The organism is Achromobacter sp. AONIH1, from assembly GCF_002902905.1.
In the GTDB taxonomy this organism is placed as follows: domain Bacteria; phylum Pseudomonadota; class Gammaproteobacteria; order Burkholderiales; family Burkholderiaceae_B; genus Achromobacter.
In genome coordinates this window covers 3,667,988-3,779,617 of record NZ_CP026124.1, presented here as the reverse complement: position 1 = coordinate 3,779,617, position 111,630 = coordinate 3,667,988, and the positions used below count along the sequence as shown (strand labels likewise).

The following is a 111,630-nucleotide window of genomic DNA, read 5'->3' as shown; positions in this document are numbered from 1 at the left end:
AACGGCCCCGGCGGCGAACCCGCTTTTGTCGTCATCCCCTATACAGACTATGTCGCGTCCCGCAACACCGAGAAGAGCATGATTCCTCATGACGTGATCAGCCGCAGCGTCGACGGCGCCACACCGGTCCGCGCCTGGCGGGAGCACCTCGGTTTGACCCAGGCCGACGTGGCCGAGCGGCTGGGCATCAGTCAATCCGCCTATGCGCAACAGGAAAGCAGCAGCCGGCTACGCAAGGCAAGCCGCGAGAAAATTGCCGGCGCGCTGGGCATTGAAGCGGCGCAACTGGACTTTTGAGGCGTCAAAAAAAGACGCTCAACCAAACCGATCCTGCGTCCGCCTGATGACCGGGGTAATGAATCTCCGCATACATGGTGTTCGCGTGGAACGAGAACTCCCGCTGATACCATGATGGGTATCCATCACGACAAGCATGCCACGCTCACAGCGGTCCCACGCAGGTGCTCGCAGGAGCAGATCGAGCGCACAATCAGGCAGCGCATCCGTGTAAACACCTGAAGTCAAAAGAAAATTCGTATCCCATGAAACTAGCCACCTGGAACGTCAACTCCCTCAACGTGCGCCTGCCCCAGGTGCTGGACTGGCTGGCCGCCAATCCGGTCGACGCGCTGTGCCTGCAGGAACTGAAGCTCACCGACGACAAATTCCCGGAAGCCGCCTTCACCGAGGCCGGCTATCACGCCGTCTGGGCCGGCCAGAGGACCTACAACGGCGTCGCCATCCTGTCGCGCGCGCCCGGCGCCGGCATGGTGCGCAACATCCCCGGCTTCGAGGACCCGCAGCAGCGCGTGCTGGCGCTGACGCTGCCCAGCCCGGACGGCGACGTCCGCGTGGTCTGCGCCTATTGCCCCAACGGCCAGAGCGTGGGTTCCGACAAATACGAGTACAAGCTGGCCTGGTTCGAGGGCATGCGCAAGTGGCTGGCCGACGAGATCGGCCAATACCCGCGCCTGGCCGTGCTGGGCGACTACAACGTCGCGCCGGCCGACGAGGACGTGCACAACCCGGAAAAGTGGGAAGGCCAGGTGCTGGTGTCCGAACCCGAGCGCAACGCCTTCCGCGCCCTGCTCGACCTGGGCCTGACCGATTCCTTCCGCCTGTTCCCGCAGCCCGAGAAGTCCTTCAGCTGGTGGGATTACCGCCAGTTCGGCTTCCGCCGCAATGCCGGCCTGCGCATCGACCATGTGCTGCTGTCGGCGCCGCTGGTCAAGCGCTGCGTGGCCTGCGACATCGACAAGGAACCGCGCCGCAACGAACAGCCCTCGGACCACGCGCCGGTGATCGCCACGCTGTCCTTCGAATAAGAATTTCCAGCGTTTTTGCACAGCGCGGGAATTTTCCTGTATAGTTTCGGTCTTGCTTGATTTGGGGCGGTAGCTCAGCTGGGAGAGCGTCGCGTTCGCAATGCGAAGGTCGGGAGTTCGATCCTCCTCCGCTCCACCAAATTCCAGACAAAAAAGCCTTGGATACACACTGTGTTCCGAGGCTTTTTTGTATCTGCAAGCGCGTAATCTGCAAGCTCATCAATTCGCTCGACTGCACAGGCCAGGCGACCAGCATCTGGCGTCGCCCGCCTCTTTCCCCATGCGCCACGCCGACTTCGACCAACGTCTCGCCTCCCTTGATGCCCTGCCCGTGCATCGCGGCCGGCTCATGCGCGTCTGGCTGCAAGGCCAGCCGCTGGACCAGGGCACGCGGCGGCGCGACTCCCAGCACTTCCTGCCGCTGGCGCTGCGCAACGCCGTGCCCGCCCTGACGGCGGAGCTGGACGGCCTGGCCCGCGTCCGATCCGAGCATGCCGGCAACGATGGCTCGCGCCTGCTGGTCGAATTGGCCGACGGGCAGATGGTGGAAAGCGTGCTGCTGCCGCGCGATGGGCTTTGCGTCTCGACGCAGGTCGGCTGCGCGGTGGGCTGTCGCTTCTGCATGACCGGCAAGAGCGGCCTGATCCGGCAGGTCACCAGCATGGAGATCCTGGCCCAGGTGGTGCTGGCGCGGCGCATGCGCGCGGTGAAGAAGGTGGTTTTCATGGGCATGGGCGAGCCGGCGCACAATCTCGAGAACGTGCTCGAAGCCATCGATCTGCTCGGCACCGAGGGCGGCATCGGCCACAAGAACCTGGTGTTCTCGACGGTGGGCGACCCGCGCGTGTTCGAGGCGCTGCCCCGGCAGCGCATCAAGCCCGCGCTGGCGCTGTCGCTGCACACGACCAAGGCGGAACTGCGCGCGCACCTGTTGCCGCGCGCGCCGAGAATCGCGCCCGAAGCGCTGGTCGAACTCGGCGAACAGTACGCCCGCGACACGGGCTATCCGATCCAGTATCAATGGACGCTGCTCAAGGGCGTCAACGACGGCGACGACGAGCTCGACGCCATCGTGCGCCTGCTCAAGGGCAAGTACGGCGTGCTCAACGTCATTCCCTTCAACAGCCTGGAAGGCGATGATTACGAGCGCCCCGATCCCGAGCGCATCCGCGAGATCGTCCGCAGCCTGCACAGCCGTGGCGTGCTGACCAAGATCCGCAACAGCGCCGGGCAGGACGTGGACGGCGGCTGCGGCCAGCTGCGCGCCCGCGCCGCCGGCGCGGAGCAGGTGGTGGCGCTGCGCCGCGCGCGCACGGCGAGGCCGGACGCATCGCAAGCCGTCACGACCACCGCCGTCGACGCATCGAACTGAAGACTTGCGTCCCGCCCGGTCCTCGGGATGGCCTCACCGAACCAGCACAGCCCCGGCTTGCCACCTGCCTGCCGGCAAACCCAGGCTTGCACAAGACAAGACCAGGGCGGCCATGACGACCGCCCTGCTCCACATCAAGCGCTGAACATCACGCGCCAAGCGTCAGGGCATTGGTCAGATCGCCCATCGGCTGCTGCCCGCGCCCCTTCATCGCCTCGTCGCGCGCCTTCAATCCATCCAGCACCGGCAGGTCGAACAGCCGCGTGGCCAGGCGCAGGATCGAGCCAGTGTTGTAGATGGTGTGATCCACCACGCCCTTCTTCGAGAACGGCGAGATCACCAGCGTCGGAACGCGCGAGCCCGGGCCCCAGCGGTCGCCCTTGGGCGGCGCGACGTGGTCCCACCAGCCGCCATTCTCGTCCACGGTGATGACCACCACCATGTTCTTCCATTGCGGGCTGTTGCGCAGGCTGTCGACGATGTGGGCGATGTGGCGGTCGCCCGACTCCACGTCCGCGTAGCCGGCATGCATGTTGAGATTGCCCTGCGGCTTGTAGAAGGTCAGCGGCGGCAGCTTGCCCGCCTCGACGTCGGCCAGGAATTTGTTGGTCGCGGTGATGTCGCCCAGGCCGCCGTCGCGCAGATGAGCCGTGCGCGCCGGTGTGCCGGGCGCGGTGCTCTTGAAGTAGTTGAAGGGCTGGTGATGCGCCTGGAAGTTGGGCGAGGCCGGAAAGCCGGTGTTGGCGGTGGAATCGACGGCGGCCTGCCAGCCGCCGGCGTACCAGGCCCAGTCCAGGCCCTTGGCCGTCATCAGGTCGCCGATGTTGGCGTGGCCTTGCGGCACCATGGTCATCGGGTTGGCGGGATCGGCCAGCGTCGGATCGGCGGCGCTGCGCGAGAACGCCGGCCAGTACGGCGGCCCCATGGTGTTCACGCCAAAGCCGTCGGGCGAGAGCGCGCTAGGGCCGAACTGCGGGCTGCCGGTAAGGGCGCTGGCCGGGGACGTGGGCTTGGGCTGCAGGCGTGTGTCGGTCGGATCCGCGCTTTGCAGCTGGGCGATCTGGACCTTGGCCACCGAGTTGGCCGCATCCGGATAGACCGGCGGCTGCGCGGCGACCAGGTATTGGTGGTTCAGGAACGAGCCGCCGAAGGCGCCCTGGAAGAAGTTGTCGCAGAGCGTGAATTCCTGGGCCAGCTTCCACAGCCGCAGGTTGTAGGCCGAGTCGCTGTAGTAGCCCATGACCAGGCCGCCCGAATCCGCCCAGGCGACGAAGCGGTCGTTCTTGCCGCCGTTGATCTGCATCTGGTTCTGATAGAACACGTGCCACAGATCGCGCGTGACCACGCCTTGCGGCAGCGGTTCGCCTTGAGGACCGCGCAGCGCAAACGGCGCGTTGGCCAGGTTGTTCATGTAGGGCGCTGCCTGGTCCACCTGATAAGTGATGTGGTTGGCCTGCTGCGATTGCGGCACCATGCCGCCCCACACCGGCGGCAGCGCGGGCAGCGCCGTGCCGTCGCGGTCGTACTGCGTGTAGTCGGCGGCGGTGAGCGCGGACAGCGGCTTTTCCACGCCGGGGAAATTGGCGAAGAGATTATTGAAGCTGCGGTTCTCGGCGTAGATCACGACCAAGGTCTTGACCTTATCGCGCAGCAGCCTGGTGGTGTCGGGCGGTGTCGGCGGAGCCGGCGGCGGCGCGGGCTTGTCGTCGTCATTGTCATCGCTGGAGCAACCACCCAGCGCGCCCAGCGCGGTGGCGCTGGCGCCGAGCGCGGCGATGCCGGTCAGGAAGCCGCGGCGCGCGGGGCGGATCTGCTCCGGCGGATCGCCCTGGACGTCTTCGGGCGGCGTGGCGGCGGGGTGTTCTTTTTCAGACATGAGTGACCTTGCGTGGAACGCGGCGCACTGTCATTGCGTCGCAGGGCGCCGGATGACAGCCGGCATCGTTGACGGGCCACAGGCTAGAGACGCAATGTTCTCCGGGTGTGACCGGTTGCTGTCTGGGGGCTGTCAAGCCGCTTGCGCGCCCGGGCCGTGCGTGAGTGGCGCGGCATGGAGAACCCTCCGCAAGGGCAAGGGAAAACGATGAGGAAAAAGAAAAGCGCCGCGAGAGCATCAAGGCTCTCGCGGCGCTGGAGCAGCGACGCTTCAGGAAGCTGTCAGCAGGCGGCGCGGCGTGATGCCGCCCTACTCTGCGCCGGCCTGCCGCAAGGCATGTCCGCCAGGATTCAAGCGCGCGCCGGCTTCCAATGCCGCGCCGCCAGCGCCAGCAGCGCCGCGTCCGCGCCGGCCGGCCCCACCAGTTGCAGGCCCACGGGCAGTCCGTCCACGAAGCCCGCGGGCAGGCTGATGGCCGGCAGGCCGAGCACGTTCCACGGATTGGTCAGGCCCAGCAGCGTTTCACGCACGCCGGCGCTGCCCGGACCATTGACGCTGCGCTGCTGCAAGACCGGCGCGGTGATCGCGACAGTGGGCAGCGCCAACGCGTCGACATGCTCGAAGATCCGCGCGAACGCGGTCTGCAGCCGCGCCCTTTCCTTCAGGCCGCGCACGTACTCCCAACCCTGCACCGGCCGCGAGGCGCGCAGCCGTTCCAGCACTTCGGGGTCGTACTTGCCGGGCTCGCGCTCGACGCGCTCGGCGTGCACCTCGTAGGCTTCGGAACGCTGGATCGCGCTCAACGCGGCCTGCAGCGCGCGCGCGTGCAAGGCGACCTCGCCACCATCCCGCAGCGCCGCGCCAGCCAGCCGCTCGGCCGCCGCGCGCGCGCAGGCGGTGACCGGCTCGTGATCGATGGCGAACGGCGCGTTGGCGAGCCAGGCGATGCGCGGCGCATCGCTCGCATCCCCGGCATCGGCGATGGCGCCTTCGCTCAGGATGCCGATGAACGCCCGCGCGTCCTCCACGCTCTGCGCCAGCACGCCCACGTCCTCGATCGAGGGCGACAGCGGAAACACGCCAGCATCGCTGACGCGACCATGCGAGGGCTTGAAGCCGACCAGGCCGCACAGCGCCGACGGCACGCGCACCGAGCCGCCGGTGTCCGTGCCCAGCGCCACCGGCACCATGCCCGCCGCCACCGCCGCCGCGCTGCCGGCGCTGGAGCCGCCGGTGATGCGCGCCGGATCCCAGGGATTGCGCGCGGCGCCCTGGACGCTGCGGTCGCCGGTGGGGCCGTAGGCGAATTCATGCGTCAGCGTCTTGCCGATCACGATGGCGCCGGCTTCGCGCAGCAGCGCCACGCAGCGCGCGTCAGCCGCCGGACGATGGCCCAGGAAATGCGCGGCGCCCATGGTGGTGGGCATGTCGGCGGTGTCGACGTTGTCCTTGATGGCCACGGGAATGCCGTGCAGCGGACCGCGCACTCGCCCCGCCGCGCGCTCGGCGTCGAGCGCGCGCGCCTGCGCCAGCGCGGCGGGAATATCCGTGTGCACGAAGGCGTTGAGCTGTGGGTTGAGCCGTTCGATGGCCGCGCCGGCGTGGCGCACCAGATCCTCGGCGCTGAATGCCCCCTCGGCCATGCCTCGCGCCAGTTCAGCGAAGCCGCGACCCGCGAAGAAGCCCGGTTCGACCGCCAGGCGCGGCGTGTTGCTCGCGGGCCGGCTCATCGCGCGGCTCCGGTTTGCGCGGCGCCGGCGGGCAGGCGCGGCGCGACGCCGGGGCGCACCTGCAGCATGGCGATCATGCCGATGGCGGTGGCGATGGACGCCGCCACGAACATCACCGAATAGCCATGCCGCGCGGCCAGGTAGCCGGTCAGCGTGGGCGCGAGGATGGAGGCGATGTTGGCGAAGAAGTGCATCAGGCCGCTGAAGGTGCCGACGCGGCTGGCCGGCGCGGTGTCGATGACCACGGCCCAGTACACGGAGTTGGGCAGCGCGTTCAGCGCATTGGCCAGCGTCATCAGCGCGATCACGGCGAACACCGACTGCGCCTGCGACACCAGCATGAAGCACAGCGCGGTGGCCAGCAGGCAGCCGGCGGCGAACCAGCTGCGCGCGATCTTCAGGCTGCCGGTGCGCTTGAGCAGCAGGTCGGAGATGCGGCCGCCCAGCAGCACGGTGACGCAGGCGCCGGTCCAGGGAATCATGCCCATGTACCAGAGCGAGGACAGGCTGTAGCCGAAGTTGTCCTGCAGGTACTTGGGGGTCCAGGTCAACAGCAGGAAGTTCACGTACATGAACGAGAAATAGCCCAGCGTGTTGAGCATCAGCGTCTTGCTGCGGAAGAAGCTCCACCACGGCAGCGCGGGGCCGTCCACGGCCTGGCCGGCGGCGGCCTGCTGGCGGGCCGACTGGATCTCGCGCAGCTCGGCGGGCGACACGCGCGGATTGGTTTCCGGGCGGTCGGTGAAGATGCGCATGAAGAACACCAGCACGATCAGGCCGGCGCCGCCCAGGATGTAGAACATGGCGCGCCAGCTGCCGGTCAGGCTCAGCAGCCCCACCGCCACCGGCGCGGTCAGCAGCGCGCCCAGCGGCGTGCTGAGCAGGCCGAAGCCGACCACGAAGCCGCGTTCGCGCGGCGTGGCCCAGTTGGCGATGGTCTTGTTGATGATGGAGTACGCCGGCCCTTCGGCCGCGCCGAACAGGATGCGGATGGTGGCGAAGCCGGCCAGCGCCGAGCCGCCCAGGAAGGCCAGGCCGAAGTCGCCGGCCCAGGCCGTGGCGATCTCGAATACCGACCAGGTCACGCCGGCCACGATCCAGACCTTGCGCGGGCCGTAGCGGTCAGCCAGCATGCCGCCGAACAGCGCGCCCACCATGTAGCCGTAGCCGAAATAGCCCAGCACCGAGCCCCAGTCGCCCCGGTCCAGCCCGTATTCGCCGGTGATGTGGGCGGCGGCATAGGACATGGCGCCACGGTCGATGTAATTGATCAGCGCCAGCAGCACCACCATTGTGAAGATCCGGTAGCGGAACCGGGAATTCTGCGTTTCAGTCGTCATTGCGATCGGTCCAGTCGATTTACCCAAACGTTTGGGTTGCGGAATGCTAGTGGTTTTGGGCGGGAAGCGACACCGGGAAAACCCTAGATGAATTTCAGCGGCAGAACGCCGGCAGGGACCACGCGGCGCCGGCGGCGCGCCTCATGGCGCGCGCCAGCGTGTATCCTCCAGCCCCATGAACAAATCCCGTCCCGTCACGCTGCAAAGCCTGGCGCGGCAGCTCGGCCTGAACGTGTCGACGGTGTCCCGGGTCCTGAACGGTTCCGAGGACGATGCGCGCGGCGCGGCCGCGCCCGGCACCGTCGAGCGCATCCGCGCGCTGGCGGCAGAGCTGCGCTACCAGGCCAATCCGCACGCCGCCAGCCTCAAGACCCGCCGCAGCCGCAGCATCGGCGTGCTGGTGCCGCGCCTGTCCGACATGGTGCTGGCCACGATCTACGAAGGCGTGGACGAGGCCGCCGCCGAACACGGCTACCTGACCTTCGTCTCCAACACCCAGGACCAGCCGGACAAGCAGCGCAAGCTGATCGACATGGCGCTGGCGCGGCGCGTGGATGGCCTGATCCTGGGCGATGCGCACAGCGGCCCGGACGCCAGCCCCAATCCGCTGCTGGCCGAACTGGCCGCGCGCGGCGTGCCCTTCGTGCTGGTCAGCCGCCATGCCGACGCGCATTGCGCGGTGACCTGCGACGACATCGAGGGCGGCCGCCTGGCTGCGCGCCATCTGCTGGACATGGGCCATCGCCGCATCGCGGTGATGACCGGCGAACCGTATGCCAGCACCGGCCGCGACCGCACGGCCGGCTTCCTGGAAATCTGCGCCGAGCGCGGCGTGGACGTACCCGCGCGCTGGCGCATTCCCAGTCCCTTCGATACCGATGCCGGCCGCGGCGTCGGCGCCGGCCTGCTGGCCGGCCCGGATCGCCCCACCGCCATCTTCGCGGTCAACGACTTCCTGGCGGTGGGCGTGATGGGCGCGGCGCGCGAGCGCGGACTGGAAGCCGGCCGCGATGTCGCCATCGTGGGCTATAACGACACGCCGCTGGCCGGCGCGCTGCCCATCGGCCTGAGCACCATCCATTCGCCGATGCACCAGATGGGCCGGCTGGGCCTGGAACTGCTATTGCAGAAACTGGCCGGCGGCGATCCGGGCAGCCTGCGCCTGGCGCCCTCGCTGGTGGTGCGCGGCAGCAGCGACCGGCCCGTGCCGGGCTGATCGCCGCGCGCGCGCTCAGACGGGCTTGACGGCCCGGGTGGCCAGGAAGGTCGGCAGGTAGCCGTCGATCACGAAACGCGGCCGGGGCTGGCGCGCTTCGTGAAAGCCCGCCAGCAGGAAACCGGCATCGAGCTGGCCGCCGATCTGGTCCTGCAGCGTGTGGCCGAACACCAGCGCCTCGCCGCGCGCGCGCTTGGCCTCCAGCGTCGCGGAATCCAGATGCCGCGTGTCCGCGTAGGGCAGCGCGTGCGCCGGCCGGATCAGGCCCTGCTCCGCGTATCGCGGATCGCGGTCGCCCACGAACACCACCGGGTTGTAGAAGCTGGACAGCAGCCGGCCGCCCGGCCGCAGCACGCGGAAGCACTCGCGCCACACGGGCCGCACGCCCGGCACGTACAGGTTGGAGATGGGGTGGAACACCACGTCGAAGGTCTGATCGTCGAAGGCCGACAGGTCGCGCATATCGCCTTGCACGGCGCTCAGCGCCAGCCCTTCGCGGCGCGCCACGGCGCGGTCCTGGTCCAGCTGCCCTTCGGACAGGTCGAACACCGTGACCTCGGCGCCGGCCGCGGCCAGCACCGGGGCCTGCTGGCCGCCGGCGCAAGCCAGGCACAGGATGCGCAGGCCACGGACCGCGTCCAGCCAGCCGCGCGGCAGCGGCTCCGGCGTCAGGCGCGCGGCGGACAGATCACCGCCGCGAGCAGCCGCGATGATCTCGGGGGGCACGGGCCGCGACCATTCGCAGTCCTGCGCGGCCTGCTGGTCCCAGGCTGCCTGATTGTGGGCCAGCAGATCCAGGCTGTCGTCCTGAGGGTTGGAGGATGCCGTCATGAAGAGAACTCCTTGATGCGCATCGCGCGCGCGCCACGGGCCCGGCCGGCGAACGCGCGTGGCTCCGCCCTGCCTGTGGCTTGCGACAAACTTAGGATGCGTGAAACGGGTGCCCGGCGGGCGCGGACGCGCGGTCGCCGGAGGGACGCGCCATTCCGGCAAGGCCGCGATGGCTTGCCGGAAGTGGCGGAAGGTGCAGGTCAGGCCTGGATGATCATTTTGATGCGCTCCTTTGAGCAGCGGGTATTCTATTCCACCTTGCACGCAGGCAAGAACCGCCAGGCAGCCGGCCGCAACGCCGCAGCCGCGCCCTTGCCGGCAAGACGCTCCGGCGCCATCGCCGACCCACACGATCAGGATCCGAACCTCATGGACACCCCGCAGCACACTTTCCTCGACGTTGCCGGCCAGCGCCTCATGCGCCTGGCGGACAACGGCCCCCTGCTCGCCGGCGAGCAGGACGTCACCGACCTTCTGGGCCTGACCTGGGGCGAGGACGTGGACTGGATCGTGCTGCCCGTCCGCCGCCTGCCGGCGGACTTCTTCCGGCTGGAAACGCGCATCGCCGGAAACATGCTGCAGAAGCTCACCAACTACCGGATGAAGTGCGCCATCGTCGGCGACATCTCTGCGCCGCTGGCCGCCAGCGGCGCGCTGCGCGACTTCGTGCGCGAGTCCAACCAGGGCCGCGCCGTCTGGTTCGCCGACGACATGGACGCGCTGAGCCAGCGACTCGCGCAGGCCGACGCATCCGCCACCGCCGCCACGAGCGACATCTATGATTTCCAGCGCGGCAACGCGCCGCTGCTGATCTCCATCCCCCACCTGGGCAGCCAGCTGCCCGAAGCGCAGCGCGCGCGCATGACCGAGGCCGGCCTGCGCTCGGGCGACACCGACTGGCACCTGGACACGCTGTACGGCTGGGCCAGGGCGCTGGGCGCGTCGGTGCTGGGCGCGCGCTATTCGCGCTACGTGGTGGACCTGAACCGTCCGTCCGACGACGCCAGCCTGTATCCCGGCCAGACCAAGACCGGCCTGTGCCCGACGCATACATTCCGGGGCGAACCGATATACCAGGACGGCGCCGAGCCCGACGAGGCCGAGCGCGCGCGGCGGCTGGACGCGTACTGGCGGCCGTACCACGACAAGCTGCGCCTGGAGATCGAACGCATCCGCGCCGAGCATGGCGCCGTGCTGCTGTGGGAAGCGCACTCCATCGCCAGCGTGCTGCCGCGCCTGTTCGAGGGCAAGCTGCCCGACCTGAACATCGGCACGGCCGACGGCGCCAGCTGCGCGCCCGACGTGCTGGACGCGATCCGCCAGCGCCTGGAGGGCGCGGCGCCGTACACCTGGGCCGTCAACGGCCGCTTCAAGGGCGGCCACATCACGCGCCACTATGGCAGGCCCGGGGACGAGGTGCACGCGGTGCAGCTGGAGATGTGCCAGTCGACCTACATGGACGAGACCTATCCCTACGCCTACCGGCCGGAATTGGCGGCGCGGGTGACGCCCGTGGTGGAAGGCATGGTCGGCGCGGCGCTGGAACGGATCAGCGCTCGCGGACGTTGAAGACAAACGTCCGCGACCCGGCGCAAGCCGGGCCTCGGACGCATCACGGGCAAACAGTGAAGAAGACGCCGGCCGCCGGCGTCAGGCCGCCAGCCGCCCCTCGATCTTGACCTTGGTGGCCGGCAGGTCTTCGGGCAGGCGCTGCGCCAGCTGGCCGAATAGCTCGCCGTGCAGGGCCAGCTCGGCGCGCCAAGCGCCCTCGTCCACCGACATAATCTGCTCGAACTTGTCCGGCGTGAACTCCAGCCCGGTCCAGTCGATGTCCTGGTAGCTGGGCGACACGCCGAACACCTGGTCCACGCCCTGGGCCTGGCCGTCGATGCGGCCCAGCATCCAGCGCAGCACGCGCATGTTCTCGCCAAAGCCCGGCCAGACGAACTTGCCGTCCGGTCCCTTGCGGAACCAGTTCACGCAATAGATGCGCGGCAGCGTGGCCCCCGCCGCTTCCAGGCGCTTGCCCAGTTGCAGCCAGTGGTTGAAGTAGTCGCTCATGTTGTAGCCGCAGAACGGCAGCATGGCGAAGGGATCGCGCCGCACCACGCCCTGCTGGCCCACGGCGGCGGCGGTGGTTTCCGAGCCCATGGTGGCGGCCATGTACACGCCCTCGACCCAGTTGCGGGCCTCGGTCACCAGCGGCACGGTGGTGGACCGGCGGCCGCCGAAGATGAAGGCGTCGATCACCACGCCTTCGGGGTTTTCCCATTCGGGATCGATCGACGGGCATTGCGCGGCCGGCGCCGTGAAGCGCGCGTTCGGATGCGCGGCCTTGCGGCCGGTCTGCTGCGCGATGGCGGGCGTCCAGTCCTGGCCCTGCCAGTCGATCAGATGCTCGGGCGGCGTCTGCGTCATGCCTTCCCACCAGACGTCTCCGTCATCGGTCAGCGCCACATTGGTGAAGATGACGTTGGCCTTGAGCGTGGCCATGGCGTTGTAGTTGGTCAGCTCGCTGGTGCCCGGCGCCACGCCAAAGTAGCCGGCCTCGGGGTTGATGGCGTGCAAGCGGCCGTCGGCGCCCGGCTTGATCCAGGCGATGTCGTCGCCGATGGTGCTGACCTTCCAGCCATCCATGCCCTGCGGCGGAATCAGCATGGCGAAGTTGGTCTTGCCGCAGGCCGACGGGAAGGCCGCCGCGACGTGGTACTTGCGGCCCTTGGGCGAGGTCACGCCCAGGATCAGCATGTGCTCGGCCAGCCAGCCCTGGTCGCGGCCCATGGTGGACGCGATGCGCAGCGCGAAGCATTTCTTGCCCAGCAGCGCGTTGCCGCCGTAGCCCGAGCCGAAGCTCCAGATCTCGCGCGTCTTGGGGTAGTGGACGATGTACTTGGTGGGATTGCAGGGCCAGGCCACGTCGGCCTCGCCGTCCGCCAGCGGCTTGCCCACCGAATGGACGCAGGGCACGAAGTCGCCGTCGGCGCCCAGCACGTCATAAACCTGCTTGCCCATGCGCGTCATGATGCGCATGTTGACGACCACATAGGGGCTGTCGGACAGTTCGACGCCAATGTGCGCGATGTCCGAGCCCAGCGGGCCCATCGAGAACGGCACCACGTACAGCGTGCGGCCGCGCATGGCGCCGTCGAACAGGCCGTCGAGCGTGGCGCGCATCTCGGCGGGATCGGCCCAGTTGTTGGTGGGGCCGGCGTCCTCGGCGCGGTCGGAACAGATGAAGGTGCGGTCCTCGACGCGGGCCACGTCGGACGGGTCGGAACAGGCCCGGAACGAATTAGGCCGTTTGGCGGGGTTCAGGCGGCGCATGGTGCCGGACTGCACCATCTGCTCGCAGAGACGGTCGTATTCCTGTTGCGAGCCATCGCACCAGACCACCCGGTCGGGCTTGGCCAGCGCGACGACGCGGGCGACCCAGTCGATCAGTCCGCGGTGCTTCACATAGGCGGGCACGTTCAAGGCCGCCAGGCCCCCTTCCAAAGGCGTATTCATCGGGGTCTACTCCCTACTTGTATTGGTGATGCTGCCAAGTGATACGGCCCCGTTCGGATAGGGGCCGTATGCGTTTGCGCCATCATACTTGCAGCGCCGGGCAGCCCGTCAACCCGCCCACATGGAGGAGTTTGTCACCGATTGAGACGCCTCAAACACCAAGTCTGCGCGGCGCCCCGGGCAATGCGGCGGCGCCGCAAATCCGGGCTGCGATTAAGATTCGGGGTCGCAATCAGGAAGAACCCGTATGGCCCCGCCCCAGCCCGCGCCGAACCGCCGCGCGTGGAAACCTGAAATCGTCGCCACGCTGATGCTCGCCCTGCCGCTGGTGCTGAGCAACCTGGCCCAGATCGCCATGACCGTCACCGACGTGATGTTCATCGGCCGCCTGGGCTCGCAGCAGCTGGCCGCCAGCGCGCTGGGCGCCAATCTGTATTCGGCCATCGCCTTCTTCGCGTTGGGCCTGGTCAGCGCCACCGCGCCCATGGCCGCGCGCGCGGAAGGCGCGCGGCGCAACGCCGTGCGCGACGTGCGGCTGACGGTGCGCCAGGGGTTGTGGACGGCCGTGCTGATTTCGCTGCCCGGCTGCCTGGCGCTGTGGCACGGCGAACAGATCCTGCTGCTGCTGCGCCAGCCGCCCGAGCTGGCGGCTCTGGCCGGCGAATACCTGCGCGCCCTGCTCTGGGCCATGCCGCCGTTCCTGGGATTCCTGGTGCTGCGCTCGTTCCTGGCGGCGCTGCAAAAACCGCGCTGGGCCTTCATCGTGGCGGTGGCCGGCATCGCGTTCAACGTGCTCGGCAACTGGGTGCTGGTGTTCGGCAACCTGGGCGCGCCCGCCCTGGGCCTGGTCGGCGCGGGCGTGGCCAGCGCGCTGGCCAGCCTGTGCCTGTTCCTGGGCCTGGCGCTGGTGGTGCTGCGCGACCGGCGCTTCCGCCGCTACCGGCTGTTCGGCAACCTGCTGCAACCGGACTGGCAACGGCTGGCCGCGTTCTGGAAGCTGGGTCTGCCCATCGGCGTGGCCACCGCTTTCGAGGTCACCATCTTCAACGCCGCCGCCTTCCTGATCGGCTGGCTGGGCGAGGCGGAGCTGGCCGCGCACGCCATCGCCATCCAGATCGCCAGCGTGACCTTCATGATTCCCTACGGCGTGGCGCAAGCCGCGACGGTGCGCGTCAGCCACGCACAGGGCGCCGGCGATGCGTCCGGCGTGGCGCGCGCGGGCTGGAGCGCGTTCGGGCTGGGCATCGGCTCCATGGCCATCGCCGCGCTGCTGATGGTCACGGTGCCCTATCTGCTGGTGTCGGCGTTCATGGACGTGCGCGACCCGGCCAACGCCCGCGTGCTGGGCTTCGCGGTCGGCTACCTGGCCGTGGCCGCGATCTTCCAGATCGTCGACGGCGCGCAGGTGCTGGGCGCGGGCATGCTGCGCGGCCTGCACGACACGCGCGTGCCCATGGTCTACGCCGCGATCGGCTACTGGGGCGTGGGCCTGCCCAGCGGCGCCTGGCTGGCCTTCGAGGCCGGCTGGCGCGGCGTGGGCATCTGGAGCGGGCTGGCGATCGGTCTGACCGTGGTGGCGGTGCTGATGGTGCAGCGCTGGACGCGGCGCGAGCGCCTGGGGCTGGTGACGCGCGCGGCCTGAGGTCCGCGCATCGGCCCATGCGCGACAGCGCGCGCGGCCGCCGCGGACCTGCGTGCCATAATCGGCCGAGCGTCATCTGGAAGCCTCATGCCCGTCACCCCCGCCCCCGCCTTTCCGCCGCTGAACGCCGAGCGTCTGTGGTCCCGCGTCGAAACCCTGTCCCGCTACACCCTGCCCGGCCAGCCCTGGACGCGGCGCGCCTTCTCGCCGCTGTTCGATGAGGCGCGCGCCTGGCTGCGCCAGGAGTTCCAGGCCGCCGGCCTTGCCACGCGGCTGGATGCCGGCGGCAACCTGGTCGGCGCGCGCGCCGGCAGCGACCCCGCGCGCAAGCCCATCGTCACCGGCTCGCACTGCGACACCGTGCTGAGCGGCGGCCGCTACGACGGCATCATCGGCGTGCTGGCGGGCATCGAGGTCGCGCACACGCTGCACGAGCACGGCGTCGCGCTCAAGCATCCCTTCGAGGTCATCGACTTCCTGTCCGAGGAGCCGAGCGACTACGGCATTTCCTGCGTCGGCAGCCGCGCGCTCAGCGGCAAGCTCGACGCCGCCATGCTGGCCGCCCGCAATCCCGAAGGCGAAACCCTGGCGCAGGCCATTGCGCGCATCGGCGGCGACCCGGCCGCGCTGACGGCGCCGCTGCGCCCGGCCGGCGGCACCGCCGCCTTCGTCGAACTGCACATCGAACAGGGCCCGGTGCTGGAAGCGCGCGGCCTGCCCATCGGCGTGGTCACCAACATCGTCGGCATCCGCCGCGTGCAGATCACGGTCGAAGGCCAGCCCGACCACGCCGGCACCACCCCCATGGACATCCGCCGCGACGCGCTGGTCGGCGCGGCCCGCATCATCGACGGCGCGCACCGCCAGGCCAGCGCGGCCAGCGGCAGGCCCCATTACGTGGTCGCCACGGTGGGTCGGCTGTCCCTGACGCCGAACGCCGCCAACGCCGTGCCCGGCCGCGTCGAGCTGACGCTGGAGATGCGCAGCGACAGCGACGCGGTGCTGGACGCGTTCCCCGAGACCCTGATGGCCGGCGTGGCCGAGGATCTCAAGGCGCTGCGCCTGAACGCGAGCTTCAGCGAACTCAGCCGCGCCCGGCCCACCGACTGCGCGCCGCTGGTGATGGACGCGGTGCAGGCCGCCGCCGGCCGGCTCGGCTACGACACGATGCGCCTGCCCAGCGGCGCGGGCCACGACGCCATGTACATGGCGCCCACCGGCCCGGCGGGCATGATCTTCATCCCCTGCCTGAACGGCCGCAGCCATTGTCCGGACGAGTGGATCGAGCCGTCGCAACTGCTGGACGGCACGCGCGTGCTGTATGAAACGGTGCTGGAGCTGGACCGGGTGCTGTCCTCGCGCTGAACACGCTGGCGCTCAGGCGCGCCGGACCGTCGGAACGCCGGAGTGCAATGGAGCGCCACGCGCGGCGCCAATGCTGCGGCCGCGACGCGCGCGGGCCTGAGCCCCCGGCCGCGTCCGGGTTATGCGCAAGGCCGCGCCGCCGCGCTGCCATAATGTGCGGCATCGCGCCCTCGCCGCGCCTGCCTCTTGCGACCATGGACCAGATCGAACTGAACGACGGCAACGCCGACCGCTATCTGCTGGACACGCCCGGCCTGTCCCTGCTGGTGTTCCACAGCCGCACCTGTGGCACCTGCCGCATCGCGCGCCAGGAACTTCCCTGGCTGGAACTGCCGCCGGTGCAGCGCGTGTGCTGGATCGACGCCGGCGAGAACGGCGGCCTGGTCGAGCGCTATGAAGTCTTCCACCTGCCGTCCATGTTCCTGGTGCGTGACGGCGCTTTCTACGGTCCGGTGCAGGCCAGCCTGGCCGAATGGGACCTGCGCCAGCAGATCAGCCTGGCCCTGGACAGCTATCCGGCGGAACTGCCGTGACCGCCCCCGCCCCGCGCCGTCCGCTGGACGCGCTGGCCACGGGATCCATGCTGCTGCTGTGCCTGTGCTGGGGCTTCCAGCAGATCGCCATCAAGCTGGTGGCGGCCGATGTGGCGCCCATCATGCAGATCGGCCTGCGCTCGGCCTTCGCGGCGCTGGTGCTGGGCGTCGTGATGTGGCGACAGGCGGGATGGCGCACGCTGACCGATGGCGCCGCGCCGGCGGGGCTGATGGCTGGCCTGCTGTTCGGCGTGGAGTTCCTGCTGGTGGCGCAGGGCCTGGTGTACTCCACGGCCTCCCACATCTCGGTCTTTCTCTACACCGCGCCGGTGTTCGCCGCGCTGGGCCTGCACTGGCTGCTGCCGGAAGAGCGGCTGACGCCGCTGCAATGGCTCGGAGTGGCCATCGCGTTCGCCGGCATCGCCGTGGCCTTCCTTGGCAAGGGCGACCCGCAGGCCGCCAGCAACATGCTGCTCGGCGACGCGATGGGACTGACGGCGGGGCTGCTGTGGGGCGCGACCACCGTGCTGATCCGCAAGACCCGGTTGTCGGAAGCGCCCGCGTCCCTGACCCTGTTCTATCAGATGGTGGTGGCCGCCGTGCTGCTGCTGGCCTATGCGATCGCCACCGGCCAGGCCGGTTTCCGCTACAGCGCCGCCGCGGTGCTGAGCGTGTCGTTCCAGGCCGTGGCCGTGGCGCTGACCAGCTACCTGGCCTGGTTCTGGCTGCTGCGCCGCTATCTGGCCTCGCGCCTGTCCATTCTGTCGTTCATGACGCCGCTGTTCGGCGTGTCGTTCGGCGTGCTGTTCCTGGATGAGCCGCTGGACGCCGCCTTCGTGCTGGGCGCGCTGCTGGTGCTGGGCGGCATCCTGCTGGTCAGCGGCTCGGCGCTGCTGCGCGAGAAACTGCGCGGCCGGGCGCGCTGACGCCGGCCCGCGCGGACGGCATCAGCGCCCGCGCGCCCGGCCGGCTCAGGCGCGGCGCGCCGCCGCGCCGACCGATCCCAGCACCGTCAGCGCCGCGCCCGCCAGCACCAGCGCGAAACCCCACCAGTCCTGGGCGGCCGGCCGGTCGCCCACCAGCGCCATCGCGCCCAGCACGCCCACCACCGGCACCGCCAGCGTGGTCAGCGAAGCCGTGGTCGCGCTGATGCGCTCGCTCAGCACGAACCACAGCCAGTACGCCGCCGCCGTGCCCAGCACGATATGAAAAGTCAGCGCCCCCGCGACCCGGACGCTCCAGCCTTGCAGCGGAAATGACTCGCCCGCCAGCAGCATGCCGGCCAGCGCGCACAGCGCCCCAATCGACAATTGCCAGGCCGTGACCACGACGCGGTCGCCCGGCGCGGGCCAGCGCTTCAGGCAGACCGTGCCGGCGGCCCAGCCGAAGGCGGCGGTCAAGGGGAACACCAGTCCGCGCAGCGCGGACGGATCCGCGCCGGACGCCGCCGCCCGCAACGCCGGCCAGGCCAGCACCGCCACGCCCAGCCCACCCAGGAGCAGCGCCAGCGCGCGGCGGCCATCCAGCCGCTCGCCCAGCACGAAGCGGGCCAGCAACGCCGACATCATCGGCATGGTGAAAGTCAGCACCGCCGCGCGGGCGGTGCTGGTGCTGAGCTGGGCCCAGGCCACGGCCAGGTTGAAGACCGCGATCGACAACAGGCCGCCGGCCACGATGCCGGGCCAGGCGGCGCGCGCGGGCAGGATGTCGGCGCGCCGCAGCCGCGCCAGCAGGAACAGCAGCAGCGCGCCGCTGCCCAGGCCCAGCAGCCGCAGCGTGAACGGCGGCAGCAGCGACAGGCTTATCTTCACCGCCGGCCAGTTCAACCCCCAGAACAGGGCCAGCGCAACAGGGATCAGGCGCAAGCGGCGCGCTCCCGCGCGATCAGCTCGGCCAGGCCGACGCGCTGCCCTCCCTCAGCGTCGAAGTTATCCGGGCTCAGCCAGCGCTCGTAGGCTGCGCGCAGCGCCGGCCATTCGCTGTCGATGATGGAGAACCAGGCCGTGTCGCGGCTGCGGCCCTTGTAGACCACGGCCTGGCGGAACACGCCCTCGAACTCGAAGCCCAGCCGCGCGGCGGCGCTGCGCGACGGCGCGTTCAGGCTGTCGCACTTCCATTCATAGCGCCTGTAGCCCAACTCGTCGAACACGCGCCGCATCAAGAGGAACTGCGCCTCGGTGGCGATGCGCGTGCGCTTGAGCAGCGGCGAGAAGCTGACGAAGCCCACCTCGATCACGCCATTGGCCGGATCGATGCGCATCAGCGACAGCGTGCCCACGGCCCTGCCGCTGGCCAGGTCGATGACGGCGTGGTGCAAGGGGTCCTGCCCCGCCTCGGCGCCCTCGGCGAAGGCGCGGTACTCGGCCTCGCTGGCAAAGGGGCCGACCGACATGTAGGTCCAGTCGCGGCCGTCCGGCGCCTGGCTGAAGGCCTGGTACAGCTCGGCGGCGTGGCGCGCCGCCGACAGCGGCTCCAGCCGGCAGTAGCAGCCCTCGGCCGGCGCCAGCGGCGGGCGCGGACGCGCCGTCCAGCCGGCCACGTCGGGGCCGATGGGTTGTTGGAAAGCATTGACTCGGGCTTGCATCGCGTGGCGCCTCTTCCGGTTTGGCCCGCGCCGCCGTCGGTGGCGGACGCGTTCGGCATATGCGCAAGATAAAGGAATCGTGGCATCATAAAAAGCGCCACGATCATTGAATTCGATAGAGCCATGAATCTACCCCACGCCCTGCTTTCCAGCCCGCTGGCGCGCGGCCATGGCGCCGCGCCGCGCCAGCGCCAGCTGATCCAGCGGCTCAAGCAGGCCATCCTGGCGGGCCAGCTGCCGGCCGGCGGCAAGCTGCCGTCCTCGCGCACGCTGGCCGACGAGCTGGATATCTCGCGCAACACGGTGCTGATCGCCTACGAGCAGCTCACGGCCGAAGGCTATGTGGTGGCCGACCGCCAGGGCACGCGCGTGGCGCCCCTGTCGGCCGCCGCGACCAGCGCCGCCCGCCAGGCCGAACCGCCGCAACCGGCGCCCTTCACCGCCGCGCGGCTGGGCCGCATCGCCTCCACCCGCGTGCCCAACAACGGCGCCCTGCCGCTGACGCCGGGCACGCCGGCGCTGAACCAGTTCCCCGTCAACGCCTGGCGCCGCGCGCAGGACCGTGCGCTGCAGGCCACGCCGTCCGCCACGCTGGGCTACGGCCATCCGATGGGCGAGCCGGCGCTGCGCGCCGCCATCGCCCAATACCTGCGCGTCTCGCGCGGGGTGCGCTGCGATGCCTCGCATGTGGTCATCACCGAGGGCGCCCAGGGCGCGCTGGCGCTGTGCGTGCAGCTGCTGACCAATCCCGGCGACACCGCCTGGCTGGAGGAACCCGGCTACCGAGGCGCCAAGTCCGCCTTCCATGCCGGCGACCTGGACGTGGTGCCGATGCGCGTGGACGCCGACGGCCTGGCCATCCCCGAGGATGCCTGGCGCAAGCCGCCGCGCCTGATCCAGGCCACGCCCACGCACCAGTATCCGACCGGCGCGGTGCTGTCGGTGGCGCGCCGGCTGGACCTGCTGGAACGGGCGCGCCGCGTCGGCGCCTGGATCATCGAGGACGACTACGACAGCGAATTCCGCCACCTGGGCGAGCCCATCGCCGCCATGCAGGGGCTGCTGCCGGACGCCCCGGTGCTGTACGTGGGCACCTTCAGCAAGACCATGTTCCCGGCCCTGCGGCTGGGCTTCCTGGTGCTGCCGCCGGCGCTGGCGGCCAGCGCCACGCCGTCCATCATCGAAATGCTGCGCGGCGGCCACCGGCTGGAGCAGCTGACCATGGCGGCCTTCATCGAGAACGGCCAGTTCTCGCGCCACCTGGGACGCATGCGGCGCCTGTACCGCGAACGGCAGGCGGCGCTGCGCGACGCGCTCGCGGCGCACATGGACGTGGAACATGACGTGCTGGGCGGCCACAGCGGCCTGCACCTGACGGTGCGCCTGCCGCCCTGCTTTCCGGATACGCGGATCGCGGAACAGGCGCGCGCCGCGGGCATGAGCCCCAACGCGCTGTCGTCCTTCGCCGTCTCGCCGCTGCCCGAGGACAACGGACTGGTGATCGGTTACGGCAACACCGGCGCCGAGCGCTTTCCGGCGCTGGTCAAGCGCCTGGCCAGGCTGGCGCGGGAAACACGGCTGAAGCAGGACGCGCCGCGCCAGCGGCCGGGCGGCAAGGACGCCAGGGCGTAGCGAGGCGCCAAGATGGCGAAAGAGCGGGCGCGCGCCGTTATGCGCGGAAAGCGCGCCAGCACGGCGTCCAGCGTCAGACCGGCCAGGCTGTCGACATGCGCCAGCGCGCCGCCGCGCTCATGACCCTGAGCCAGTTCGCGCAGATCCGGCCCGACCGCCAGAACATGGCAGCCCGCCGCCAGCGCAGAAGCCACGCCGGCGGGCGAATCCTCGATGGCCAGCGCCGCGTCGGCGGCGATATCCAGCCGCTCCAGCGCCAGCCGGTAGGGCTGCGGATCTGGCTTGGGCCGCTCCACGTCTTCGCGCGTGACCCAGGACTGGAACGGCGCATACGCCAGCTGCTCCAGCGCCGTGCGCACGATGGCCGCGTAGGACGATGTCACCAGGGCCGACCGCAAGCCGCGCTGATGCTGCTCGCGCAACAGGCCGCGCACGCCGGGCATCCACGGCACATGCCGCGACAGCGCATCGCGCACGGCGTCGCCCAGGCCGCGCCGCAACTCATCGACCGAGAACCGGACGCCAGTCACCTCGGCCATCACATGGGCCGCCAGCTCCAGGTTGCCGCCCAACAGCCGCCTGCTGGCCGCATCGTTCCAGGGCAGCTTGCGGGCATTGAGGAAGGTGTACTCGCTGCGCCGCCACAACTCGCCGGAATCGACCAGCGTGCCGTCGAAGTCCCACAGCAGCGCGTAGCCGACGGCGCTCATGTGTTCCAGCTCAGCATGACGGGACGCTCGCGTTCCCAACCCAGATGCGCGATGCCCAGCGTGCCCAGCCGGAACAGGGCCGCCTGCGCCGGCTCCAGTCCCAGCCAGCGCGCGGCCACCAACCGGATCAGATGGGCGTGCGCCACGGCCAGCACCCGGCGGTCCGCCGACTGGCGCACGTCGCGGATGAAGCTGTCGACCCGGTGGGTCATGGCGGCCAGCGTCTCGCCATTGGGCACGGGATCGGTCCAGACATGCCAGTGCGGCGCGTCGGCGCGGATCTCGGCGGTGGTCTTGCCTTCGTAGTCGCCGTAGTCGCGCTCGACCAGCCGCAGGTCCAGCGTCACCTCGCCCAGGGCCAGCAGCTCGGCCGTGCTGCGGGCGCGCTGCAAGGGGCTGGACACGATGCGGTCGTAGTTGCCCTGTGCCAGCCGGGGTCCCAACGCGCGGGCGGATGCCTGGCCGTCGGCGGTCAGGGCCAGGTCGGTCAGACCGGCATAGCGGCCAAGGCGGCTCCATTCGGTTTCACCGTGACGCAGCAGCACCAGCTCAACCTGGCGCGGACCGGGTGATGTTGAATTAGGGCCTGAGGGATGCCTCATGGGGAATGCCGCCTCGATCTGACGTGGTCGCAGGCGCGGGACGCGCCTGCAATGGGACGATCGTAGCAACGGCCGCCCACGTCCGGGTCGACATTTTTTGCGAATCATTGGTGAGATTTCATCACCACTGACACACGCACCGCGAGCGCGCCGGGCGCGCGCCGCGACATGGATCAGCGCCGCGACTCCAGCGCCATCCGCACGGCCAGGCCGGCCAGCACGGTGCCCATCAGCCAGCGCTGCGCCACCATCCACAGCGGCCGGCCGGCGAGAAAGCCGGCGATGGAGCCCGCCATCAGCGCGATCAGCGCGTTCACCGACAGGCTGACCGCGACCTGGGTCATGCCCAACGCCAGCGACTGCGTCAGCACGCTGCCGTGATCGGGCTGGATGAACTGCGGCAGCAGCGACACGTACATGACGGCGATCTTGGGGTTGAGCAGATTGGTCACCAGCCCCATGGTGAACAACGTGCGCGGCGAGCTGCGCGGCAGCTCGCGCACCTGGAACGGCGAACGGCCGCCAGGCCTGACGGCCTGCCAGGCCATGTAGAGCAGATACAGCGCGCCGGCGTAGCGCAGCGCGTCGTAGGCATAAGGCACCGCCATCAGCAACGCCGTGATGCCGAAGGCCGCGCAGCCCACGTAAAAGATGAAGCCCACGGCCACGCCCGCCAGGGAGATCAACCCGGCCTTGGGGCCCTGGGAGATCGAGCGCGACACCAGATAGATCATGTTGGGGCCGGGCGTGAGCACCATGCCCAGCGCCACCAGGGCGAAGGTCAGGAGGTTGGAGGAATCGGGCATGGCGGATGGCGGCGGGCGCGTGAGATCAGGAAGCGCCGACGATATCGGAAATCTGTATCGGAACAGGCGTTTTTTCTGGCGTGCCCGGGCTCGCCTGGCGGCCAGCCCGTCGGCCTTGTCACCCGCCGTTGGCTGGCCCGATTCCGCTACGCCACCGCCGTGCGCATCGTCACGAATTCCTCGGCAGCGGTCGGATGGATGCCGATGGTGTCGTCGAACACCTGCTTGGTCGCCCCGGCCTTGAGCGCCACGGCCATGCCCTGCACGATCTCGCCGGCATCGGGCCCGACCATGTGCACGCCCAGCACGCGATCCGTCTTCGCGTCCACCACCAGCTTCATCAGCGTCTTTTCCTGCGACTCGGTCAACGTCAGCTTCATCGGCCGGAAGCGGCTTTCATACAGCTTGACCTCGTGGCCGGCCTCGCGCGCCTGCTCGGTGGTCAGGCCGACCGTGCCGATGTTGGGCAGGCTGAACACCGCCGTCGGGATCAGCGCATAGTCGACCTTGCGGTACTCGGCGGGACGGAACAGGCGGCGCGCCACGGCCATGCCCTCGGCCAGCGCCACCGGCGTGAGCGGCACGCGGCCGATCACGTCGCCGATGGCCAGGATGGACGGCTCGGCCGTGCGGAATTCGTCGTCCACTTCGATGAAGCCGTTCTTGCCGATCTTGACCGCCGTGTTCTCCAGGCCCAGCTTGTCCAGCATGGCGCGCCGGCCGGTGGCGAAGAACACGCAGTCGGTCTCGACCACCGAGCCGTCTTCCAGCGTGGCGGCCAGCGTGCCGTCGGCGCGCTTGTCGATGCGGGCGACATTGGCGTTGAAGCGCAGGTCGATGCCCTTCTTGGTCAGCTCGTCGCGCAGGTGCTCGCGCACGCCCTGGTCGAAGCCGCGCAGGAACATGGGGCCGCGATAGATCTGCGTGGTCCGCGCGCCCATGCCGTTGAAGATGGAGGCGAATTCCACGGCGATGTAGCCGCCGCCCACCACCAGCACGCGGCGCGGCAGCGCTTCCAGGAAAAAAGCCTCGTTGGACGTAATGGCGTGTTCCTTGCCGGGGATGTCCGGCACCTGCGGCCAGCCGCCGGTCGCCACCAGGATGTGCTCGGCCGTGTGCGTCTGGCCGTTGATCTCGACGGTGTGCGGATCCGTGATGCGCGCATGGCCCTCCAGCAACGTCACGCCGCTGTTGACCAGCAGGTTGCGATAGATGCCGTTCAGGCGCTCGATCTCGCGGTTCTTGTTGGCGATCAGCGCGGGCCAGTCGAAGGACGGCTCGCCCGTGGTCCAGCCAAAGCCGCTGGCCTGCTCGAAGTCTTCGCTGTAGTGGGCGCCGTAGACCAGCAGCTTCTTGGGCACGCAGCCCACGTTGACGCAGGTGCCGCCCAGGTAGCGGCTTTCCGCCACCGCCACGCGCGCGCCGAAGCCGGCCGCGAAACGGGCCGCGCGCACGCCGCCGGAACCGGCGCCAATCACAAACAGGTCGAAATCGAATGCCATGGTGTCCTCTGCGCGGCCCCCGCGAGGGCCGCTGTCACTGTCAGGGAAAAGCCGTATTTTGCACCAGTCGCCATCCTGCACCTCCGAAACGGCGCGAACATCCTCCTGGTGGTGAAAAACACCGTTCCAGGGTAATCCGAACCTATGTCGACCAGGGTACGAATCACCCTTTCCTCCACAAGCCCCTGATTTTCCGCGTCTTTTTTCTGGCACGGAATTCGCGTCTGTCCCTGCACCCATCAACTGCAACATCTGGAGGGTGTACCCGAAATGGGCCCATACCGAAAACTATGGTTCACGCTGATCGCCGTGCTGGCGGTCACTTTCTCGCTGCTCGGCTTCTACGGCGGCGAAGTCTACCGACAGGCGCCGCCCATCCCGCAGGCCGTGGTCGCGGCCGACGGGCAACGCCTGTTCGGCCGCGACGACATCCTGGACGGGCAGACCGCCTGGCAGTCGGTGGGCGGCATGCAGCTGGGCTCGGTCTGGGGCCACGGCGCCTACCAGGCGCCGGACTGGACGGCCGACTGGCTGCACCGCGAGCTGGGCGCCTGGCTGGACCTGGCGGCGCGCGAGGCGCACGGCCAGCCCTACGCCGAACTGCCCGCGCCGGCCCAGGCGGCGCTGCGCGAAACCCTCAAGGCCGAGTACCGTGGCAACCGCGTCAACGCGGACGAGGTGCTGACGGTCAGCGCGCGCCGCGCGCGGGCCATCGCCCAGACCGCCGCTTACTATGACCAGCTGTTTTCCGATGCGCCGGCGCTGCACACCAGCCGCGAGCATTTCGCGATGAAGGAGAACACCCTGCCCGACGCCGGCCGGCGCGAGCAGCTCACGCGCTTCTTCTTCTGGACCGCCTGGGCCGCCGCCACCGAGCGCGAGGGCGCCAAGGTCACCTACACCAACAACTGGCCGCACGAGCCGCTGATCGGCAACGTGCCCAGCAGCGAGAACGTGATGTGGTCCATCATCAGCGTGGTGGTGCTACTGGCCGGCATCGGCCTGCTCATCTGGGCCTGGGCCTTCCTGCGCGGCAAGGAGGAAGACGAGCCCGAGGCGCCCAGGCAGGATCCGCTGAGCACCTTCGCGCTGACCCCGTCGCAGCGCGCACTGGGCAAGTACCTGTTCCTGGTGGTGGCGCTGTTCGGCCTGCAGGTGCTGCTGGGCGCCTTCACCGCGCACTACACGGTGGAGGGCCAGAAGTTCTACGGCCTGGACCTGTCGCAGTGGTTCCCGTATTCGCTGGTGCGCACCTGGCACATCCAGAGCGCGCTGTTCTGGATCGCCACGGGCTTCCTGGCCGCCGGCCTGTTCCTGGCGCCGCTGATCAACGGCGGGCGCGATCCCAAGTTCCAGAAGATCGGGGTGGACATCCTGTTCTGGGCGCTGGTGGTCGTGGTGGTCGGCTCGTTCACCGGCAACTATCTGGCGATCGCGCAGATCATGCCGCCCGAGCTGAATTTCTGGCTGGGCCACCAGGGCTATGAATACGTGGACCTGGGCCGGCTGTGGCAGATCGGCAAGTTCACCGGCATCTGCTTCTGGCTGGTGCTGATGCTGCGCGGCATCGTGCCCGCGCTGCGCCAGCCCGGCGGCGACAAGAACCTGCTGGCGCTCCTGACCGCCTCGGTCGGCGCCATCGGCCTGTTCTACGGCGCCGGCTTCTTCTACGGCGAACGCACCCACCTGACCGTGATGGAGTACTGGCGCTGGTGGATCGTGCACCTGTGGGTGGAGGGCTTCTTCGAGGTCTTCGCCACCACCGCGCTGGCCTTCATCTTCTCGACGCTGGGACTGGTGTCGCGGCGCATGGCCACCACGGCCAGCCTGGCCTCGGCCTCGCTGTTCATGCTGGGCGGCATCCCCGGCACCTTCCACCACCTGTACTTCGCCGGCACCACCACGCCGGTCATGGCCATCGGCGCCAGCTTCTCGGCGCTGGAAGTGGTGCCGCTGATCGTGCTGGGCCACGAGGCCTGGGAGAACTGGCGCCTGAAGACCCGCGCGCCCTGGATGGCCGACCTGAAGTGGCCGCTGATGTGCTTCGTGGCGGTGGCCTTCTGGAACATGCTGGGCGCGGGCGTGTTCGGCTTCATGATCAACCCGCCGATCTCGCTGTACTACATCCAGGGCCTGAACACCACGCCGGTCCACGCGCACGCGGCCCTGTTCGGCGTGTACGGTTTCCTGGCGCTGGGCTTCACGCTGCTGGTGCTGCGCTACATCCGACCGCAATACGCGCTGAATCCCGGCCTGATGAAGCTGGGCTTCTGGGGCCTGAACATCGGCCTGGCGCTGATGATCTTCACCAGCCTGCTGCCGGCCGGACTGATCCAGTTCCACGCCAGCGTCAGCGAAGGCATGTGGTACGCGCGCAGCGAAGCCTTCATGCAGCAGGACATCCTGAAAGCCCTGCGCTGGGGCCGCACCTTCGGCGACGTGGTGTTCCTGCTGGGCGCGCTGGCGCTGGTGGCGCAGGTGATCCTGGGCTTGGCCAGCGGCAAGCCGGCCGCGCCCAAGCCCGGCCTGCAAACCCGTCCGGCTCGCGGCTGACGCCGGAACCGTCGGCGACACGCAAGCCGCCGGCCCCGCCGAGGACATGGTGCCCGGCGGGGCCTTTGCGTTTCCGGCGCGGGCGCTGCCCTGCGCGCGCCAACTTGCGCCAGCGCAAAGAGGCCGGTCCCGGCCCCGGGTCCAATATCCGCATGCGCCGGAGCCTGCCGGCTCCGGGCGTCGAGGAGCTTACGCATGCATGCCCGCCCGCTGGTCCTGGCCTTGCTGTTGTCGCTGTCCGCCTGCGGCGGCGACCGGTCCCGCGCCCCCCTGCCCCCGATGAGCCGGCTGCCGCCGGGCGAGGTCTCGTACACGCCGCCCGGCGAGGCGCTGCGCAAGGGCTATCCGGTGACGCCCGCGCCGCTGACGGCGCGCTTTCCGAACGGCCTTGCCATCATGACGCGCCAGGTCAGCCAGGCCGAGTACGCGGCCTGCGTGCGCGCCGGCGGCTGCAGGACGCCCGACCCCGCGCAGCGCGGCGCCACGGCGCCGGACATGCCGGCCGCCGGGATCAGCTGGAGCGACGCCTCCGCCTATGCCGCCTGGCTCTCGGCCGCCACCGGCCGCCAGCTGCGGTTGCCGACCTATGCGGAATGGGTCTACGCGGCCGGCCCGGCGTTCATCGATGATGCGCTCGCCCCGTCAGCCGACGACGGCGATCCGGCGCAGCGCTGGCTGGCCGAATACGACCAGCAGGCGCGGCGCGCGCAGGCGGGTGAGTCCGTCGAGCTGCGCCCCTTCGGCGGCCACGGCGCCAATCCGGCCGGATTGCAGGACATGGCCGGCAGCGTGTGGGACTGGACCAGCGACTGCCACACGCGCCGCGTGCTGGACGCGGCGCCCGGCGAGGCCGGACAGGAGGCGGGCAACTGCGGCATCCGCGTGGCCGCCGGCCGGCATATCGCCTATCTGCCGGACTTCATCCGCGACCCCAAGAGCGGAGCCTGTTCGGTGGGCCTGCCGCCCGCCAACCTGGGCCTGCGGCTGGTGCTGGCGGACTAGGGCTGGCGCATGCCGGACAGCAACTGCCGGTACAACCTCGCATCCTCGTCGTCGTAGCAACAGAACACCACGCGGCGCAGCGACGATCCCTCGCTTTCCTGCATGGCCTGCCGGACCGCGGCCACCGCGATGGCCGCGGCCTCTTTCCTGGGGTAGCCATATACGCCCGTGCTGATGGCGGGAAACGCGATCGAGCCCAGGCCCTTTTTCACGGCCAGGCGTATGGACTCGCGGTAGCAGGAAGCCAGCTTCGCCGCCTCGTTGTTCCCGCCGCCCTGCCACACCGGCCCCACCGTATGGATCACGTGACGAGCCGGCAGCCGGTGGCCGGCGGTGATCTTGGCACAGCCGACCTCGCAGCCGCCCAGCTTGGCGCACTCGGCCAGCAAACCCGGCCCCGCCGCCTGGTGTATCGCGCCGTCCACGCCGCCCCCGCCCAGCAACGAAGGCTTGGCGGCATTGACGATCGCATCGACGTTCATCCTGGTGATGTCGCCGGTGACATGCTCCATCACCGGCGCGGGCAGGCCCGGACGGGAAGCGGCGTCCAGCGGGCCGCCGGACGGCGGCATGACGGACCCGCCATCCTGCGGCGACGCGGATCGCGCGCCGCTGACCGGCCTGCCGCCAGCGGCCGCGCCAGCCGGAATCGGCCGCGACACCTGATCGTTCAACAAGCCCAGCCAACTCTGTTGCTGCCGAGGCAGCGGCTCCCTGAGCACGCGCGCGATTCCCGCGGCCACGGCGCTGCGGTCCCAGGACTGGAACTCCGAAATCAACCGGACCATGGCTGCTTCCTTCATCGCCGGCGTTGCGCCCGTGCGTTCCAGCCTGGCCCAGGCGTTGCGCAGCTGCCGGCGATAGTCCTCGCCCCGCTTGTCCTTCAGCGCGCAGCCGGTCAGGCATCCCAGCAGGTTCGCCATGTGGCGGTCGACAGCGCAGCGCTGCCCCTGGTCGCGCAACGCCACCCGACGCGCGGGGCTCATCGACAGCCGGCACGTCAACGCCGTCAACGCCGCCCTGACGGAACACAGGAACTTGCGCATGCCGCTCAACCTGGGGCCCGCAGCGGTCGCATCGGGTGGGGCGTACTGCACATTGCCGAACTTGCCGAGCGGCGCGGCTCGCGGGCTCAGGACGCGCTCGGCCTTCCACTTCTGCTTTTGCAGCGCTGAGTCATATAGGGAAATCATGCCGTCTCCACGGGGTGGTTTTCATCCACGCCATGAGTAACCGGCCGGCCGGCGCGGGTTCCTGGCCCGCGCGCCCTCACTCCCCGCCGCCGCCCGGTCCCGCGACGCGGAAGCAACGGCGAATCAGCCCGGCAGCGCGTGCGCCCCGACCCTCTGCGCACCGTCCGCCGGCGGTCCATCGATACAGGACAGGCAGCCCGCGCAGTCGCGCAGCCCGGCCGGCGCCGCCGACGACAGCCGCGCCAGCGCCGCCGGCGAGCGCAGCACCACGCGCTTGCGGCCGCAGTCGACGATGCCGCGCTGCTTCCAGTCGTTGAGCAGCCGGCTGACCGTGTGCAGCGTGGTGCCGGTCAGCTCGGCGATGTCCTGCCGCGTGATCGGAAAGCCGATGCCGATGCCGTCGGCCACCGGCTGGCCCGACTGCTCGAACAGGCGCAGCATGGCGCGCGCCACGCGCTGCTCGACTTCGTCGGTCGACAGTTCCTGGATGCGCAGATGCGCGTCCTGCAGCCGCCGGCCCATGGTCTGCAGCGCGGCGGCGTTGAGCCGGGGATGGCTGGCGGCGAATTCATCCCAGGCCGCCGCCGGCCAGGCCAGGCAGACGCTTTCCTGCACCGCCACCACCGACGCCGGATAACAGGCCTGGCGCATGGCCCGCGCCAGCCCGAACAGATCGCCCGGATTGACGTAGCGCACCAGCACCTGTTCGCCGTCCGGCGTGACCTGCGTCACCTTCAGGCAGCCGTGCAGCAGCACGAAGAAGTGCGCGGCCGGCTCGCCCTGATGGAACGCCGCCGCCCCCGCGTCCAGCCGGCAAGGCTGGGCGCCGAGCAAGGCGGCCTGCAATTCCGCATCGGACAAGGGCCGGAACAGGTCCAGGTTGCGCAGGAGGGCATGGCACAAGGGCGTGGGCATCGCGGTCCGTCCGGGTCGAGGTGGGCACGATTCCATGGTGGCATCGCCCCCCTGCGCTGGCAATGCGCGCCCGGGCGCGTCCTGCCCCGCAGTTTGCGCTACAGCAAAGAAGGGGCGGCCCGCGTGGCCTTCAATGAAAGCGCCGGCTCGAACGGCTGTTGAGGAAACCGAAAACAGGAGTTGCACATGAAAGTCTTCCGCCCCACTTTGCTTGCCGCGGCCCTGATCGTCACGCTGCCCGCCAGCCTGGCGCATGCCCAGAACGCCGACCAGCTGCCCCGCGCCAAGGTCGCCCTGGTCGCCCCGCCGCAAGTCCACCCGCATGAGCAGGTGGCCAAAGGCGGCCCCAAGGTGGTCGAGTTCACCATGACCATCGAGGAAAAGAAGATGGTGATCGACGACAAGGGCACCACGCTGCAGGCCATGACCTTTGACGGCTCCATGCCCGGCCCCACGCTGGTGGTGCACGAGGGCGACTATGTGGAACTGACCCTGGTCAACCCCGCCACCAACGCCATGCCGCACAACGTCGACTTCCACGCCGCCACCGGCGCGCTGGGCGGCGCCAAGCTGACCAACGTCAACCCCGGCGAGCAGGCCACGCTGCGCTTCAAGGCCGATCGCAGCGGCACCTTCGTCTACCACTGCGCGCCCGAGGGCATGGTGCCCTGGCACGTCGTGTCCGGCATGAGCGGCACGCTGATGGTGCTGCCGCGCGACGGCCTGAAGGATCCCGACGGCAAGCCGCTGCGCTACGACCGCGTCTACACCATCGGCGAGTTCGACCTCTACATCCCCAAGGACGAAAAGGGCAAATACAAGGACTACAAGACCCTGGCCGAAAGCTATGGCGACACGGTGGAAGTCATGCGCAAGCTGACGCCGTCCCACATCGTCTTCAACGGCAAGGTCGGCGCGCTGACCGGCGCCAACGCGCTCACGGCCAAGGTCGGCGAAACCGTGCTGCTGATCCATTCGCAGGCCAACCGCGACACGCGCCCGCATCTGATCGGCGGCCACGGCGACTGGGTCTGGGAAACCGGCAAGTTCGGCAACCCGCCGCAAAAGAACCTGGAAACCTGGTTCATCCGCGGCGGCTCGGCGGGCGCGGCGCTCTATACCTTCAAGCAGCCGGGCGTGTACGCCTACCTGAACCACAACCTGATCGAGGCCTTCGAGCTGGGCGCGGCCGGGCACATCAAGGTCGAGGGCAAGTGGAACGATGATCTGATGAAGCAGATCAAGGCGCCCGGCCCGATCCCGCGCTGAGCCGCGCCCGCCCCGCAACCGCCCTTCAAGGACCGATGCCATGACCCAAGCAGCAAGACTCGTCCTGTTGGCCGTGCTGGCCGCCCTGCCCGTGGCGTCGGCCCGGGCGGACGCCACTGCACAGACCGTCAACCCCGCCGGTGAAAAACTCTACAAGTCCGCCTGTGTGGTGTGCCACGCGTCCGGCGTGGCCAATGCGCCCAAGCTGGGAGACCGCCAGGTCTGGGCGCCCTACGCCGCCCGGGGCGCCGACGCGCTGCTGGCCACGGTGCTCACGGGCAAGGGCGCCATGCCGCCGCGCGGCGGCTCCTCGGCGGACGAGGCGACCCTGCGTGCGGCCGTGGAGTACATGCTAAGCTCGGCGCGCTGATCCCGCACAGGCGCGGACGCCCAGGCGGCGGCCTTTCCCGGCGGGGCCTGAACCGCGTTGCGGGCCTGCGCCCGCCGCCCTGACCACGAACCCTCGCGGTCGCCTTCCCGGAGTCCCCGTCATGCCTCTCGAAACCTGGCTGGCCTTCCTGGGCGCCTCGGCCCTGCTGCTGGTGCTGCCCGGCCCCACCATCCTCACCGTCATCAGCTATTCCATCACGCACGGCCGGCGCGCCCGCCTGCCGCTGGTGCTGGCCGTGGCGCTGGGCGATTCCACCGCGCTGCTTTTGTCTCTGGTCGGCCTGGGCGCGCTGCTGTCGGCCTCGGCGTTCTGGTTCACCGTGGTCAAGACCGTGGGCGGCCTGTACCTGCTGTACCTGGGCTTCAAGCTGCTGCGCGCCGGCGTGGCGCCTGCCACGCTGCCCCAGGCGGGCGAGGCGGGATCGCGCTGGAAGCTCTTTGCCAACACCTATCTGGTGACGGCGCTGAATCCCAAGGGCATCATCTTCTTCGTCGCCTTCCTGCCGCAGTTCATCGACCCGGCCGGCGACACGGTGCGCCAGATGTGGATCCTGTCGGCCACCTTCGTGACCTGCGCCGGCCTGAACGCCGCCGCCTACGCGCTGTTCGCCGGCCAGGCGCGCCGCCTGCTGGCCTCGCCGCGCGCGCAGCGCGGCTTCAACCTGGGCGGCGGCGCGCTGCTGTCGGCCGCCGGCGTCTGGGCGCTGCTGGCGCGGCGGGCCTGAGGCCCGCCGTACCCGTCAGGGCAAGGCCGCCGACACGGCCTCGGGATCGATGCCGTAGCGCTGGATGGCGTCCGCCGCCAGCTCCCTCGGCACCACGCCGTCGTCGGCCAGCGCCTTCAGGGCCGCCAACGCGATGTGGTGGCGGTCCACCTCGAAGAACGCACGCAGCGCCTGGCGCGTGTCCGAGCGGCCAAAGCCGTCGGTGCCCAGCGTGACGTAGCGCCGCCCCGCCGTGAAGGGGCGGATCTGCTCGGCGACCGTCTTCATGTAGTCGGTCGCCGCCACCACCGGCCCCTGGGTCGCGGCCAGGCAGGTTTCGGCATGGCCGCGCCGCGCGTCCTGCAACGGATGCAGGCGGCTCCAGCGTTCGCATTCCTGGCCCTCGCGCCGCAGCTCGGTGTAGCTGGTGACGCTCCAGACATCGGCCTGCACGCCGAAGTCCTGCGCCAGCAGGTCGGCCGCCGCCATCGCCTCGCGCAGGATCGCGCCGCTGCCCAGCAGCTGCACCCGCGTCTCGCCCGACCCGCCCTCGCGCACACGATGCATGCCCTTCAGGATGCCTTCCTCGGCGCCTTCTGGCATGGCCGGGTGCTCGGTCTTTTCGTTGATCAGGGTCAGGTAGTAGAAGACGTCTTCCTGTTCCTGGTACATGCGCCGCATGCCGTCCTGCACGATCACCGCGATCTCGTAGGCATAGGCCGGATCGTAGGCGCGACACGACGGGATCACCGAGGCCAGCACGTGGCTGTGGCCGTCGTCGTGCTGCAGGCCCTCGCCTTCCAGCGTGGTGCGGCCCGAGGTCGCGCCCAGGAGGAAACCGCGCGCGCGGATGTCGCCGGCGGCCCAGGCCAGATCGCCCACGCGCTGGAAGCCGAACATCGAATAGAAGATGTAGAACGGGATCGTCGCCAGCCCATGCGTGCTGTGCGCCGTGGCGGCCGCGATCCAGGATGCCATGGCGCCGGACTCGTTGATGCCTTCCTGCAGGATCTGCCCCTGGCGGTCCTCGCGGTAGACATTGAGCTGGTCGGCGTCCTGCGGCGTGTACAGCTGGCCCACGTGCGAATAGATGCCGACCTGGCGGAACATGGCGTCCATGCCGAAGGTGCGCGATTCGTCGGGCACGATGGGCACCACGCGCTTGCCGATGCCGGGATCCTTCAGCAGCTGGCCCAGCAGCCGCACGAAGGCCAGCGTGGTCGAGAACTCGCGGCCCTCGCTGCTCTTGAGCAGCGAGGCGAAAGCCTCCAGCGGCGGCGTGGCCAGCGGGCCGGGGCCGGCCGGACGGCGCGGCAGATGGCCGCCCGCGCGCTGGATGGCCGCGTCGAAATAGGCCTGCTCGGCGCTGCCGGGCGCCGGCTTGATGTACGGAATCTGCTCCAGCTGATCGTCGGGCACCGGGATGGAGAAGCGGTCGCGGAACGCGCGCACGGCCGGATCCGCCATCTTCTTCTGCTGGTGGTTGGTGTTGGCGGCCTCGCCGGCCGCGCCCATGCCGTAGCCCTTGACCGTCTTGGCCAGGATGACGGTGGGCCTGCCGGTATGGCGCAGCGCGGCCGCATAGGCCGCGTATACCTTGGCCGGATCGTGGCCGCCGCGATGCAGCGCGCCGATCTGCTCGTCGCTCAGGTGCGCCACGCGCTCCAGCAGCACCGGATCCGCGCCGAAGAAATGCTCGCGCACATAGGCGCCGCCGCGCGCCTTGAACACCTGGTACTCGCCGTCCACGCACTCCATCATGCGGCGGCGCAGACGGCCGTCATGGTCCTGGGCCAGCAGCGCGTCCCAGTCGCCGCCCCAGACCACCTTGATCACGTTCCAGCCGGCGCCGCGATACACGCTTTCCAGCTCCTGCATGATCTTGGCGTTGCCGCGCACCGGGCCGTCCAGGCGCTGCAGGTTGCAATTGACCACGAAGATCAGGTTGTCGAGCTTCTCGCGGCCGGCCATGGCCACGGCGGCCAGCGTCTCGGGCTGGTCCTGCTCGCCGTCGCCCAGGAATCCCCAGACCTTGCGGCCCTGCGCGGGAATCAGCTCGCGGTCTTCCAGGTAGCGCATGTAGCGCGCCTGGTAGGCGGCCATCAACGGGCCCAGGCCCATCGACACGGTCGGGAACTGCCAGAAGCCCGGCATGGTGCGCGGGTGCGGATACGAGGCCAGCCCGCCGCCGCCGATCTCGCGGCGGAAGCGGTCCAGCTCGTCTTCCGACAAGCGGCCTTCCAGGTAGGCGCGCGCGTAGATGCCGGGCGCCGAATGGCCCTGGATGTACAGCATGTCGCCCAGGAACTCGGGCGTGGCGGCGCGGAAGAAATGGCGGTAGCCGGTTTCATACAGCGTGGTCGCCGACGCATAGGTGGCGATGTGCCCGCCCACGCCCGAGGTCTTGCCGGCGCGCAGCACCATGGCCATGGCGTTCCAGCGCAGATAGGCGTCCAGCCGCAGCTCCAGGCTGGTGTCGCCGGGGAAGGCATCCTGGGCCGAGACCGGAATCGTGTTGATGTAGGGCGTGGTGTTGGGCGCGGCGTAGCGGCCCGCGCCAGCGCGGTCCTGGTCGATCAGCTGATCCAGCAGGTAGTGCGCGCGCGGCCGGCCTTCGTGCGCGACCACGGCCTGCATCGCGTCCAGCCATTCGCGGGTTTCCTGGGGATCGAGGTCCGTGGGTTCCAGCGGCATGTCCATGTGTGTCCTCCATGTCGGGCGCGAGCAAGGCGCCGGACCGGGGTCCGTCATCGCCATTTCGCATTGTGAATTGCAATTGCATTATGTGCAATTGCAATCGTAGGAGGACTTCCAAACAATTGCAAGTGCAATTATTTGACGATTCGAATCCGACGCGCGGGCGCGCGCTGCCCTATACGCGCGATGCGCGCATGCGAATGCGGCGCCAATGCATCGCCGCCTTTACAATCCGGGCTGCACATTCCCACCGATGAATCAAGGAGCCGACCGCATGGCCACAGGCAAGCCCGATGCCTGGAGCCTCTTCCTGACTGCGCATGCGCTGGTGGTGGAAGAGATAGAAAAGCGACTGTCCGCCGCGGACCTGCCGCCGCTGGCCTGGTACGACGCGCTGTGGGCGCTGGAACGCGCGCCGGAAGGCACGGCGCGCATGTACGAAATGGCCGAGCGCATGGTGATCGCGCGCTACAACCTGACGCGCCTGATGGACCGCATCGAAGCCGCCGGCCTGGTCGAGCGCTTCCGCTCGGAAGAAGACCGCCGCGCCACCTACGCGCGGCTCACGCCCAAGGGCCGCGCGCTGCGCCGCGAGATGTGGAAGGTATACGGACCGGCCATCGACGAGCTGTTCCTGTCGCAGTTGCCCGAAGCGCAGCAGGACGCCATGGCCGAGCAATTCCGCCATATCGCGCGCCATGTGCGCGCGCTGTCACGTTCAAAGGCCGGCTGAGCGCCGGCGCCCTGCCCCGGCCTCCTCCTACAACTGATCCAGCCCGTAGCGCCGCAGCCGGTCCAGGTCCAGCACCTTGATCTGGTTGTAGGCCAGCGCCAGCACGCCCTGGTCGGTCAGCGCCTGCAATGCCTGGTTCACGCGCTGGCGCGACAGGCCGGTCAGATAGCCCAGCTCTTCCTGCGAGATCGTCAGCGTCAGGTCGGTGGAAGGATACAGCTGCGGATTGAACAGCTGCGCCAGCGACTGCGCCACGCGCGCGTCGGCGTCCAGCAGCCGGTGGTTCTGGATCGACGCGATGAATTCGCCCATGCGGTCGTTCAACTGGCTGATGACGAAATGCGAGAACGGCAGGCTGGCCGCCAGCAGCGCGTGAAACGTGGCGGCCGGCACCAGCATGACCAGCGAAGGCTGGATCGCCACCACGTCGTACTTGCGCAGCTCGCGCTTGATCACGCTGCCCTCCCCGAACCAGCCGCCGCGCGGCACGCCCGAGAACGTGCAGCTGCGGCCCGACTCGTTGTAGATGGCGAGCTTCAACAGCCCGCTGTGCACGCCCAGCCAGTGATCCGACGGCGCGTTGCGCCGCGCGATCCAGGCGCCGCCCGGCACATGCTCGGCGCGCGACGTGGCCAGCACCAGCTGCCGGTGCGCGGGGTCGAGCGCGCCGAACCAGGCGCAATTCCCGAAGAGCCTTGCAAGTTCTTCAGGGGAAACAATGTTTGAAACATCGGACATGGGAAGAACCGTGTAAAACTGGAGGTTTCCGCGCCGGCGGGCAGTCTGTCATGCAGGCGACAGACGCCATTTTCCGGCGGCCGATAAGCTAGGGCAAGGCGGATCCTGTGATCGCCGTCAAACGACGGCCGCGACCATCCTCCGACAATGCCGACAAACCAGCGCCAGAAAAAGGCGCAACGCTGACAAGCGCGGGCAGCCGCGCCGGAAGGAGACACAAGCAATGAGCAGCATGTACGACCATGGGCTGGGCCGTCGCGACGCCAACTACGAGGCGCTCACGCCGGTGGACTTCATCGCCCGCGCGGCCGAAGTGTACGGCGACCGGCTCGCCGTGGTCCACGGTAAGGTGCGCCGCAACTGGCGCCAGACCTACGAGCGCGCGCAGCGCCTTGCAGGCGCGCTGGCGCAGGCCGGCATCAAGCGCGGCGACACCGTGGCCGTCATGCTGCCGAACATCCCGGCCATGGTCGAGGCGCACTTCGGCGTGCCCATGCTGGGCGCCGTGCTCAACACACTGAACACGCGGCTGGACACGCCCAGCGTGCTGTTCATGCTGGGCCATGGCGAGGCCCGCGCCCTCATCATCGACACCGAGTACGCCGAGCTGGCGCAGCGCGCCCGCGCCGAATTCCCGCACCTGGCCGTGATCTCGGTGCACGACCTGGACGGCGCACCCGCCGCCCTGCCCGGCGCGACCGATTACGAAGCCTTCCTGGCCGCCGCGCCCGCCACGTTCGACTGGCAGCCGCCGGCCGACGAGTGGGACGCCATCGCGCTGAACTACACGTCCGGCACCACCGGCGATCCCAAGGGCGTGGTCTATCACTATCGCGGCGCCTACCTGAACGCCGTCAGCAACATCCTTGAATGGGACATGCCCAAGCATCCGGTCTACCTCTGGACGCTGCCGCTGTTCCACTGCAACGGCTGGTGCTTCGCCTGGACCGTGGCCGCGCGCGCCGGCGTCAACGTCTGCCTGCGCAAGTTCGATCCCAAGACCGTGTTCGACCTGATCCGCGCCGAAGGCGTGACGCACTACTGCGGCGCGCCCATCGTGCAGAGCGCGCTGGCCAACGCGCCGGCCGAGCTGCGCGCCGGCATCACGCACACGGTCCGCACCATGGTCGCCGGCGCCGCGCCCGCGCCCGCCGTGATCGCCAAGATGAAGGAGATCGGCTTCGAGCTGACCCACGTCTACGGCCTGACCGAGGTCTACGGCCCGGCCGCCGTCTGCGCCCGCCAGGCATCCTGGGACACGCTGGAAGACGAAGAGCGCGCCCTGCTCAACGCGCGCCAGGGCGTGCGCTATCACCTGCAGGCCGGCGTATCGGTGCGCGATCCCGAAACCATGCTCGAAGTCCCGGCCGACGAGCAGACCGTGGGCGAGATCATGTTCCGCGGCAACATCTGCATGAAGGGCTACCTGAAGAACGAGCGCGCCACCGAAGACGCCTTCGCCGGCGGCTGGTTCCACACCGGCGACCTGGGCGTGATGACGCCCGACGGCTACATCCGCATCAAGGACCGCAGCAAGGACATCATCATCTCCGGCGGCGAGAACATCTCCAGCATCGAGGTCGAGGACGCGCTCTACCGCCACCCCTCGGTGGCCGCCGTGGCCGTGGTCGCCATGCCCGATCCCAAGTGGGGCGAGACGCCCTGCGCCTTCGTCGAGCTCAAACCCGGCTGCAGCGCCACCGCCGAGGAAATCATCGCGCACTGCAAGCTGCTGCTGCCCGGCTTCAAGGTGCCGCGCGCGGTGCGCTTCGGCGAGCTGCCCAAGACCTCCACCGGCAAGATCCAGAAATTCGAACTGCGCGCGGCCGTGGGCGCCACCAGCGCCATCGACCTGTCCGGCCCCGCCGCCGATCCCAGCAAGTCCGCCTGATTCCAACGACAACCACATATCCAGGAGTTCCGACGCCATGCCGTACCAAGCCCCCGTCAAAGACATGCTGTTCGTGCTCAACCACCTGGCGGGCCTGCCCGCCGTGGCGGCCCTGCCCGGCTTCGAGGAAGCCACGCCCGACACCGCCCAGGCGGTGCTGGAGGAAGCCGCGCACTTCGCCGGCGAGGTGCTGGCCCCGCTGAACCAGCCCGCCGACCGCGAGCCCGGCGCCTGGCGCGATGGCGCCGTCACCACCGCGCCCGGCTTCAAGCAGGCCTTCCGCCAGTACGCCGAGGCCGGCTGGCAGGGCATGAACCACCCCGCCGAATACGGCGGCCAGGGCCTGCCCGGCCTGCTGGGCGCGGCCACCTCGGAAATGCTGAACGCCGCCAACCTGTCGTTCTCGCTGTGTCCGCTGCTGACCAACGGCGCCATCGAGGCGCTGCTGACCGCCGGCTCGGCCGAGCTGCGCGAGCGCTACATCGGCCCGATGATCTCCGGCAAGTGGACTGGCACCATGAACCTGACCGAGCCGCAGGCCGGCTCGGACCTGGCCCTGCTGCGCTCGCGCGCCGAACCGCAAGGCGACGGCAGCTACCGCATCTCCGGCACCAAGATCTTCATCACCTACGGCGAGCATGATCTGGCCGAGAACATCATCCACCTGGTGCTGGCCCGCCTGCCCGACGCGCCCGAGGGCGTGAAGGGCATCTCGCTGTTCCTGGTGCCGAAGTTCCTGGTCAACGCCGACGGCTCGCTGGGCCAGCGCAACGACGTGCACTGCGTGTCCATCGAGCACAAGCTCGGCATCAAGGCCAGCCCCACCGCCACGCTGCAATTCGGCGACGCCGGCGGCGCCGTGGGCTACCTGATCGGCCAGGAGAACCGTGGCCTGGACGCCATGTTCATCATGATGAACGCCGCGCGCTTCGCCGTCGGCATGCAGGGCGTGGCCGTGTCCGACCGCGCCTACCAGCATGCGCTGGCCTATGCCGCCGAACGCGTGCAGAGCCGTCCGGTGGATGGCTCGTCGCGCGAGGCCGTGACCATCATCCACCACCCGGATGTGCGCCGCATCCTGGGCACCATGCGCGCCGTCACCGAGGCCGGCCGCGCGCTGGCCTACTACACGGCCGGCCATGCCGACCTGGCGCACGCTTCGCCCGACGAGAAGGCCCGCGCGCGCCATCTGGCGGTGCAGGAATACCTGGTGCCCATCGTCAAGGGCTGGTGCACCGAGATGTCGATCGAGGTCGCCAGCCTGGGGGTGCAGGTGCACGGCGGCATGGGCTTCATCGAGGAGACCGGCGCTGCGCAGTTCTACCGCGACGCGCGCATCCTGGCCATCTACGAAGGCACCACCGCGATCCAGGCCAACGACCTGGTGGGCCGCAAGACGCTGCGCGACGGCGGCGCCGTGGCGCGCTGGCTGCTGGACCAGGTTCGCCAGACCGAGGATGCGCTGCTGGCCCGCAACGATCCGGCCGCCACCCGCGTGGCCGGCCCGCTCAAGGCGGCCCGCGAGGCGCTGTCCAGCGCCGTGGACTACGTGCTGGCCAACGCGGCCGGCAAGACCAACGCCGTGTTCGCCGCGGCCGTGCCCTACCTGATGCTGGCCGGCACCACGCTGGCCGGCTGGCAGATGGCGCGCGCGCTGCTGGCCAGCCTGGACCTCAAGCAGGAAGACCCCGGGTTCCACGCCGCCAAGATCGCCACGGCGCAGGCTTATGCGCTGCACAAGCTGACCCAGGCGCCGGGGCTGGCCGCCGTGGTGCTCGGCTCGGGCGAGTACGAAGTACAGCCCTGACCGGGACGGACCCAGGCTGGCCGCGATCCACGGGCGGCCAGCCTGATCGCTCCCGCATCAACCCGCGGCGTTCTGGCACTGCCCCTCACGCGGCTTCGCGGCCACGCCGCGCGGCAGCGTCGCCAGCCAGAACAACAGCGCCGCCGCGCTGAAGCCCGCGCCCAGCGCGCATACGCCCGGCCAGCCGGCATGCGCGTACACCGTCGTGGCCGCGATCGCGCCCAGGCCGCTGCCAGCCGCGTAGAACAGCATGTAGGCGCCGACCAGCCGGCTGTGCGCCTGCGCGCCGATGCTGAAGATCATGGCCTGGTTGGTCACGTGCAGCGCCTGCAGCGCCACGTCCAGCAGCAGCACGCCCAGCGCCAGCGCCCACAGGCTCCAGTCCAGCAGCGCCAGCGGGATCCACGACAGGCACAGCAGCACGAGGCCCGCGCCCGTGGTGCGCTGGCCCTGCCCGCCATCGGCCAGCCGGCCGGCGCGCGCCGCCATCAGCACGCCGGCCACGCCCACCAGCCCGAACGCGCCGATGGCGGTGTGGCTCAACGCGTGCGGCGGCGCCGACAGCGGCAGCACCAGCGCGGTCCAGAACACGCTGACGGCGGCGAACATCAGCAGCGCGATCATGCCTCGCACCCGCAGCACCGGCTCGGTCAGCACCAACGCATACATGGAGCGCAGCAAGGCCCCATAGCCCATGCCGGCCGACGGCAGCCGGCGGCGCGGCAGGCCCAGCGCCAGCGCCACGGCCAGCAGCGCGGACAGCGCCGCCGACATCAGATAGACCGCGCGCCAGCCCCACAGATCGGCCAGCGCGCCGGACAAGGTGCGCGCCAGCAGCAGGCCGATCACCACCCCGCCCTGGGCCGCGCCGACCACGCGGCCGCGCTCGCCGGGCGCGGCCAGCGCCGCCGACAGCGCCAGCAGACCCTGCGCCATGGCCGTGCCCAGCAATCCCAGCGCGGCCATGCCCGCCAGCAGCCAGCCGGCCCCCGACGCGGTGGCCACCGCCGCCAGGGCCAGCATCAGCAACACCAGCTGGCCGATCATCAGGCGCCGCCGGTCCAGCAGGTCGCCCAGCGGCACCACCAGCAGCAACGCCACGGCGCAGCCGATCTGCGTGGCGGTCACCACCATGCCCACCGCCGCCTCGTCCAGCCCGAACTCACGGCCCATCGCGCCCAGCAAGGGCTGCGCGTAATACACGTTGGCCACGCTGAGCGCGCAAGCCACGGCCAGCAACAGCACCCGCCAGCCGGGCATGGGACTGGCGCTTTCCGCTTGGGACGGGGCTTGGACTTGGGATCGATCCGGGGATGGCATGGTGGGCCTTTAAGGTTTCATAACGAAACCAGAATGCTATGCCTCATGGTTTTATAATGCAACCACTAAATCCGTCAGCGACGGGCCCGAACCCGGGCCCGCGTTTTCCCGCGAGGATCCGGCACATGGTCAAACGCACCAGTTTCGAAGAAGCCGCCTGCCCGGTGGCCCGCTCGCTAGACGCTATCGGCGACGGGTGGTCGCTGCTGATCGTGCGCGACGCCTTCGACGGACTGCGCCGCTTCGGCGAGTTCCAGAAGAACCTGGGCATGGCCAAGAACATCCTCAGCGACCGCCTGCGCACGCTGACGGCGCACGGCATCCTGGAGGCCGCGCCGGCCTCGGACGGCAGCGCCTACCAGGAATACGTGCTCACCGAGAAAGGACGCGGCCTGTTCCCCGTGATCGTGGGCCTGCGGCAATGGGGCGAGGACCACTACTACGGTCCGCGGGAAGCGCACTCGGAACTGATCGACCGCAAGCGCGGCCAGCCGGTGCGCCGGCTGGAGATCCACGCGCAGGACGGCCGCCGCCTGGAGCCGGACGACACCGTCGTGCGCAAGGTGGCGCAGGGCTGAAGCCGCCCGCCGCCGCGCCGCCCGAACGCGCCGTCCGCTACAACGCCGCCGGCCACTGCCCCGTTGCCAGTGACGTGGGCGCGTAGTCGCCGAAACGCCAGCGCAGGGCCAGCGCGCCAGGCCGTCGCACCGCCCGCCGCGCCCGCACGCGCCACAGCCGCTCGGCGCCTTCGAAGCTCGCCACCTCCGGTCCCTCCAGCACCAGCTCCGTGGGACCGCTGAGCTGCAAGGTATCACCGCGTTCGAAGTCGATGAACAGCAGGCCCGCGCGCGGATTGGCTGCCAGATTGCCCAGCGTGTTGAAGTAACGGTTGCCGGAGAAGTCAGGGATCGTCAGCACGTCGCCGTCGACCCGCACGAAGCCCGGCCGCCCGCCGCGATGCGATATGTCCACCTGGCGTCCGCCCTCGGGCGTGTCCGCGTAGCTGGCCACGAAGAACGTGTCCGACCGTCGGATCAACGCGGCGGCCGCGGCATCCAGCCCCGCCGATTCCCGCGCGCCGCCGGCGAAGCGCAGGCCGGGCGCGCGCGAAAAATGCCATTCGCGCGTCTGGATGTACTGCGGACAGTTGCCGAAGGACTGCCCCACCGTCACCTCGAAACGCTTGCCGTCCCAGGCCGACACCAGGCCATTGACGCGGTTGCGCCTGCGCGTCTGAAGCTCGATGCCGAGCAAGCCCAGCGCCTTGCCCGGCCCCAGTCCCGCCGCCAGGGGATCATCGGCGTCCGGCATGGCCGCCACGCGCAGCACCCTGGGGTCGGGCGACCAGGCGAAGCCCGGCTCGCCTTCCAGCGCGCCGGCCCAGGGGTCGCCCGCCGGATCCACCGCCCCGGCCAGCAGCAGCGGCAGCTGCGCGTAGAAGTCGCGGTGCTGATCGGGCATGTAGTCGCGCAGCACCTTGGGGCCGATCTGCGCCATGCGCGCGGCCACGCCCACGTGCTCCTGCAGCAGGCGCTCGCCGGCGTGCCAGGGCGAAGCCGGCATCTCGGCCGGGGCGGGAGCGGGCTGGATTACGGTAGTCATTGACGGAGCCTCGTGCGCTCAGGCGGCCCGCAGGCCAACGTGGGAAAAGACCATGGGCACGAAGCCCGGCAGCGCCTCGACCCGCGCCAGCCAGGCGCGGACGCGCGGATAGTCCTGCAGCGACACGTTGCCCTCGGGCGCCAGCGCCACATAGGCGTAGCAGGCCACGTCGGCGATGGTGGCGGCTTCCCCGGCCAGCCAGTCGCGGCGACCCAGCTCGGCGTCCATCACGGCCAGCAGCGCATGGGTGCGCGCCTGCGCCGCGCCGCCGGGATCGGGCACGCCGAACAGCGTGGCCAGCCGCGCCGCGTTCGGTCCCGAGGCCAGCTGTCCGGCAGCCACCGAGAGCCAGCGCTGCACGGCGGCGGCGCCCAGCGCATCCTCGGGCAACCAGCGGGCCTGGCCCTGGTAGCGCTTGGCCAGATAGACCAGGATCGCGTTGGAATCGGCGATCACCGCGCCCTCGTCCTCCAGCACCGGCACCTGACCGAAGGCGTTCAGCGCCAGGAACGGCGGCTGCTTGTGCTCGCCGCCGCGCAGATCGACATCGACGCGGCGATACGGCAGGCCGAGCAGCGACAGCAGCAGCGTGACGCGGTGCGCATGGCCGGACAAGGGAAAGGAATAAAGCGTGATGGCGGGTTCGGACATGGCCGGCCTCTGGAAACGGGAACAGGCAACCATGTTGAACCCGCGAGGCGCAGGCGGGAATGACCGGCGGCGGCAAGACTGTCTTGCACCGCGTGAAAGAAACGGCGGACGAAACAGGAAATGCGCCGCCGTCGTGGCGGCGCCGGTCGCGCGTCAAGCGGGCAGCAAGGCCAGATCGCGCCGCAATGCCTGGACGCAGAAATCGACGAAGCTGCGCACCTTGGCCGACCCGCGCCGCCCTTCCGGATGCACCACGTGCACCGGCACCGGCGGCAGCTCGTAGTCGCGCAGCACCACGCGCAGCGCGCCGCTGGCCAGGTGCGGCGCCACCTGATAGGACATCACCTGCGTCAGGCCCCAGTCCTGGCGCGCGGCCAGCACCGCCGCCTGGAACGAGGTGACGGTCAGCTGCGAATCCACGTCCACGCGGCGGGGTTGCCCGTCCTGCAGGAAGCGCCATTGCGGCCCCCTGCCCTCCATGGCCGCGGTGATGGTGCAGTAGCGCGTCAGCGCGTCCGGGTCTTGCGGCACGCCGTGACGCTCCAGGAAGGCCGGCGAGGCGCAGACCACGCGCCGCACGTACCCAACCGGCACCGCCGTCAGCGTCGAATCCGGCAAGGCGCCGATGCGCACCGCCACGTCCACGCCCTCGTCCAGCAGATTGACGACGCGGTCCACCAGCAGCGTGCGCAGCGAGACCTGTGGATGCGCGCGCAGATAGTCCATGACCACCGGCATCACGTGCAGCTCGCCGAACAGCGCCGGCGCGGTCAGGCTGAGCGCGCCGCGCGGCGCGGCCATGACGCCGGCAGCCGCGTCGTCGGCCTGTTCAACCTCTTCCAGGATGCGGCGGCAATCATCCGCGTAGCGTTGGCCGGCCTCGGTCAGCCGAAGGCTGCGCGTGGTGCGCAACAGCAGCAGCACGCCCAGCCGCCGCTCCAGCGCGGCCACGCTGCGCGTGACCGAGGGCGCCGACATCCGCAGCCGGCGCGCGGCGGCCGCGAAGCTCTGCGCCTCGGCCACCGCCAGGAACACGGTCATTTCTTGGAATCGGTTCACGGTCCGCGTTCTCCGGTTGCGGGCGCGGCCCGGATGGCGAGCGGCGCGTAAGCAATGCCCGACATGATAGCCGCGCGCGCGCCCGGCTCAGGCCTCGAATTCGCGCGCCAGCCAGTCCAGGAAGGCGCGCACCGGCGGATGCCGTTCGCGCCCCGGCGCGCACAGCGCGGTATAGGCCGCGCCCGGCACACGGACCTCGGGCCGCAGCGGCGCCAGCGCCCCCAGGCGGACGCTGTCGGACACCATGACCGAGCTGGCCAGCACCAGGCCCTGCCCGGCGATGGCCGCCTGCAGCGCGTAGTGTTCTTCCTCGTAGGCATGGATGGCGGCGGGCTTGCGCCAGCGCGGCAGGCCGGCCGCCTCGCACCATTGCCGCCAGCCCTCGTCATACAGCCGCGAATCGCGCCAGCGCACCGTGACCAGCGCGGGCGCTTCCCGGCCGGCGCGCGCCCCGCCCAGCCTCGCGGCCAGGGCCGGCGCGCCGTACACGCCGAAGGACTCGGGCAGCGAGCAGGCCGCCACCAGCGCCGGATAGCGCTTCTGGCTATAGCGGATGGCCACGTCCACGCTGGCGTCCTGCAGCAGGTCCACGGGCCGCGCATTGGCGTCCAGCCGAAGCTGGTATTGCGGGTATGCCTGATGGAAACGCCCCAATCGCGGCACCAGCCACAGCGCGGCGAAGGAATGCGTGGTGGAGACCGTCAACGCGCCCGCATCCGGCGCCGGCCGCAGCGCGTCCAGCGTCTGCGCGATATCCAGCAGCGCGCCATGCACGCCGGCGAACAGGCTGGCGCCCCTCTCGGTCAGGCGCACGCCGCGCGGCACGCGCTCGAACAGCGCGACGCCCACGCGCTGTTCGAGCGCCTTGACCTGGTGCGACACGGCCGTGGGCGTGACCGCCAGCTCCGCCGCCGCGAGCTTGAAGCTGCGCAGCCGCGCGGCCGATTCGAAGGTGCGCAGCGCGGTCACGGGCAGATTGGCGAACATGGCTAAGGCAAACCTTATAGATGATTTTTTCTCATCTTAAAGCAGGATTCCTCATTTGTCCGGCGCCGCCAGAAGACCCTAAATTTCATCCTGAAAACGGCGCCTTCGCCGTCCATGAACAAGGATCACAACATGAATTCAGATCATCAATCCAACCGCCTGCTCATCCTGGTGGGCAGCCCCCGCCGCGACGGCAACAGCGCCGCGCTGGCCGAAGCCGCCCGGCGCGGCGCCGAGACCGCCGGCATCTCGGCCGAACTGCTGTTCCTGGACGACCACATCAAGCATTTCCTGACGGACCTGCGGCATGCGCCGGCGCCGGACGACGGCTACGACGAACTGTTCCTGCGCCACTTCCTGCCGGCGCGCGGCGTGCTGTTCTGCACCCCCATCTACTGGTACGGCATGTCGGCGCAGACCAAGGCGTTCTTCGACCGCTCGTTCAGCCACTACGCGGGCTCGGGCAACGGCCCGGAAGACGTGAAGACCCGCATGCAGGGCAAGCGGCTGGGGCTGGCCGTGGCGTCCGAGGAAACCTATCCGGGCGCGGCGCTGGGCATCGTGCACCAGATCCAGGAATTCGCGCGCTACACGCATTCGGACTTCGTCGGCTTCGTGCATGGCGCCGGCAACAGCCGGGGTGAGATCGCGGCCGATCCGCGCCAGCCGCTGCTCGCCGCGCAGGCGCTGGGCGCCGAATTCTTCACGCGCAAATACTCGGACTACCGGATAGAGACGCCGCGCAGTCACAGCGTATGGGAGTCGCCGGCAGCGGCGCCCACTGCCCGCGCGTGAGCCAGCCCAGCGCGATCGGCCAGAGCGTGTCGCGGAAACGCTCGTGGAAGAAGGCGAAATGGCCGATCGACGCCAGGCCCATCGAAGCCGGCGAAAGCCGCAGATGGGTGCGGGCGCTGCCGGTGTAGTAGGCCAGCAGCCGGTCGATGGCGGCCTCGGTGCCGAACTCGTCGTCCGTCACGCTCAGCGCCAGGATCGGCGCCGTCACCGCCGCCATGGTGGCCACGCGCGGATCCGTGCCGGCGGCCGGCGCGCCGCGCGCCTCGAAGCGCGGCCCCATGAAACTCCAGTCGCGCACCACGCCGCGCGGCGTGTCCTCCAGCCAGCCCAGCCGCCGGCCGGGAAAGTAGCCCAGGCAAGCGGTCAGGATTGGCATGGCCAGGTGCCATTTGGCCAGCATGCGCAGCCGGCGTTCCGGCGCGTAGTCGCGCCAGTAGGCGTACTGCGCCCCCATGGTGAAGATGCGCCGCAGGCGATGGCTGGACGGCGCCAGCCCGGTCACGAAACCGCCGATGCTGTGCGCGGCCACGTCCACCGGCTGGCCGGGAAACTCGCGCCGGGCATAGGTCAGCACCGCCTCGAAATCCTTCTGGCCCCAGTCCATCCAGGACGCCTGGAAGCCGCGCATCGACGCCGGCCGCGATTCGCCGATGCCGCGATAGTCGTAGGTCAGCACATCGAAGCCGTGGCCGTGCAGGTATTCGGCGAAGCGCGAGTAATAGCGGCAGCGCACCGAGGTCGCGGCGTTGATGATGACCAGGCCCGGTCCGCCGTCCCTGCCGCAGCCGTGGCCACCGCGCGCGGCGCCAGCGGGTTGCGCCACGCCGTCCCGCGCGCGCGGCGGATGGCGCCAGAGGAAACCGCCCAGCGCGGTCGCGTCGGCGGTCGGTATCGTGATGCGTTGCGGCTGGCTCATGGCATTCCTCAATATCAATCGAAAAAACAGGCATGCGCACATGCAGGTTCATTAGATATTGAGGAAATTCCCCTCTCAAGCGATTAATGGTTGTCCATTACATGACTATCAGGAATGCCATATCGGCCTTTCAGGGCAGCCGGACGGCAGCCGAGGCCTTGCGGAACACGCCCGGCGTGCTGCCGTAGACCTGCTTGAACACCCGCGTCATGTGAGCCTGATCGGCGAAGCCCACGGCATGCGCGGCGTCGGCCAGCGGCAGGCCGCCGCGCAGCAGTTCGCGCGCCCGCGCCACGCGCCAGTTGCGCAACCAGGCCTGCGGCGGCAGGCCGTAGCGGCGCGCGAACTGCTTGACCAGCGTGGTGCGGTGGCGGGCCTGCGCCCGGGCCAGCGCCTCCAGGTCCGGCGCGCAGGCCGGATCCTGCGCCATGCGCGCGCGCAGCTGGTCGCAGACATCCTCATCCTCGGACGCCATCGGCCCGGCGGCGCGCGCGTGCCCGCGCAGCAGCGCGAACAGCGCGGCCGAGATGCGCTCGGCCCGGCCCGCTTCGTCCATGTCTTGCGGCGCCAGCGCCGCCAGCCATTGCGCGCACAGCGCGGGATCGCGGATCACCGGACCGTCGAACGCCGCCGCCGCGCCCAGCAGCGCGCGCGCGTGGTCATCGAGCCAGGAAGGCTCCACGTAGAGCATGCGATAACCCAGTGGCGTCTCGGACGTGCCGCCGGTATGCACGTCGCCCGGCGCGATCACGACCAGATCGCCGGCCTGAGCCAGATGCGGTGCATCGCGCACGGTGAAGGCGCAGGCGCCATAGTCGATCGCGCCGATCGACCAGGCGTCATGGAAATGCGGCCCATAGCGATAGGCGCGCAGGTCGGTGATGAGCACGTCGCCGGGCAGGCCGGCGCCGCAATGCCAGATATGTTGGGAAACCGCCATCGATGCAAGAACCGGATCCGGCCGTGTCGGCCGGGGCCGGTTTCCTAGCCCTGACCCGCCGCGTATCCATCCGAATTCAGGGATCGCGCCAACAGCCATGCGTTGCGGGGATGCTCCCCCACCCGGCGGATGGCATACGGCCACCAGTCGGCGCCGAACGGGAGATACACCCGCAGGTTATAGCCCATCGCGCGCAGGGCCAGCTGCCAGTCGGTGCGCACGCCGTACAGCATCTCGAACTCGAACTCGTCGGGCGCCCAGCCACGTTCGCGCGCCAGGGCCATGAGCGCGCCGGCCAGCCGATCGTCATGGGTGCCGAACACCGGCAGGAAACCCGCCGCGCGCGCCTGTGGCGACAGCATGATCGCGGCCGCCTCCAGATAGGCCGCGTCAATGCGCGCGCGGCCGCGATGGTCCAGCGCGCGCACCGGGAAGGCCCCCTTGACCAGGCGCAGCGAGGTGCGCTGGCGCACCGCCCACTCCAGGTCCGGCAAGGTGCGCAGGCGCCGCGCCTGCAGCGTCAGGCCCGCCGGCAAGCCGTCGTCCAGCAGTTCCCGATGCAGCGCGCAGGTACGCTCGCGGATGCCGTCGTCCTCCATGTCCAGCACCACCCAGTCGCGCCCCCCGCCGGCGGCCCGCCGCGCCGCCGACGCGATGCGCCGCGCATTGTCGCGGCCCAGCGCGTCGCTGTGCGCGTAGCCGATGGCGGTGGGATCAATCGACACATGCACGTCCAGGCCCGCCGCCTCCAGCGCGCGGCAGGCGGCGACGGTCTGCCCGACGGTCTGTTCGATGATGGCGGGGTCGGCGACGTATTCACCCAGATAGAACAGCGAGGCGCGGATGCCGTGACGCTCGCGCAGGCGCGCGGCGGTCGCCGCCGCCTGCCCGGCCGTGGCGCCGCCGACAAAGCGGCTGGCCAGCGCGCTGCCGGCGGCGGTGGCCCGCATGAGGCGGCCGGCGCCGGGACTGCGCGCCAGCGCGATGGCGGCTTTCTGGAAGATGCTCATGGGCGCTCCTGTGCAAAAGAGCGCCACTGTGCGCGCGGGCCGGGCCGCTGTCTTGAACGCCCGTGCGGGCCCACCCGCACGCCGCGCGACGCGGGCCGCCCTGCGCGGGCCGCCCGCGATACCGCGCCGGCGAACTCAGGCCTTGCCGGCCGCCAGACCAGCGCCGGCGCCACGGCCGAACAGCGGACGCTGCACGGTCTGCGCCAGCAGCACGCCGGCCAGCGTCACCGCGCCGCCCAGCAGGTGGTAGCCATGCAGCTGCTCGCGCAGCAGCGCGAAGGCGGCCATGGCGGTGAACAGCGGCAGCAGGTTGATGAAGATGCTGCAACGGTTGGGGCCCAGCCGATGCACGCCTTCGATCCACAGGAAGGACAGCAGCACCGACGAGAAGATGCCGGCGTACAGGATCAGCGGCACGGTCTTCACGTCCAGCGCGGCCTGGGCGGCGGGCACCTTGAGAAACAGCGGCAGCATGTAGAGCAGCGCAAAGAACGATTGCACGAAAGTCGATTGCCAGGCCGGCAGCGGCACCTTCCAGTGACGCAGCAGCACGCCGTACAGCGCATAGGAAAACGCGGCCAGCAGCATCAGCCCGTCGCCCACGTGCACGCCGTTGTGGAATACGGCCAGCATGTCGCCCTGCCCCACCAGGTACAGCAGGCCCAGGAAGGACAGCACGCCGCCGACGGCCATGCCCAGGGTCAGCGGGTCGCGCAGCACCACCACGCTCAGCAGCATGCTGAGCAGCGGAATCAGCGCGGTCACGATCGCCATGTTGGTGGCGGTGGTGGTTTCGGCGGCGCGGTAGGACAGCGCCTGGAACAGCGCCGAGGACAGCGCGCCGTACAGCGCCAGCTTGGGCCAGTGGCGCAGGATGATCTTGCGGTTGCGCCAGGCCGGCACGGCGGTGAACAGGCCCATGATGGCCAGGGCCAGGACCAGCCGGTAGAAGGTGATGGCGGTGGGAGAGATGGCGCTGGCCGCCATCTTGGACACGATGACGTTGCCCGCCCAGAACAGGATGGCGAACAGGGGGAACAGATAGGACATGATGGGGCTCACCCGGAGAATGGGAATCGGTTTCCGCTTCGCCAGGCAAGCCCGGCGCAACGGAACCGCCATCCTATTGATGCGGGGTCGGCCCGTCTGCCGATGAAAAGGCAATCGCTATCGCAAAAAGGACATTCCCGTGCGGGCTGCCCCGTCGAGACGGCCAGGACTCAGGGCTGGAACGGCGCCGGATCCAGCGGCAGTTCCAGTCCGCCCATCTGCGCGCTCAGCAACGCCGCGCTGCCGCAGGCCAGCGTGAAGCCCAGCGCGCCCTGGCCGATGTTCAACCACAGATTGTCGGCGGCCGGGCTGCGGCCGATCAGCGGCTTGCCCTTGGGCGTGGCCGGTCGCAGTCCGGCCCAGGGAATGGCCTGGCGCAGGTCCAGGCCGGGGAAGGCCTCGTGGACCTGGCGCTTGAGCAGCGCGATGCGTTCCGGGTCGATCTGCGCGTCGCCGCCGCCGATGTCCACCATCGCCGCGATGCGCAGCACGCCGCCCACGCGGGCGTACACGATGCGGCGTTCGTAGTCAGTGACGCTGATGGCGGGCGCCATGCGGTCGTCGTCGGCCAGCGGCACGGTAAGGCTGTAGCCCTTGAGCGGATAGAGCGGCACGTCGTGGCCCAGCGGCGAGAGCAGCGCGCGCGTGCCGATGCCGGTCGCCAGCACCACCGCGTCCGCGCCGATGTCGCCGTCGCGGCTCTGCACCGCCACGACGCGGCGGCCTTCCCGCTGCAGGCCCGAGACCGGATTGGACATCGCGCATTGCACGTTGGCCATGCCCTGCAGGCGGTCGAACAATGCCTCGGTGAACTGGCGGCAATCGCCCGCCTCTTCGCTGGGCGTATAGATCGCGCCCGCCAGGCTGGCGCCCATGCCGGCCAGGGCCGGTTCCAGCGCCAGGGTCTGAGCGGCGTCCAGCACCTGCTGGTCGGCGCCGTGCGCGGCCTGGTAGGCGACCAGCGCGCGCGCCTTGTCCAGCAGCTCGGCGCTGCGGTAGGCGATGAGCTTGCCGTTCTTCAGATGGCCGAAGTCCAGGTTTTCCTGGGCCAGCAGCGCGTGCATGACGTCACGGCTCAGGTAGGACAGGGTGAGCAGCTCGGCGGTCGAGGCGCGCGCCACCGAGGCGCGGCAGGCCAGCGCAAACTGCAGGCACCAGCGCCATTGATGCGGATCCAGCCTGGGCCGGAAGCGCAGCGGCGAGTCCGAGCGCAGCAGCCAGCCCGGCACGCTGGGCAGCACCCCCGGGCCGGCCAGCGGCGCGACGTAGCTGTAGCTGAGCTGGCCGCCGTTGGCGTAACTGGAAACTTCCGCAGGACGCGGCTGGCTGTCGACCAGCACCACGTCATGCCCCTGGCGCGCCAGGAAATAGGCCGAGGTGACGCCCACCACACCAGCGCCGATCACGCAAACCCGCATACCTTCATCCAAATAGACTGACACTGCAGCCTATTCTGGAGCGCCGGCCCGCCGGCGGCAAATGCCAATACCGGGCAGACCCATAACAAAAGATCATGTCCCAGGGTGAACGCGAGCCGGGCGCGGAACGTCGCGGCCAGCAGGCGCTGGCCGGCAGCGGCACGGCCGGCCAGGACAGCGATGGCTCAGGCCGCCCGATGCAGCCGGATGATGGCCGCGCCCGTCGGGTCGCGCACCAGATCGGCCAGCGTGTGGGCGTTGAGCCCGTCGAAGAAGGCCTGCATGGCCTGGGCCAGCACGCCGGACAGCCGGCAGGCGCCATCCAGCGCGCAGGGCGGCTCGCGGCAATCGATCAGCGGCCCCTGCTCTTCCAGCTCGCGCACCAGGTCGCCCAGCCGGTAGGCGGCAGGCGAATGCGCCAGGCACAGCCCGCCCCCCTTGCCCCGCGTGGTGACCACCCAGCCGCGCTGCGCCATGAAGTGCGCCACCTTGACCAGGTGGTTGCGGGACGCGCCGAAACGGTCCGCGATCTCCGGGATGGTCACCGCCGTCGGGCGGTCGCGGCACTGCGTCAGGTACATGAGCACCCGCAGTCCGAAGTCGGTGAAGCGGTTCAGTTGCATGGCGGCTGGAAGAGAAAGGACGGCGGCTCGGCGCAAGCCGGACCGCCAGGATACACCGCGTTCAGGCCGGCGCGCCGCCGCTGCCGAAGGCTTCGGCGTGAATGCGGTCGGCGCCCACGCCCAGCGCCAGCAGCGCCTCGCGCTGGGCGCGCATGAAGCCCGCGGGGCCGCACAGGTAGTAGTCCGCGCCCGGCAGGATGGCGGCGTCGCGGATGGCGCGCAGGTCGACGCGGCCGGCGTAGTCGTAGTCGCGGCCCGGCTCGTCCCCGCCGCCCACTTCCTCATAGAAGACCGCCTTGCGCACATTGCCTCGGCCGGCGGCGATGGTGTTGACGTGGTCGCGCATGGCGTGCGCGTCACGGTTGCGGCAGCCGTGCACGAAGCGGATCTGGCGCCCGTCGTCGGCCCGCACCAGGTGGTTCAGCATGGACACCATGGGCGTCAGGCCCACGCCGCCGCTCAGCAACACCACGGGCGCGCCGACGGCCTCGCGCAGCTGGAAATCGCCCTGCGGCGGCGCCACGTCCAGCACGCCGCCCACCTGCAGGCGATCATGCAGGGCGTTGGACACGCGGCCGGCCGGCGCGCCGGCCACGCCCGGCTCGCGCTTGACCGAGATGCGCAGCCGTCCCTGCCCCGGCGCGTCCGACAGGCTGTACTGGCGCGGCTGCATCAGGCCCAGTTCGGGCACGTAAAGGCGCACCGACACGTACTGGCCCGGCTGGTAGCCCGGCACCTGGCCACCATCGGCCGGCTCCAGGTAGAACGAGGTGATTTCGCTGCTTTCCGCCTCGCGCCGCGCGACGCGGAAGGCGCGCCAGCCGGTCCAGCCGCCGGGCTTGGCGGCGGAATCGGCATACAGCCGCGCCTCTTCGGCGATCAGCAGGTCCGCCAGCTGACCGTAGGCGGCGGCCCAGGCATCGACGAGTTCATCGGTGGCGGCCTCGCCCAGCACTTCGCGGATCGACGCCAGCAGATGCTTGCCGACGATGGGGTAATGCTCGGGGCGCACGCCCAGGCTGACGTGCTTGTGCACGATGCGCGTCACCACCGGCGCCAGCACCGACGGATCATCGATCTGCTCGGCATAGGCGGCCACCGCGCCGGCCAGCGCCTGCTGTTGCTCGCCGCCGGCCTGGTGTCCCTGGTTGAAGATGTGCTTGAGCTCGGGGTTGTGCTCGAACATGCGCGCGTAGAAATGACGGGTCAGCGCGACGCCGTGTGTTTTCAACACCGGGGCGGTGGCCTTGACCAAAGCGCGGACGGACGGACTCAGGGCGGGGGAAAGGGACATCCAGGACTCCAGGGGCGCGAGAGGGCTCGCTTTTAAAGATGTATTAATAATACATCTTTAAAACAGCCTCCCGCAAACCCATGGCCGCCCTGCCCGCCCGGGCCTCGTCCGCCCATCCCGCGGGCGGGCGGACCGGCGCCGCGCGTGGGCCTTACGGGGATTCGGCGTATTGGGCCAGTCCATGGCCGAAGGACCAGTTCTCCTTGGCGACCTCGACGATGTTCACGAATACGTCCTCTCCCCGAAGGCCGGGGCTCTCGCCCAGCAATGCCGTGATCCGCCGGAACAGCGCCTTCTTCTGATCCAGGCCGCGTGTGTTGTTGGCGGTGATCTGGATGAACACCAGATCGTCGCTGCGCGCGATGTTCATATAGGTCGCGCCGTAGCGGAAGTTCGCCGCCTCGTGCTCCGTGATGGTCATGAACTGGTCGTCTTCCGGCACGTTGAAGGTTTCCCGCAGCGCGCGGTAAACGCCGTCGAACAGGGCCTGCCGGTAGGCTTCCGTTTTTCCGGCGCGCAAGGCGATGTGCACGAGTGGCATGGTGAATTCCTCGGTGGGTTGTAGACCCGATCCATACTAGTTATTCTTTTTCTTTATTCATACTTATATCAGTCATTAAGACTCAAAATGAATGAGCGCTCACTGGACCTGGACACCGTCAAGGCCTTCATCCGCATCGCCGAGCTGGGCAGCTTCACGCTGGCAGCGGATTCGCTGCGCATGACGCAGGCCGCGGTCAGCCTGAAGCTCAAGCGGCTCGAAGACCGGCTCGGTTTCCGGCTGGTCGAGCGCACGCCCCGCCATGTGGAGCTGTCGGCGCGCGGCGCCGGTTTTCTCGAACACGCCCGGGAACTCATGGCGGCGCATGAGCGCGCGCTCGCCCTGTCGGTCGAAACGCGGCAGCGCCTGACCATCGGCATCAGCGACCATGTGGCCGGCCCGGAGCTGCCCGCGCTGATCGCGCGCATGAACGCGCAGGATCCCGAACTCCTGATCGAAATCCGCATCGGCTCCTCGGGCGACCTGCTGCAAAGCTATGACCGGCGGGAGCTGGACACCGTGATCGCGCGCCTGCACGCCGGCCGCGACGACGGCACGGTGCTGGCCGAGGAACAGCTGGGCTGGTTCGCGGCGCCGCACTGGCAGCACCGCGCGGACGAGCCGCTGCCGCTGGCCACGCTCGCCGAACCCTGCGGCGTGCGCGCGCTGGCCGCCAAGCGGCTGGACGAGTCGGCGGTGCCGTGGCGCGAGGTCTTCGTCGGCGGCGGCGTGGCGGCAGTGGCGGCGGCCGTCATGGCCGGGCTGGGCGTGGCCGCGCTGGCGCCCCGCATGCTGCCGTTCGGCGCCGTCGACGTCGGCCCTCGGCTGCGACTGCCCGAGATGCCGCGCCTGCCGGTGCTGCTGCACACGCGCGCCAGGGGCGGCCGGCCCCAGCAGGCGCTCGCCGCGCTGTCGGCGGCGTTCCAGGGCGCGATACGCGGCTGATACGCCCGCACCCAGGCCGTGCGCCATACCCTTTGCCGCCGCAGTCCTGGCGCCGGCCCGGTTTACACTCACGGTTTCGTCGCAACACACCACAAAGGTTCATCCATGAGCACCGCTACGCTCAAGACCCGCCTCTCCGATTCCGTCAAGGAGGCCATGCGCGCCAAGGCATCCGAACGCCTGACCACGCTGCGTTTCCTGCTGGCCGCCGTCAAGCAGAAGGAAGTGGACGAACGCCGCGACCTGAACGACGCCGAGATCACCGCCATCATCGAAAAGCAGGTCAAGCAGCGCCGCGAGTCCATCGCCGCCTTCGAGCAGGCCGGCCGCACCGAGACCGCCGAGCAGGAAAAGGCCGAGCTGGCCGTGCTGCAGGAATTCCTGCCGCAGGCCGCCACGCCCGAGGAAGTGGCCGCCGCCATCGACGCCGCGCTGGCCGAAGTGGCCGCGCAGGGCGTCACCGGCGCGCCCGCGATGGGCAAGGTCATGGCGCTGCTCAAGCAGTCGCTGGCCGGCCGCGCCGACATGACGGCGCTGTCGCAACAAGTCAAAAGTAGGTTGTAACCCCCCCGAAGCGCTACGCGCTTCCCCCCCAGGGGGGCGCCACTACGGACCGGCAAAGCCGGCTCCGTGTGGCCCCGATTGGGGGGCACCGTCTCAGCTTGGGGGCACCGTCTCAGGTTGGAAGCACTGCCCCAGGTTGGAGGGCACCGTCTCAGGTTGGGTTGTGGCGCTTTAGAACGCGCCGCCGAAGAGGTCGGGCTGGCGGGACTGTTCCTGGGGATCGGCGAAGTTGCTCATGCCGACGCCGGCCAGCCGGTACAGCGTCTGTGGCGGCAGGTCCACCCGGTCGCACAACAGCCTGGCGATGGTCGCCAGTTCCTCGGCCGATGAGGGCGGATTGGCGCTGGTCAGGCTGCGCGTCAGGATGCGGAAGCGGTCGGTCTTGAGCTTGAGCACCACGGTGCGCCCCAGCGCGCCCTTCTTCAGCGCCTGGTCCCAGACCTTGCCCGCCATGCGGTCGATGGCCTCGCCCAGCGCCTCCAGGCGCACGTCTTCCGAGAACGTGGTTTCCGCCGACACCTGCTGCACCTGCTGGTCGGCGTCGACCTCGCGCTCGTCGATGCCGCGCGCCAGTTCGTAGAGCCGGCGGCCATAGCGGCCGAAATAATGCTCCAGCTCCTGCACCTCGTGCGTGGCCAGGTCGCCCACGGTCTGGATGCCCAGCTGCTCCAGCCGCGCCTGCGTCACCTTGCCCACGCCCGGCACCTTGCGCACCGGCAGCGGCGCCAGGAACTCCAGCACCTTCGAGGGCCGGATGACGAACAGGCCGTCGGGCTTGTTCCAGTCGGAGGCGATCTTGGCAAGGAACTTGTTGGGCGCCACGCCGGCCGAGGCGGTCAGCCCGGTTTCCTGGCGGATCTGGTGGCGGATGACCTGCGCGACCTCGGTGGCGGACGGCAGCCCGCCCTTGTTGACGGTCACGTCCAGGTAGGCCTCGTCCAGCGACAGCGGCTCGATCAGGTCGGTATGGCGCGCGTAGATCTGGCGCACCTGGCGCGAGACTTCGCGGTAGCGGTTGAAATCGGGCGGCACGTAGACCGCCTGCGGACAGAGCCGCTGCGCGCGCACCGCCGACATGGCCGAATGCACGCCGAAACGCCGCGCCTCGTACGAGGCCGCGCAGACCACCGAGCGCGGTCCGGTCCAGGCCACGACCACGGGCAGGCCGCGCAGCGCGGGGTTGTCGCGCTGTTCCACGGAAGCGTAGAACGCGTCCATGTCGATATGTACGATCTTGCGCAAAGGCTCGGGCATGGTCGGTGATCGAACGCGAAATGAGAACGGGCGAAGCATGGCGCGCGCGGGCGCCGCAAAAAAATATATTATGACCGCGAATCCCGCCTGCTTTCCTCTCCCCGTACCGGCCCATGACCGCAACCGCCCCGCAAGACTATTTCGGCCTGACCATTCCCTTCATGGACTACATCGGGCTGGTCCCCGAGCAGATCGCGCCGGCCTATGCCCGCACCTCGCTGCCCTGGCGCCGCGACCTGACCAACAGTCGCGGCGACGTGCACGGCGGCACGCTGATGAGCGTGCTGGACTTCACGCTCAGCGCCGCCGCGCGCGGCTCTGCCGACGCCGCCGTGGGCATGGCCACCATCGACATGAACACCACTTTCCTGTCGCCCGGCACGGGCGACCTGGTGATCGAGGCGCGCTGCCTGCGCCGTGGCGCGTCGATCGCCTTCTGCGAAGGCGACGTGCGCGACAAGAACGGCGAACTGGTGGCGCGGGCCACGGCGACCTTCAAGATCATCCGCCGCCGGCCCGGCGGCGACTGAACCGGCCCCGCCCGACTATTTCTTCGGCGCGGGCGTCTGCGGCTGCGGATCGCGCGGCATGAAGGAACTGCAGGACACCAGGTTGTAGGACACGGCGTCCTTCATGGCGCGCAGCGCCTCCACGTCCCAGGTGCCCTTGCCCCAGACCACGATGCGAACATCGGTGCTCTTGTCGCCGGCGGCCTTGACGTTCACGCGCGTCATCTCGGTATCGGCGAAGGGCGCCAGCACGCGGACCTCGCCCGAGCGCGAGGCCTCGTCCAGGCTGGGCACCACGCGGTAGGCGTTGTCGGTGCTGCGCAGGCAGGCATTGGCCTGCCGGATGGCCGCGTCGTAGGCGTCCTTGTAGTTCACCGCCGCCTTGAATTCGGTGTGGGGCGACGAACCGTCGCCCGAGATGCCCACCGAGCAGCCGGCAAGGCCGAGCGCCAGCGCGCAGGCGACCAGATTCCTGTACATAAGTCTCTCCAGATTGATAGGCGCGATTATCACGCAAACCGGCCCGGCGCAGAAACAGCCTGTCTCCGCCCCGCGTCCGGCGCGCGCCGCCGGGCGGTTCGACACCCCCGCCGCGCCTATGGCATGATCGAACGCGCCGCCGGCGCTATGCGCGCCCCCTACCTCGCGGCCGCGCCCCGCTTGCCAGGGCCGCCGGCCGCGCGGGCACGGAAATCCATGGAGATCCCATCTTGATTTCGTTCATGAAACACACCCTTTTCGCCGCCAGCATCCTGGGCGCCTCGCTGGGCGCCAGCGCCGCGCAGCCGCCGCGCTATCCGCTGAAGGACTTCTTCCGCAACCCCGAGCGCGGCTACTTCCGCCTGTCCGAAGACGGCAAGACGCTGGGCTTCATGCAGCCGGCCAGCACGGACGGCAGCCCGGCGCGCATGAACATCTTCGTGCAGCCGCTTGACGGCAGCGCGCTCGTGGGCGAACCGCGCAAGCTCACCAGCGAAACCGCGCGCGACATCAGCAATTTCTTCTGGAAAGGCCCCGACGTGGTGCTCTACCAGAAGGACTTCGGCGGCGACGAGAACTTCCACGTCCTGGCGGTGGACGCCAGGACCGGCAAGGTCACCGACCTGACGCCCTACGACAACGTGCGCGCCAGCATCATCGACGACCTGGAGGACGATCCGGACCACGTGCTGGTCACGCACAACCAGCGCGATCCGCAGGTCTTCGACGTGTACCGCGTCAACGTGCGCAGCGGCGCCGCCGAGCTGGTGGCGCGCAATCCCGGCAACATCGTCGGCTGGCAGACCGACCATGCCGGCAAGCTGCGCGCCGCCGTCGCCAGCGACGGCCTGAACACCACCCTGCTCTACCGCGACGACGAGGCCGCCGAATTCCGGCCGCTGATCACCACCGACTACCGCACCAGCGTCCATCCGGCCTTCTTCACCTTCGACGACAAGAAGCTCTACGCCCAGTCCAACCGAGGCCGCGACAAGCTGGCGCTGGTTGTCATCGACCCGGCCAGGCCCGATGTCGAGGAAGAAATCTACGCACCGCAGGAAGTCGACCTGGACGCGGCCGCCTACTCGCGCAAACGCCGCGTGCTGACCCTGGCCGTCTACCAGACCGACAAGCCGCAGTACAAGTTCTTCGACGCCCAGACCGAAACGCTGTTCAAGAAGCTGACGGCCAAGCTGCCCGGCTACGACCTGGCCCTGCAGGGTTCGAACCGCGATGAGAACAAGTTCATCGTCGCCGCCTACAACGACCGCACGCCGGGCTCGCGATACCTGTACGACGCTGCCTCGGACACGCTGAGCAAGCTGGCCGACCTGAACCCGTCGCTGCCGGAGTCCGGCATGGCGCGCGTGCAGCCGATCAGCTACCAGAGCCGCGACGGCCTCACCATCCACGGATACCTGACGCTGCCGGCTGGCCGCGATCCGAAGAACCTGGCGTGCATCGTCAATCCGCACGGCGGTCCCTGGGCGCGCGACGGCTGGGGCTACAACCCCGAAGTGCAATTCCTGGCGAACCGGGGTTTCTGCGTGCTGCAGATGAACTTCCGGGGCTCGACCGGCTATGGCCGCCGCTTCTGGGAAGCCGGCTTCGGCCAGTGGGGCCTGAAGATGCAGGACGACATCAGCGATGGCGTGGCCTGGCTGGTCAAGCAGGGCATCGCCGATCCCAAGCGCGTCGGCATCTACGGCGCCAGCTACGGCGGCTACGCCACGCTGGCCGGCGTGGCGTTCACGCCCGACCTGTACGCGGCGGCGGTGGACTACGTGGGCGTGTCCAACCTGTTCACCTTCATGCAGACCATCCCGCCCTATTGGAAGCCGATGCTGGCCAAGATGCAGGACATGGTGGGCGACCCCGTGCGCGACAAGGACCGCCTGGCCGCGACCTCGCCGGCGCTGCACGCGGACCGCATCAAGACGCCGCTGTTCGTGGCCCAGGGCGCCAAGGATCCGCGCGTCAACAAGGACGAAAGCGACCAGATGGTCAAGGCGCTGAAGGCGCGCGGCGTCAACGTGGAGTACATGGTCAAGGACAACGAGGGCCACGGCTTCCACAACGACGAGAACAAGTTCGAGTTCTACGAGGCCATGGAGAAGTTCCTGCTCCAGCACCTCAAGCCGTAGTCGCCTTCGATCCCGCGGGGCTGGCCGCGACGGCCGCATTGGCCGCTTCCGCCCCGCCCTGCGCCGTCCAGTCCCAGGTCGCGGCCGCGCCGAAACCGACCGAGCCGCCGGTTTCCACCCGGTCGCGGCCCAGTTCCTTGGCGCGGTACAACGCCACGTCGGCGCGCGCCAGGATGCCGTCCGCCGTATCGCCGCGCCGGTAGGCGGCCAAGCCGCCGCTGACGGTCATCCTGATCTCGCCATCCACGGTATGCAGCGGCGCATCGCGCAGCGCATCGCACACGCGCTGCGCCTGCACCAACGCGCTGGCGGGCTCGCAGTCGTACATCAGCAACGCGAATTCCTCGCCGCCCAGGCGGCCGAAGCGGTCGCTGGCGCGCACCGCGCGCTGCACCACCCGCGCAAAATGTCGCAGCGCCTGGTCGCCGGTGGCGTGACCATGGCGGTCATTGATCGCCTTGAAGAAATCGATGTCCAGCAACAGCACCACCAGCCGGCCGTCGTTACGCTCGCAGCGCCTGAGTTCGTGCTGCAGCTCGTCCATGAAGCTGCGCCGCGAGTAGGCCTGCGTCAGGCTGTCGAAGGTCAGCGCCTCCTGCATGCGCTCGGACATCCGGGTCTGCACCAGCAGCAACAACGCCAGGAACAGCGCCGGCACGGTCACCGAGCCGCCGACAATGAAGAACAGTGCCCAGGGCGTGGGATGCAGCATCGAGCCGGGCGCTTCCCAGCCCAGGCCGTAGACCAGCACGCGCAGCAGATGCAGCGCCGCCAGCCCAAGGATGGACAGCAGAAGGTACAGCGCCACGCCGCGCGTGCGGATCTGCCTGCGCCCGTCGAAGATCACGCAGGCCGTGGCGCCCATGCCCACGCAGGTGATCACGGAAAACAGCACGATGCGCGCGGCCACGCGATCCTGTCCATACAGCATGGCCGTCATCACCACGACGCACAGAATCGCCAGGGCGGCGCTGCGCCACACCTGCGGATGCAGCCCGAAGAACTGCCGCACGCCCACATAGACCAAGGCCAACGCGCTGATCCACGCGGCATTGGACACCATCACGGTCGCGTTCAGCGGCAGGAAGCTGCCCGCCGCGTACAGCAGCAGGGACAGCACGGTCAGCGCGTTCGCCAGCATGAAGGCACGCACGCCAGGCACGCCGCTGGCGTGAAACTGCAACAACAGTGGCATGGCCAGCGCGGTGGCCAGCCCCCACATCAGGAAGAACAGAGAAGTTGTCATGGTGTTTGCCAACCGGAGCGTCGGGCTCCGCAGGCCTTAGGGAATTGCTGTTTCACTGGGTTCGTTTCCCCGCGCGTGTCGCTGCGAAGGGGGGACGGGCAATCCGCGCCGCCTCGCCACCAGCCGCGATACGCGGCCCGATTGCAAAAGGCGTTACATGCATCCATTTCTGACGCTTTTTGTTACCTACACGGCGAAAAGAAACCACGCGCGCGAGGCCCCAACAGGCCGCGCATCCGTCCGCCCTGAACCTTTAAGTCCCTGGAAACAAGCAGCAATCCCGGGATGCTGAGAAGCATACGCCAGGCCGTTGGCCCGTGGCTGCCTGTTTGCAGTAATTGACAGTCTCTTTCCAGGAAACGTCCTAAAGTTGCGGCTATCGACGGCGCCGACGAAAGCGCCGCGATCACGCCCTACGGGCGTGGCGCGTACTAGCCATGCACTCCGATCGCGCGAGTGCGAAGGTCCCCGCAGCGGGCGCCGCGCATCAAGAAATCCACTGTTCACTTCCGACGCCAGCGCGTGCCGCGCGGGCGCGAGCGCTTTCGGCCATGCCGCTGGCGCAAGCCTGGGCGGCCCCGTTGGGCCGGCCGGCGGCAGGCCGCCCCTGGGAGGCTCGGACGTGGACGCCATATGTCGCAACCGCGGATGTATTACGGATGTACGAGAAGAACGAGAAAGGAAGACACTTGCCGTCGGCGCTGCACAAGAGCGCCGCACGGCCAGCACGCCACCGGCAGGCGCCTGCGCCCGCCGCCCGCCTGCGCCACGGCTTCGCGGCCGTCTGCGCCGCCCTGGCTCCCCTGCTCTGTCCCGCGCCCGCCCAGGCCGGCGACGACTACGACGCCCTGATCCAGCGCGCGCGCGCCGGCGACCACCAACCGGCGCTGGCCATGCTGCGCGCCCTGGGTCCGGCCGGCGGCCCGCGCGCCATCCAGGACCGCATCCTGGTGGCCAGCTGGGCGGGCCGGCCCGACGAGGTGACGCAGACCTACGCGCAACTGCCCGCCGGCGCGCAGCCGCCCGCCGACGTTCGATTGGCGGTGGCGCGCGCGCTGCGCGACCTGCGCCGCTGGCCGGAAGCGCTGGCGCAGTTCCGCGACGGCATGCGCGCCTATCCGTCCCAGCCCGCCTTCGCCGCCGGCCTGGCCATGACACTGGCGGACGCCGACCGGCTCGACGAGGCGCTGGCCGCGGGCGAGCAACTGGTCCGCGCCCGGCCCCGGGACGCGGACGCCCACCTGGCCCTGGCCTATGTCCATGCACGCAGGAATACGCCGTTTGAAGCGTTGTACGCGACCGACCGCGCGCGCGACCTGATGCCCGGCGCCGCGTATGTGGAACGCGAGTACGTGTTCGCCCTGCAGCGCGCCCGCATGGCCGGCGCGGCGTTGACGCACGCCACGCGCCGGCCCGAGCTGTACACGGAAGCGCAGATGCGCCGGCTGCAGGCCGACGCGCTGGCCGAGCAGGTGCGCCTGGCCTCGATGCCGACGCGCAACGAGGCCGACAGGTTCGCGATCGCCGATCGCGTCCTGGCGCACTACGACGCGCTGATCCCGGCCTGGTCGACACAAGGCGACGAGACCCGCGACGATGTCATCCGGGCGCGCATCGACCGCCTGCACGCGCTGCACGCGCGCTACCGCATGCGCGATCTCGCCAGCGAGTACGAGGCGCTGCGCGCCGAGGGCGTGGCCGTGCCGCGCTACGCGCTGGGCGATGTCGCTTCCGCCTATCTGTATCTGCGCCAGCCGGAGCAGGCCGCCGCCATCTACCAGCAGGTGGCCCAGGCCGAGGAAAGCCACGACGACGATCCGGTGGACAGGCTGGGCAACCAGACCGGCCGCTACTACTCGCTGGCCGAGGCCGAGGATTTCGACGGCGCCTCTCAGGTCATGGACGAGACCCGCGAGGGCTATCCGGCCTGGGTCTACGTCAAGGGCCAGCCCATGCGCATCCCCAACGACCTGCACCTGCAGAGCATGCAGGTCGACGCCGGCGCGCGGCTGCAGGCCGACGATACGCCCGAGGCCCAGGCGCGCCTGGAAGGCATGGCGCGCAACGCCCCCAACAACTCCACGCTCAAGAGCGAACTGGCCGCGCTGTATCGCGCCCGCTCGCTGCCGCGCGCCTCGGAGCGGACGCTGAAAATGGCCGAGACGCTGACGCCGCGCAACATCGGCGTGGAAAACGGCCAGGGCTTCACCGCCCTGGCCCTGCAGGAGTGGCGCCAGGCCGAGGCGCTCAGCCGGGACACGCTGGCGCGCGCGCCCGAGAACCCGCTGTCGCGCCGGCTGGCGCGCGAATGGGCAGTCCACAACAAGGCCGAGCTGCGCATCGGCGGCTACCGTGGCCTGGCCTCTGACAGCCCGGTGTCGGGCAGCGGCGATTTCGGCATCGACGCGGTGATCTATACGCCGCCGCTGGACTACAACTGGCGCGGCTTCGCCGGCGGCGGCTACGCCAACGGCGACTTCGAGGAAGGCCGCGGCACCTACCGCTGGGCGCGCGCCGGCGCGCAATGGCGCGGCCGCGACCAGACGGTCGAGGGCGAAGTGTCCGCCAACCAGTACGGCCACGGCGCCAGGACCGGCCTGCGCCTGTCGGCCGCCTACGACCTGGACGACCACTGGCAGATCGGCGGCTCGGCCGAGCGCCTGTCGCGCGACACGCCGCTGCGCGCGCTGGCCAGCGGCGTCTCGTCCAACGGCCTGTCGGCCTATGCGCGCTGGCGCGCGCACGAGCGCAGCGAATGGACGCTGCGGCTCTCGCCCTCGCGCTTTTCCGACGGCAACCAGCGCTGGGCGCTGAGCCTGGACGGCCGCGAGCGGATCCACACCACGCCGCACCTGAAGACCGACCTGACGCTGGAACTGTCCTCGCAACGCAACAGCCTGGACGCGGAACGCCCCTACTTCAACCCGCGCTCGGACCTGATGGTCCTGCCCGGCCTGCGGCTGACGCACACGCTGCACCGCCGCTACGAAAACGCCTGGGAACAGATCGGCACGCTGGGCGCCGGCGCGTATACGCAGCAGGGCTACGGCACTGGCGGCGTGATCGCGCTGGGCTATGGCCAGCGCTACCGCGCCAACGACGTGCTCGACATGGGCGCCATGGTGACCGGCGTCAGCCGGCCCTATGACGGCCGGCGCGAGCGCGAGCTGCGCATCACGTTCGATCTTGCCTACCGCTTTTGAAGATGGGACCCACCCCCGCAGCGCTACGCGCCCCCCCCCTCAAGGGGGCGCCGCGGCGGACCGGCAAAGCCGGCTCCGCGCGGTCCCGACGAGGCTGTGCCACGGAGAACTGAATTGCTTGAACTTCGATTCCCCCGACTGTTGTTCGCGGGCCTGCTATTGCTGGCCACGCTGCTCCTGGGCGCCTGCGCCAAGGATATCCCCGTCTACGTCGCGCCCGCCGAGCGGCCGGTGGCCCCAGTCGACCAACCCTGGGTGCAAGGCCATTTCCTGACGCTGGCCTACCACGACGTGGAAGATGAAGACCCCGACCAGGGCTTTCTCAGCGTGCGCACCGACCGGCTGGTCGACCAGCTGAACTGGCTGCGCGAGAACGGCTACCAGGCCGTCTCGGTGGACCAGATCCTGGCCGCGCGCCAGCCCGGCGGCAAGCCGCTGCCCGAGCGCGCCGTGCTGCTGACCTTCGACGATGGCTACCGCAGCTTCCTGACCCGCGTGCTGCCCATCCTCAAGGCCTACGGCTGGCCGGCGGTGCTGGCGCCGGTGGGCACGTGGATGGACACGCCGGCCGACAGGAAGGTCGATTTCGGCGGCAACATGCAGCCGCGCGACCGCTTCCTGGACTGGAACGACGTGCGCGAGATCTCGCGTTCCGGCCTGGTGGAGATCGCCGCCCACACCGACGCCTCGCACTACGGCGCGCTGGCCAATCCCCAGGGCAATACCGAGCCGGCCGCCGCCGTGCGCAAGTACGACGCGCGCAATGGCCGCTACGAGAACGAGGCCGGCTTCGAGCAACGCATGGGCCGCGACGTGGCCGCGATCAGCGAAAAGATCCGCCGCGCCACCGGCAAGGCGCCGCGCGTCTGGGTCTGGCCCTATGGCGCCGAGGGCGGCACCACGCTGCGCATCGCCGGCGAACAGGGTTATCAGATGGCACTGACGCTGGAAGACGGCCCCAGCCGCGTGGCGCGGCTCATGTCCACGCCGCGCATGCTGCTGGCCAACGACCCCACGATCCGGCACTTCGCCAATAGCGTGGCCAGCATCGAGACGGTGCCCGCGATGCGCGTCGCGCACGTGGACCTGGACTACATCTACGATCCCGATCCGGCGCAGACCGACCGCAACCTGGGCGAGCTGGTGCAGCGCATCGTGGACATGCAGATCAACACCGTGTTCCTGCAGGCCTACGCCGACCCGCAAGCCGACGGCCCGGTGCGCTCGGTCTACTTCCCGAACCGCTGGCTGCCGATGCGGGCCGACCTGTTCAACCGCGTCGCCTGGCAGCTGCACAACCGCGCCGATGTGTTCGTCTATGCCTGGATGCCGGTGCTGGCGCTGGACCTGGACCCGTCGATCGCCCGCGTGGTCCGCTGGGATCCGCAGCGGCCCGAAGCCGCGCCCGCGCCGGATCCCGACCTGTACCGCCGCCTGTCGCCGTTCGATCCGGTCGCGCGCCAGCGCATCGGCGACCTGTACGAAGACCTGGCGCGCCATGCCTTCTTCGACGGCATCCTGTTCCACGATGACGCGATGCTGGGCGACTTCGAGGACGCCGGCCCGGCGGCGCTGGCCGCGTACCAGAAGGCCGGCCTGCCCGGCAGCATCGCCGCGCTGCGCGCCGATCCCGAGACGATGCAGCGCTGGACCCGCTACAAGAGCCGCCACCTGGTCGATTTCACCGCCGAACTGGCCGAGCGCGCCCGCGCCGTGCGCGGCCCGCGCATCAAGACCGCCCGCAACCTGTACGCGGAGCCGCTGCTCAACCCCGCCAGCGAAGCCTGGTTCGCGCAGAACCCCGACGACTTCCTGGACGCCTACGACTGGACCGCGCCCATGGCCATGCCTTACATGGAAAAAGTGCCGGCGGGCCAGGAACTGGCCTGGCTGGACCGCATCGTCGACGCGGTGGCCAGGCGCCGGCCGGACGCGCTGGACCGGACCGTGTTCGAGCTGCAGGCCGTCGACTGGCGCACCGGCCCCAGCCGGCCCGAGCCGACGCCCGTCGACACCGCGACGCTGGCCGGCTGGATGCAGCGCCTGCAGCTGCGCGGCGCGCGCAGCTTCGGCTACTACCCCGACGATTTCTCGCAAGACCAGCCCCGGCTGCAAGGCATCCGGCCCGCCATCTCCGAAGCGTGGTTCCCCATCCGATGATCGACCGTCTTCTCGCCCTGCTCATCCTGTGCGCGGTGCTGAGCGCGCCCTTCGGCTTCGCCCTGGCGCTGACCAGCCAGGCGCTGCTGGGATTCGTGTTCTTCTACCCGCTGTTCATGTCCGGCCTGTGGATGGCCGGCGGCCTGTACTACTGGTGGCACTGGGAGCGCCACTGGGCCTGGGGCGCGCGCCGCGAAGCACCGGCCCTGGCCGGCAATCCGCTGGTTTCCATCCTGGTGCCCTGCTACAACGAGGCCGACAACGGCGAAGACACGCTGCTGGCCGCGCTGAACCAGAACTATCCCCACATCGAGGTCATCGCCATCAACGACGGCTCCAGCGACGGCACGGCGCAGATGCTGGATCGCCTGGCCGCGCAACACGAGCGGCTGCGCGTGGTGCACCTGGCGCAGAACCAGGGCAAGGCCATGGCGCTGCGCATGGGCGCGCTGGCGGCCCGCAGCGAATACCTGGTCTGCATCGACGGCGACGCCATGCTGGATCCGGACGCCGCCGCCTACCTGGTGGCGCCGCTGATCGACAACCCGCGCGTGGGCGCGGTCACGGGCAATCCGCGCATCCGCACGCGCTCCACGCTGATCGGCCGCATCCAGGTGGGCGAGTTCTCGTCCATCATCGGCCTGATCAAGCGCACGCAGCGGGTCTACGGCCAGGTATTCACCGTGTCCGGCGTGGTGGCGGCGTTCCGCCGCACGGCGCTGGACCGGGTCGGCTACTGGAGCCTGGACATGATCACCGAGGACATCGACATCAGCTGGAAACTGCAGCGCGATCACTGGTCGATCTTCTACGAACCGCGCGGCCTGTGCTGGATCCTGATGCCCGAGACGCTGCGCGGGCTGTGGAAGCAGCGGCTGCGCTGGGCCCAGGGCGGCGCCGAGGTCTTCCTGAAGAATCTGCGCTCGATCTGGAACTGGCGCCACCGCCGACTGTGGCCGCTGATGGCGGAATTCTGCCTGTCCACGGCCTGGTCCTTCGCCTTCGCCATCTCGGTGCTGCTGTGGCTGGTCAGCCAGGTCGTCGCGCTGCCCAACAACATGCACATCGCCAGCCTGCTGCCGCCGGCCTTCACCGGCATGATGCTGGCGGTGGTCTGCCTGCTGCAGTTCGCCGTCAGCATCCTGATCGACCGCCGCTACGAGCCAGGGCTGGCGCGCTCGCTCTACTGGGTCATCTGGTATCCGCTGGCCTACTGGATGGTGAGCCTGCTCACCACGCTGGTGAGCTTTCCCAAGGTCATGCTGCGCAGGCAGGTCCGCCGCGCGCGCTGGACCAGTCCCGATCGCGGCATCAAATCCAAGGAGGCATCATGATCATCACCACGCGCCGGTCCCGCGCCGGCTACCTGTTCGACCTGCTGCTCACGGCCGGAGGCTGGTTCGCCTTCGCCTATCTGTTCGGCGCCGGCATCCTCGCCATCCTGCGCGGGGCCGCCGGCGGGCCCGAGACCTCGCTGTGGGCGGTGTTCCTGCCCACGGCCAACACCCTGTGGGGCTACGCCGCGCTGGCGCTGGCCAACGGCGCGGCGCTGGTGGCCTGGGCGCTCTACAACCACCGGCGCTTCGCCGGCAAGGACCGCCGCCGCCGGGCGGCCGCCGTCGGCGACGCCCAGCTGGCGCGCAGCTTCACCGTCGCGCCCGCGCAGTTGCAGCAGTTGCGCCGCGCCCGCGTCGCCGTCATCCATCATGGCGACGGCGGCGAGATCATCGGCATCGAACCGGCCCGCGCGCAGCTGCGCAGCGTGGCCTGAAATCGCGAGCGGGCCCGGGCCGCACGGCCCCGGGCCCGCTCGCGGCAACGCCTCTCAGGCGCGCTTGCCCCCCATTTTCGGCAGCAGGATCGCCACCACGCCCAGCAGCGGCAGGTAGGCGCAGACCTGGTAGACATAGCCGATGCTGGTGGCGTCGGCCAGCCGGCCCAGCGCGGCCGCGCCCAGCCCGCCCATGCCGAACGACAGGCCGAAGAACAGCCCCGCGATCATGCCGACCTTGCCCGGCACCAGCTCCTGCGCATAGACCACGATGGCCGAGAAGGCCGAGGCCAGCACCGCGCCGATGATCACCACCAGCACCGCCGTCCAGAACAGGTTGGCGTGCGGCAGCATCAGCGTGAACGGCGCCACGCCCAGGATCGACACCCAGATCACGATCTTGCGGCCGATGCGGTCGCCCACCGGACCGCCCACCACCGTGCCCACGGCCACGGCCGCCAGGAACAGGAACAGGTACAGCTGCGCCTCGCGCGTCGACAGGCCGAACTTGTCGATCAGGTAGAAAGTGAAATAGCTGTTCAGGCTGGCCAGGTAGAAATACTTGGAGAACACCAGCACGCCCAGCACCGCCAGCGCGGCCAGCACGCGCTTGCGCGGCAGCTCCACCGCCGCGCCGTCGCGCCGCGCGCGCGGCTTCAGGCGGGCACGGTTGGCGCTGTACCAGCGACCGATGCCGGTCAGCACCACGATGCCGAACAGCGCCGCCAGCGAGAACCAGGCCACGCTGCGCTGCCCGTGCGGAATGATGAACAGCGCCGCCAGCAGCGGCCCCAGCGCCGAGCCGACGTTGCCACCAACCTGGAACAGCGATTGCGCCAGGCCGTGGCGGCCGCCCGAGGCCATGCGCGCCACGCGCGAGGACTCGGGATGGAACACCGACGAGCCGGTGCCCACCAGCACCGCCGCCACCAGCAGCCAGCCGAAGGACGGCGCCACCGACAGCAGCAGCAGGCCGGCCAGCGTGAAGCCCATGCCCACCGGCAGCGAATACGGCTTGGGGTGGCGGTCGGTGTACAGCCCGATGAAGGGCTGCAACAGCGAGGCGGCCAGCTGATAGACCAGCGTGATCAGGCCGATCTGCGAGAACGACAGGCTGAATCCTTCCTTGAGCATCGGATAGATGGCCAGCAGGATGGACTGGATCATGTCGTTCATCAGGTGCGCCACGCTGATCGCGCCCAGCACCTTGAAGGCGGTGGAGGCGTCCTGCGCGGCGGCGTCGCGCGCGGGGCCGGGCGCCGCGACGGGGGCCGGCTCGGCGGCGACGGCGGGATTCTGGGCAGCGTTCATGTCTGGGCGGTCGGGAGTCTGAAAAGGCGGGTCTGAGAAAACGGGACGTGGACGGCGAGGCCGGCCGCCCTTGCGGAACCGCCGGCCTCTGCTTGCCAGTGTAGGAAGGTTGATCGGGAGCGATCTGCCAATTTTCGTCGGGAAAGTGACAAAATAGGCGTTTCGTACCTGAGCCAGGGTGCTTACCACCCGCATCGAAGTGACAGACATGGCCACCCGCCGCCCCGCTCCAGACCCCGCCCGCAGCATCGATGCCCAGGACTACCAGGACCGTCCGCGCGCGGTCACGGCCATGGCCAAGGATTTCCCCGCCGGCGCCCGCACCGGCGCGCACACGCATCCGCGCGCCCAGCTGCTGTACGCGGTCGAGGGCGTGATGCGGGTCAGCACGCCCAGCGGCTTCTGGGCGCTGCCGCCGCTGCGCGCGCTGTGGGTGCCATCCGGCGTGCCGCACGAGGTCGAGATGGTGGGCGCGGTGTCGATGCGCTCGCTCTATATCCGCGCCGACGCCGCCAGCGCCTATTGGCCGGAATGCCAGGTGATCGAGGTCGGCGGCCTGCTGCGCGAACTGATCCTGGCGCTGACCGCCGAGCCGATCGATTATCCCGAGGACGGCCGCGCGGGCCAGATCGCCGCGCTGGTGCAATCGGAACTGGCCGCCGCGCGCGTGGTGCCCTTCCAGATCCCCTGGCCGCGCGACCGCCGGCTGCAGGCCATCTGCGCCGCCATCCTGGACCAGCCGGGCCTGTCGCGCAGCATCGAGGACTGGGGCGACGAGGTCGGCGCCAGCGCGCGCACGCTGATCCGCCTGTTCCAGTCCGAGCTGGGCCTGAATTACCGCCAGTGGGTGCAGCAGCTGCGGCTGGCCGACGCGGTCTGCCGGCTGGCGCTGGGCGAGCCGGTCGCGCGCGTCGCGGCCAGCCTGGGCTACCGCAGCGCCAGCGCCTTCAGCGCCATGTTCCGCCGCGCGCTCGGCGCCCCGCCGCAGCGCTATCTGCCGGCGCAGCCCGCATGAGGCCACGCGCGTCCGGCACGCGGCGGATTTCAGCGCCGCTTAAGCCTGTCCCCGGAAGGATCGGCGACAATAGCGCCCGGACGCCCCGGCGCCGCCGCCCCGCGGCCAGCCCGCAAATGCGCCCCCTTCCGTCCCCGACCGGCCCGGCCATGTCTGGTTACCGAAACCAAATCGCCGCAAAGCCGGTCTATCGCGTTACGCCCTAGAATCGCCAGCAATGAGCAATCCCCAGCATTCTTCCGACGCCCCTCGCGGCAAACGGCGCTTCTCCTGGAAGCCCTTCCTGATCAAGACCGGCGTCGCCGTGGCCGGCGCCGGCGTCTGCGCCGCCGTGCTGCTCGGCCTGGCGCTGGCGCTGGCCTGGCCCAGCCTGCCCGACCTGCACGCCATGACCGATTACCGGCCGCGCGTGCCGCTGCGCATCTACACGGCCGACAAGGTCCTGATCGGCGAATACGGTGAAGAACACCGCAACGTGCTGCGCTTCGATGAAATTCCCGAAGTCATGCGCAATGCCGTGCTGTCGGCCGAGGACGACCGTTTCTACCGCCACGGCGGCGTGGACTGGATGGGCGTGGCGCGCGCGATCCTGACCAACGTGGTCAAGGGCTCCAAGAGCCAGGGCGGCAGCACCATCACCATGCAGGTGGCGCGCAACTTCTACCTGTCGTCGGAAAAGACCTACTCGCGCAAGTTCTACGAGCTGCTGCTGACCTTCAAGATCGAGTCCGAACTCAGCAAGGACGAAATCCTGGCGCTCTACATGAACCAGATCTACCTGGGCCACCGCGCCTACGGCTTCGCAGCCGCCTCGCGCACCTACCTGGGCAAGCCGCTGTCGGAAGTGACGCCGGCCGAGGCCGCCATGCTGGCCGGCATTCCCAAGGCGCCGTCGCGCTTCAATCCCATCACCAATTTCCCGCGCGCCGAGATCCGCCAGCACTATGTGCTGAACCGCATGAAGGCGCTGGGCTACCTGACGCCCGAGCAGACCGAGGAAGCCTTCAAGCAGCGCGTGGTCGTGCGCGGCACCGAAGGCGCCAGCCCGCGCGGCTTCGCCATCCACGGCGACTATCCGGCCGAGCTGGCGCGCCAGCTGATGTACGGCGTGTTCCAGGAACAGACCTACTCCAAGGGCATCGACGTCTACACCACGATCGACTCCAAGGCGCAGGAAGCCGCCTACCGCGCGGTGCGCGACGGCGTGCTGGACTACACCCGCCGCTCGGTCTATCCCGGCCCCGAGGACCAGATCGACCTGCCCGACGGCGTCGAGAAGGACGCCCAGGCGCTGGACGACATCCTGGACGGCGTGCAGGAAAAGACGCCGGACAGCGAGGACCTGCTGGCCGCCGTGGTGCTGGCCGCCAGTCCGACGGAAGTGACCGTGGCCCGCAGCGCGCGCGACATCATCACGATTTCCGACAAGAAGGCGCTGGCCGTGGTGGCCCGCGCGCTCAACCCCAAGGCGTCCGACAGCCAGCGGCTGCGGCGCGGCTCGGTGGTCTACATCCACAAGGCCGGCGACGGCTGGGAGATCATCAACATGCCGGCGCTGCAGGCGGCGCTGGTGTCGATGGCGCCGCAGGACGGCGCGATCCGCGCCATGATCGGCGGCTTCGACTACAACCGCGGCACCTTCAACCGCGCCACCCAGGCCTGGCGCCAGCCGGGCTCGAACATCAAGCCCTTCGTCTACGCGGCGGCGCTGGAGCGCGGCCTGACACCGGCCACCCAGATCTCGGACCAGCCCTTCATGCTGACCGCCGAGCAGACCGGCTCCAAGGCCTGGTCGCCCAAGAACGACGGCAACCGCTACGAGCCCATGCTGACCCTGCGCCAGGGCCTGATGCGCTCGAAGAACATGGTGTCGATCCGCATCCTGCAGGCCATCGGCCCGCAGTACGCGCAGGACTACCTGACCCGCTTCGGCTTCGACAAGGCGCGTTGGCCGGCGGTGCTGCCGCTGGCGCTGGGCGCGGGCGGCGCCACGCCGCTGCAGGTCGTCAACGGCTACAGCGTGTTCGCCAACGGCGGCTACCGCGTCACGCCCTTCCTGATCGACCGCGTCACCGACCGCTCGGGCCATGTGCTGATGCAGGCCCAGCCCGTGGTCGCCGGCGACGCCGCCGCGCGCGCCATCGACCCGCGCACCGCCTGGGTCATGGACGGCATCCTGCGCGACGCCGCCACCAGCGGCACCGGCGCGCGCGCGCACCAGCAGCTCAAGCGCAACGACGTGGGCGGCAAGACCGGCACCACCAACGAGGCCGTCGACGTCTGGTTCTCGGGCTTCACGCCCACGCTGGCCACCACCGTCTGGATGGGCTTCGACCAGCCGCGCTCGCTGGGCACCAACGAATTCGGCAGCGGCCTGGCCCTGAGCACCTGGCTGGACTACATGCAGCCCGTGCTCAAGGGCGTGCCCGAAAGCAAGCCCGCGCCGCGTCCGGACGGCCTGCTGGTGGACAACGGCGAGTTCTATTTCAGTGAATTCCCGCCCGGCCAGGCGGTGGCCTCGCTGGACCTGTCCTCGGGCGATGCGCTGACCGATTTCCTCAACAACAACCGCTCAACCGGCGGCGTCGACAACACGGTGCGTCCGCTGTCCACGCCGGGCGCGGCGCTGCCCGGCGCGGGACCGGCCGCCGCCGGACAGCCCGCGATCGCCCAGCCGGACCAGGCGCAGCCGCAAGGCCTGCCGGCCCAGGCGCCGGTGGCCCAGCCGCTGCCCGTGCCGACGCCCGGCGCTGTGCCGGGCCGGGCGCAGGGCCAGTCCCCGGGCCAGGCTCCCGCTGGCGGCGACCCCGCCTTCCCGCCCATCCCCGTGCCGCGCGTGTAAGCCGATGCGGCGCCGGGTCTGGCCCGGCGCCCGCTGTCCTGCCTATATGAAGCCGTCTTGAAGAGGAATCAGGCCGGATCCTGGCCCGCCTCGTCGTCCGCCGACTCGGGCTCGGTCACCATGGCGCGCGGCCAGGCCTGCAGCGATTCCAGGTCCAGGAAGGTGAAGTAGCCATCCTTCCAGCCCTCGGTGTCGATGTGATAGACGTTGCCCAGCAGCAGCGGCTCGGCCACGGGCGTATGCCCCGCCACCACGGCGCGCACGCCGAGCACGCCGGCGCGGTCCACCAGGCGCAGGCGGTCGCGTGACCACTGGCAGACCGCGCTGGTGCGCTTGTAGCGGTCGCGCAGCGCCTCTTCCAGGCGCGGCCAGAACAGCACCGGGCAGTCCGCGTGCACCAGCCCCACCGCCCCATCGCGCGTTTCGACCTCGATCGCCACGGGCAGGGCCTCGAAGGCCTGCGCGTACTCGCGCTGCCGTTCCTCGGGCAGGTCCAGGAACCAGCCGCCGCCGTAGCCGCGCCAATTCATCTGGTCCACCTTGCCGCTGCGGACGTGGCGGATCGCGTAGTCCTCGTGATTGCCTTGCACCGCGTGGAACCAGGGCTGCCGCAGCCAGTCCAGCACCTGCTCGTTCTCCGGCCCCCGGTCCACCAGGTCGCCCACCGAGAACAGCCGGTCGCGCGCCGGATCGAAACCCAACCGATCCAGGCTTTGACGCAGGCGGGAAAAATGCCCATGCACATCGCCCACCGCGAAGTCGCGGCCGGAGACGTTGCGAGGGATTCTGAGGAAAGGCTGCTGCATGGTGTTCCAGGGTGGCGGACAGGCACGGACTCCGCCTGGGGCGGCGGGCGGACGCCATCCGCACGGCGCCGCCAAACTTACTTTTTAACCCGCTTTGAAACCGCGCGCTGACGGCCGCCGGCTCGCCCGCGACAGGCGAGCGCTCGGGAGTGGCCGGCGCTGCACAAAACGCTACGAGAATAGCTATTATTCGTGATACTGTTCCGCTTCCAATCAACCGACACACCCGAGGGCCGCGCTTGCGGCCCTCCGCCGTCCCCCATCCCATGGCCTCCGCCTCCACCATCAAAACCTGGTATGTGGTCCACAAATGGACCAGCCTGATCTGTACGGCGTTCCTGCTGATCATCTGCCTGACCGGCCTGCCGCTGGTGTTCCACCACGAGATCGAGCATTGGCTGGATGACGGCAAGCCCTTGTCGGACGTGCCCGCCGGCACGCCGCGCGCCAACTTCGACAAGCTGGTGGCCCAGGCCCGCTCCATGTACCCCGCCGAAGTGGTCGACTACCTGTCCTTCGATCCGGACGAGCCGCAGGCCTTCGTCGGCATGGCCAAGAAGCCGGGCGACGGCCTGGCTTCCGGCCACGCCGTGCGCATGGACGCGCGCACCGGCGACGTGCTGTTGGACGGCCCACTCTACTCGCAGGACCGCTTTTCCTTCATGGGCATCATGCTGTCGCTGCATGTGGACCTGTTCGCCAGCCTGCCGGGCGAGCTGTTCCTGGGCTTCATGGGCCTGCTGTTCTGCGTGGCCATCGTGTCGGGCGTGGTGCTGTACGGTCCGTTCATGAAGAAACTCGAATTCGGCACGGTGCGCGCCTCGCGCTCGACCCGGCTCAAATGGCTGGACCTGCACAACCTGCTGGGCATCGTCACGCTGGTCTGGGCCTTCGTGGTGGGACTGACGGGCGTGGTCAACGAGCTGTCCACGCCGCTGTTCCGCCTGTGGCAGTCCACCGAGCTGGTCGGCATCCTGGAGCCCTACAAGGGCCAGGGCATTCCCGCCGAGCTGGCCTCGGTGCAGGCGGCGGCCGATACCGCGCGCCAGGCCATGCCCGGCACCGAGATTTCCTTCATCGCCTTTCCCGGCAACGCCTACGGCAGCCCTCACCACTACCTGGTGTGGATGCGCGGCGACACCCCGCTCACCTCGCGCCTGAACACGCCGGTGCTGGTGGACGGCGCGACCGGCGCGCTCACCACCGTGGCCCGCATGCCCTGGTACCTGACCGCGCTGGAGCTGTCGCGTCCGCTGCATTTCGGCGACTACGGCGGCATGCCGCTGAAGATCATCTGGGCCCTGCTCGACCTGATCACCATCGTGGTGCTGGTCAGCGGCCTGTACCTGTGGCTGGCGCGACGCCGCGCCACCGAAGCGCGCATCGCCGACCTGATGCGCCGGCACGAAGCGGCGGCCGCCGTGCAAAGGACGCCCGCATGAGCAAGCAGAATCGCGGTTTCATGTTCGTCTGGGGCGCGCCCATCGTGCTGGGGTTGCTGAGCGTGTTCGGCCTGCTGGCCGCGCTGCTGGGCACCGGCGGCTGGCACTGGGCTTCCTGGACGGCGCTGACCATCCTGCTGGGCGTGATCGTGCGCTACTGGGCCTTCCCGCTGGAACGCTGACGCGCGCTCCTGCCCGCGCAGCCGCGCCCGGCCCAGGCCGGGCGCGCATCGCTCATTTGCCGAAGCGCTCCGGATCCGGGCCCAACCGCGCGCCCTCGACGATGCCGTCGATGGCGTCCATGTCGGCCCGCGACAGCTCGAAATCGAACACGTCGATGTTCTCGCGGATGCGCGCCGGCGTGACCGACTTCGGAATCACGATCAGGTCGCTCTGCAGGTGCCAGCGCAGCGTGATCTGCGCCGGCGTCTTGCCATGCTTGCGCGCCAGTTCCTGGATCACCTTTTCCTGTACCGCCTTGCCCTGGGCCAGCGGGCTCCAGGATTCGGTGGCGATGCCGTGGCGCTCATGGAAGGCGCGCAGCTCGCGCTGCGCGAATCCGGGATGCAGCTCGATCTGGTTCACCGCCGGCGTCACGCCGGAATCCTTGATCAACCGGCTCAGGTTGGCCTCGGTGAAGTTCGACACGCCGATCGAGCGCGCGCGGCCGTCCTGCTTCATCTCGATCATCGCGCGCCAGGCTTCCAGAAACTTGTCGCTGCCGGCCACCGGCCAGTGGATCAGGTACAGGTCGACATAGGCCAGGCCCAGCTTGCGCAGGCTCTCGTCCATCGCCGCGTGGGCGTCGTCGTAGCCGTGCTTGTCGTTCCACAGCTTGGTGGTGATGAACAGGTCCTTGCGAGCAACGCCGGCCGCGCGCAGCCCCGCGCCCACGCCTTCCTCGTTCTGGTAAATCGCGGCCGTGTCCACGGACCTGTAGCCGGCGGCCAGCGCTTCCTTGACGCTGGCGGCGGCCTGCTCGTCCGGCACTTGCCACACGCCCAGGCCCAACTGCGGAATCCTGTTCCCGTCGTTCAATTTGACTGCGGGTACTTTCGACATAAACCCCTCCATGATTCGCGGCGCCGCCCTGGCGGCCCGGCCGCGCGACCAGGAACCGCAGCCGGGCGGAGCCCCTGGTCTGTAACACAAGGAATGCGGGCCCGTCGCGCTGCGCCCGCGATGCGATGCTGGATCGCGATGCCCTGGAATAGCAGGCCGACCCCAGGGTTTTCAGGCAGATAATAGCGCCGCTGTCCGATAATGGCGCCCTGAACCCGGCCGCCGCAAGTCGGCCGGCGCCGCGCTGGCGGCTCCGACCCGCCTCTCGCGCCCACCACCTATTCCATCTGCTCATGCCTGCCACCCCCACGCGGCCCCAGGGCCGCAACGGCTTTTCCACCCTGCGCACCCTGTTCCCCTATCTATGGCCGCCCGGACGCCCCGGCCTGAAGGCGCGCGTGGTCATCGCCCTGCTCTGTCTGTTCGCGGCCAAGGCCGCGACCGTCTACGTGCCGGTGCTGTACAAGCACGCGGTCGACGCGCTGGGCCAGGGCGCGCCCGGCGCGGTCGCCGTGCCGCTGGGCCTGATCCTGGCCTACGGCGGGGCGCGGGTGCTGTCGCTGATCTTCTCCGAACTGCGCGACGCCATCTTCGCCCGCGTCGGCCAGCACGCCATCCGCGCCGTCGGGCTGCAGATCTTCCGCCACCTGCATGGGCTGGCGCTGCGCTTTCACCTGGCGCGCCAGACCGGCGGGCTGAACCGCGCCATCGAACGCGGCACCAAGGGCATCCAGACCCTGCTGTCCTTCCTGCTGTTCAACATCCTGCCCACGTTCTTCGAGATCGGACTGGTCTGCGTGGTGCTGTGGCGCATGTTCGACGGCTGGCTGGCGCTGGCCACCGGCGCCACGGTCACGCTGTACATCGCCTACACGCTGCTGGTCACCGAATGGCGAGCCAAGTTCCGCCGCCAGATGAACGAGACCGACTCCGAGGCCAACACCAAGGCCATCGAAAGCCTGCTGAACTACGAGACGGTCAAGTACTTCGGCAACGAGGAGCACGAGGCGCGGCGCTTCGACGCCTCGCTCAGCCGCTACGAGCGCGCCGCCGTGCGCAGCCAGGTCAGCCTGTCGATCCTGAACATCGGCCAGGCCGCCATCATTTCCGCGGGCCTGACGCTGGTCATGTGGATGGCCGCCCAGGGCATCGCCGAGGGCCGCTACACGCTGGGCGACTTCGTGCTGGTCAACACCTACCTGCTGCAGCTGTATTCGCCGCTGAGCTTCTTCGGCTTCATCTACCGCGAGATCAAGCAGGCCATCATCGACATGGAGCGCATGTTCGAGCTGCTGGACCAGGATCGCGAGATCGCCGACCGGCCCGGCGCGCGCGATCTGGCCGTGTCCGGCGCCGAAGTCGAATTCCGCGACGTGCGTTTCGGCTACGACGAGCGCCGGCCGATCCTGAAGGGCGTCAGCTTCCGCATTCCGGCCGGCAAGACCGTGGCCGTGGTCGGCCCGTCCGGCGCGGGCAAGTCCACCATCGCGCGCCTGCTGTTCCGCTTCTACGACGCCGACGCCGGCGCCATCCTGATCGACGGCCAGGACCTGCGCGAAGTCACCCAGCAGAGCGTGCGCGCCGCCATCGGCGTGGTGCCGCAGGACACGGTGCTGTTCAACGACACCATCCGCTACAACATCGGCTACGGCCGCCCCGGCGCCAGCGACGCCGAGATCGAGGCCGCCGCGCGACTGGCCCATGTGCACGACCTGATCATGGCCATGCCCGACGGCTACGGCACCATGGTGGGCGAACGCGGGCTGAAGCTGTCCGGCGGCGAGAAGCAGCGCGTGGCCATCGCCCGCACGCTGCTCAAGAATCCCGCCGTGTTCCTGTTCGACGAAGCCACCAGCGCGCTGGACACCCACACCGAGCGCGAGATCCAGGCCAACCTGCGCGAAGTCAGCCAGGGTCGCAGCACGCTCATCATCGCGCACCGGCTGTCGACCGTGGCCGACGCCGACGAGATCATCGTGCTGGCCGATGGCCTGGTGGTCGAGCGCGGCCGCCACCAGGAACTGCTGGCGCGCGACGGCGTCTACGCCGGCATGTGGGCGCGGCAGCTGCGAAGCCCGGCGGATTGACAAGCCCTCCCCCACTGTCCGAAGATCGCCCCCTTTGAATCCAAGGCCCCGCCATGCAGGAATCCCCCGCCGCCCCCGAAGTCCTCGTCTGTAGCGCCGCCGACCTGGTGAACGGCGGCCTGGGCGTGAAAGTGCCGGTGCACGATGCCGCCGGCCAGACCACGGCCTTCTTCGTGCGCTACCAGGACCGCGTGCACGGCTACCTGAACCGTTGCGCCCACGTGGGCGTGGAACTGGACTGGGAAGGCAGCTTCTTCACCCGCGCGGGCGACCTCATCATGTGCGCGCGCCACGGCGCCACCTACCAGCCCGACACCGGCCTGTGCGTGGGCGGCCCCTGCAAGAACGGCCGCCTCACGGCGCTGGATGTGCAGGAACGCGACGGCGCGGTCTATTGGCGCCCCGCCGGCAAGATCCGCCCGCTGGACGCCGCCTGAGCGCGGGCCGTCCCTGGCCGCAGGACGGCTGGTGTGCTGTCCCTGGCTCGGGGGCCATACGGCGAGGCCGGCTCCAGGCCCGGGCCGCGTCAGACCCGGGCCGGCGCCGCGTCGCCTGCCGCCGGCGCTTCCCGGTCGGCATAGCGCCGCGCCAGCACCGCGCAGACCATCAGCTGCATCTGGTGGAAGATCATCAGGGGCAGCACCACGATGCCCATCTGCGACGTGCCGAACAGCACGGTCGCCAGCGGAATGCCCGAGGCCAGCGATTTCTTCGAGCCACAGAACACCAGCGTGATCTCGTTCTCCTTGGACAGGCCCAGCCGGCGCGCGCCCCAGGTGGTGATCAGCAGCACTGCGCCCAGCAATACCGCGTTGACCAGCACCATGGTGGCCAGGTCCAGCGGCGGAAAGGCGTGCCAGATGCCCTGCGCCACCGCTTCGCTGAAGGCGGTGTAGACGGCCAGCAGGATCGAGCTTCGGTCCACCTTGGACAGCACGCGGCTGTTGCGCTGGGCCCAGGCGCCGATCCAGGGTCGCAGCAGGCTACCCAACGCGAACGGCAGCAGCAATTGCAGCAGGATGCGGCCGGCGTCGGCCAGCCCGTGACCGCCGCCCTGGCGGTGCAGCAGCACGGCCACCAGCAGCGGCGTCAGCACCGTGCCCAGCAGGTTCGAAGCGGTGGCCGCGCAGATGGCGCCGGGCACGTTGCCGCGCGCCATGGACGTGAAGGCGATGGACGACTGCACCGTGGAGGACAGCGTGCAGACAAACAGCACGCCCAGCCACAGCCCCGGCGTCAGCAGCCCCGGGAACAGCGCGCGCAGCCCTAGTCCCAGCAGCGGGAACAGCACGAAGGTGCAGCCCAGGATCAGGGCATGCAGGCGCAGGTCCTTCACGCCCGCCACGATGGCGTCGGTGGACAGCCGCGCCCCATGCAGGAAGAACAGCAGCGAGATCGCCACGTTGCTGGCGACCAGCATGAACGACGCCCCCTGGCCCACGGCGGGAAACACGCTGGCCAGGATCACGGTGGCGATCAGCGTGAGGGTGAAGGCATCGGGCAGAAAGCGGCGCATGGCGGAAGTTCCAGGACAGTTCCCGGCCACTATAGGCGCGCCTCTTGCCATCGTGAAGCCCATTGATTACTTTGACTGTCATCGGAATTTCCTATTACCAGCCGCCATGCTCAATCCGCTCTGGCTCAAGACCTTCGCCGCCGCGGCCGCCGCGCCCAGCTTCACCGAGGCCGCGCGGCGGCTGGGCCTGACCCAGCCCACCGTCAGCGAACACGTGCGCCAGCTGGAGCAGGCGCTGAACCGGCGGCTGTTCGTGCGCGACACCCACACGCTGGCGCTGACCAGCGACGGCCGCAGCCTGCTGGTGCATGCGCGCATCATCCTGGACGCCCACGAACGGGCCGAACGCCTGTTCGACGCGCCCCGGCTGCGCGGCCGCGTGCGGCTGGGCACCTCCGACGACCTGGCGCTGGGGCCCCTGCCCGACGTGCTGGCCGCCTTCCGGCTGGCGCATCCCGAGGTCGAGCTGGACATCAGCATCGGCGTCACCAGCGAGCTGTACAAGCTGCTGGACGACAACGCGCTGGACGTGATGATCGGCAAGCGCCGGCGCGGCGACCGGCGCGGCCAGACGCTGCACAAGGAAGCGCTGCTGTGGCAGGCCAAGGAAGGCCTGCCGCTGGATCCCGACGCGCCGCTGCCGCTGATCCTGCTGCGCGAGCCCAGCGTCACGCGCGGGCTGGCGCTGGACGCGCTGGCGCGCGCCGGACGCAGCTGGCAGATCGTCTGCACCAGCACCAGCTATGCCGGCTGCCAGGCGGCGGCGCGCGCCGGCCTGGGCGTGACGGTGCAGCCGTCGCACCTGTCCACCGCCGGGCTCGCGCCGCCGGCCGGCGCGCAGCGGCTGCCGCCGCTGCCGCAGGTGGAATTCATCGTGATCGCGGCGCCCTCGCCCAACCGGCCCACCCGCGCGCTGACCGAGATCCTGATGCGCAGCCGGCTGGCCTGAGCGTCCGGTCCCTCTCGCCCAAACCCGCGCTCAGGCCAGCGCCCTGGCCCACGCCCTGGCCCACGCCCTGATCGCGCCCGGCTCCGCGCCCCGCTCCCGGCCCTGTCTACTGCGTCGCCGGCCGCGTGTGCCGCACGCTGCCCTCCAGCGGCTGCGGACGCTTGAGCAGGTTCAGGATGGGACACCACTGCTCCACCGCCTCGTGCACCGCGCGCACTTGCGCCTCGTCGGCGGGCGACACGATGTGCGCGGTGTAGCGGATGTTGTGCGGGAAGAACGGCACGTTCTCATAGCCCGGCTTGCCGCCGCGCGGATCCAGGTCGCCCTCGATCTCCACCTGCAGCGACTCCAGCGGCAGCTGCAATTCGGCCGCCTTGATCAGGAAGATGTGCGTCAGGCAGCTGCCCAGCGACCCGAGCAGCAGCTCGGGCGAACTGGGGCCCAGGTCGTAACCGGCGAAATCGGCGGGGCTGTCGCTCACCACCTGATGATCGCGGATGCGGATGCGGCGCACGCCGCTGCGGCCTTCGGCCGACACCTGCGCGCGCAGCTTCACGGGCTCGACGGTCTGCGGATCGCGGGCATTGCGCCGCAGCACGGCTTCGCGTTTCTGGCCCAGGTATTCGTTCAGGTTGCTCATGGCTTCTGTCTCGGTGCTTGCTCAGGAACGATGCGCGTGACGCGCATCCGGAAGGCCCGCTCCTTGCGGAGCGCGCCGGATATCGGGAATGGGGATGGGCTTGCGGTCCATAGCGCCCAGCAGCTCGCCCAGGCCCTGGGCCGAGCTGTTCTCCATGCGGCCGTCGGGGCCGCAGACGTTGTCGGCGCTGGTCCAGGCCGGCGCCGCGCCCGGCAGCCGGCGCGCGCGCAGCCAGCCGCGCCGGTCCACCATGAATTGCGCGCCGGCCAGCCCATCCTCGGGCAGGCCGGCCGCCAGCGCATAGGCGGCCCAGGCTTGCGGCCCCGTCGCCACGCAGTCCGCGTCGGCAACCGGCGCGCCGTCGCGGCTCAGGGCCACGGTCAGCAGGCGCGGGTCCTGTGGCTCGGGCGAGGCGCCCGGCGCCTGCGCCAGCACCCGCACGGGCAGGCCTCGCAGGTCCGTCAGCCAGGCCGCTCGGCCATCCCGGCACGACAGCGCCACGGCCGGCGCCGGCACCGCCGGCATGCCCGCCCCGCCGCTCAGGCCATAGGCCTGCAGCCGCAGATAGTCCAGCACGCGCCAGATGTCGTCGTCGCTCAGCGCCGCGCCAAAGGCCGGCATGGCCGGGGCGTCCTGCGGCGCGTCGCCGCCATGCGCCACGCGCCAGTGCAGCTCGCCCTCCAGCCGGTTGTCGAACAGGGCCGGACCCAGCACGCTGGGCCAGCGCGGCAGGCTGGCCGCGCGCACGCCGCGTCCGTCCGCGCCCGCCCCGTGGCAGGACGCGCAGTGCGCCTGGTACAAGGCCGCGCCGCGCAGCAGCTCCCGGTCCGAGAACGGCAGCGGCGAATGCTGGTAGGAAGTGGCCCGCGCCTCGGTCAGCAGCATGCGCGGATGCGGCCAGCTGACGCTCGCGCCCAGCGCGATGGCCGCCAGCGACAGGGCGATGCGCCAGCGACGCCAACGCCACGCCGCCAGGGCCAGCAGCACGGCCGACGCCATCTGCGCGCCGGCCCAGGCCAGCCGCCGCCAGGTATGCGGGCTGACCGGCAGGTCCGCGTCATAGCGCCAGGCAAAGGGCCAATGGGCCACCGCCAGCGACTCGCCGCCCTGCCAGGCGAAGCCCTGCCCCAGCAGCAGCGCCAGCAAGGCCAGTGCGCCGGCGGCCAGCACCGCGCCGCGACGCGCCGGCTTGCCGTCATGGGAATCCGTATCCGCCTCGCGCCGCCACAGCCATGCGGCGGCCAGGGCCAATGCCAGCGCCGCGCCCGAGGCCAGCGCCAGATGTCCGGCGCGGGAACCCAGCAGGCCCGGCAAGCCCTGTGCCCGCGACCAGCCCAAGGCCACCAGCCCGGCCACCCCGGCCAGCGTCCAGGCCGAAGCCCATGCCAGCCGCGCGCGCCCCGCCCCGCCTGCGCCCGCCAGGGCGGCCCGCGACCAGACCAGCATGGCCGCTGGCGCCGCCGCGGCCGCCAGCGCCATCGCCACGGTACTCACCACGTCGCGTCCAGGCCCAGCAGCGCCAAGGCGCGATGCCGCAACGCCGCCAGCTTCGGATCGCCCCGATGACGCGGATACGGCAGGTCATTGACGATCTCGTCCTTGATGCGCGCCGGCCGCTCGCTCAGCACCACGATGCGGGTCGCCATGAACAGCGCTTCCTCGACGTCGTGCGTCACCAGCAGCGCGGTGAAGCCCGCGCGTTGCCACAAGTCCACCAGCTCGGACTGCATGGCGATGCGGGTCAGCGAATCCAGCTTGCCCAGGGGCTCGTCCAGGATCAGGATGCGCGGGTCATTGACCAGCGCGCGCGCCAGCGCCGCGCGCTGCGCCATGCCGCCGGACAGCTGATGCGGATAAGCCTGGCCGAAGGCCTGCAGGCCGACGCGCTGCAAGGCATCGTCCACGCGCGCGCCCTGGGTCTTGAGCAGGCCGCGCGCCTGCAGGCCCAGCGCCACGTTGTTCCGGACCGTGCGCCAGGGATACAGCGTGGGGTCCTGGAACACCACGATGCGCGAGGGCGACGGACCGGCGATGGGCTCGCCGTCGGCCAGCAGCGCGCCCTCGGCTGGCGGTTCCAGTCCCGCGACCAGACGCAGCAGCGTGGACTTGCCGCAGCCGCTCGGACCGAGCAGGGCCACGAACTCGCCCGGCTGGATATCCAGGTCGATGTTGTCCAGCACCGGCAGGGCCGCGCCTTCCAGCTCGAAGCGGTGATTGACGCCGCGCACCGACAGGGCCGCGCCGCGCGCCGCCGGCGCGCCCGCCGCAGCGCCGAATCCCGGTGGATGCGCCGACGGCGCCGGGGAAACCGATTGCGCCACGGCTACCATTTGACGACTCCCTTCTGCCATGCGAGCAGGCGGTCGCGCCCCAGGAACAGCAGCGTGATCAGGCCCGAGAACACCAGCGCCATCACGATCAGCGCGCCGTACATATTGGCGTACGACGCCCAGCCCTGCGCCCAGGACAGATACCAGCCCAGGCCGGATTTCACGCCCATCATTTCGGCGGCCACCAGCACCGAGAACGACGCGCCCAGCCCCATGAACAGGCCGACGAAGACCTGCGGCAACGCCGCCGGTATGGCCACGCGCAGCACCAGGAACCACTCGCTGGCGCCCATGGTGCGCGCCACGTCGTAGTAGGCGCGGTTCACGCCCGCCACGCCGGACCAGGTCAGCACGGTGACGGGGAACCAGGTCGCCAGCGCGATCAGGAACACCGCCGCCGACCAACCGGACGGAAAGAAGTAGAACGCCATCGGCAAAAGCGCGGTCGACGGCACCGGTCCCAGGAAACGCAGCACCGGATGCACCCAGTAGCCGAGCCCGCGCGACCAGCCGATCGCCACGCCGGTCAGGAAGCCCGCCGCCGCGCCCAGCGCGAAACCGTTGAACAGCAGCCACAGCGAATTGATCAGGCTGTCCAGGAGCCGCTTGTAGTCCGAGACGTAGACCTCGATCAGCGATTGCGGCGGCGCGAAGAAGGGACTGGGCAGCAGGGCCAGCTTGGCGGTTGCCAGCTCCCAACCGCCCACGGCCACCGCCAGCGCCGCGAACCACGGTCCGGCGCGGCGCAGCGCCTGCGCCGGCCGGGCCTGTTCGCGGCCCGACACCGCCGCCAGCAGCAACAGGGCCGCCAGCGCCAGCGCCGCCACGCCGAACTCGCGCGTATAGCTCCAGGACGTGAAGCCGACCTCGATATTGGGCAGGCCCAGCGTCAGCCCGCCCACGCCGGCCCACAGCGCGGCGGCGACCGCGCCGGTCTTCCACAGGCGCCATCCCGGCGCGCGCGCGGCGCCCGCCGGAGCGCGCGCCGCGCTGGCGGCCAACGCCGCGTCAGCCGAGGACATTGGGCACCACCGCTTGCGCGTATTTGTTGATGTCCAGGTTCGCGCTCAGGACCTTGATGATCTTCAGATCCTTGGCGTAGCCCACGATTTCCTCGCGCAGCGCGGCGCCGGTGGAGGCATGGCCGTGCGTGTGGCTGCGCAGGATCTGCGCCACGCGCTCGGCCGGCACCTTGCCCGGCACGTAGGGCGCGAAGATGCGCGCGGTCTCGTCGGGATTGGACGCGGTCCAGCGCTGCGCGTCGATCACTGCGCGCGTGATGGCGGCGGCGGCCTCCGGGTCCTTGCGCACCAGGTCGCCGCGCAGGCCCAGCACGCAGCAGGTGCGGTTCTCGTAGTCGCCTTCCAGATTGGTGGCGATCTCGCGCAGCTTGTTGTCCTCGCGCAGCGTGTAGATGAGCGGATCGTCGCCAGCGATGGCGTCGACCTCGCCCTTCCTCAGCACTTCGCCGAACAGGTCCTGCGGATACTGGCGCCAGTCCACCTGATCGGGATCCAGGCCCAGCTGCGCCACGCGGATGGCGAAGAAGTTCTTCACCGGGCTGGCCTGGTCCGACACGGCCACGCGCCGGCCCTTCAGATCCTGCACGCTCTTGATGGGCGAATCGGCCGGCGTCAGCAGCCGCATGCAGCCGCCGTGCGTGCCGACGGCCAGCTTGACGTCGAAGCCCTGCTCCAGCGGCTTGAGCCAGCGCAGCGCCATGCCGATGCCGCCATCGGCATGGCCGGTGGCGATGGCTTCAAGCAGCTGATCGGTCGAGCCGCTGAAGTTGATGCGCTCGACGCGCAGGCCGTACTTGTCGAAAAAGCCGCGCTCCAGCGCCACCGACACGGGCGACTGGCAGACGGCGGTCTGGCTCCACGCGATCTTGAAAGTGCGCGGCGCGGTATTGGCCGCCAGCACGCGCGAACCCAGCATGCCGAGCGGCGCGGCCAGGCCGGCGACGCCGGCGGCGCGCAACAGCGCGCGGCGGGATATGCCGCGCGACAAACCCCGGGCGCCGTCCGCGCCCGTGTGGACTTTCGTATTCATCAACCTTCCTTATGAGCAGACTGTGAATGGCGATGCTTGCCATGCGGCATCATCCGTCTGCGCCAAGGGCCAGGACAAATACAAAGTCGGGATAACAATATGTGACCGGTGGCGCGCGGCGCCATCGGAATGCCGGCGGCAACGCCGCCGGCGCGGCGCGCGGCCTACTCCGGCAGGTGGTCGGGCACGCCTTCCGCGTCCACGCTCTTGACGCGGTCCAGCGCGTTGCGCGCGGCCGACATCGCCTCGACCGTGCTGCGAAAGCGCCGGCTGATGAAGATCTCGAAAGGCTGCGGCCCTTCCTGCTCGGGCGCCTGATCCTGCGGCTCTTCGCCTTCCTGCTGCGCCGCCTTTTCCGCCTGCGCCTTCGCGGCGTCCTTGGACGGTTTCACGGCGTCCTTGGGCGGTTTAACGGGCAGGCGCCGCGTCTCCAGAAACGCGCGCGCGGGCACGCGTCCCTCGGGTTGCGTCGCATACGCCACCACTGAAAATCCGTTGATGATCTTCTCGGCCATGCCGGTTCCTTGTCTCTTATGGCGCGGTCGCACCGCGACACGCTGCTGTCCTACGACAACGGCGGACGCGGCTGAAACTTAAGCAGCCGCCGCTGGCACAGGGGGACCCATCTTGCCAGCGCCAATAAAAACGGCGTTGACATGCGTCAACGCCGCTCTTGCCGCCTTGAGGAACCGCCATCGCGGCGTATTTTCTATTTTGTCGATTCCGTCGCGGTGATGCGCTCGCGCACATAGGCGGCGGTTTGCGACAGCACGTCGGTCAGGTCCGCGCGCAGCGCTTCGAAACCTTCGTTGCGCTCGCGGCTGGCCTCGTCCATATACAGCGGGCGGCGGATCTCGACCTGCAGGCTGTGACGGTTCAGCGCGGGCTGGCCGATCTGCGCGATCAGCTGCACGCCCTTGTAGGGATCGTTGCGCGCAACGGTATAGCCCTTGGCGCGCAAGGCGGTCTCGATCAGGGCGATGAACGCCGGTTCGCACGTACTGCCGTCGCGATCGCCCAGCACGAAGTCGGCCAAGGGATGCGGACTGGTCCGGCCCAGCCGCTCATAGGCGTCGTTGGGCATGGAATGCAGGTTCAGGTGCCAGACGGCGCCGAAGCGCCGCACGGTATCGCCGATCGCGCGCGACAGGGCCGCATGATAGGGCTCGTAATAGGCCTGGATGCGATGGCGCACCTCGGCGAGCGTGAGCTTGCGGTCGTAGATCGGCGTGGCCTTGTCCATGCGGCGCCAGATCAACCCCTTGCCCAATCGCGTCTTTTCACCGGGCTCCAGCGGCCCGGGCCAGGGTTCGGCCAACAGCTCGGGATCCAGGTCGCGCAGCGTGCGATTGGGATCGATGTACACGCGCGGAAAATTGGCGGCGACCAGGGTCGCGCCCAGCGCTGGCGCCGCCGACCACAGCGCGTCCACATGCGTGTCCTCGCCCTGGCGCAGCTGCGCCAGCGAAGCCGCGGCACCGAAATCCGCCGGATACGTCTCGCCGCTGTGCGGCGAATCACAGACCAGCGGCAACGCCGCGACAGCGGGTTCGAATACGGATACGGGCTGGAAATCGGCTTGCGTCATCGTCAGTCTGCCTGGATGTTGGCGGCCTTGGCCACCTTGGCGTAACGGGCCAGGGCCTCGTTGATCTGGGCCTGGAACTCCTGCGGTGTGGTCGGCATCAGCGTGCCGCCCACGTCCTCCGCCTTCTTGCGGAATTCCGCATTATCCATCGCCGCGCGCACCGCCTGGTTCAGGCGTTCGATCACGGCCGGCGGCGTGCCGGCCGGCGCCACCAGGCCGAACCAGCCGCCCGTGCCCATATCGGGATAGCCCAGCTCGATGTAGGTGGGCACGTCCGGCAGCAAGGGCGAACGCTGCGCGCCCAGCACGGCCAACGCGCGCAGCTTGCCGCCGGCGACCTGCGGCAGGGTCGAGGACAGGTTGTCGGTGATGGCGTCCACCTGGCCGCCCATCACGTCGTTGAGCGCCGGACCCGCGCCGCGATACGGCACGTGCAGCAGCTTCATGCCGGCCAGCATCATGAAGTTCTCGATGTTCACGTGGCCCAGCGAACCCACGCCGGGCGAGGCGAAGCTGTACTTGTCGGGCGAAGCCTTGGCCAGCGCCACGAACTCGGCCATGTTCTTGACCGGGATCTGCGGATTGACCGCGAAGATGCTGGGCACGGCCAGCACGTTGCCGATCGGCGCGAAGTCCTTGACCGGGTCGTAGTTCATCTTGCGGTAGACGGCGGGGTTGGAACCGTGCGTGCTCATCGTCGCCATGCCGATGGTGTAGCCATCCGGCGTCGAGCGGGCGACCTGCTCCATGCCGAGCGAGCCGCCGGCGCCGGCCTTGTTCTCGACCACGATGGTCTGCTTCAGGTCGCGGCCTGCGTACTCGGCCACCAGGCGCGCCACGATGTCAGTGGAACCGCCTGCGGCGAAGGGCACCACCAGCTTGATCGGCCGGGTGGGATAGTCGGCGGCGCGGGCGGCGCCGGCAAAGGTCAGCGTGGCGATGATGCCGGCGAGCGCGACGCGCGCGAACCGGCCGGAAAGGCGGCGGGACATGAGGGCTACTCCGGGAAAGTGACGTGGTCGTTGCAGGCCGCCAGTGTCCGAACTTTACGGTCGCCTTTCAAACGACTATATTGCACGCCTTCATTACCAAAGATCATGCAAGAGATCGCCCGATGCGTCTGCATTCGCCTTCCATGTCGGAGCTGCATGCCTTCGTCACGGCGGCCCGCCTGGGCAGCTTCACCCAGGCCGCCGAGGCGCTGTGCGTGACCCAGGGCGCGGTCAGCCGGGCGATCTCGCGCCTGGAGGCGCATTTCGGCCAGCCGCTGATGCGCCGCAACGCGCACGGTCTGACGCTGACCGACACTGGCCGCAAGCTCTATGACGGCGCCCAGGAACCGCTGCGCGCCATCGAAACCCTGAGCGCCGGATTGCGCGCGCAGGACCGCCGGCTGCAATTGACGCTGTCCAGCGTGCCGACGCTGGCCAGCGCCTGGCTGATGCCGCGCCTGTCCGACTTCCATCAGCGTCACCCCGAGATCCAGCTGAGCTTCGCGCCATACCGGCGCGACGAGGATTTTTCCGGCGCCACGCCCGACGCCAGCATTCTCTCGGGCGAGCGGGACCAATGGCCCGGCTGGCAGGCCGACTACGTGATCGGCCGCGAAATGGTGGTCATCTGCCATCCCGCGCGCCTGGTCGCGCGGCGGTCACAAGGCATGTGGGACACGCCCGCCGGCCTGCTGGGCGAGCCGCTGCTCTATCACGGCAATGGCGTGGAGAACTGGGCGCAATGGTTCAGCGCCGTCGGCGCGCCGCGCGAGCGACTGAAGCTGGCCAGCGGCTTCGATCAGGTCTCGCTGCTGGTGCGGGCCGTGATGGCGGACATGGGCATCGCCGTGCTGCAGCGCTGCCTGGTGCGCGATGATCTGCTGGCCGGCCGCGTCGCCGCGCCCTTCCCCGGGCTGCAGGCGCGCATCGCCCGCGGCTACCATCTCTGCGCGCCGCCACAGCGGCGCGACCACTACGCGCTGGCCTGCTTCAGGAAATGGCTGCTGGATACCGCCGGCGCGGATCCGGACGTGGCGGCGGCAGGAGGCTAGGCCTCCCTGCTCCTCGCCCGCCCCCTCTGCCGCGCCTGCGGCGCGGCCGCCAGACGTGATAAAGCCCCTCGCAAGGGGCTGGTTCCTTCGATGCCACCGTGGAAAATCAGGGCGCGAGCTTGAAGCCCAGGTCCACGCCCCATTTGTCCGTTTCGCGCAACCATTTGGCGCCGCAGCTCAGGCAGCGGAAATGATCCTCGCGGCTTTCCTCGCGGCCACGCTGCGTCGGGTTGGTGAATCCTTGGTGGCCGAGCTGCGCGTGCGGCGCGACGCCGGCCAGGCCAGGGTTAATGCGTTGGCAAGCCAAGCACATAACGCTCATTGATGCTTCCCCACAAACTTAGTTACGAAATTGTAAGGGATTTCACCAATGTTCTTCGCAAAAAATTGTTAACGAAGCAAGAATGAGTGGGAAATATGTGCAGAAATCGGACAGTCAGCGCAATCCGCGCAAGGCGCTACGCAGGATCGCCGGGTCCGCTCCGACGAAGTCAACGTGGATGCCACACTCCACATCAGCCCCACATCAGCCCCATATGGCCCCATATGGCCCGCATCAGCACGCATCAGCCCGCTTCTGACAGCGCCGCCAGGCAGGTCGCCAGGTGGTATGGCGAGGTCGACGGCATATCGCCGCGCGCCACCGCTCCCTGAGCATCCAGGCACTCGTACCAGCCGCCGGCATGCAGGAACCGGGCGCGGAAGCCATCGAGCGCCCCGGCCAGCGCTTCGCGCTCGCCCAGCACCGCCAGCATGCGCAGATACTCCGCCTGCGCCCAGATGCGGCGAGTGTCGTCGCGCACCGCGCCGTTTTCCGCCAGCGCGGCGCGCACGCCCATGGCGTCGACGCCATGGCGGCGCGCCCACTGCGCGGCGCGCGGCAGGCTCTCGGCCAGTTCGAGTCCGTCAAACACTTCGGTCGCGCCGCGCACCAGGGACAGCCATTCAAACTGATGGCCGGGTTCATGCCGGTTGTCCGGGGTTCCCTGCGGCGCCTCGGACACGCACTGCGTGGGCGCATGCACGAAATGCTGGGAGATGCCCTGCGCCAGCGCGCGCAGCCGCTGCGCGAACAACGCCGGTTCGGCCACCTGCGCGGCGGCCAGGTAGGCTTCGGTCAGATGCATCATGGGATTCTGGGCCGGGCCGCGCAGCGCGCGGCTCCAGTCCGAAGCGACAGCCGCTTCGTACAGACCGTCGGGCCGCTTGAAGCGGGCCTCGATGGTTTCCGCCGCGCCCAGCATGAGCTTGCGCGCCCCGGCGTTGCGCGAGCGCCGGAAATACGCGGCGCAGGCGAACACGATGAAGGCGTGGGTATAGAGATCCTGGGTCTCGTCCAACGGACGCGCCTGCGCGTCCACGCTGTAGCGCCAGCCGCCGCGCGCATCCTGGAAATGGGCGCACAGGGACTCGAACAGGCGGTCGGCATGCGCGGCCGCGTCGGCCCCCGACGCCTCGGCGTACACGTAGAGCTGGCGCGCGCACGCCATCGCGCGATAACGTTCGGCGGGCAGCGGATTCCCGGAAGCGGCATCCAGTGATTCGAAGGGTAGCCCGAGCGCCTGGTTGAAGCCCGGTCCCATCCACATGGGCAGGATCACTGAATCGAAATGCGCGCGCAGCGCGCGAATGCCGGCTGCGAGCGTGGAGTTGGTCTGTGCGGCTGCCATCTTGGAACGGCGCGGGCTCCAACGGAGCCTCATGTTATGGAGCAGCGACGATAACCGAAATTTTCGCTGCATTCTTTTCACCGCGCCTATAGCCAAGCGCCATGACCACACAGACCGATACGGCTACGAACTCCCTTCTGCATGGTTTCCGCGCTAGCGGAAGATGTTTTCCTCGACCCAGTTCTGCGCGAACAGTTCCGCGCGATCACGTGCCTCGTCCAACGAGGCGCAGTTGCCCAAGTGGGAAAATGCGGCATCCACTTCGGTGCCGCCCTCGGCCGTTACCGTCAGCAATACGCCATATCCGCCGGTATCCATGGCCGCTGTGGAAACGTCGATCAGTACTTCCTGGTCACGATGCTGCATGTGTTACCTCCCAGTCGGTTACCTAAACGCGTGAACCACGCGTGACGCGGCGGGTGCAGAAAGCCCGCTCGTATGAATAGACCTGCAAACGTCACGCGAGTTCATCTTACCGGTGCCGCGCGCGCGGCGATACCGCGACGGGGCGCGAAATCGCCTATTCCATCTCAGGAGATTCCCGCATGCCGCGCGGGCGCGCGCGCAAAGGCCGCAGCCTTGCCGCCTTCCGGGAAAACATTCGCAAGATTCTTTGGAATTTCGGCGCGCGCCGACGCGCCGCGTCAGCGCAGATGGATGGCGCCGGGCTCTTCCATGCGCAGGGCCAGCAGGCCCTTGTCGGTGATGCGCCAGCGGCCGTCGTCATCGGCCTCGATGCAGCGCAAGGTCTGGAGCGCCTGGGCGATGTCGGCGGGAATTTCCGCCTGCGCGGCGCCCGGCTGCGCATTGTCCGCGACCGTGCGCAGCCAATGGCCCAATTCACCCTTCTGGAAACGATGCAATGCCATGCCGTACTCTCTGATTCAAACTCGCTGTCGCCGGGTTCAACGATAGCACGGCGCCAGCGGCGAGCCCTGCCCTCATGACGCGCGCAGCGCCAGCGGGCGCTTCAGCCGCGAGGCCACCGCCGAGGCCGCCACGCTGAGCGCGATGAGTCCCAGGCCCAGGGCCAGATCGGCGGAGATGCGCTCGTGGAATACCAGCGAGGACACGACCAGGCCAATCACCGGCACGCACAGCATGGCGATGGACGTGGCCACAGGCGGCAGCTTCTGCGTCATGCCCAGCACCACGATGAAGGTCAGCGCCGTCGCCAGCGGCCCGGTGTAGAAGATCACGGGCCAGGCGTCCGGCACGGCCAGGAAAGCCGGCGCGCCGTCGCGCAGGCAAGCCAGCGCGGCCAGCGGCACGGTCGCGATGCCGGTCTGCCAGGGAATCATGTCGGCGCCCAGCCGCACATGGCGATTGCCGCGCAGCTGGATGATGTTGCAGGCCCAGGCGAACGAGGCGCCCAGCAGCATGACCAACCCGATCACCGTGTGCGCCTGCCAGGGGCTGAAAGCGGGCGCCACGATCACGCCGATGCCCGCGTAGCTCAGCAGCGTGGCCAGCCACTGCGCGGCGGAAAGGCGTTCCTTCAGCACCAGCGCGGACAGCGGGATGACCCAGATCGACGTGGCGTAGGCGATCACCGAGGCGCGGCCGGGCGCCACATACTGCAAGGCCCACAGCGCCAACGCCGTGAACGCGCCCATCTGCAGCAGCGCCACGCCGGCGACCAGCGGCCACTCCTGCCGCGTCGGCGGCCGCAACCGGCCCATCAGCCCCAACACCAGCGCGCTGATCAGCGCCGCCGAGCCGAAGCGGCTGGCCGCCAGCCAGAGCGGACTCATGTGGTCCAGCCCCAGCTTCATGACGGGCCAGTTGCCGCCCCAGATCATCACCGCGCCCACCAGGGGCAGAAAACCGCGCATGCTGCTGTACTGACTCATTGCTGCCTGATTTACCGCTGTTTATTCCGTGCCTCGGCCCTTTTGCCGAAGAAGGCGAAAGTCTATAGGGTTAACCCCAGCATTATTGACTTCAATTTACCGCAACCACAGGCATACTCAGCACAAACCAATCGACTATCCCTTTTTCATAGGTCATTCATGCTGGACATCAACCTGGACGCCACCGACATCCGGATCCTGAACGAACTTCAGCGCGACGCGCGCCTGACCAATGTGGAACTGGCCGCCCGGGTCAATCTGTCGGCCTCGCCCTGTCTGGCCCGGGTGCGGCGCCTGGAAACCGAGGGCCTGATCGACCGCCGCGTCACGCTGCTGAACGCGCGCAAGCTGGGCCTGAAGGTCAACGTGTTCATCCAGATCTCGCTGGACAAGCAGCGCAAGGCCGCCCTGGACGTGTTCGAGCGCGAGATCGCGGTGCTGCCGGAGATCATGGAGTGCTACCTGATGTCGGGCGACGCCGACTACCTGGTGCGCGCGCTGGTGCCCGACGTGGACGCGCTGGAACGGCTGATCGTCGAGCACATCACGCGCATCCCCGGCGTGGCCAGCATCCGCTCCAGCTTCGCGCTCAAGCAGGTGCTCTACACCACCGCGGTGCCGCTGGCCTAAACCCGCGCAAACCCATACGCCGCGCGGCTTGCGGGATGCCGCCATGCCCCGCACAATGAAGGCGCATGGCGCCCGCCGCCGGCAGGCGCCGTTTCCCAACGCCACCCAAGGAGCACACCATGCCCGAAACCGACTGGTTCCCCGGCGGCGCGCTGCCCGACCGCCAGGGATATTTCGAAGTGGAGTTCGCCTCCGGCGAAACCGAGATCACGCGCTACGGCCTGCTGGGATGGGAGCCCGAGGAATCGCGCGGCCGCATCCTGCGCTGGCGCGGCCTGGATCCTGAAATCGAAGCCGCCGAGATCGCGCGCGCGCAAGCCGTGCGCCAGGGCGGCGACGCCGCCATGCTTTGAAATGGAAAGCGGCCGGCAAAGCCGGCCGCTGCTGCCCGCGCAGCGCGGGCGGTCCGGCGCCCATGGCGCCGGTCAAGGATCACAGTCCGTCGATCTTGGATATCTTCGTGCCGGCCAGCGACACACCGGCCATCAGCCCGCCATTGTTCATCACGAAGCCCACCACCGGCTGCTGCGCCGTGTTGGTGTCGATGCGGCCATTCGCGCCGATATCCACCACCGCGACAGTCGCGTCGGCCCCAACGGTCCAACCGCTGCTGTTACGGAACTTGTCCAACGCGCCTTGCGTCATGAACAGCAACACCATGGCCTTGGACTGCGCGCCGGCCTGGAAGCCGATCGAGCCGGCGGTGGTGCTGTAGTAGCCGGCATTGGCGCCGCCCACGCGCAGCACGCCCTTGCCGTGCTCGGCGCCGATGATGAAGCTGCCGCTCAGCACGTCCGGGAATATCAGCACGCCCTTGGCGCGCGCCACCAACTCCTTCGACTGCGGCGACGCCTGGTAGAGCTTGCCCAAGGTCTCGTCGGCCGCGCTGCTGAGCGACTTGCGCTGCTCGGCGGGCGTGGCCGATGAAGTCGGCGTGGTGGTCGTGCAGCCGGCGAAGAGCAGGCCGGCGACGCTGATGGTCGCGGCGGCCAGGCCGGCGCGGCGGAACATGGGAAGAGAATCGAACATGGAACGCTCCTTGTTGTTGTCATCCGCCCCCACTGTAACTGCCAGGGGGGCCAAGGCAAGCCACACGATTGTGATAAACGCAACAAAACCTGCCACGGCACTTCAGTAGATGCCGCCATGCAACCGCGCGCGCAGCGCGCCGGCAACATCTGGTAGGAGTTTACGGGAAAATACATACAGTCTGGCCCGGCGGCCAACAGGCGCCGGCGTTCAAGAGCGTATCCATTGCGCGTCCCACAAGGCCTCGCCACGCGCGAGCGCCTCGCCCAGCGGCTGCCTGCAGCGCTGCGCCACCGCCGCCAGCAAGGCATTGCACAGCGCCATCGGCGCGGTGTAGGAATCGAACGGCGAGGCGCTGGAGCACTGCGCCACCAGCACCTGGTCGGCCCAACGCGCGGCCGGCGCGGAAGCCGAGTCGGTGATCAGCACCACCTTCGCGCCGCGCTCGCGGAACACACGCAGCGCCTTGGCCGCCGCCACCGAGTAGCGCCGGAAGGTGAAGGCCAGCAGCACGTCGCGTTCGTCCACCCATAGCAACTGGTCTTCCAGGAACAACGGCCCCTGCGTGGCCAGCGGCCGCACGGCCGGCAGGCACAGGTTCAGGTACAGCGCCGCGTAGCCGGCCAGCGGCGCGGCCTGCCTCAGCCCCAGCACGTGCACGCGCGCCTTGCGTTGCGTCAGCGCGCGCACCGCGGCCTCGAACACCGCCGGATCCACCGTGGAGAAGGTCGCCTGCAAATTGTGCTGGTCATGCAGCAGCGCGTTGTGCAGGCAGGCGCGCGCACCGTGGCCGTCGGCGCCCATAGCGTCGGCGCGCTCGCCCGGCGAGGCCAGCCGGGCGGTGACTTCCGCGCGCGCCTCGGTCTGCGCCTGCGCATAGCTGTCGTAGCCCAGCTTGGCGAGCAGGCGCACCACGGTCGAGGCGCTGGTGCCCACCGCCCGTGCCAGCGCGGTGGCGGATTCCAGCAGGCTTTGCGGATAACGCGCCAGCATCTCGTCGACAAGCAGGCGCTCGGTCTTGGAGAGTTTGCGGCCATAGCCCGCGATGCGTTGGTTCAGGTTCATGGTGAGGGGCGATTCTACAAGGACGTTCTGGCTCGCGGCATGACGCGGCGGGTCGTGCCGCGAGCCGGCTCGACCCGCCCAGACCCGACGCCACGCCCGGGGCATCCGTAGGTGATAACCCCAGGGTCTCACAAAGCTCATTGCATTTTATATTTCAATTTTGCAATTCACTTTGCATATTTTTCACTCCCGCATTTCTCAAGTCCCTAACCCAGATCCCGTCATGACTCACCCACCCGCAGCCGTCTGCGGCCGGCGCCGCAGCCTGCTGCAAGCCGGCCTGGGCGCCGCCCTGTTGCCACTCGCGCCCTTGGCCGTCCGCGCCGATGCCTATCCCTCCCGGCCCATCACGCTGGTGGTGCCCTTTCCCGCCGGCGGCTCCGTCGACCTGATCGGCCGCATCTATGCCGAACGGCTGGCGAAGGTGCTGGGCGTGAGCGTGATCATCGAGAACCGCGACGGCGCCGGCGGCTCCATCGGCAGCCAGCGCGTGGCCCGCGCCAAGGCGGACGGCTACACGCTGGTGGCTTCGTCGCAAAGCTCGCACCTGGCCAACCCGCTGATGCACAGCAACCTGGGCTACGACCCGATCCAGGACTTCAGCGCTATCTCGCAGCTGTCGCGGTCGCTGAACGCGCTGGTGGTGCATCCGGACGTACCGGCCCGCACGCTGACGGAATTCGTCGCGCACCTGAAGGCCAATCCCGACCAGCTTCATTTCGGCACGGCGGGCGTGGGCAGCATGGGCCAGCTCAACGCCGAACTGTTCAAGAGCACGCTGGGCGTGAAGGCCGTGCACGTGCCCTACCGTGGCGGCGGCCCGCTGATCAGCGGACTGCTGTCGAACCAGGTGCAGTTCATGCTGGACAACCTGGCGCCCATGCTGCCTTACATCCAGTCCGGCAAGCTGCGCGCCCTGGCGATCGCCGCGCCCGCGCGTCCGGCCTACCTGCCCGACGTGCCGACCTTCGCCGAACTTGGTCATCCGACGCTCAACACGACCTCGTGGATCGGGCTGGCGGCGCCCGCCGGCACGCCCGCCGACGTGCTCCAGACGCTGCTGCAGGCCGTGCGGACCGTCGCCCGCCAGGAAGAATTGCAGCAGACGCTGGAGAAAAACGGCGCCCTGCCGCCCGACGAACAGACGCCGGCCCAGTTCACTGCCATGATGTCCGAACGCCTGTCCCTGTATAAAGACCTGATTGAACGCGCCGGCATCCGGCCCGAATGAGAACCGCAACCATGGACCATCCCGACTTCGCCCCCGACACCGCGCCGCTGGAAGTGCTGCCGCGCGACCTCTCCGCCTATCGCGCCGGCAACACCGGCGTCGACTATGTCCACCGCTTCGAATCTGGCCGCCCCGGCCCGCACGTGCTGATCAACGCGCTCACGCACGGCAACGAGATCTGCGGCATGGTGGCCGCCACGCACCTGCTGGACAACGCGGTGCGCCCCAAGATCGGCACGCTCACGGTGAGCTTCGCCAATATCGAAGCCTACGAGGCCTTCGACCTGGAGCGCCCCTACGAGAATCGCCAGCTGGTGCACAACCTGAACCGCATCTGGACGCCCGAACTGCTCGACGGCAGCGAACAAAGCCCCGAGCTGCGCCGCGCGCGCGAGCTGCGCCCGGTGCTGGACGCCGCCGACTACATCCTCGACATCCATTCGACGCGCGCGCCGGTGCAGCCGTTCTTGGTCTACTACGACCTGCCGCGCAACGCCGCGCTGGCCACCGCCGTCGGCACGCCCGAAGTGCAGCTGGTGATGCCGGCCGAGCGTTTTCCCGGCACCGGCGTCATGGGTCATGGCCGCCATGGCGATCCGCAGTCCGACAGCGGCGGCGCCGTGGTGGTGGAATGCGGCCAGCACTTCGCGCGCTCGGCGGCCGACCTGGCCACCGACGTGACGCTGCGCTTCCTGGGCCACCTGGGCCTGATCGACACGCCGGCCTCGGCCGAGACCGCGCCGCCCGCGCGACGCTACATGCTGCTGGAAGTGCACATGGTGAAGTCCACCGACTTCCGCTTCACGCGCCCGGTGCTGGGCTTCGAGGTCTTCCAGAAAGGCGAACTCATCGCCATCAACGGCGGCGAAGAGATCCGCTCGCCTTGCGACGACTGCACCATCTTCATGCCGACCCGCATGCCCGTGGTCGGACGCGAAGCGGTGTACCTGACCGTGCAGATCTGAGCGCGGGCAGGACCGCGCGCAACACGGACGCGGCAAGCGCGGGAAGGCGGCCAGCCTTCCCGTATTCGCGCCGCCTCACAGGTCCGGGATCAGGCGCTTGCCCATGCTCACCACGTCGTCCATGCCAAAGCCCAGGCTCTCGTAGAAACCACGCACGGCCGCGTTTTCCGCACGGATCAGCAGATTGATCTTGGGGCAGCCCAGCTCCAGCAGCTTGCGTTCGGCCACGCGCATCAGCATCGAGGCATAGCCGCGCCGGCGGCAGTCCGGCGCCACTGCAAGGTAGTTGATCCAGCCGCGATGCCCGTCGTACCCGGCCATTGTCGCGGCCACGATGCGTCCGCCAGCCTCGCCCACCAGGAACAGCCCGGGCTGCACCGTCAGCTTGCGGGCCACGTCCTTCTTCGGGTCGTTCCAGGGCCGCGTCAGACCGCTGTCGTGCCACAGCTGGATGACGGCGGCCTCATCGGCCGGATGGAAAGCGCGGATGTTCAGATCGTGATGCGACATGCTTCGTTCCTCGGAAAGGGAAAAACGAAGGCCGGACGATACGCCTGCGGACGGGATACTGCGCGAAAAACAAAAAGGCCACGGGACATATCGTGGCCTTCTGCAATGCGGCGCCTGGACGGCGCCCGGACGTGACGGGCCACTCAACGCATGCGTCGAGCGGTTCGTCGGGAATCGGCCCGGCAGGGCCGGGCGGTGGTAATCGGATTCATGTGCGCCAGCTTAGCGGCGATGCGCAATCCTGGCAAGACACTCGGCTTGTCGCGCCGCCGGCTCGTGGACGACGCGCTCACCGCCCGCTCGCCCGTTACCCGCGCTAGACTGCTCAAGACGCGGCAGGCGCCACCAGCGTGCCTTCCATCACGACCACCGCGTTGCCCGCCACGCCCGCCCACACACCGTCCTGCCGGACCTCTGCATGCGCGTGCAGCAGGCTGGCGCGCCCCATGTCCACGCCCTGTCCCACGCGCAGTCGCAGCGTGGTCCCCGCGCCCCGCAATGCCGCGCGCAGCGCCGTGGCCGCTGCGGTGGCGCTGCCGGTGGCAGGGTCTTCCGTCATGCGGCCCGTGAACATGCGGGCCTGGATGTCGGTCGGCCCCTGCCCCGTGTCCGCCGCCGTGTCGGTCGTATAGGCATAGATGGAACGCGCGTCGTCCAGCGGCAGCAGCGCCGCATAGCCGGCAGGATTCGGCGACGCGCGGCGCAGCGCAACGCGGCTGGCCAGCTGGACCACCAGGAAGGTCAGGCCGACCGACACGACTTGCGGCGCGTGCTCGGCCGTCTCGATGTCCCCGGGCGCCAGGCGCAAGGCCCGCGCCACCGCATCCACGGGCGCCAAGGCGCGCCGGGACAGCGGCTGCGGCGCCTGCAACTCGGCGCCGTTCACGTCCGCCCCTTCGCGCCGCAGCGCGATCCGCACCAGTCCGGCCGCCTCTTCGAACACGAACGCGTCCGGCACGGGACGTCCCGATGCCGCCAGCTCGCGCGCCAGCACCACCGCCGTGCCGACATTGGGATGTCCGGCGAAAGGCACTTCCCGATCGGGCGTGAAGATCCGCACCTCGGCCGTGTGCGCCGGATCGCGCGCCGGCAGCACGAAGCTGGTCTCGGAGAAATTGAACTCGCGCGCGATGCGCTGCATCTGCGCGGCATCCAGGCCTTGCGCGTCGAGCACGACGGCCAGCGGATTGCCGCCATAGGCGTGGCGGGTGAAGACATCGGCGACAACGTAGCGATAGGGCATGGAACGGATCCTGGTTGGCTGCGCGCGCCGCCCGCGCAAGGTGCGCGGACGAGTTGCGGGCGCGCCATCAGTATGGGCAAGGTCCGGCCGCGCCGCCATGCACAGAGCGGCCGGGATTGCGCCATAACAGCCTGGCCGCCCGACTACCTACTTCGCGACAAAGGCCATGACGCGATCCACGAATGCCGCGTCCAGGCCGGCGAAGCCATGGTGCCCGCTGTAGCGGCAGGGATTCGCCTGATCGTCCACGCCGCCGTTGAGCCACGCGACCTCGACCTTCGAACCGGCCCAGGTATTGAACGGCTCGACCCCGGCCGGGCGCGTCCAGCGGCAATGGTCCTCGCGGTGGTGGATAACCAAGGCCGGCGGCAGCCGCGACGGCGTGCCCAGGATGGCTTGCACGCTGTCGCCCGGCCCGGATTCCTGGCTGAGAAAGCCCGAGGACAGCACCACCTTGTCCGGACGCGCGCCCTTCGCCAATCCCTGCGCCAGCCGCTCCGTGCCCTTGCTGGTGCCGATGACGGTCACGGGCGCTTTCAGCCTGGACATATAGCCGACCGCCGCCGCCAGGTCCGTGCCCAGGTCGACCAGCATCACGTTGTAGCCGCGCGCCGCGAAAGCGTCGCGGTTGCGGATCAGCACGTTGTCCGCGCCATCGGTGAACTGCGCGCCGTCCGTTACGTTCAGGCGCCCGTCGCCGCCCGTCAGCAGCAGGATGCCGCCCTTGGCCTGGTCGGCGCGCATGACGATGTTGCGCACGCCATCTATCGTGACGGTCTCGCCATGCTTGACGACGACGGCCGGCCCGGCGGCCCACGCCGGCGGCGCCACGGCCATCAGCGCGGCCGCGATGGCGGCGCCCGCGCCTTGCAGGATGCGGCGCGGCGCGGCGGGAGCCGCTGACGCCCCGGTCCCGCACGCAAGGCGGCGCACACCCTGCACGGCGTCCGATCCGCGCGCCCGCGCTGCCTTGCCGTTCAATCCTTGAACCATGTTCTTTCCACTTTCACTGTCTGCCTCGTCTGACGCATGCCAGCCATGCGCGCTTGAAAGGCCGGCTGCTTGCTCGACCCTGCGCACATGCTAGCGGGAAAGGCCATGATTCCCTGGAGAAAACGGTGAAGAATGGTGCATTTACTTTGCGGGCCATCAGCGCGGCTCCGCCGCCCGTGGCGGCACGGCAGCAGCGATCCGACGAGGCGCGTCCTCGCGTCTGATGGACTCGACGATGAGCCGCGCATCCTCGCCCGCCCCCATGACCAGCGCCGACGCGCGGTTACGCTGCCACGGACGGCCGACATAGGCAAGGCCGGGCACCGGAGAAACGCCGGCGTCGTGAAGCAAGCGGCCGTCATCGCCCAAGGCGCCGGGGATCTCGATCCAATCGGTCCGATCCCGATAGCCAACCGCCCACACCACCGCCGCCACCTTACGGCGCTCGCCGTCGGCGAACACGGCGGTATCGCCCTCGGCGGCCGTCAGCCTGGGCCGCAACTCGATGCCGCGCCGCGCCAGGCTCGCCAGGCCGCGATCACGATCGGGAAAGGGGTCCCTGCGCCGCAATGCCTTGCCGATGAATGACGCGGACGACGCGCGCATCAGCCCCAGGCTGCGCAGCCACCACCAGATCGATTGGCCCAGCACACGCTCGGGCACCAGCTTGCGCGGCTTGCCCGTGGCCAGCATCACCGGATGCGAGGCCGAGGCCAGCACGGCCAGGTCGCGGCCGCTGGCCCCGTCTCCCACCACCAGTACCGGCCCGTCGGGCAAGGACTCGCCGGCGCCGAAGCTCTCCGGGGTCAACTGCGGAATCTGAGCGCCGAAGCCGCGCGCGATCGCCGGCACCACCGGCGCCTGAAAGCCGCCCGTCGCCACGATGACATGCGTGGCGGCCAGCGTGCCGCCGTCCGACAAGTCGGCCAGGAAGCTCCCCTGCGGCCCGGCGCGCAGGCGCTGGACCGAGGTCGACAGCCGGATGGGCAACGCGAAGCGCCGTGCGTAGGCCTCCAGGTAATCCGCGAACTCATCGCGGCCGGCATAGCCCTGCGCCTTGCCCGCCAGGGCCATGCCGGGCAAGGCGCTGAACGCGCGCGTGGTGAACAGCGACAGCGAGGCGTAGCGTTGCCGCCAGACATCGCCGATCCGGGCGCTGCCCTCGACGATCAGAAAAGGAATATCCTGCCGCTTCAGCCAATAGCCCGCCGCCAATCCGGCCTGCCCACCGCCGATGACCAGAACGAAACGGGAACGTTCCAACACGCTGGACATGCTTGCTCCTTACAGTTGAACTGCCTGGCACGATAGAGGCTGTAGCCGCTTTAAGGTCCATAGGCCCGTCGAGGTCGCGGGCCATGGCGTGCCCGCGGCCCGATCGCGGCTCCCCTGCTCTCGCGCCCCGCGTTTTTCGACATCGATCACCGCCCATGACACTCGCGCTGCACCAGTACCTGCAAGACCTGGCCTCGCACGCCGATCTCCACGGCGTGCTGGGCGTCTACGCCGATGGCGCAGCCGTGGCCGAACAGGCCTGCGGCCATGCGAACCTAGCCAGCGGCCGCAAGAACGCCCCGGACACCCGCTTTCGCATCGGATCCCTGAGCAAGAGCCATACGGCCGCCGCGATCCTGTTGCTCGCGCAACATGGCAAGCTCGATCTGCACGACAGCGCCGCACGGCACCTGCCGGATTGCGGCCTGGATCCGCGCATCACACCTATGCATCTGCTGCGGCACCGCTCGGGCCTGGGCAACCACACCGCCCTGCCCGCCTATTGGCCGGAACTGATGGGGCGGCACATCGCGCCCGAGGATCTGATCAGGCTGATCACCGCCTCGCCCCTGATGGACACGCCAGGACAGGCCTGCCGCTACAGCAACACCGGCTACGCCGTGCTGGCCCGGATCGCGGAACGCGTCGGCGGCGATGCGCTGCACGACCAGCTGCGCACAATGTTCTGGCAAGCGCTGGAACTGCGCGAGACGGGATCGATCGACACCGCGCACAGCATAGGCTGCATGCTGGATCCGGACAGACCGCCCGCGCCGCCCTTGCATCCCAGCGTGGCATTCGGCGCCTACGACCTGGCCGCCAGCGCGCGCGACCTGGCCCGCTGGTGGCTGTCGCTGATCGACGGCAAGGTCCTGGACGCGGCGCATACCGACTTGATGCTGGGCGGCCCGCCCGGCGACTTCGGTTGCGGCTGGTGGCTGGACGAGATCGAGATCGACGGCCGGCGCTGGCGCAGCGTCGCGCACAAGGGCGACGTCAATGGCCATACGTCCATGCTGCTGGGCCTGCCGGAACGCAGGCTGTGCGCCGTCGTGCTGTTCAACACCGCCTCGACGCCGGCCAGCGCGACGGCGCGACGCCTGCTGGGGCTGGCCATGGGCGAGGCCTGGCCTGCCTATCCCGCCGCCCTGACCGAGCACGTCGACGACTGGGCGCAAGGCGCCTATCGCGATGAACAGGGCGCGACCTACGTCGTCGACACCGCGCGCCGGCTCATCGCCGCGACGCGCGACTACGGCGTCCCGTGCCGCTATGCGATCCGCCCCAGCCAGGCCGGCCCGGATGCCCAGGCATGGCGCGCCGATGCCTTCGACGAACGCCACGAGTTCCATCGCGCAGCGGCGACGCTGACCATCACCTCGGCGGACGGAAGCAAGCAGCATTGCAGGAAAGTGCAGACAGCCTGAGCGATGCTCTATAGTCGCTGGATCATCCCAGCCCCTCGCGCGCGGAGCCCCACGTGACAGACAAGGTTTTCTGGCAAGACCCCTACCTGGACCATCTGCGGACCGAGGTGTCCGCCGTCGACGGAGACATCGTCCGCCTGCGCGCGACGATCTTCTACGCCAACGCAGGCGGGCAGGAAAGCGACAGCGGCACGATCGCGGGCATGCCCGTGCTGAAGGCGGAAAAGAACGGCCTGGACATCGCCTACACGCTGCCGCCCGGCCATGGCCTGCACGCCGGCGATGAAGTGGACGTGCGCATCGACTGGGCGCGGCGCTACGGCCTGATGCGTCATCACTTCGCGGCCGAGATGGTGCTGCAACTGATCTATGACTGCGAACCCGGCATCCTCAAGGTCGGCGCGCATATCTCACCGGCGAAGGCACGCATCGACTTCCAGCGCGCGACCAGCATCAGCGAACTGTTTCCAACCATCCAACCGCAAGCCGACGCGCTGATCGCCGCCGACAAGCCCATCGTGACGGCGTTTTCCGACGAGGCGAATCATCGACGGTACTGGGAGGTCGAGGGATTCGCCCGCATGGGCTGTGGCGGCACGCATCCGCGCAGGACCGGGGAGATCGGCGGGATTGCGCTGAAGCGGAAGAATCAGGGGAAAGGGGTGGAGCGGGTGGAGATCGTGTTGCCGGCTACGGACGAAAACAGGCATCCTCCCCGCGGTTAGGTGTGGCAATCGACGACCGTAATTAGCGTGTCGTCCGGCAGCGCCTCCAGTATCTGGGTTGCCCGAGCCCCCCAAGCCTGCCAAATTTGTGCAGCTTCGGACACACCCAGCCGTTCAATCAAGCCTTTGTCCAACCATTCGCCATTCATCACCACGGCATACGGAACCATGGCGAAGGCGCGTTCCTCTTCAATGTATTGATCACGCGGCACGAGGTACTCGTCCACTTGGTCATATGAGGTATACAAGGCCTGCGCAACGGCATGTATGACAGGTTGCGCGCGATAGGCTTCGCGGGCGGCAATGACGTTTCCCCCATGCACGACATCCAGGACATGCTTCCAGGACATCCAACCTTCCCCGCGACTGATGCTGGCAGCCGTGTCCCAGCGCTCCGCGGCCTGCCGCCCCGCCTTGTCGCGCATGGCCTCCATATCGATATCGCCCTTGCGTGCCTGATTCACAGCCGGTTGTTCCTGGCATGAACTGGACAGATTGCCGTCAAGCTCGGCATCCGCTCCTGGTTTGGTTATCAGAAACTCCGACCAGCGTCCACCGATAACCCACCAATCCCACTTATGGTTTGGATTAGTCCGCGTCACAGCCTTGAAGAGTTTTCCGTCCTGCACGACGGCATATCCCCGCATATCTGGAGCCCGCTCACCGACGATTCTGGCGTGAGCTTCATCGGCAAGGATGTGGTCCTTCAAACCATAATCGCTCAACACCCCAGGCAGCCGCTCTCCCGCATCAATCCGAGCCAGTATCTCAGCCGTGATATCGATGCACTGCACATGCTCGTCGTTTGTCCCCGTGCAATCGAAATCGTGATACGGCTGCAACTGGCGCTCGATGTCATCACCGACGACCAGCACCAACAGATGACTCATTGCCCTTCCTTTGCGCAGGCTCGTTCAGGTTTTCAAGGATCTCGTCGCAATGGAAGACTGTCAATCCGGAGTCGCGCTGTCCGCAGCAGGCAGCGGCAATGAAAAAAGCCGTCAGTGAAAAATCACTGACGGCTTTTTGAACTGCTGGTCGGGACGGCGGGATTCGAACTCGCGACCCCTTGCACCCCATGCAAGTGCGCTACCAGGCTGCGCTACGCCCCGAAAGAAAAAGATTATAGCAGAGCAAAAAATTGTTTGCACGCACTCACGCGAAAAATTTTGCAGATGCTCGAAAAAAATTTGGGGCACACGTTGAACATGCTTGCGCGGACCCTGTTGAATGCAAGGGATACCCTCGTGTTTGTCGATGTGCAATCAACAGGCGCACCATCCGCAAGGGAGCGCCAGGTCGCCGCAATCTCCCCAAAGGCCATGCCAATGCCAATGCCGGCGACGTCGCGGATCCAGACACGACAAGGTCAGCCCCCACGGCAACGCAACCGCGACTGTGCGACGCGATTGCACAAGCATGCGATAACGCACGCCGCGCATGGCAGCTCAGGCCACGCTGACTTCAAAAACAAGGGAGACGTATTGCCGGCAAACACCGCGCCGGCACGAGGCCGGCGCGAGCGCAAGCGGAATCAGGCAGCCGGCGCGGACACGCCGGAGGATTGAATGCTGGCGGCGTGTGCATCGCCAGCCTGCGCGCCGGGCTTGATGCCCAACGCTTCGCCCAGCATCGCCGACACATTGCCCAGCTCATTGCGCAGGGCCTGCATCTCGGCGCCGGACAGGCGCACGGCGGCGTCCTGGTCATGCGGCGTGTCGCGCGCGTCGCCGAGGCGATTGCGCGCGCCGCTGATGGTGAAGCCTTGCTCGTACAGCAGCGAACGAATGCGGCGGATCAGCAGCACTTCGTGATGCTGATAGTAGCGGCGGTTGCCACGCCGCTTCACCGGCTTGAGCTGCGTGAATTCCTGTTCCCAGTACCGCAAGACGTGAGGCTTGACGCCGCACAGGTCGCTGACTTCACCGATGGTGAAGTAACGCTTGGCGGGAATGGGCGGTAAGGTGGTAACGGTGGATTCGGGACGTGTCATAAGTGGATTTTATGCCGCGTTGCGTCGAGCGCCGATAACATTTACCGACAAAGCGTATCACTCCACGGCGTCGGGCGCAGCCGGCGTGGCCTGCTCCACGACGCTCTTGAGCTTCTGGCTGGCATGGAAGGTCACCACGCGGCGCGCGGCGATGGGAATGGTCTCGCCCGTCTTGGGATTGCGACCAGGGCGCGGCGGCTTGTCGCGCACCTGGAAGTTGCCGAATCCCGAGAGCTTCACGGAATCGCCGCGCGCGAGCGCGTCGCGGATCTCTTCGAAGAAGGTGTCGACGATGTCCTTGGCCTCGCGCTTGTTCAGGCCGACCCGCTCGAAGAGCAGCTCGGCCAGTTCAGCCTTGGTCAGGGTACGCGGCTCGGCAAGCATAGTGTTCCCCATGTTCAAGCGCGGAGTCGCGCACCGTGTGCGCTGATCAGGGCATCCCTGATGCGCGCCATGCAGTCCGCCACCCGGGCGTCGTCCAGCGTGACCTCAGTGTCCTGTAGCCAGAATCGGAAAGCAAGGCTTTTCTCGGACGCGGGCACGCCATCCTGGGACTTCTCGCGCCACACGTCGAACAGGCGCAGATCGCGCAGCACGGCCAGTTGGGGATCGGTCTTGGCCAGCGCGGTGACGGTGTCCAGCATGGACTGGACCGGCACCTGGGCGTCGACCCACAGGGCCAGGTCGCGCACCACGATGGGCTGGCGCGACTGCTCGCGGACCTGGGGCAGCTCGCCTTCCGACAGCGCGGCCACGTCCAGTTCGAACACCACCGGCGCATGGGCCAGGTCGGCCTGCTGCGCCCAGCGCGGGTGCAGTTCGCCGATCCAGCCGACGACCTTGCCGTCCAGCGAGACGCGGGCGCTGCGGCCGGGATGCAGCGCGGGATGCGCGGCGGCCTCGAAGCGCAGGCGGTCGCCGCGCGCGCCGAACAGCGCCTCGACATCCATCTTCACGTCGTAGAAGTCGACGTGGCGCGCGGGCGCGCCCCACTGCTCTTCCACGGCCGGGCCCCAGGCGGCGCCGGCCAGCATCAGCGGCTGGCGCACGCCAGCGACGGCCAGCGGGCCGTCCTGCGCGGCGGCGTCGCGCGTGAACACGCGACCCAGCTCGAACAGGCGCACGCGGGTCTGCTTGCGATTGGCGTTGTGGACGATGTTGGCCACCAGGCTCGCGATGAGGCTGGAACGCATCACCGACAGATGGCTGGCGATGGGATTGACCAGGCGCACGGGGTCGGTATTGCCGGCGTAGTCGCGTTCCCAGTCGGCTTCGACGAAGCTGTAGTTGACCACTTCCTGGTAGTCCTGCGCGGCGGCCAGGCGGCGCAGGGCGTGGTTGCCACGGCGGACTTCGGGCTGCGAGAACATCTTGGCGCGCGCCATGGGCGGCACGGTGGGAATGTTCTCGAAGCCGTAGATGCGCGCGACTTCCTCGATCAGGTCTTCCTCGATCTCGATGTCGAAGCGGAACGACGGCGGCGTGACCACGAAGTCGTCGCCTTCAATGGTGTATTCCAGGCCCAGGCTGCCGAAGATGCGGCCGACGTCGGCCTGCGTCACCGGCACGCCCAGCACGCGATGGCAGCGCGCCAGGCGCATGCGCACGGGTTCGCGCTTGGGCAGGTTGACGATCTGGTCGTCCAGCGGACCGGCCTGGCCGCCGCAGATGTCGACGATCAGGCGCGTGATGAACTCGATGTGCTCGGGAATCGTGGCGTAGTCCACGCCGCGTTCGCCGCGATGGCTGGCTTCCGAACTGAACTTGTAGCGGCGCGCGCGGCCGGCCAGCGACTGCGGCCACCAGAACGCGGCTTCCAGGTAGATGTTCTGCGTGTCCAGCGTCACGGACGTGGCTTCGCCGCCCATGATGCCGGCCAGGCTTTCGACGGTGTCGCCGGCCACCACCACGCCGACCTTGGAATCCAGCGTGACGGTCTGGCCGTTCAGGAGTTCCAGCGTCTCGCCTTCGCGGGCCCAGCGCACCGACAGGTCTCCCTGGATCTTGTCCAGGTCGAACACGTGCGACGGACGGCCCAGCTCGAGCATGACGTAGTTGGAGATGTCCACCAGCGCCGACAGCGAACGCTGGCCGGCGCGCTCCAGGCGCGTCTTCATCCATTCCGGCGTGGCGGCGCGGGCATTGACGCCGCGGATCACGCGGCCGCCGAAACGGCCGCACAGATCGGGGGCCTCGACCTTGACGGGCAGGCGCTCGTCCAGCGTCACGGGCACGGCCTTGGCGGTGGGCACCGACAGCGGCGCGCCGGTCAGCGCGGCGACTTCACGGGCCACGCCCAGGATCGACAGGCAGTCGGCGCGGTTCGGCGTGAGCTTGAGCGTGAACAGCGTGTCGTCCAGGTCCAGCGCGTCGCGGATCGACAGGCCGGGAGCCAGGTCGCCGGACAGTTCCATCAGGCCGGCGTGATCCTGGGACAGGCCCAGCTCGCGCGCCGAGCACAGCATGCCGGACGATTGCACGCCGCGCATCTTGGCCACGCCGATCTTCATGCCGCCGGGCAGCTCGGCGCCGACGCGGGCCAGCGGCACGGTCAGGCCGGCGGCCGCGTTGGGCGCGCCGCAGACGATCTGCAGCAGCGCGCCGGAGCCGTCGTCCACTTGGCAGACGCGCAGCTTGTCGGCGTCCGGATGCGGCGCGATCTCGACGATGCGCGCCACGACCACGCCGCTGAACGCGGGGGCCGCCGGCACGGCGTCTTCGACTTCCAGGCCGGCCATCGTGAGCCGGTGCGCGAGTTCATCGGTTGCGATCTCGGGATTGACCAGGGAACGCAGCCAGGATTCGGGAAATTGCATGATCAGCCGTCGCTTCGATTATTCGTTGAACTGGCGCAGGAAGCGCAAATCGCCTTCGTAGAACTGGCGCAGGTCGTTGACGCCGTAGCGCAACATGGTCAGGCGCTCGAGCCCGGAACCGAAGGCGAAACCGATGTAGCGCTCGGGATCCAGGCCGAAATTGCGCACCACTTGCGGATGCACCTGGCCGGAACCGGAGATCTCCAGCCAGCGGCCGCGGTTCGGCCCCGACGTGAACATCATGTCGATTTCGGCGGACGGTTCGGTGAAGGGGAAGAACGACGGGCGGAAACGCACGACGAGATCGTCGCTTTCGAAGAAGCAACGCAGGAAATCGGTGTACACGCCTTTCAGGTCGGCGAAGGAGATGTCCTCGGCGATCCAGAGCCCTTCCACCTGGTGGAACATGGGCGAGTGCGTGGCGTCGCTGTCGACGCGATAGGTGCGCCCCGGCGCGATGACCTTGATGGGCGGCTTGTGCATGCGGGCATAGCGCACCTGCATCGGGCTGGTGTGCGTGCGCAGCAGCAGCGGCAGGCCGTCGGCGTCCTGCATGTCGACGTAGAACGTGTCCTGCATGGAACGCGCCGGATGGTCCAGCGGGTTATTCAGGGCGGTGAAGTTGGTCCAGTCGTTCTCGACTTCGGGGCCATCGGCCACGTCGAAGCCGATGGAGCGGAAGATCTCTTCCACGCGCTCCCAGGTCCGGGTCACCGGATGAATGCCGCCCGGCGCGCGGCCACGGCCCGGCAGGGTGACGTCGATGGTTTCAGAAGCCAGACGGGCGTCCAGCTCTGCTTGCACCAGCGCGGCGCGGCCCAGATTCAGGAACTCCTCGACCTTCTTCTTGGCCTGGTTGATCTGCGCGCCCATCTCGCGCTTTTGCTCGGGGTCGAGTTTGCCCAGCCCCTTGAGCAGCACGGTCAGCGCGCCATCCTTGCCCAGGAAGCGGGCCTTTTCGTTTTCGAGCGCGGCGGCGTCCTTGGCCGCGGCGAAACGTTCTTGCGCCTGGGAGACCAGGTCGTCAATCGATTGAGTCATGAATCCAGCCCTCAAAACGCAAACGGGGCCATGACAGCCCCGTTTGCAGCGATGCGCGATGAGTTAAAGCGCGCGATCAGGCAGCCAACGCAGCCTTGGCTTGCTGCACGATGGCGGCAAAGCCGGCCTTGTCGCGCACGGCCAGATCGGCCAGGACCTTGCGGTCGAGCTCGATCGCAGCCTTCTTCAGGCCGGCGATGAACACGCTGTAGCTGACGCCATGCTCACGGACGGCGGCGTTGATACGCGTGATCCAGAGCGCGCGGAACGTGCGCTTCTTGTTGCGGCGGTCGCGGTAGGCGTATTGGCCAGCGCGCATGACCGCTTGCTTGGCGATGCGGAACACATTACCGCGGCGGCCACGGTAACCCTTGGCGGCGGAAATGACTTTCTTGTGACGGGCACGGGCGGTAACGCCGCGTTTGACGCGAGGCATAGTAGATCTCCCTTAGATCAAGCGAAAGGCATCATGGCTTTCACGGAAGCCACGTTGGTTTCATGGACCGCAGCCGAACCGCGCAGCTGGCGCTTGT

The 111,630-nt window shown here is 69.3% G+C and carries 102 protein-coding genes, 2 tRNA genes and 2 pseudogenes (2 of these 106 only partly in view); 44 read left to right on the top strand and 62 right to left on the bottom strand.

The window, feature by feature from the left end; translation table 11 throughout:
• The 4 genes from C2U31_RS17395 to C2U31_RS17380 form a co-directional block, all read left to right on the top strand.
• Positions 1-297, top strand: partial view of a helix-turn-helix domain-containing protein gene (locus C2U31_RS17395; protein WP_103273904.1) — the 3' portion only. 30 nt of this gene lie to the left of the window's left edge; 297 of the gene's 327 nt are visible here — the last part of the coding sequence; the start codon falls outside the window, past its left edge; it ends in the stop codon at positions 295-297.
• A 245-nt stretch (positions 298-542) separates the two neighbouring features.
• Entirely contained in the window at positions 543-1,325 is a 783-nt protein-coding gene (gene xth, locus C2U31_RS17390; protein ID WP_103273903.1) for an exodeoxyribonuclease III, read from the top strand.
• Positions 1,326-1,388: 63 nt separating this feature from the next.
• Positions 1,389-1,464 (top strand) — tRNA-Ala (locus C2U31_RS17385).
• Between the two features lie 141 nt (positions 1,465-1,605).
• Positions 1,606-2,697 carry an RNA methyltransferase gene (locus tag C2U31_RS17380; RefSeq protein WP_103273902.1) on the top strand — a complete coding sequence of 364 codons (1,092 nt, stop codon included), beginning with the start codon at positions 1,606-1,608 and terminating at the stop codon, positions 2,695-2,697.
• Positions 2,698-2,845: 148 nt separating this feature from the next.
• Here the strand turns inward: C2U31_RS17380 and acpA are convergent, their stop codons facing one another.
• The 3 genes from acpA to C2U31_RS17365 all read right to left on the bottom strand — a co-directional run bounded on the left by acpA (position 2,846) and on the right by C2U31_RS17365 (position 7,643).
• A complete protein-coding gene (gene acpA, locus C2U31_RS17375) occupies positions 2,846-4,573 on the bottom strand; it encodes an acid phosphatase (protein WP_103273901.1) in 1,728 nt (575 codons plus the stop codon).
• A gap of 350 nt (positions 4,574-4,923) precedes the next feature.
• Entirely contained in the window at positions 4,924-6,303 is a 1,380-nt protein-coding gene (locus tag C2U31_RS17370; RefSeq protein WP_103273900.1) for an amidase, read from the bottom strand.
• Positions 6,300-7,643 carry an MFS transporter gene (locus C2U31_RS17365; RefSeq protein ID WP_103273899.1) on the bottom strand — a complete coding sequence of 448 codons (1,344 nt, stop codon included), beginning with the start codon at positions 7,641-7,643 and terminating at the stop codon, positions 6,300-6,302. The genes C2U31_RS17370 and C2U31_RS17365 overlap by 4 nt, the downstream gene beginning before the upstream one ends.
• A 175-nt stretch (positions 7,644-7,818) precedes the next feature.
• Here C2U31_RS17365 and C2U31_RS17360 point away from each other — a divergent pair, with 175 nt between their 5' ends.
• Positions 7,819-8,859, top strand: a complete 1,041-nt coding sequence (locus tag C2U31_RS17360; RefSeq protein ID WP_103273898.1) for a LacI family DNA-binding transcriptional regulator — start codon at positions 7,819-7,821, stop codon at positions 8,857-8,859.
• Positions 8,860-8,874: 15 nt separating this feature from the next.
• On the opposite strand, the gene C2U31_RS17355 is transcribed toward C2U31_RS17360, so the two are convergent.
• On the bottom strand, positions 8,875-9,690 hold the full coding sequence (locus C2U31_RS17355) for a class I SAM-dependent methyltransferase (protein ID WP_103273897.1): 816 nt from the start codon (positions 9,688-9,690) through the stop codon (positions 8,875-8,877).
• Positions 9,691-9,705: 15 nt separating this feature from the next.
• Here C2U31_RS17355 and C2U31_RS31255 point away from each other — a divergent pair.
• Positions 9,706-10,365, top strand: a pseudogene (locus C2U31_RS31255) (DUF4180 domain-containing protein); the annotation flags it as partial.
• 36 nt (positions 10,366-10,401) lie between these two features.
• Positions 10,402-11,259, top strand: a complete 858-nt coding sequence (gene hutG, locus C2U31_RS17350; RefSeq protein ID WP_103276426.1) for an N-formylglutamate deformylase — start codon at positions 10,402-10,404, stop codon at positions 11,257-11,259.
• An 81-nt stretch (positions 11,260-11,340) separates the two neighbouring features.
• Here hutG and C2U31_RS17345 read toward each other — a convergent pair whose 3' ends face one another.
• The gene (locus C2U31_RS17345; protein WP_103273896.1) at positions 11,341-13,197 is read right to left on the bottom strand and encodes a phosphoenolpyruvate carboxykinase (GTP); all 1,857 of its coding nucleotides are present in this window, start codon (positions 13,195-13,197) and stop codon (positions 11,341-11,343) included.
• Positions 13,198-13,444: 247 nt separating this feature from the next.
• On the opposite strand from C2U31_RS17345, the gene C2U31_RS17340 reads away from it, so the two are divergent.
• The 4 genes from C2U31_RS17340 (at position 13,445) to C2U31_RS17325 (ending at position 17,663) form a co-directional block, all read left to right on the top strand.
• Positions 13,445-14,839 carry an MATE family efflux transporter gene (locus C2U31_RS17340; protein WP_103273895.1) on the top strand — a complete coding sequence of 465 codons (1,395 nt, stop codon included), beginning with the start codon at positions 13,445-13,447 and terminating at the stop codon, positions 14,837-14,839.
• 87 nt (positions 14,840-14,926) lie between these two features.
• Positions 14,927-16,204, top strand: a complete 1,278-nt coding sequence (locus C2U31_RS17335) for a Zn-dependent hydrolase (protein ID WP_103273894.1) — start codon at positions 14,927-14,929, stop codon at positions 16,202-16,204.
• Positions 16,205-16,398: 194 nt separating this feature from the next.
• On the top strand, positions 16,399-16,737 hold the full coding sequence (locus C2U31_RS17330) for a co-chaperone YbbN (protein WP_103276425.1): 339 nt from the start codon (positions 16,399-16,401) through the stop codon (positions 16,735-16,737).
• Between the two features lie 47 nt (positions 16,738-16,784).
• Positions 16,785-17,663: a DMT family transporter gene (locus tag C2U31_RS17325; RefSeq protein WP_233772878.1), complete on the top strand. Its 879-nt coding sequence runs from the start codon at positions 16,785-16,787 to the stop codon at positions 17,661-17,663.
• Positions 17,664-17,708: 45 nt separating this feature from the next.
• Here C2U31_RS17325 and C2U31_RS17320 read toward each other — a convergent pair whose 3' ends face one another.
• Positions 17,709-18,602: a DMT family transporter gene (locus C2U31_RS17320; RefSeq protein ID WP_103273892.1), complete on the bottom strand. Its 894-nt coding sequence runs from the start codon at positions 18,600-18,602 to the stop codon at positions 17,709-17,711.
• On the bottom strand, positions 18,593-19,321 hold the full coding sequence (locus C2U31_RS17315) for a GNAT family N-acetyltransferase (protein ID WP_103273891.1): 729 nt from the start codon (positions 19,319-19,321) through the stop codon (positions 18,593-18,595). The genes C2U31_RS17320 and C2U31_RS17315 overlap by 10 nt, the downstream gene beginning before the upstream one ends.
• A 123-nt stretch (positions 19,322-19,444) precedes the next feature.
• Here C2U31_RS17315 and C2U31_RS17310 point away from each other — a divergent pair, with 123 nt between their 5' ends.
• Entirely contained in the window at positions 19,445-20,953 is a 1,509-nt protein-coding gene (locus tag C2U31_RS17310) for a PLP-dependent aminotransferase family protein (protein ID WP_103273890.1), read from the top strand.
• A gap of 209 nt (positions 20,954-21,162) precedes the next feature.
• Here the strand turns inward: C2U31_RS17310 and C2U31_RS31000 are convergent.
• From C2U31_RS31000 to gorA, 4 genes and pseudogenes are all read right to left on the bottom strand, one after another.
• Positions 21,163-21,663 (bottom strand): annotated as a pseudogene (locus tag C2U31_RS31000) (HAD family hydrolase); the annotation flags it as partial.
• Positions 21,660-22,265 (bottom strand): histidine phosphatase family protein, encoded by a 606-nt coding sequence (locus C2U31_RS17300; protein ID WP_103273888.1) that lies wholly within the window; start codon positions 22,263-22,265, stop codon positions 21,660-21,662. The pseudogene C2U31_RS31000 and the gene C2U31_RS17300, both read right to left, overlap by 4 nt.
• Before the next feature lie 173 nt (positions 22,266-22,438).
• Positions 22,439-23,071, bottom strand: a complete 633-nt coding sequence (locus C2U31_RS17295) for a LysE family translocator (RefSeq protein ID WP_103273887.1) — start codon at positions 23,069-23,071, stop codon at positions 22,439-22,441.
• Between the two features lie 146 nt (positions 23,072-23,217).
• The gene (gorA, locus tag C2U31_RS17290) at positions 23,218-24,573 is read right to left on the bottom strand and encodes a glutathione-disulfide reductase (RefSeq protein WP_103273886.1); all 1,356 of its coding nucleotides are present in this window, start codon (positions 24,571-24,573) and stop codon (positions 23,218-23,220) included.
• Positions 24,574-24,843: 270 nt separating this feature from the next.
• On the opposite strand from gorA, the gene C2U31_RS17285 reads away from it, so the two are divergent.
• Both C2U31_RS17285 and C2U31_RS17280 read left to right on the top strand, forming a co-directional pair.
• Entirely contained in the window at positions 24,844-27,126 is a 2,283-nt protein-coding gene (locus C2U31_RS17285; protein WP_103273885.1) for a nitric-oxide reductase large subunit, read from the top strand.
• Positions 27,127-27,321: 195 nt separating this feature from the next.
• Positions 27,322-28,128 carry an SUMF1/EgtB/PvdO family nonheme iron enzyme gene (locus C2U31_RS17280; protein ID WP_103273884.1) on the top strand — a complete coding sequence of 269 codons (807 nt, stop codon included), beginning with the start codon at positions 27,322-27,324 and terminating at the stop codon, positions 28,126-28,128.
• On the opposite strand, the gene C2U31_RS17275 is transcribed toward C2U31_RS17280, so the two are convergent.
• Both C2U31_RS17275 and C2U31_RS17270 read right to left on the bottom strand, forming a co-directional pair.
• Positions 28,125-28,640, bottom strand: coding sequence for an O-acetyl-ADP-ribose deacetylase (locus tag C2U31_RS17275; protein WP_103276424.1), 516 nt, complete (start codon positions 28,638-28,640; stop codon positions 28,125-28,127). The genes C2U31_RS17280 and C2U31_RS17275 overlap by 4 nt on opposite strands.
• Before the next feature lie 804 nt (positions 28,641-29,444).
• Complete coding sequence (locus tag C2U31_RS17270) at positions 29,445-30,236, bottom strand: Crp/Fnr family transcriptional regulator (RefSeq protein WP_103273883.1); 792 nt, start codon at positions 30,234-30,236, stop codon at positions 29,445-29,447.
• A 186-nt stretch (positions 30,237-30,422) separates the two neighbouring features.
• Between C2U31_RS17270 and nirK the strand changes: the two genes are divergently transcribed.
• The 3 genes from nirK to C2U31_RS17255 all read left to right on the top strand — a co-directional run bounded on the left by nirK (position 30,423) and on the right by C2U31_RS17255 (position 32,620).
• On the top strand, positions 30,423-31,505 hold the full coding sequence (nirK, locus tag C2U31_RS17265; protein WP_103273882.1) for a copper-containing nitrite reductase: 1,083 nt from the start codon (positions 30,423-30,425) through the stop codon (positions 31,503-31,505).
• 40 nt (positions 31,506-31,545) lie between these two features.
• Positions 31,546-31,875, top strand: coding sequence for a cytochrome c5 family protein (locus C2U31_RS17260; RefSeq protein ID WP_103273881.1), 330 nt, complete (start codon positions 31,546-31,548; stop codon positions 31,873-31,875).
• A gap of 121 nt (positions 31,876-31,996) precedes the next feature.
• The gene (locus C2U31_RS17255; RefSeq protein WP_103273880.1) at positions 31,997-32,620 is read left to right on the top strand and encodes a LysE family translocator; all 624 of its coding nucleotides are present in this window, start codon (positions 31,997-31,999) and stop codon (positions 32,618-32,620) included.
• Positions 32,621-32,635: 15 nt separating this feature from the next.
• Here the strand turns inward: C2U31_RS17255 and aceE are convergent, their stop codons facing one another.
• Positions 32,636-35,299 (bottom strand): pyruvate dehydrogenase (acetyl-transferring), homodimeric type, encoded by a 2,664-nt coding sequence (aceE, locus tag C2U31_RS17250; protein WP_103273879.1) that lies wholly within the window; start codon positions 35,297-35,299, stop codon positions 32,636-32,638.
• 271 nt (positions 35,300-35,570) lie between these two features.
• Here aceE and C2U31_RS17245 point away from each other — a divergent pair, with 271 nt between their 5' ends.
• Positions 35,571-36,029, top strand: coding sequence for a MarR family winged helix-turn-helix transcriptional regulator (locus C2U31_RS17245; protein ID WP_103273878.1), 459 nt, complete (start codon positions 35,571-35,573; stop codon positions 36,027-36,029).
• Positions 36,030-36,056: 27 nt separating this feature from the next.
• On the opposite strand, the gene C2U31_RS17240 is transcribed toward C2U31_RS17245, so the two are convergent.
• On the bottom strand, positions 36,057-36,767 hold the full coding sequence (locus C2U31_RS17240; protein WP_103273877.1) for a Crp/Fnr family transcriptional regulator: 711 nt from the start codon (positions 36,765-36,767) through the stop codon (positions 36,057-36,059).
• Positions 36,768-36,990: 223 nt separating this feature from the next.
• Here C2U31_RS17240 and C2U31_RS17235 point away from each other — a divergent pair, with 223 nt between their 5' ends.
• A complete protein-coding gene (locus C2U31_RS17235; RefSeq protein ID WP_103273876.1) occupies positions 36,991-38,658 on the top strand; it encodes an acyl-CoA synthetase in 1,668 nt (555 codons plus the stop codon).
• 37 nt (positions 38,659-38,695) lie between these two features.
• Complete coding sequence (locus C2U31_RS17230; RefSeq protein ID WP_103273875.1) at positions 38,696-40,465, top strand: acyl-CoA dehydrogenase; 1,770 nt, start codon at positions 38,696-38,698, stop codon at positions 40,463-40,465.
• 57 nt (positions 40,466-40,522) lie between these two features.
• Here the strand turns inward: C2U31_RS17230 and C2U31_RS17225 are convergent, their stop codons facing one another.
• Positions 40,523-41,725 carry an MFS transporter gene (locus C2U31_RS17225; RefSeq protein ID WP_103273874.1) on the bottom strand — a complete coding sequence of 401 codons (1,203 nt, stop codon included), beginning with the start codon at positions 41,723-41,725 and terminating at the stop codon, positions 40,523-40,525.
• Between the two features lie 185 nt (positions 41,726-41,910).
• Between C2U31_RS17225 and C2U31_RS17220 the strand changes: the two genes are divergently transcribed.
• The gene (locus C2U31_RS17220; RefSeq protein WP_103273873.1) at positions 41,911-42,363 is read left to right on the top strand and encodes a helix-turn-helix domain-containing protein; all 453 of its coding nucleotides are present in this window, start codon (positions 41,911-41,913) and stop codon (positions 42,361-42,363) included.
• A gap of 37 nt (positions 42,364-42,400) precedes the next feature.
• Here C2U31_RS17220 and C2U31_RS17215 read toward each other — a convergent pair whose 3' ends face one another.
• The 4 genes from C2U31_RS17215 to C2U31_RS17200 form a co-directional block, all read right to left on the bottom strand.
• Positions 42,401-43,387 carry a pyridoxamine 5'-phosphate oxidase family protein gene (locus C2U31_RS17215; RefSeq protein WP_199770839.1) on the bottom strand — a complete coding sequence of 329 codons (987 nt, stop codon included), beginning with the start codon at positions 43,385-43,387 and terminating at the stop codon, positions 42,401-42,403.
• Between the two features lie 18 nt (positions 43,388-43,405).
• A complete protein-coding gene (locus tag C2U31_RS17210; RefSeq protein ID WP_103273871.1) occupies positions 43,406-44,038 on the bottom strand; it encodes a glutathione S-transferase family protein in 633 nt (210 codons plus the stop codon).
• Positions 44,039-44,191: 153 nt separating this feature from the next.
• Positions 44,192-45,097 (bottom strand): LysR substrate-binding domain-containing protein, encoded by a 906-nt coding sequence (locus C2U31_RS17205; protein WP_233772410.1) that lies wholly within the window; start codon positions 45,095-45,097, stop codon positions 44,192-44,194.
• A gap of 87 nt (positions 45,098-45,184) precedes the next feature.
• Complete coding sequence (locus tag C2U31_RS17200; RefSeq protein WP_103273869.1) at positions 45,185-46,084, bottom strand: LysR substrate-binding domain-containing protein; 900 nt, start codon at positions 46,082-46,084, stop codon at positions 45,185-45,187.
• Between the two features lie 132 nt (positions 46,085-46,216).
• Here C2U31_RS17200 and C2U31_RS17195 point away from each other — a divergent pair, with 132 nt between their 5' ends.
• The gene (locus C2U31_RS17195) at positions 46,217-46,879 is read left to right on the top strand and encodes a flavodoxin family protein (protein WP_103276423.1); all 663 of its coding nucleotides are present in this window, start codon (positions 46,217-46,219) and stop codon (positions 46,877-46,879) included.
• On the opposite strand, the gene C2U31_RS17190 is transcribed toward C2U31_RS17195, so the two are convergent.
• The 8 genes from C2U31_RS17190 to C2U31_RS17155 all read right to left on the bottom strand — a co-directional run bounded on the left by C2U31_RS17190 (position 46,788) and on the right by C2U31_RS17155 (position 54,671).
• Positions 46,788-47,795, bottom strand: coding sequence for an alpha/beta fold hydrolase (locus tag C2U31_RS17190; protein ID WP_103273868.1), 1,008 nt, complete (start codon positions 47,793-47,795; stop codon positions 46,788-46,790). The two genes, C2U31_RS17195 and C2U31_RS17190, sit on opposite strands and share 92 nt — an antisense overlap.
• A 130-nt stretch (positions 47,796-47,925) precedes the next feature.
• Positions 47,926-48,735, bottom strand: a complete 810-nt coding sequence (locus tag C2U31_RS17185) for an AraC family transcriptional regulator (RefSeq protein WP_103273867.1) — start codon at positions 48,733-48,735, stop codon at positions 47,926-47,928.
• Between the two features lie 44 nt (positions 48,736-48,779).
• Positions 48,780-49,745 (bottom strand): proline dehydrogenase family protein, encoded by a 966-nt coding sequence (locus C2U31_RS17180; RefSeq protein ID WP_103273866.1) that lies wholly within the window; start codon positions 49,743-49,745, stop codon positions 48,780-48,782.
• 135 nt (positions 49,746-49,880) lie between these two features.
• Entirely contained in the window at positions 49,881-50,795 is a 915-nt protein-coding gene (locus tag C2U31_RS17175; protein ID WP_103273865.1) for a DMT family transporter, read from the bottom strand.
• 170 nt (positions 50,796-50,965) lie between these two features.
• Positions 50,966-52,213: a D-amino acid dehydrogenase gene (locus C2U31_RS17170; RefSeq protein WP_103273864.1), complete on the bottom strand. Its 1,248-nt coding sequence runs from the start codon at positions 52,211-52,213 to the stop codon at positions 50,966-50,968.
• A gap of 185 nt (positions 52,214-52,398) precedes the next feature.
• The gene (locus C2U31_RS17165) at positions 52,399-52,836 is read right to left on the bottom strand and encodes an Rrf2 family transcriptional regulator (RefSeq protein ID WP_103273863.1); all 438 of its coding nucleotides are present in this window, start codon (positions 52,834-52,836) and stop codon (positions 52,399-52,401) included.
• A gap of 61 nt (positions 52,837-52,897) precedes the next feature.
• Positions 52,898-54,130 carry an NO-inducible flavohemoprotein gene (gene hmpA, locus C2U31_RS17160; RefSeq protein WP_103273862.1) on the bottom strand — a complete coding sequence of 411 codons (1,233 nt, stop codon included), beginning with the start codon at positions 54,128-54,130 and terminating at the stop codon, positions 52,898-52,900.
• A gap of 151 nt (positions 54,131-54,281) precedes the next feature.
• Positions 54,282-54,671, bottom strand: a complete 390-nt coding sequence (locus C2U31_RS17155; protein WP_103273861.1) for a tautomerase family protein — start codon at positions 54,669-54,671, stop codon at positions 54,282-54,284.
• 87 nt (positions 54,672-54,758) lie between these two features.
• On the opposite strand from C2U31_RS17155, the gene C2U31_RS17150 reads away from it, so the two are divergent.
• Positions 54,759-55,616, top strand: a complete 858-nt coding sequence (locus tag C2U31_RS17150; RefSeq protein ID WP_103273860.1) for a LysR family transcriptional regulator — start codon at positions 54,759-54,761, stop codon at positions 55,614-55,616.
• A gap of 105 nt (positions 55,617-55,721) precedes the next feature.
• A complete protein-coding gene (locus tag C2U31_RS17145; RefSeq protein ID WP_103273859.1) occupies positions 55,722-56,180 on the top strand; it encodes a GatB/YqeY domain-containing protein in 459 nt (152 codons plus the stop codon).
• Positions 56,181-56,351: 171 nt separating this feature from the next.
• On the opposite strand, the gene dinB is transcribed toward C2U31_RS17145, so the two are convergent.
• Positions 56,352-57,434 carry a DNA polymerase IV gene (gene dinB, locus C2U31_RS17140; protein ID WP_103273858.1) on the bottom strand — a complete coding sequence of 361 codons (1,083 nt, stop codon included), beginning with the start codon at positions 57,432-57,434 and terminating at the stop codon, positions 56,352-56,354.
• A 113-nt stretch (positions 57,435-57,547) separates the two neighbouring features.
• Here dinB and C2U31_RS17135 point away from each other — a divergent pair, with 113 nt between their 5' ends.
• Entirely contained in the window at positions 57,548-57,964 is a 417-nt protein-coding gene (locus C2U31_RS17135) for a PaaI family thioesterase (RefSeq protein WP_103273857.1), read from the top strand.
• Between the two features lie 15 nt (positions 57,965-57,979).
• Here C2U31_RS17135 and C2U31_RS17130 read toward each other — a convergent pair whose 3' ends face one another.
• Positions 57,980-58,423, bottom strand: a complete 444-nt coding sequence (locus C2U31_RS17130) for a BPTD_2524 family lipoprotein (protein ID WP_103273856.1) — start codon at positions 58,421-58,423, stop codon at positions 57,980-57,982.
• A gap of 242 nt (positions 58,424-58,665) precedes the next feature.
• Between C2U31_RS17130 and C2U31_RS17125 the strand changes: the two genes are divergently transcribed.
• Positions 58,666-60,567, top strand: a complete 1,902-nt coding sequence (locus C2U31_RS17125; RefSeq protein WP_369869673.1) for an alpha/beta hydrolase family protein — start codon at positions 58,666-58,668, stop codon at positions 60,565-60,567.
• Here C2U31_RS17125 and C2U31_RS17120 read toward each other — a convergent pair.
• Positions 60,557-61,813, bottom strand: a complete 1,257-nt coding sequence (locus tag C2U31_RS17120; RefSeq protein WP_103273854.1) for a diguanylate cyclase — start codon at positions 61,811-61,813, stop codon at positions 60,557-60,559. The genes C2U31_RS17125 and C2U31_RS17120 overlap by 11 nt on opposite strands.
• Before the next feature lie 659 nt (positions 61,814-62,472).
• On the opposite strand from C2U31_RS17120, the gene pgaA reads away from it, so the two are divergent.
• The 4 genes from pgaA to pgaD all read left to right on the top strand — a co-directional run bounded on the left by pgaA (position 62,473) and on the right by pgaD (position 68,947).
• Positions 62,473-65,016, top strand: a complete 2,544-nt coding sequence (gene pgaA, locus C2U31_RS17115; protein ID WP_103273853.1) for a poly-beta-1,6 N-acetyl-D-glucosamine export porin PgaA — start codon at positions 62,473-62,475, stop codon at positions 65,014-65,016.
• A 114-nt stretch (positions 65,017-65,130) separates the two neighbouring features.
• Entirely contained in the window at positions 65,131-67,176 is a 2,046-nt protein-coding gene (gene pgaB / locus C2U31_RS17110) for a poly-beta-1,6-N-acetyl-D-glucosamine N-deacetylase PgaB (RefSeq protein ID WP_199770838.1), read from the top strand.
• On the top strand, positions 67,173-68,510 hold the full coding sequence (gene pgaC / locus C2U31_RS17105) for a poly-beta-1,6-N-acetyl-D-glucosamine synthase (protein WP_103273851.1): 1,338 nt from the start codon (positions 67,173-67,175) through the stop codon (positions 68,508-68,510). The genes pgaB and pgaC overlap by 4 nt, the downstream gene beginning before the upstream one ends.
• Entirely contained in the window at positions 68,507-68,947 is a 441-nt protein-coding gene (gene pgaD, locus C2U31_RS17100) for a poly-beta-1,6-N-acetyl-D-glucosamine biosynthesis protein PgaD (protein ID WP_103273850.1), read from the top strand. The genes pgaC and pgaD overlap by 4 nt, the downstream gene beginning before the upstream one ends.
• A gap of 54 nt (positions 68,948-69,001) precedes the next feature.
• Here the strand turns inward: pgaD and C2U31_RS17095 are convergent, their stop codons facing one another.
• Positions 69,002-70,258, bottom strand: a complete 1,257-nt coding sequence (locus C2U31_RS17095) for an MFS transporter (RefSeq protein WP_103273849.1) — start codon at positions 70,256-70,258, stop codon at positions 69,002-69,004.
• A 208-nt stretch (positions 70,259-70,466) separates the two neighbouring features.
• On the opposite strand from C2U31_RS17095, the gene C2U31_RS17090 reads away from it, so the two are divergent.
• Both C2U31_RS17090 and C2U31_RS17085 read left to right on the top strand, forming a co-directional pair.
• Positions 70,467-71,273, top strand: a complete 807-nt coding sequence (locus C2U31_RS17090) for a helix-turn-helix transcriptional regulator (protein ID WP_103273848.1) — start codon at positions 70,467-70,469, stop codon at positions 71,271-71,273.
• A 217-nt stretch (positions 71,274-71,490) separates the two neighbouring features.
• Positions 71,491-74,115 carry a penicillin-binding protein 1A gene (locus tag C2U31_RS17085; protein WP_103273847.1) on the top strand — a complete coding sequence of 875 codons (2,625 nt, stop codon included), beginning with the start codon at positions 71,491-71,493 and terminating at the stop codon, positions 74,113-74,115.
• Between the two features lie 68 nt (positions 74,116-74,183).
• On the opposite strand, the gene C2U31_RS17080 is transcribed toward C2U31_RS17085, so the two are convergent.
• Positions 74,184-74,921, bottom strand: a complete 738-nt coding sequence (locus tag C2U31_RS17080) for a metallophosphoesterase (RefSeq protein WP_103273846.1) — start codon at positions 74,919-74,921, stop codon at positions 74,184-74,186.
• A gap of 266 nt (positions 74,922-75,187) precedes the next feature.
• Between C2U31_RS17080 and C2U31_RS17075 the strand changes: the two genes are divergently transcribed.
• Positions 75,188-76,363, top strand: coding sequence for a PepSY domain-containing protein (locus C2U31_RS17075; protein WP_103273845.1), 1,176 nt, complete (start codon positions 75,188-75,190; stop codon positions 76,361-76,363).
• Positions 76,360-76,545 carry a hypothetical protein gene (locus C2U31_RS17070; RefSeq protein WP_103273844.1) on the top strand — a complete coding sequence of 62 codons (186 nt, stop codon included), beginning with the start codon at positions 76,360-76,362 and terminating at the stop codon, positions 76,543-76,545. The genes C2U31_RS17075 and C2U31_RS17070 overlap by 4 nt, the downstream gene beginning before the upstream one ends.
• 52 nt (positions 76,546-76,597) lie before the next feature.
• On the opposite strand, the gene C2U31_RS17065 is transcribed toward C2U31_RS17070, so the two are convergent.
• Positions 76,598-77,425: an aldo/keto reductase gene (locus C2U31_RS17065; RefSeq protein WP_103273843.1), complete on the bottom strand. Its 828-nt coding sequence runs from the start codon at positions 77,423-77,425 to the stop codon at positions 76,598-76,600.
• A gap of 293 nt (positions 77,426-77,718) precedes the next feature.
• Here C2U31_RS17065 and C2U31_RS17060 point away from each other — a divergent pair, with 293 nt between their 5' ends.
• Together C2U31_RS17060 and C2U31_RS17055 are read left to right on the top strand one after the other, a co-directional pair.
• Positions 77,719-79,512, top strand: a complete 1,794-nt coding sequence (locus tag C2U31_RS17060) for an ABC transporter ATP-binding protein/permease (protein WP_199770837.1) — start codon at positions 77,719-77,721, stop codon at positions 79,510-79,512.
• 53 nt (positions 79,513-79,565) lie between these two features.
• Positions 79,566-79,949 carry a Rieske 2Fe-2S domain-containing protein gene (locus tag C2U31_RS17055; RefSeq protein ID WP_103273842.1) on the top strand — a complete coding sequence of 128 codons (384 nt, stop codon included), beginning with the start codon at positions 79,566-79,568 and terminating at the stop codon, positions 79,947-79,949.
• Positions 79,950-80,038: 89 nt separating this feature from the next.
• Here the strand turns inward: C2U31_RS17055 and C2U31_RS17050 are convergent, their stop codons facing one another.
• Positions 80,039-81,028 (bottom strand): bile acid:sodium symporter family protein, encoded by a 990-nt coding sequence (locus C2U31_RS17050; protein WP_103273841.1) that lies wholly within the window; start codon positions 81,026-81,028, stop codon positions 80,039-80,041.
• Between the two features lie 106 nt (positions 81,029-81,134).
• On the opposite strand from C2U31_RS17050, the gene C2U31_RS17045 reads away from it, so the two are divergent.
• Positions 81,135-81,977, top strand: a complete 843-nt coding sequence (locus C2U31_RS17045; RefSeq protein ID WP_103273840.1) for a LysR substrate-binding domain-containing protein — start codon at positions 81,135-81,137, stop codon at positions 81,975-81,977.
• Positions 81,978-82,083: 106 nt separating this feature from the next.
• Here C2U31_RS17045 and C2U31_RS17040 read toward each other — a convergent pair whose 3' ends face one another.
• The 8 genes from C2U31_RS17040 to C2U31_RS17005 all read right to left on the bottom strand — a co-directional run bounded on the left by C2U31_RS17040 (position 82,084) and on the right by C2U31_RS17005 (position 89,579).
• Positions 82,084-82,617: an OsmC family protein gene (locus C2U31_RS17040; RefSeq protein WP_103273839.1), complete on the bottom strand. Its 534-nt coding sequence runs from the start codon at positions 82,615-82,617 to the stop codon at positions 82,084-82,086.
• A gap of 21 nt (positions 82,618-82,638) precedes the next feature.
• Positions 82,639-84,111, bottom strand: coding sequence for a cytochrome c (locus C2U31_RS17035; RefSeq protein WP_233772409.1), 1,473 nt, complete (start codon positions 84,109-84,111; stop codon positions 82,639-82,641).
• Entirely contained in the window at positions 84,108-84,947 is an 840-nt protein-coding gene (locus tag C2U31_RS17030) for an ABC transporter ATP-binding protein (protein ID WP_233772408.1), read from the bottom strand. The genes C2U31_RS17035 and C2U31_RS17030 overlap by 4 nt, the downstream gene beginning before the upstream one ends.
• Entirely contained in the window at positions 84,941-85,969 is a 1,029-nt protein-coding gene (locus C2U31_RS17025) for an ABC transporter permease (RefSeq protein WP_103273837.1), read from the bottom strand. The genes C2U31_RS17030 and C2U31_RS17025 overlap by 7 nt, the downstream gene beginning before the upstream one ends.
• A complete protein-coding gene (locus tag C2U31_RS17020; protein ID WP_103273836.1) occupies positions 85,956-86,999 on the bottom strand; it encodes an ABC transporter substrate-binding protein in 1,044 nt (347 codons plus the stop codon). Before C2U31_RS17020 ends, C2U31_RS17025 begins: the two co-directional genes overlap by 14 nt.
• 164 nt (positions 87,000-87,163) lie before the next feature.
• Entirely contained in the window at positions 87,164-87,514 is a 351-nt protein-coding gene (locus tag C2U31_RS17015) for a hypothetical protein (protein WP_103273835.1), read from the bottom strand.
• 194 nt (positions 87,515-87,708) lie between these two features.
• Entirely contained in the window at positions 87,709-88,587 is an 879-nt protein-coding gene (locus C2U31_RS17010; RefSeq protein ID WP_103273834.1) for an N-formylglutamate amidohydrolase, read from the bottom strand.
• Positions 88,588-88,589: 2 nt separating this feature from the next.
• Positions 88,590-89,579 carry a tripartite tricarboxylate transporter substrate binding protein gene (locus tag C2U31_RS17005; protein ID WP_103273833.1) on the bottom strand — a complete coding sequence of 330 codons (990 nt, stop codon included), beginning with the start codon at positions 89,577-89,579 and terminating at the stop codon, positions 88,590-88,592.
• A 122-nt stretch (positions 89,580-89,701) separates the two neighbouring features.
• Here C2U31_RS17005 and C2U31_RS17000 point away from each other — a divergent pair, with 122 nt between their 5' ends.
• Complete coding sequence (locus tag C2U31_RS17000) at positions 89,702-90,631, top strand: LysR substrate-binding domain-containing protein (protein ID WP_103273832.1); 930 nt, start codon at positions 89,702-89,704, stop codon at positions 90,629-90,631.
• A 106-nt stretch (positions 90,632-90,737) separates the two neighbouring features.
• On the opposite strand, the gene C2U31_RS16995 is transcribed toward C2U31_RS17000, so the two are convergent.
• The 5 genes from C2U31_RS16995 to C2U31_RS16975 form a co-directional block, all read right to left on the bottom strand.
• The gene (locus tag C2U31_RS16995) at positions 90,738-90,953 is read right to left on the bottom strand and encodes a hypothetical protein (RefSeq protein ID WP_103273831.1); all 216 of its coding nucleotides are present in this window, start codon (positions 90,951-90,953) and stop codon (positions 90,738-90,740) included.
• Positions 90,954-91,197: 244 nt separating this feature from the next.
• Positions 91,198-92,301, bottom strand: a complete 1,104-nt coding sequence (locus tag C2U31_RS16990) for an AGE family epimerase/isomerase (protein WP_103273830.1) — start codon at positions 92,299-92,301, stop codon at positions 91,198-91,200.
• A gap of 153 nt (positions 92,302-92,454) precedes the next feature.
• Positions 92,455-92,667, bottom strand: coding sequence for a hypothetical protein (locus C2U31_RS16985; RefSeq protein WP_103273829.1), 213 nt, complete (start codon positions 92,665-92,667; stop codon positions 92,455-92,457).
• Positions 92,668-92,945: 278 nt separating this feature from the next.
• Complete coding sequence (locus C2U31_RS16980; protein WP_103273828.1) at positions 92,946-93,170, bottom strand: hypothetical protein; 225 nt, start codon at positions 93,168-93,170, stop codon at positions 92,946-92,948.
• A 72-nt stretch (positions 93,171-93,242) separates the two neighbouring features.
• Positions 93,243-94,154: a DMT family transporter gene (locus C2U31_RS16975; protein ID WP_103273827.1), complete on the bottom strand. Its 912-nt coding sequence runs from the start codon at positions 94,152-94,154 to the stop codon at positions 93,243-93,245.
• A 159-nt stretch (positions 94,155-94,313) separates the two neighbouring features.
• Between C2U31_RS16975 and C2U31_RS16970 the strand changes: the two genes are divergently transcribed.
• Together C2U31_RS16970 and C2U31_RS16965 are read left to right on the top strand one after the other, a co-directional pair.
• Positions 94,314-94,784, top strand: coding sequence for an Lrp/AsnC family transcriptional regulator (locus tag C2U31_RS16970; protein ID WP_103273826.1), 471 nt, complete (start codon positions 94,314-94,316; stop codon positions 94,782-94,784).
• 119 nt (positions 94,785-94,903) lie between these two features.
• Positions 94,904-95,137 carry a hypothetical protein gene (locus C2U31_RS16965; RefSeq protein ID WP_103273825.1) on the top strand — a complete coding sequence of 78 codons (234 nt, stop codon included), beginning with the start codon at positions 94,904-94,906 and terminating at the stop codon, positions 95,135-95,137.
• 79 nt (positions 95,138-95,216) lie between these two features.
• On the opposite strand, the gene C2U31_RS16960 is transcribed toward C2U31_RS16965, so the two are convergent.
• Both C2U31_RS16960 and C2U31_RS16955 read right to left on the bottom strand, forming a co-directional pair.
• Positions 95,217-95,813: a YSC84-related protein gene (locus C2U31_RS16960; RefSeq protein WP_103273824.1), complete on the bottom strand. Its 597-nt coding sequence runs from the start codon at positions 95,811-95,813 to the stop codon at positions 95,217-95,219.
• A gap of 210 nt (positions 95,814-96,023) precedes the next feature.
• On the bottom strand, positions 96,024-96,878 hold the full coding sequence (locus C2U31_RS16955; protein WP_103273823.1) for a MurR/RpiR family transcriptional regulator: 855 nt from the start codon (positions 96,876-96,878) through the stop codon (positions 96,024-96,026).
• Positions 96,879-97,101: 223 nt separating this feature from the next.
• On the opposite strand from C2U31_RS16955, the gene C2U31_RS16950 reads away from it, so the two are divergent.
• Positions 97,102-98,109, top strand: coding sequence for a tripartite tricarboxylate transporter substrate binding protein (locus C2U31_RS16950; protein ID WP_103273822.1), 1,008 nt, complete (start codon positions 97,102-97,104; stop codon positions 98,107-98,109).
• 11 nt (positions 98,110-98,120) lie between these two features.
• Positions 98,121-99,074: a succinylglutamate desuccinylase/aspartoacylase family protein gene (locus tag C2U31_RS16945; protein WP_103273821.1), complete on the top strand. Its 954-nt coding sequence runs from the start codon at positions 98,121-98,123 to the stop codon at positions 99,072-99,074.
• A gap of 75 nt (positions 99,075-99,149) precedes the next feature.
• Here the strand turns inward: C2U31_RS16945 and C2U31_RS16940 are convergent, their stop codons facing one another.
• The 4 genes from C2U31_RS16940 to C2U31_RS16925 all read right to left on the bottom strand — a co-directional run bounded on the left by C2U31_RS16940 (position 99,150) and on the right by C2U31_RS16925 (position 103,095).
• On the bottom strand, positions 99,150-99,584 hold the full coding sequence (locus C2U31_RS16940; RefSeq protein WP_103273820.1) for a GNAT family acetyltransferase: 435 nt from the start codon (positions 99,582-99,584) through the stop codon (positions 99,150-99,152).
• Positions 99,585-99,909: 325 nt separating this feature from the next.
• Positions 99,910-100,827: a PhzF family phenazine biosynthesis protein gene (locus C2U31_RS16935; RefSeq protein ID WP_103273819.1), complete on the bottom strand. Its 918-nt coding sequence runs from the start codon at positions 100,825-100,827 to the stop codon at positions 99,910-99,912.
• 147 nt (positions 100,828-100,974) lie between these two features.
• A complete protein-coding gene (locus tag C2U31_RS16930) occupies positions 100,975-101,820 on the bottom strand; it encodes a hypothetical protein (protein WP_199770836.1) in 846 nt (281 codons plus the stop codon).
• 156 nt (positions 101,821-101,976) lie between these two features.
• Positions 101,977-103,095: an NAD(P)/FAD-dependent oxidoreductase gene (locus C2U31_RS16925; RefSeq protein ID WP_103273818.1), complete on the bottom strand. Its 1,119-nt coding sequence runs from the start codon at positions 103,093-103,095 to the stop codon at positions 101,977-101,979.
• Between the two features lie 155 nt (positions 103,096-103,250).
• On the opposite strand from C2U31_RS16925, the gene C2U31_RS16920 reads away from it, so the two are divergent.
• Positions 103,251-104,522, top strand: coding sequence for a serine hydrolase (locus C2U31_RS16920; RefSeq protein WP_158658396.1), 1,272 nt, complete (start codon positions 103,251-103,253; stop codon positions 104,520-104,522).
• Between the two features lie 53 nt (positions 104,523-104,575).
• Positions 104,576-105,247, top strand: coding sequence for an alanyl-tRNA editing protein (locus tag C2U31_RS16915; RefSeq protein WP_103273816.1), 672 nt, complete (start codon positions 104,576-104,578; stop codon positions 105,245-105,247).
• Here C2U31_RS16915 and C2U31_RS16910 read toward each other — a convergent pair.
• From C2U31_RS16910 to rpmI, 8 genes are all read right to left on the bottom strand, one after another.
• Positions 105,244-106,137, bottom strand: coding sequence for a hypothetical protein (locus tag C2U31_RS16910; RefSeq protein ID WP_103273815.1), 894 nt, complete (start codon positions 106,135-106,137; stop codon positions 105,244-105,246). The two genes, C2U31_RS16915 and C2U31_RS16910, sit on opposite strands and share 4 nt — an antisense overlap.
• 145 nt (positions 106,138-106,282) lie before the next feature.
• Positions 106,283-106,359 (bottom strand) — tRNA-Pro (locus C2U31_RS16905).
• 422 nt (positions 106,360-106,781) lie between these two features.
• Positions 106,782-107,240 carry a MerR family transcriptional regulator gene (locus C2U31_RS16900; RefSeq protein ID WP_233772407.1) on the bottom strand — a complete coding sequence of 153 codons (459 nt, stop codon included), beginning with the start codon at positions 107,238-107,240 and terminating at the stop codon, positions 106,782-106,784.
• A 57-nt stretch (positions 107,241-107,297) separates the two neighbouring features.
• Complete coding sequence (locus tag C2U31_RS16895; RefSeq protein ID WP_103273814.1) at positions 107,298-107,636, bottom strand: integration host factor subunit alpha; 339 nt, start codon at positions 107,634-107,636, stop codon at positions 107,298-107,300.
• Between the two features lie 2 nt (positions 107,637-107,638).
• On the bottom strand, positions 107,639-110,056 hold the full coding sequence (gene pheT, locus C2U31_RS16890; RefSeq protein WP_103273813.1) for a phenylalanine--tRNA ligase subunit beta: 2,418 nt from the start codon (positions 110,054-110,056) through the stop codon (positions 107,639-107,641).
• 18 nt (positions 110,057-110,074) lie between these two features.
• The gene (pheS, locus tag C2U31_RS16885; protein WP_103273812.1) at positions 110,075-111,097 is read right to left on the bottom strand and encodes a phenylalanine--tRNA ligase subunit alpha; all 1,023 of its coding nucleotides are present in this window, start codon (positions 111,095-111,097) and stop codon (positions 110,075-110,077) included.
• Between the two features lie 76 nt (positions 111,098-111,173).
• The gene (gene rplT / locus C2U31_RS16880) at positions 111,174-111,533 is read right to left on the bottom strand and encodes a 50S ribosomal protein L20 (protein WP_006387998.1); all 360 of its coding nucleotides are present in this window, start codon (positions 111,531-111,533) and stop codon (positions 111,174-111,176) included.
• 17 nt (positions 111,534-111,550) lie between these two features.
• On the bottom strand, positions 111,551-111,630 hold the end of the coding sequence (gene rpmI, locus C2U31_RS16875) for a 50S ribosomal protein L35 (RefSeq protein ID WP_006387997.1). The gene runs 118 nt beyond the window's last position; 80 of the gene's 198 nt are visible here — the last part of the coding sequence; its start codon lies off the right edge, out of view; it ends in the stop codon at positions 111,551-111,553.

Bases quoted from the DNA above. Each gene is read 5' to 3' on its own strand.
- xth (WP_103273903.1), top strand. From the start codon at position 543: ATGAAACTAGCCACCTGGAACGTCAACTCCCTCAACGTGCGCCTGCCC.
- C2U31_RS17380 (WP_103273902.1), top strand. From the start codon at position 1,606: ATGCGCCACGCCGACTTCGACCAACGTCTCGCCTCCCTTGATGCCCTG.
- acpA (WP_103273901.1), bottom strand. From the start codon at position 4,573: ATGTCTGAAAAAGAACACCCCGCCGCCACGCCGCCCGAAGACGTCCAG.
- C2U31_RS17370 (WP_103273900.1), bottom strand. From the start codon at position 6,303: ATGAGCCGGCCCGCGAGCAACACGCCGCGCCTGGCGGTCGAACCGGGC.
- C2U31_RS17365 (WP_103273899.1), bottom strand. From the start codon at position 7,643: ATGACGACTGAAACGCAGAATTCCCGGTTCCGCTACCGGATCTTCACA.
- C2U31_RS17360 (WP_103273898.1), top strand. From the start codon at position 7,819: ATGAACAAATCCCGTCCCGTCACGCTGCAAAGCCTGGCGCGGCAGCTC.
- C2U31_RS17355 (WP_103273897.1), bottom strand. From the start codon at position 9,690: ATGACGGCATCCTCCAACCCTCAGGACGACAGCCTGGATCTGCTGGCC.
- hutG (WP_103276426.1), top strand. From the start codon at position 10,402: ATGGACGCGCTGAGCCAGCGACTCGCGCAGGCCGACGCATCCGCCACC.
- C2U31_RS17345 (WP_103273896.1), bottom strand. From the start codon at position 13,197: ATGAATACGCCTTTGGAAGGGGGCCTGGCGGCCTTGAACGTGCCCGCC.
- C2U31_RS17340 (WP_103273895.1), top strand. From the start codon at position 13,445: ATGGCCCCGCCCCAGCCCGCGCCGAACCGCCGCGCGTGGAAACCTGAA.
- C2U31_RS17335 (WP_103273894.1), top strand. From the start codon at position 14,927: ATGCCCGTCACCCCCGCCCCCGCCTTTCCGCCGCTGAACGCCGAGCGT.
- C2U31_RS17330 (WP_103276425.1), top strand. From the start codon at position 16,399: ATGGACCAGATCGAACTGAACGACGGCAACGCCGACCGCTATCTGCTG.
- C2U31_RS17325 (WP_233772878.1), top strand. From the start codon at position 16,785: ATGCTGCTGCTGTGCCTGTGCTGGGGCTTCCAGCAGATCGCCATCAAG.
- C2U31_RS17315 (WP_103273891.1), bottom strand. From the start codon at position 19,321: ATGCAAGCCCGAGTCAATGCTTTCCAACAACCCATCGGCCCCGACGTG.
- C2U31_RS17310 (WP_103273890.1), top strand. From the start codon at position 19,445: ATGAATCTACCCCACGCCCTGCTTTCCAGCCCGCTGGCGCGCGGCCAT.
- C2U31_RS17300 (WP_103273888.1), bottom strand. From the start codon at position 22,265: ATGAGGCATCCCTCAGGCCCTAATTCAACATCACCCGGTCCGCGCCAG.
- C2U31_RS17295 (WP_103273887.1), bottom strand. From the start codon at position 23,071: ATGCCCGATTCCTCCAACCTCCTGACCTTCGCCCTGGTGGCGCTGGGC.
- gorA (WP_103273886.1), bottom strand. From the start codon at position 24,573: ATGGCATTCGATTTCGACCTGTTTGTGATTGGCGCCGGTTCCGGCGGC.
- C2U31_RS17285 (WP_103273885.1), top strand. From the start codon at position 24,844: ATGGGCCCATACCGAAAACTATGGTTCACGCTGATCGCCGTGCTGGCG.
- C2U31_RS17280 (WP_103273884.1), top strand. From the start codon at position 27,322: ATGCATGCCCGCCCGCTGGTCCTGGCCTTGCTGTTGTCGCTGTCCGCC.
- C2U31_RS17275 (WP_103276424.1), bottom strand. From the start codon at position 28,640: ATGGAGCATGTCACCGGCGACATCACCAGGATGAACGTCGATGCGATC.
- C2U31_RS17270 (WP_103273883.1), bottom strand. From the start codon at position 30,236: ATGCCCACGCCCTTGTGCCATGCCCTCCTGCGCAACCTGGACCTGTTC.
- nirK (WP_103273882.1), top strand. From the start codon at position 30,423: ATGAAAGTCTTCCGCCCCACTTTGCTTGCCGCGGCCCTGATCGTCACG.
- C2U31_RS17260 (WP_103273881.1), top strand. From the start codon at position 31,546: ATGACCCAAGCAGCAAGACTCGTCCTGTTGGCCGTGCTGGCCGCCCTG.
- C2U31_RS17255 (WP_103273880.1), top strand. From the start codon at position 31,997: ATGCCTCTCGAAACCTGGCTGGCCTTCCTGGGCGCCTCGGCCCTGCTG.
- aceE (WP_103273879.1), bottom strand. From the start codon at position 35,299: ATGGACATGCCGCTGGAACCCACGGACCTCGATCCCCAGGAAACCCGC.
- C2U31_RS17245 (WP_103273878.1), top strand. From the start codon at position 35,571: ATGGCCACAGGCAAGCCCGATGCCTGGAGCCTCTTCCTGACTGCGCAT.
- C2U31_RS17240 (WP_103273877.1), bottom strand. From the start codon at position 36,767: ATGTCCGATGTTTCAAACATTGTTTCCCCTGAAGAACTTGCAAGGCTC.
- C2U31_RS17235 (WP_103273876.1), top strand. From the start codon at position 36,991: ATGAGCAGCATGTACGACCATGGGCTGGGCCGTCGCGACGCCAACTAC.
- C2U31_RS17230 (WP_103273875.1), top strand. From the start codon at position 38,696: ATGCCGTACCAAGCCCCCGTCAAAGACATGCTGTTCGTGCTCAACCAC.
- C2U31_RS17225 (WP_103273874.1), bottom strand. From the start codon at position 41,725: ATGCCCGGCTGGCGGGTGCTGTTGCTGGCCGTGGCTTGCGCGCTCAGC.
- C2U31_RS17220 (WP_103273873.1), top strand. From the start codon at position 41,911: ATGGTCAAACGCACCAGTTTCGAAGAAGCCGCCTGCCCGGTGGCCCGC.
- C2U31_RS17215 (WP_199770839.1), bottom strand. From the start codon at position 43,387: ATGACTACCGTAATCCAGCCCGCTCCCGCCCCGGCCGAGATGCCGGCT.
- C2U31_RS17210 (WP_103273871.1), bottom strand. From the start codon at position 44,038: ATGTCCGAACCCGCCATCACGCTTTATTCCTTTCCCTTGTCCGGCCAT.
- C2U31_RS17200 (WP_103273869.1), bottom strand. From the start codon at position 46,084: ATGTTCGCCAATCTGCCCGTGACCGCGCTGCGCACCTTCGAATCGGCC.
- C2U31_RS17195 (WP_103276423.1), top strand. From the start codon at position 46,217: ATGAATTCAGATCATCAATCCAACCGCCTGCTCATCCTGGTGGGCAGC.
- C2U31_RS17190 (WP_103273868.1), bottom strand. From the start codon at position 47,795: ATGAGCCAGCCGCAACGCATCACGATACCGACCGCCGACGCGACCGCG.
- C2U31_RS17185 (WP_103273867.1), bottom strand. From the start codon at position 48,735: ATGGCGGTTTCCCAACATATCTGGCATTGCGGCGCCGGCCTGCCCGGC.
- C2U31_RS17180 (WP_103273866.1), bottom strand. From the start codon at position 49,745: ATGAGCATCTTCCAGAAAGCCGCCATCGCGCTGGCGCGCAGTCCCGGC.
- C2U31_RS17175 (WP_103273865.1), bottom strand. From the start codon at position 50,795: ATGTCCTATCTGTTCCCCCTGTTCGCCATCCTGTTCTGGGCGGGCAAC.
- C2U31_RS17170 (WP_103273864.1), bottom strand. From the start codon at position 52,213: ATGCGGGTTTGCGTGATCGGCGCTGGTGTGGTGGGCGTCACCTCGGCC.
- C2U31_RS17165 (WP_103273863.1), bottom strand. From the start codon at position 52,836: ATGCAACTGAACCGCTTCACCGACTTCGGACTGCGGGTGCTCATGTAC.
- hmpA (WP_103273862.1), bottom strand. From the start codon at position 54,130: ATGTCCCTTTCCCCCGCCCTGAGTCCGTCCGTCCGCGCTTTGGTCAAG.
- C2U31_RS17155 (WP_103273861.1), bottom strand. From the start codon at position 54,671: ATGCCACTCGTGCACATCGCCTTGCGCGCCGGAAAAACGGAAGCCTAC.
- C2U31_RS17150 (WP_103273860.1), top strand. From the start codon at position 54,759: ATGAATGAGCGCTCACTGGACCTGGACACCGTCAAGGCCTTCATCCGC.
- C2U31_RS17145 (WP_103273859.1), top strand. From the start codon at position 55,722: ATGAGCACCGCTACGCTCAAGACCCGCCTCTCCGATTCCGTCAAGGAG.
- dinB (WP_103273858.1), bottom strand. From the start codon at position 57,434: ATGCCCGAGCCTTTGCGCAAGATCGTACATATCGACATGGACGCGTTC.
- C2U31_RS17135 (WP_103273857.1), top strand. From the start codon at position 57,548: ATGACCGCAACCGCCCCGCAAGACTATTTCGGCCTGACCATTCCCTTC.
- C2U31_RS17130 (WP_103273856.1), bottom strand. From the start codon at position 58,423: ATGTACAGGAATCTGGTCGCCTGCGCGCTGGCGCTCGGCCTTGCCGGC.
- C2U31_RS17125 (WP_369869673.1), top strand. From the start codon at position 58,666: ATGAAACACACCCTTTTCGCCGCCAGCATCCTGGGCGCCTCGCTGGGC.
- C2U31_RS17120 (WP_103273854.1), bottom strand. From the start codon at position 61,813: ATGACAACTTCTCTGTTCTTCCTGATGTGGGGGCTGGCCACCGCGCTG.
- pgaA (WP_103273853.1), top strand. From the start codon at position 62,473: ATGTACGAGAAGAACGAGAAAGGAAGACACTTGCCGTCGGCGCTGCAC.
- pgaC (WP_103273851.1), top strand. From the start codon at position 67,173: ATGATCGACCGTCTTCTCGCCCTGCTCATCCTGTGCGCGGTGCTGAGC.
- pgaD (WP_103273850.1), top strand. From the start codon at position 68,507: ATGATCATCACCACGCGCCGGTCCCGCGCCGGCTACCTGTTCGACCTG.
- C2U31_RS17095 (WP_103273849.1), bottom strand. From the start codon at position 70,258: ATGAACGCTGCCCAGAATCCCGCCGTCGCCGCCGAGCCGGCCCCCGTC.
- C2U31_RS17090 (WP_103273848.1), top strand. From the start codon at position 70,467: ATGGCCACCCGCCGCCCCGCTCCAGACCCCGCCCGCAGCATCGATGCC.
- C2U31_RS17085 (WP_103273847.1), top strand. From the start codon at position 71,491: ATGAGCAATCCCCAGCATTCTTCCGACGCCCCTCGCGGCAAACGGCGC.
- C2U31_RS17080 (WP_103273846.1), bottom strand. From the start codon at position 74,921: ATGCAGCAGCCTTTCCTCAGAATCCCTCGCAACGTCTCCGGCCGCGAC.
- C2U31_RS17075 (WP_103273845.1), top strand. From the start codon at position 75,188: ATGGCCTCCGCCTCCACCATCAAAACCTGGTATGTGGTCCACAAATGG.
- C2U31_RS17070 (WP_103273844.1), top strand. From the start codon at position 76,360: ATGAGCAAGCAGAATCGCGGTTTCATGTTCGTCTGGGGCGCGCCCATC.
- C2U31_RS17065 (WP_103273843.1), bottom strand. From the start codon at position 77,425: ATGTCGAAAGTACCCGCAGTCAAATTGAACGACGGGAACAGGATTCCG.
- C2U31_RS17060 (WP_199770837.1), top strand. From the start codon at position 77,719: ATGCCTGCCACCCCCACGCGGCCCCAGGGCCGCAACGGCTTTTCCACC.
- C2U31_RS17055 (WP_103273842.1), top strand. From the start codon at position 79,566: ATGCAGGAATCCCCCGCCGCCCCCGAAGTCCTCGTCTGTAGCGCCGCC.
- C2U31_RS17050 (WP_103273841.1), bottom strand. From the start codon at position 81,028: ATGCGCCGCTTTCTGCCCGATGCCTTCACCCTCACGCTGATCGCCACC.
- C2U31_RS17045 (WP_103273840.1), top strand. From the start codon at position 81,135: ATGCTCAATCCGCTCTGGCTCAAGACCTTCGCCGCCGCGGCCGCCGCG.
- C2U31_RS17040 (WP_103273839.1), bottom strand. From the start codon at position 82,617: ATGAGCAACCTGAACGAATACCTGGGCCAGAAACGCGAAGCCGTGCTG.
- C2U31_RS17030 (WP_233772408.1), bottom strand. From the start codon at position 84,947: ATGGTAGCCGTGGCGCAATCGGTTTCCCCGGCGCCGTCGGCGCATCCA.
- C2U31_RS17025 (WP_103273837.1), bottom strand. From the start codon at position 85,969: ATGTCCTCGGCTGACGCGGCGTTGGCCGCCAGCGCGGCGCGCGCTCCG.
- C2U31_RS17020 (WP_103273836.1), bottom strand. From the start codon at position 86,999: ATGAATACGAAAGTCCACACGGGCGCGGACGGCGCCCGGGGTTTGTCG.
- C2U31_RS17015 (WP_103273835.1), bottom strand. From the start codon at position 87,514: ATGGCCGAGAAGATCATCAACGGATTTTCAGTGGTGGCGTATGCGACG.
- C2U31_RS17010 (WP_103273834.1), bottom strand. From the start codon at position 88,587: ATGACGCAAGCCGATTTCCAGCCCGTATCCGTATTCGAACCCGCTGTC.
- C2U31_RS17005 (WP_103273833.1), bottom strand. From the start codon at position 89,579: ATGTCCCGCCGCCTTTCCGGCCGGTTCGCGCGCGTCGCGCTCGCCGGC.
- C2U31_RS17000 (WP_103273832.1), top strand. From the start codon at position 89,702: ATGCGTCTGCATTCGCCTTCCATGTCGGAGCTGCATGCCTTCGTCACG.
- C2U31_RS16995 (WP_103273831.1), bottom strand. From the start codon at position 90,953: ATGAGCGTTATGTGCTTGGCTTGCCAACGCATTAACCCTGGCCTGGCC.
- C2U31_RS16990 (WP_103273830.1), bottom strand. From the start codon at position 92,301: ATGGCAGCCGCACAGACCAACTCCACGCTCGCAGCCGGCATTCGCGCG.
- C2U31_RS16985 (WP_103273829.1), bottom strand. From the start codon at position 92,667: ATGCAGCATCGTGACCAGGAAGTACTGATCGACGTTTCCACAGCGGCC.
- C2U31_RS16980 (WP_103273828.1), bottom strand. From the start codon at position 93,170: ATGGCATTGCATCGTTTCCAGAAGGGTGAATTGGGCCATTGGCTGCGC.
- C2U31_RS16975 (WP_103273827.1), bottom strand. From the start codon at position 94,154: ATGAGTCAGTACAGCAGCATGCGCGGTTTTCTGCCCCTGGTGGGCGCG.
- C2U31_RS16970 (WP_103273826.1), top strand. From the start codon at position 94,314: ATGCTGGACATCAACCTGGACGCCACCGACATCCGGATCCTGAACGAA.
- C2U31_RS16965 (WP_103273825.1), top strand. From the start codon at position 94,904: ATGCCCGAAACCGACTGGTTCCCCGGCGGCGCGCTGCCCGACCGCCAG.
- C2U31_RS16960 (WP_103273824.1), bottom strand. From the start codon at position 95,813: ATGTTCGATTCTCTTCCCATGTTCCGCCGCGCCGGCCTGGCCGCCGCG.
- C2U31_RS16955 (WP_103273823.1), bottom strand. From the start codon at position 96,878: ATGAACCTGAACCAACGCATCGCGGGCTATGGCCGCAAACTCTCCAAG.
- C2U31_RS16950 (WP_103273822.1), top strand. From the start codon at position 97,102: ATGACTCACCCACCCGCAGCCGTCTGCGGCCGGCGCCGCAGCCTGCTG.
- C2U31_RS16945 (WP_103273821.1), top strand. From the start codon at position 98,121: ATGGACCATCCCGACTTCGCCCCCGACACCGCGCCGCTGGAAGTGCTG.
- C2U31_RS16940 (WP_103273820.1), bottom strand. From the start codon at position 99,584: ATGTCGCATCACGATCTGAACATCCGCGCTTTCCATCCGGCCGATGAG.
- C2U31_RS16935 (WP_103273819.1), bottom strand. From the start codon at position 100,827: ATGCCCTATCGCTACGTTGTCGCCGATGTCTTCACCCGCCACGCCTAT.
- C2U31_RS16930 (WP_199770836.1), bottom strand. From the start codon at position 101,820: ATGGTTCAAGGATTGAACGGCAAGGCAGCGCGGGCGCGCGGATCGGAC.
- C2U31_RS16925 (WP_103273818.1), bottom strand. From the start codon at position 103,095: ATGTCCAGCGTGTTGGAACGTTCCCGTTTCGTTCTGGTCATCGGCGGT.
- C2U31_RS16920 (WP_158658396.1), top strand. From the start codon at position 103,251: ATGACACTCGCGCTGCACCAGTACCTGCAAGACCTGGCCTCGCACGCC.
- C2U31_RS16910 (WP_103273815.1), bottom strand. From the start codon at position 106,137: ATGAGTCATCTGTTGGTGCTGGTCGTCGGTGATGACATCGAGCGCCAG.
- C2U31_RS16900 (WP_233772407.1), bottom strand. From the start codon at position 107,240: ATGACACGTCCCGAATCCACCGTTACCACCTTACCGCCCATTCCCGCC.
- C2U31_RS16895 (WP_103273814.1), bottom strand. From the start codon at position 107,636: ATGGGGAACACTATGCTTGCCGAGCCGCGTACCCTGACCAAGGCTGAA.
- pheT (WP_103273813.1), bottom strand. From the start codon at position 110,056: ATGCAATTTCCCGAATCCTGGCTGCGTTCCCTGGTCAATCCCGAGATC.
- pheS (WP_103273812.1), bottom strand. From the start codon at position 111,097: ATGACTCAATCGATTGACGACCTGGTCTCCCAGGCGCAAGAACGTTTC.
- rplT (WP_006387998.1), bottom strand. From the start codon at position 111,533: ATGCCTCGCGTCAAACGCGGCGTTACCGCCCGTGCCCGTCACAAGAAA.